Annotated in this window: 100 protein-coding genes and 1 pseudogene (1 of these 101 running past the window's edge); 60 read left to right on the top strand and 41 right to left on the bottom strand. The window is 50.6% G+C overall.

The features are described from left to right. Positions 1–74 precede the first annotated feature (74 nt). The 4 genes from M4D81_RS12530 to M4D81_RS12515 all read right to left on the bottom strand — a co-directional run bounded on the left by M4D81_RS12530 (position 75) and on the right by M4D81_RS12515 (position 4,917). On the bottom strand, positions 75–584 hold the full coding sequence (locus M4D81_RS12530) for a hypothetical protein (RefSeq protein ID WP_260066619.1): 510 nt from the start codon (positions 582–584) through the stop codon (positions 75–77). A 24-nt stretch (positions 585–608) separates the two neighbouring features. Further along, positions 609–1,571, bottom strand: a complete 963-nt coding sequence (locus tag M4D81_RS12525) for a phosphotransferase enzyme family protein (protein WP_260066617.1) — start codon at positions 1,569–1,571, stop codon at positions 609–611. Between the two features lie 180 nt (positions 1,572–1,751). Beyond that, positions 1,752–2,426: a beta-phosphoglucomutase gene (gene pgmB / locus M4D81_RS12520; RefSeq protein ID WP_260066611.1), complete on the bottom strand. Its 675-nt coding sequence runs from the start codon at positions 2,424–2,426 to the stop codon at positions 1,752–1,754. Between the two features lie 202 nt (positions 2,427–2,628). Then, positions 2,629–4,917 (bottom strand): glycoside hydrolase family 65 protein, encoded by a 2,289-nt coding sequence (locus tag M4D81_RS12515; protein WP_260066609.1) that lies wholly within the window; start codon positions 4,915–4,917, stop codon positions 2,629–2,631. A gap of 111 nt (positions 4,918–5,028) precedes the next feature. Here M4D81_RS12515 and M4D81_RS12510 point away from each other — a divergent pair, with 111 nt between their 5' ends. From M4D81_RS12510 to M4D81_RS12450, 13 genes and pseudogenes are all read left to right on the top strand, one after another. Then, positions 5,029–5,772 (top strand): helix-turn-helix domain-containing protein, encoded by a 744-nt coding sequence (locus M4D81_RS12510; RefSeq protein ID WP_071222280.1) that lies wholly within the window; start codon positions 5,029–5,031, stop codon positions 5,770–5,772. 293 nt (positions 5,773–6,065) lie between these two features. Beyond that, on the top strand, positions 6,066–6,536 hold the full coding sequence (locus M4D81_RS12505; RefSeq protein WP_260066600.1) for a DinB family protein: 471 nt from the start codon (positions 6,066–6,068) through the stop codon (positions 6,534–6,536). 233 nt (positions 6,537–6,769) lie between these two features. Then, on the top strand, positions 6,770–9,082 hold the full coding sequence (locus tag M4D81_RS12500; protein ID WP_260066592.1) for a serine hydrolase: 2,313 nt from the start codon (positions 6,770–6,772) through the stop codon (positions 9,080–9,082). A 706-nt stretch (positions 9,083–9,788) separates the two neighbouring features. Continuing rightward, entirely contained in the window at positions 9,789–10,343 is a 555-nt protein-coding gene (locus M4D81_RS12495) for a glycerol-3-phosphate responsive antiterminator (protein ID WP_071222277.1), read from the top strand. A 236-nt stretch (positions 10,344–10,579) separates the two neighbouring features. Then, a complete protein-coding gene (locus M4D81_RS12490) occupies positions 10,580–11,917 on the top strand; it encodes an ABC transporter substrate-binding protein (RefSeq protein WP_260066590.1) in 1,338 nt (445 codons plus the stop codon). Beyond that, positions 11,917–12,873, top strand: coding sequence for a carbohydrate ABC transporter permease (locus tag M4D81_RS12485; RefSeq protein WP_397376682.1), 957 nt, complete (start codon positions 11,917–11,919; stop codon positions 12,871–12,873). The genes M4D81_RS12490 and M4D81_RS12485 overlap by 1 nt, the downstream gene beginning before the upstream one ends. After that, positions 12,863–13,723, top strand: coding sequence for a carbohydrate ABC transporter permease (locus M4D81_RS12480; protein ID WP_260066586.1), 861 nt, complete (start codon positions 12,863–12,865; stop codon positions 13,721–13,723). Before M4D81_RS12485 ends, M4D81_RS12480 begins: the two co-directional genes overlap by 11 nt. A gap of 244 nt (positions 13,724–13,967) precedes the next feature. Beyond that, complete coding sequence (locus tag M4D81_RS12475; RefSeq protein WP_071222273.1) at positions 13,968–14,687, top strand: glycerophosphodiester phosphodiesterase; 720 nt, start codon at positions 13,968–13,970, stop codon at positions 14,685–14,687. A 358-nt stretch (positions 14,688–15,045) separates the two neighbouring features. Then, positions 15,046–16,494, top strand: coding sequence for an MDR family MFS transporter (locus M4D81_RS12470; protein WP_397376688.1), 1,449 nt, complete (start codon positions 15,046–15,048; stop codon positions 16,492–16,494). A 28-nt stretch (positions 16,495–16,522) separates the two neighbouring features. Next, on the top strand, positions 16,523–17,122 hold the full coding sequence (locus tag M4D81_RS12465; RefSeq protein WP_397376681.1) for a TetR/AcrR family transcriptional regulator: 600 nt from the start codon (positions 16,523–16,525) through the stop codon (positions 17,120–17,122). A gap of 167 nt (positions 17,123–17,289) precedes the next feature. Further along, a complete protein-coding gene (locus M4D81_RS12460) occupies positions 17,290–18,321 on the top strand; it encodes a copper amine oxidase N-terminal domain-containing protein (RefSeq protein WP_260066571.1) in 1,032 nt (343 codons plus the stop codon). Between the two features lie 258 nt (positions 18,322–18,579). Then, the gene (locus M4D81_RS12455; RefSeq protein WP_216532768.1) at positions 18,580–19,902 is read left to right on the top strand and encodes an MFS transporter; all 1,323 of its coding nucleotides are present in this window, start codon (positions 18,580–18,582) and stop codon (positions 19,900–19,902) included. Beyond that, positions 19,874–20,793, top strand: a pseudogene (locus M4D81_RS12450) (polysaccharide deacetylase family protein). Before M4D81_RS12455 ends, M4D81_RS12450 begins: the two are co-directional and overlap by 29 nt. Positions 20,794–20,897: 104 nt before the next feature. Here the strand turns inward: M4D81_RS12450 and M4D81_RS12445 are convergent. Then, on the bottom strand, positions 20,898–21,629 hold the full coding sequence (locus M4D81_RS12445) for a hypothetical protein (RefSeq protein ID WP_260066568.1): 732 nt from the start codon (positions 21,627–21,629) through the stop codon (positions 20,898–20,900). A gap of 160 nt (positions 21,630–21,789) precedes the next feature. On the opposite strand from M4D81_RS12445, the gene M4D81_RS12440 reads away from it, so the two are divergent. From M4D81_RS12440 to aspA, 3 genes are all read left to right on the top strand, one after another. Beyond that, positions 21,790–22,509, top strand: a complete 720-nt coding sequence (locus M4D81_RS12440; RefSeq protein WP_071222267.1) for a response regulator transcription factor — start codon at positions 21,790–21,792, stop codon at positions 22,507–22,509. Continuing rightward, positions 22,506–23,870, top strand: a complete 1,365-nt coding sequence (locus tag M4D81_RS12435; RefSeq protein WP_071222266.1) for a sensor histidine kinase — start codon at positions 22,506–22,508, stop codon at positions 23,868–23,870. Before M4D81_RS12440 ends, M4D81_RS12435 begins: the two co-directional genes overlap by 4 nt. Before the next feature lie 220 nt (positions 23,871–24,090). After that, positions 24,091–25,551, top strand: a complete 1,461-nt coding sequence (gene aspA, locus M4D81_RS12430) for an aspartate ammonia-lyase (protein WP_235613212.1) — start codon at positions 24,091–24,093, stop codon at positions 25,549–25,551. A gap of 166 nt (positions 25,552–25,717) precedes the next feature. On the opposite strand, the gene M4D81_RS12425 is transcribed toward aspA, so the two are convergent. From M4D81_RS12425 to M4D81_RS12415, 3 genes are read right to left on the bottom strand one after another with little or no spacing between them, the layout of a single operon-like run. Then, positions 25,718–25,891: a hypothetical protein gene (locus M4D81_RS12425; RefSeq protein ID WP_235613211.1), complete on the bottom strand. Its 174-nt coding sequence runs from the start codon at positions 25,889–25,891 to the stop codon at positions 25,718–25,720. A 1-nt stretch (position 25,892) separates the two neighbouring features. Beyond that, on the bottom strand, positions 25,893–26,129 hold the full coding sequence (locus M4D81_RS12420; RefSeq protein WP_235613210.1) for a hypothetical protein: 237 nt from the start codon (positions 26,127–26,129) through the stop codon (positions 25,893–25,895). 9 nt (positions 26,130–26,138) lie between these two features. Continuing rightward, the gene (locus tag M4D81_RS12415) at positions 26,139–26,330 is read right to left on the bottom strand and encodes a hypothetical protein (protein ID WP_235613209.1); all 192 of its coding nucleotides are present in this window, start codon (positions 26,328–26,330) and stop codon (positions 26,139–26,141) included. A 241-nt stretch (positions 26,331–26,571) separates the two neighbouring features. On the opposite strand from M4D81_RS12415, the gene M4D81_RS12410 reads away from it, so the two are divergent. Beyond that, complete coding sequence (locus tag M4D81_RS12410; RefSeq protein WP_235613216.1) at positions 26,572–28,188, top strand: ATP-binding protein; 1,617 nt, start codon at positions 26,572–26,574, stop codon at positions 28,186–28,188. 106 nt (positions 28,189–28,294) lie between these two features. After that, entirely contained in the window at positions 28,295–29,911 is a 1,617-nt protein-coding gene (locus M4D81_RS12405; protein ID WP_071222264.1) for a Na/Pi cotransporter family protein, read from the top strand. A 107-nt stretch (positions 29,912–30,018) separates the two neighbouring features. Here the strand turns inward: M4D81_RS12405 and M4D81_RS12400 are convergent, their stop codons facing one another. Continuing rightward, the gene (locus M4D81_RS12400; RefSeq protein WP_260066566.1) at positions 30,019–30,477 is read right to left on the bottom strand and encodes an SAM-dependent methyltransferase; all 459 of its coding nucleotides are present in this window, start codon (positions 30,475–30,477) and stop codon (positions 30,019–30,021) included. A gap of 18 nt (positions 30,478–30,495) precedes the next feature. Further along, positions 30,496–31,296 carry a helix-turn-helix domain-containing protein gene (locus M4D81_RS12395; RefSeq protein ID WP_260066564.1) on the bottom strand — a complete coding sequence of 267 codons (801 nt, stop codon included), beginning with the start codon at positions 31,294–31,296 and terminating at the stop codon, positions 30,496–30,498. Between the two features lie 222 nt (positions 31,297–31,518). Between M4D81_RS12395 and M4D81_RS12390 the strand changes: the two genes are divergently transcribed. The 16 genes from M4D81_RS12390 to abnB all read left to right on the top strand — a co-directional run bounded on the left by M4D81_RS12390 (position 31,519) and on the right by abnB (position 51,406). Next, complete coding sequence (locus M4D81_RS12390) at positions 31,519–31,971, top strand: SRPBCC family protein (protein WP_216532760.1); 453 nt, start codon at positions 31,519–31,521, stop codon at positions 31,969–31,971. Between the two features lie 230 nt (positions 31,972–32,201). Continuing rightward, positions 32,202–32,804, top strand: a complete 603-nt coding sequence (locus tag M4D81_RS12385; RefSeq protein WP_260066562.1) for a DUF421 domain-containing protein — start codon at positions 32,202–32,204, stop codon at positions 32,802–32,804. 168 nt (positions 32,805–32,972) lie between these two features. Beyond that, on the top strand, positions 32,973–34,304 hold the full coding sequence (locus tag M4D81_RS12380) for a hypothetical protein (protein ID WP_260066560.1): 1,332 nt from the start codon (positions 32,973–32,975) through the stop codon (positions 34,302–34,304). Positions 34,305–34,474: 170 nt separating this feature from the next. Next, complete coding sequence (locus M4D81_RS12375) at positions 34,475–35,569, top strand: DUF4349 domain-containing protein (protein WP_260066558.1); 1,095 nt, start codon at positions 34,475–34,477, stop codon at positions 35,567–35,569. Positions 35,570–35,701: 132 nt separating this feature from the next. Next, entirely contained in the window at positions 35,702–35,836 is a 135-nt protein-coding gene (locus tag M4D81_RS12370) for a hypothetical protein (protein WP_256720511.1), read from the top strand. Between the two features lie 188 nt (positions 35,837–36,024). Continuing rightward, positions 36,025–37,041 carry an NAD-dependent epimerase/dehydratase family protein gene (locus tag M4D81_RS12365; protein ID WP_071222257.1) on the top strand — a complete coding sequence of 339 codons (1,017 nt, stop codon included), beginning with the start codon at positions 36,025–36,027 and terminating at the stop codon, positions 37,039–37,041. Further along, complete coding sequence (locus M4D81_RS12360) at positions 37,041–38,123, top strand: dihydrodipicolinate synthase family protein (RefSeq protein ID WP_260066556.1); 1,083 nt, start codon at positions 37,041–37,043, stop codon at positions 38,121–38,123. Before M4D81_RS12365 ends, M4D81_RS12360 begins: the two co-directional genes overlap by 1 nt. 39 nt (positions 38,124–38,162) lie before the next feature. Next, entirely contained in the window at positions 38,163–38,846 is a 684-nt protein-coding gene (gene sdaAB, locus M4D81_RS12355; RefSeq protein ID WP_071222255.1) for an L-serine ammonia-lyase, iron-sulfur-dependent subunit beta, read from the top strand. After that, positions 38,843–39,775 carry an L-serine ammonia-lyase, iron-sulfur-dependent, subunit alpha gene (gene sdaAA / locus M4D81_RS12350; RefSeq protein ID WP_260066554.1) on the top strand — a complete coding sequence of 311 codons (933 nt, stop codon included), beginning with the start codon at positions 38,843–38,845 and terminating at the stop codon, positions 39,773–39,775. Before sdaAB ends, sdaAA begins: the two co-directional genes overlap by 4 nt. Before the next feature lie 510 nt (positions 39,776–40,285). Further along, on the top strand, positions 40,286–41,893 hold the full coding sequence (locus tag M4D81_RS12345) for an ABC transporter substrate-binding protein (protein WP_260066552.1): 1,608 nt from the start codon (positions 40,286–40,288) through the stop codon (positions 41,891–41,893). Positions 41,894–41,972: 79 nt separating this feature from the next. Continuing rightward, entirely contained in the window at positions 41,973–42,938 is a 966-nt protein-coding gene (locus M4D81_RS12340) for an ABC transporter permease (protein ID WP_083397714.1), read from the top strand. Continuing rightward, positions 42,932–43,813, top strand: a complete 882-nt coding sequence (locus M4D81_RS12335) for a carbohydrate ABC transporter permease (protein WP_127593775.1) — start codon at positions 42,932–42,934, stop codon at positions 43,811–43,813. The genes M4D81_RS12340 and M4D81_RS12335 overlap by 7 nt, the downstream gene beginning before the upstream one ends. 65 nt (positions 43,814–43,878) lie before the next feature. Next, positions 43,879–46,119 carry a helix-turn-helix domain-containing protein gene (locus M4D81_RS12330; RefSeq protein ID WP_260066548.1) on the top strand — a complete coding sequence of 747 codons (2,241 nt, stop codon included), beginning with the start codon at positions 43,879–43,881 and terminating at the stop codon, positions 46,117–46,119. Between the two features lie 23 nt (positions 46,120–46,142). Next, entirely contained in the window at positions 46,143–47,150 is a 1,008-nt protein-coding gene (locus M4D81_RS12325; RefSeq protein WP_071222250.1) for a zinc-dependent alcohol dehydrogenase, read from the top strand. 346 nt (positions 47,151–47,496) lie between these two features. After that, positions 47,497–48,720, top strand: coding sequence for a family 8 glycosyl hydrolase (locus M4D81_RS12320; RefSeq protein WP_260066546.1), 1,224 nt, complete (start codon positions 47,497–47,499; stop codon positions 48,718–48,720). 280 nt (positions 48,721–49,000) lie between these two features. Further along, positions 49,001–51,406 carry an arabinan endo-1,5-alpha-L-arabinosidase AbnB gene (abnB, locus tag M4D81_RS12315; RefSeq protein WP_260066544.1) on the top strand — a complete coding sequence of 802 codons (2,406 nt, stop codon included), beginning with the start codon at positions 49,001–49,003 and terminating at the stop codon, positions 51,404–51,406. Positions 51,407–51,588: 182 nt separating this feature from the next. Here the strand turns inward: abnB and M4D81_RS12310 are convergent, their stop codons facing one another. The 7 genes from M4D81_RS12310 to M4D81_RS12280 all read right to left on the bottom strand — a co-directional run bounded on the left by M4D81_RS12310 (position 51,589) and on the right by M4D81_RS12280 (position 62,846). After that, positions 51,589–52,563 (bottom strand): LacI family DNA-binding transcriptional regulator, encoded by a 975-nt coding sequence (locus M4D81_RS12310; protein WP_071222247.1) that lies wholly within the window; start codon positions 52,561–52,563, stop codon positions 51,589–51,591. A gap of 100 nt (positions 52,564–52,663) precedes the next feature. Then, on the bottom strand, positions 52,664–56,014 hold the full coding sequence (locus M4D81_RS12305) for a GH36-type glycosyl hydrolase domain-containing protein (RefSeq protein WP_260066543.1): 3,351 nt from the start codon (positions 56,012–56,014) through the stop codon (positions 52,664–52,666). Positions 56,015–56,116: 102 nt separating this feature from the next. Then, positions 56,117–58,276: a glycoside hydrolase family 3 N-terminal domain-containing protein gene (locus M4D81_RS12300; protein WP_260066542.1), complete on the bottom strand. Its 2,160-nt coding sequence runs from the start codon at positions 58,274–58,276 to the stop codon at positions 56,117–56,119. A 247-nt stretch (positions 58,277–58,523) separates the two neighbouring features. Continuing rightward, positions 58,524–60,122 carry a type 2 periplasmic-binding domain-containing protein gene (locus tag M4D81_RS12295; RefSeq protein ID WP_260066541.1) on the bottom strand — a complete coding sequence of 533 codons (1,599 nt, stop codon included), beginning with the start codon at positions 60,120–60,122 and terminating at the stop codon, positions 58,524–58,526. A gap of 52 nt (positions 60,123–60,174) precedes the next feature. After that, positions 60,175–61,089 carry a carbohydrate ABC transporter permease gene (locus M4D81_RS12290; RefSeq protein WP_071222243.1) on the bottom strand — a complete coding sequence of 305 codons (915 nt, stop codon included), beginning with the start codon at positions 61,087–61,089 and terminating at the stop codon, positions 60,175–60,177. A gap of 18 nt (positions 61,090–61,107) precedes the next feature. After that, positions 61,108–62,067: an ABC transporter permease gene (locus M4D81_RS12285; RefSeq protein WP_260066539.1), complete on the bottom strand. Its 960-nt coding sequence runs from the start codon at positions 62,065–62,067 to the stop codon at positions 61,108–61,110. Between the two features lie 11 nt (positions 62,068–62,078). Then, the gene (locus M4D81_RS12280) at positions 62,079–62,846 is read right to left on the bottom strand and encodes an alpha/beta hydrolase (RefSeq protein ID WP_260066538.1); all 768 of its coding nucleotides are present in this window, start codon (positions 62,844–62,846) and stop codon (positions 62,079–62,081) included. 504 nt (positions 62,847–63,350) lie between these two features. Between M4D81_RS12280 and M4D81_RS12275 the strand changes: the two genes are divergently transcribed. The 4 genes from M4D81_RS12275 to M4D81_RS12260 all read left to right on the top strand — a co-directional run bounded on the left by M4D81_RS12275 (position 63,351) and on the right by M4D81_RS12260 (position 67,074). Next, complete coding sequence (locus tag M4D81_RS12275) at positions 63,351–64,262, top strand: serine hydrolase domain-containing protein (RefSeq protein ID WP_260066536.1); 912 nt, start codon at positions 63,351–63,353, stop codon at positions 64,260–64,262. Between the two features lie 465 nt (positions 64,263–64,727). After that, positions 64,728–65,132, top strand: a complete 405-nt coding sequence (locus tag M4D81_RS12270) for a DoxX family protein (protein WP_260066534.1) — start codon at positions 64,728–64,730, stop codon at positions 65,130–65,132. A gap of 21 nt (positions 65,133–65,153) precedes the next feature. Further along, on the top strand, positions 65,154–65,780 hold the full coding sequence (locus tag M4D81_RS12265) for a nitroreductase family protein (RefSeq protein WP_260066532.1): 627 nt from the start codon (positions 65,154–65,156) through the stop codon (positions 65,778–65,780). Positions 65,781–65,958: 178 nt separating this feature from the next. Then, complete coding sequence (locus tag M4D81_RS12260) at positions 65,959–67,074, top strand: hypothetical protein (RefSeq protein ID WP_235613208.1); 1,116 nt, start codon at positions 65,959–65,961, stop codon at positions 67,072–67,074. Between the two features lie 88 nt (positions 67,075–67,162). Here the strand turns inward: M4D81_RS12260 and M4D81_RS12255 are convergent, their stop codons facing one another. The 5 genes from M4D81_RS12255 to M4D81_RS12235 all read right to left on the bottom strand — a co-directional run bounded on the left by M4D81_RS12255 (position 67,163) and on the right by M4D81_RS12235 (position 71,043). After that, entirely contained in the window at positions 67,163–67,597 is a 435-nt protein-coding gene (locus M4D81_RS12255; RefSeq protein ID WP_071222237.1) for a DUF6376 family protein, read from the bottom strand. 302 nt (positions 67,598–67,899) lie between these two features. Continuing rightward, positions 67,900–68,550: an amino acid ABC transporter permease gene (locus M4D81_RS12250; RefSeq protein ID WP_260066530.1), complete on the bottom strand. Its 651-nt coding sequence runs from the start codon at positions 68,548–68,550 to the stop codon at positions 67,900–67,902. Between the two features lie 42 nt (positions 68,551–68,592). Beyond that, the gene (locus M4D81_RS12245) at positions 68,593–69,252 is read right to left on the bottom strand and encodes an amino acid ABC transporter permease (RefSeq protein WP_397376680.1); all 660 of its coding nucleotides are present in this window, start codon (positions 69,250–69,252) and stop codon (positions 68,593–68,595) included. 134 nt (positions 69,253–69,386) lie between these two features. Next, positions 69,387–70,196 carry a glutamate ABC transporter substrate-binding protein gene (locus tag M4D81_RS12240; RefSeq protein ID WP_260066528.1) on the bottom strand — a complete coding sequence of 270 codons (810 nt, stop codon included), beginning with the start codon at positions 70,194–70,196 and terminating at the stop codon, positions 69,387–69,389. 97 nt (positions 70,197–70,293) lie between these two features. Further along, positions 70,294–71,043 (bottom strand): amino acid ABC transporter ATP-binding protein, encoded by a 750-nt coding sequence (locus M4D81_RS12235; protein ID WP_162487631.1) that lies wholly within the window; start codon positions 71,041–71,043, stop codon positions 70,294–70,296. Positions 71,044–71,213: 170 nt separating this feature from the next. Between M4D81_RS12235 and M4D81_RS12230 the strand changes: the two genes are divergently transcribed. The 11 genes from M4D81_RS12230 (at position 71,214) to M4D81_RS12180 (ending at position 83,654) form a co-directional block, all read left to right on the top strand. Then, positions 71,214–72,395, top strand: a complete 1,182-nt coding sequence (locus tag M4D81_RS12230; protein WP_260066526.1) for an acyltransferase — start codon at positions 71,214–71,216, stop codon at positions 72,393–72,395. A gap of 225 nt (positions 72,396–72,620) precedes the next feature. Continuing rightward, positions 72,621–74,261 carry a glycoside hydrolase family 5 protein gene (locus tag M4D81_RS12225; protein WP_260066524.1) on the top strand — a complete coding sequence of 547 codons (1,641 nt, stop codon included), beginning with the start codon at positions 72,621–72,623 and terminating at the stop codon, positions 74,259–74,261. A 28-nt stretch (positions 74,262–74,289) separates the two neighbouring features. Then, positions 74,290–74,754 (top strand): pyridoxamine 5'-phosphate oxidase family protein, encoded by a 465-nt coding sequence (locus M4D81_RS12220; protein ID WP_260066522.1) that lies wholly within the window; start codon positions 74,290–74,292, stop codon positions 74,752–74,754. Between the two features lie 303 nt (positions 74,755–75,057). After that, positions 75,058–75,258, top strand: a complete 201-nt coding sequence (gene cspD, locus M4D81_RS12215; RefSeq protein WP_006207896.1) for a cold-shock protein CspD — start codon at positions 75,058–75,060, stop codon at positions 75,256–75,258. Between the two features lie 96 nt (positions 75,259–75,354). After that, on the top strand, positions 75,355–75,591 hold the full coding sequence (locus tag M4D81_RS12210) for a cold-shock protein (protein WP_071222231.1): 237 nt from the start codon (positions 75,355–75,357) through the stop codon (positions 75,589–75,591). 187 nt (positions 75,592–75,778) lie between these two features. After that, entirely contained in the window at positions 75,779–75,952 is a 174-nt protein-coding gene (locus tag M4D81_RS12205; protein ID WP_181469830.1) for a hypothetical protein, read from the top strand. A gap of 338 nt (positions 75,953–76,290) precedes the next feature. Further along, a complete protein-coding gene (locus M4D81_RS12200) occupies positions 76,291–77,280 on the top strand; it encodes an ABC transporter permease (protein ID WP_071222230.1) in 990 nt (329 codons plus the stop codon). Between the two features lie 31 nt (positions 77,281–77,311). Next, positions 77,312–78,193, top strand: a complete 882-nt coding sequence (locus M4D81_RS12195; RefSeq protein WP_260066518.1) for a carbohydrate ABC transporter permease — start codon at positions 77,312–77,314, stop codon at positions 78,191–78,193. A gap of 136 nt (positions 78,194–78,329) precedes the next feature. After that, the gene (locus tag M4D81_RS12190; RefSeq protein ID WP_216532740.1) at positions 78,330–79,994 is read left to right on the top strand and encodes an extracellular solute-binding protein; all 1,665 of its coding nucleotides are present in this window, start codon (positions 78,330–78,332) and stop codon (positions 79,992–79,994) included. Between the two features lie 182 nt (positions 79,995–80,176). Then, on the top strand, positions 80,177–82,102 hold the full coding sequence (locus M4D81_RS12185; RefSeq protein ID WP_260066515.1) for a cache domain-containing sensor histidine kinase: 1,926 nt from the start codon (positions 80,177–80,179) through the stop codon (positions 82,100–82,102). Next, on the top strand, positions 82,077–83,654 hold the full coding sequence (locus tag M4D81_RS12180) for a response regulator (protein WP_260066513.1): 1,578 nt from the start codon (positions 82,077–82,079) through the stop codon (positions 83,652–83,654). The genes M4D81_RS12185 and M4D81_RS12180 overlap by 26 nt, the downstream gene beginning before the upstream one ends. Positions 83,655–83,797: 143 nt before the next feature. Here the strand turns inward: M4D81_RS12180 and M4D81_RS12175 are convergent, their stop codons facing one another. From M4D81_RS12175 to M4D81_RS12165, 3 genes are all read right to left on the bottom strand, one after another. Beyond that, positions 83,798–84,565, bottom strand: coding sequence for an ArsR/SmtB family transcription factor (locus M4D81_RS12175; protein WP_260066511.1), 768 nt, complete (start codon positions 84,563–84,565; stop codon positions 83,798–83,800). 374 nt (positions 84,566–84,939) lie between these two features. After that, entirely contained in the window at positions 84,940–85,092 is a 153-nt protein-coding gene (locus M4D81_RS12170) for a hypothetical protein (protein WP_009591875.1), read from the bottom strand. Positions 85,093–85,279: 187 nt separating this feature from the next. Beyond that, entirely contained in the window at positions 85,280–86,149 is an 870-nt protein-coding gene (locus tag M4D81_RS12165; RefSeq protein WP_194540680.1) for an AraC family transcriptional regulator, read from the bottom strand. Positions 86,150–86,305: 156 nt separating this feature from the next. On the opposite strand from M4D81_RS12165, the gene M4D81_RS12160 reads away from it, so the two are divergent. The 4 genes from M4D81_RS12160 to M4D81_RS12145 all read left to right on the top strand — a co-directional run bounded on the left by M4D81_RS12160 (position 86,306) and on the right by M4D81_RS12145 (position 90,824). After that, on the top strand, positions 86,306–87,697 hold the full coding sequence (locus M4D81_RS12160; protein WP_260066508.1) for an MATE family efflux transporter: 1,392 nt from the start codon (positions 86,306–86,308) through the stop codon (positions 87,695–87,697). A 152-nt stretch (positions 87,698–87,849) separates the two neighbouring features. Next, positions 87,850–88,392: an RNA polymerase sigma factor gene (locus M4D81_RS12155; protein WP_071222223.1), complete on the top strand. Its 543-nt coding sequence runs from the start codon at positions 87,850–87,852 to the stop codon at positions 88,390–88,392. Continuing rightward, complete coding sequence (locus M4D81_RS12150) at positions 88,382–89,197, top strand: hypothetical protein (RefSeq protein WP_260066506.1); 816 nt, start codon at positions 88,382–88,384, stop codon at positions 89,195–89,197. The genes M4D81_RS12155 and M4D81_RS12150 overlap by 11 nt, the downstream gene beginning before the upstream one ends. Positions 89,198–89,603: 406 nt before the next feature. Further along, the gene (locus M4D81_RS12145; RefSeq protein ID WP_260066505.1) at positions 89,604–90,824 is read left to right on the top strand and encodes an asparaginase; all 1,221 of its coding nucleotides are present in this window, start codon (positions 89,604–89,606) and stop codon (positions 90,822–90,824) included. Between the two features lie 192 nt (positions 90,825–91,016). Here M4D81_RS12145 and M4D81_RS12140 read toward each other — a convergent pair whose 3' ends face one another. Then, a complete protein-coding gene (locus M4D81_RS12140; protein WP_260066504.1) occupies positions 91,017–93,017 on the bottom strand; it encodes a S9 family peptidase in 2,001 nt (666 codons plus the stop codon). A gap of 302 nt (positions 93,018–93,319) precedes the next feature. Here M4D81_RS12140 and M4D81_RS12135 point away from each other — a divergent pair, with 302 nt between their 5' ends. Beyond that, positions 93,320–93,904, top strand: coding sequence for a nitroreductase family protein (locus tag M4D81_RS12135; protein WP_071222219.1), 585 nt, complete (start codon positions 93,320–93,322; stop codon positions 93,902–93,904). Between the two features lie 101 nt (positions 93,905–94,005). Next, positions 94,006–94,377, top strand: a complete 372-nt coding sequence (locus M4D81_RS12130) for a hypothetical protein (RefSeq protein ID WP_071222218.1) — start codon at positions 94,006–94,008, stop codon at positions 94,375–94,377. A 97-nt stretch (positions 94,378–94,474) separates the two neighbouring features. On the opposite strand, the gene M4D81_RS12125 is transcribed toward M4D81_RS12130, so the two are convergent. Next, entirely contained in the window at positions 94,475–94,666 is a 192-nt protein-coding gene (locus M4D81_RS12125; protein ID WP_260066501.1) for a hypothetical protein, read from the bottom strand. A 209-nt stretch (positions 94,667–94,875) separates the two neighbouring features. On the opposite strand from M4D81_RS12125, the gene M4D81_RS12120 reads away from it, so the two are divergent. Beyond that, on the top strand, positions 94,876–95,706 hold the full coding sequence (locus M4D81_RS12120) for an aldo/keto reductase (protein WP_260066499.1): 831 nt from the start codon (positions 94,876–94,878) through the stop codon (positions 95,704–95,706). A 96-nt stretch (positions 95,707–95,802) separates the two neighbouring features. On the opposite strand, the gene M4D81_RS12115 is transcribed toward M4D81_RS12120, so the two are convergent. The 5 genes from M4D81_RS12115 to M4D81_RS12095 all read right to left on the bottom strand — a co-directional run bounded on the left by M4D81_RS12115 (position 95,803) and on the right by M4D81_RS12095 (position 101,911). Further along, on the bottom strand, positions 95,803–96,387 hold the full coding sequence (locus tag M4D81_RS12115) for a PadR family transcriptional regulator (RefSeq protein WP_260066498.1): 585 nt from the start codon (positions 96,385–96,387) through the stop codon (positions 95,803–95,805). 4 nt (positions 96,388–96,391) lie between these two features. Continuing rightward, positions 96,392–97,894, bottom strand: coding sequence for an MDR family MFS transporter (locus M4D81_RS12110; RefSeq protein ID WP_260066497.1), 1,503 nt, complete (start codon positions 97,892–97,894; stop codon positions 96,392–96,394). A 245-nt stretch (positions 97,895–98,139) separates the two neighbouring features. Next, positions 98,140–98,547: a VOC family protein gene (locus tag M4D81_RS12105; RefSeq protein ID WP_071222213.1), complete on the bottom strand. Its 408-nt coding sequence runs from the start codon at positions 98,545–98,547 to the stop codon at positions 98,140–98,142. Positions 98,548–98,817: 270 nt separating this feature from the next. Next, entirely contained in the window at positions 98,818–101,286 is a 2,469-nt protein-coding gene (locus M4D81_RS12100) for a UvrD-helicase domain-containing protein (RefSeq protein WP_260066496.1), read from the bottom strand. Between the two features lie 166 nt (positions 101,287–101,452). Continuing rightward, positions 101,453–101,911, bottom strand: a complete 459-nt coding sequence (locus M4D81_RS12095; RefSeq protein ID WP_260066494.1) for a hypothetical protein — start codon at positions 101,909–101,911, stop codon at positions 101,453–101,455. A 170-nt stretch (positions 101,912–102,081) separates the two neighbouring features. On the opposite strand from M4D81_RS12095, the gene M4D81_RS12090 reads away from it, so the two are divergent. Beyond that, positions 102,082–102,276, top strand: a complete 195-nt coding sequence (locus M4D81_RS12090) for a hypothetical protein (protein WP_260066493.1) — start codon at positions 102,082–102,084, stop codon at positions 102,274–102,276. Positions 102,277–102,477: 201 nt separating this feature from the next. On the opposite strand, the gene M4D81_RS12085 is transcribed toward M4D81_RS12090, so the two are convergent. The 7 genes from M4D81_RS12085 to M4D81_RS12055 all read right to left on the bottom strand — a co-directional run bounded on the left by M4D81_RS12085 (position 102,478) and on the right by M4D81_RS12055 (position 109,573). Beyond that, positions 102,478–103,725, bottom strand: a complete 1,248-nt coding sequence (locus tag M4D81_RS12085) for an anti-sigma factor (RefSeq protein WP_260066490.1) — start codon at positions 103,723–103,725, stop codon at positions 102,478–102,480. Next, entirely contained in the window at positions 103,722–104,222 is a 501-nt protein-coding gene (locus M4D81_RS12080) for a sigma-70 family RNA polymerase sigma factor (RefSeq protein ID WP_260066489.1), read from the bottom strand. The genes M4D81_RS12085 and M4D81_RS12080 overlap by 4 nt, the downstream gene beginning before the upstream one ends. 205 nt (positions 104,223–104,427) lie before the next feature. Further along, a complete protein-coding gene (locus M4D81_RS12075) occupies positions 104,428–105,054 on the bottom strand; it encodes a phage tail tape measure protein (RefSeq protein ID WP_260066488.1) in 627 nt (208 codons plus the stop codon). Between the two features lie 171 nt (positions 105,055–105,225). Then, positions 105,226–106,362, bottom strand: a complete 1,137-nt coding sequence (locus M4D81_RS12070) for an ArnT family glycosyltransferase (protein WP_260066486.1) — start codon at positions 106,360–106,362, stop codon at positions 105,226–105,228. A 141-nt stretch (positions 106,363–106,503) separates the two neighbouring features. Continuing rightward, positions 106,504–106,734, bottom strand: coding sequence for a hypothetical protein (locus tag M4D81_RS12065; RefSeq protein WP_216532720.1), 231 nt, complete (start codon positions 106,732–106,734; stop codon positions 106,504–106,506). 98 nt (positions 106,735–106,832) lie between these two features. Next, positions 106,833–108,689, bottom strand: a complete 1,857-nt coding sequence (locus M4D81_RS12060; RefSeq protein ID WP_260066483.1) for a bifunctional diguanylate cyclase/phosphohydrolase — start codon at positions 108,687–108,689, stop codon at positions 106,833–106,835. Between the two features lie 266 nt (positions 108,690–108,955). Beyond that, positions 108,956–109,573 carry a DUF5317 domain-containing protein gene (locus tag M4D81_RS12055; RefSeq protein WP_071222205.1) on the bottom strand — a complete coding sequence of 206 codons (618 nt, stop codon included), beginning with the start codon at positions 109,571–109,573 and terminating at the stop codon, positions 108,956–108,958. A 298-nt stretch (positions 109,574–109,871) separates the two neighbouring features. Between M4D81_RS12055 and M4D81_RS12050 the strand changes: the two genes are divergently transcribed. Next, entirely contained in the window at positions 109,872–110,075 is a 204-nt protein-coding gene (locus M4D81_RS12050) for a cation transporter (RefSeq protein WP_071222204.1), read from the top strand. Positions 110,076–110,260: 185 nt separating this feature from the next. After that, positions 110,261–111,001: an oxygen-insensitive NADPH nitroreductase gene (gene nfsA / locus M4D81_RS12045; RefSeq protein WP_260066481.1), complete on the top strand. Its 741-nt coding sequence runs from the start codon at positions 110,261–110,263 to the stop codon at positions 110,999–111,001. A 136-nt stretch (positions 111,002–111,137) separates the two neighbouring features. On the opposite strand, the gene M4D81_RS12040 is transcribed toward nfsA, so the two are convergent. Continuing rightward, a complete protein-coding gene (locus M4D81_RS12040) occupies positions 111,138–111,539 on the bottom strand; it encodes a hypothetical protein (RefSeq protein ID WP_260066480.1) in 402 nt (133 codons plus the stop codon). Positions 111,540–111,756: 217 nt separating this feature from the next. Continuing rightward, a complete protein-coding gene (locus M4D81_RS12035; RefSeq protein ID WP_260066479.1) occupies positions 111,757–114,075 on the bottom strand; it encodes a helix-turn-helix domain-containing protein in 2,319 nt (772 codons plus the stop codon). Positions 114,076–114,452: 377 nt separating this feature from the next. Between M4D81_RS12035 and M4D81_RS12030 the strand changes: the two genes are divergently transcribed. Continuing rightward, positions 114,453–115,343: the 5' portion of an ABC transporter permease gene (locus tag M4D81_RS12030; protein ID WP_071222200.1), read on the top strand. The gene runs 90 nt beyond the window's last position; the window shows 891 of its 981 coding nt (coding positions 1–891); its start codon is at positions 114,453–114,455; its stop codon lies beyond the right edge, outside the window.

Genomic DNA, 115,343 nt, shown 5'->3' with positions numbered 1-115,343 from the left:
ATTAGCCTCTATCCGACACGGATAGAGGCTTTGGTTTACTTATTTACTTCCAAAAGCAAACATATTTTTGAGTATTAAGGCTTATTGAAATATCGCCCCATCGGCATCTCTCTCGTAAAAGTGATCCCCCAATACCTATATTTCACTTCAATTTGGGTGATGGGCTCATCGTTATAAAGACGGACGCCGTAATTAAGCGGAATGCGCGAACCTTGATTGAGCGCGGCTCTCTTCCCGTCCGGCAAGAGCTCGGGCTTTAACGGCACCTCCCCAATATCGACGAATTCGATATCGGGATCTTCATCAAGGCCTCCGCCGCCGACCAGATGAAGGGAATAACTGACGCCCAGCTCGGCCTTGGCAGGCTTTATGCCATTATTCACCCGCACGTCCAGCAGCTCCACATCGGCGAATCCTTTATTGATCACTTCAAAGATCATGGTATTTTCATCCGTAAAGGATGTAAATCCACCCACCTTGATGGGCGTGGGGCGAAGGAACAGCAGGTATAGAAGGATGGATGAAAGGAGCAACCCCAGGCCCATATATAAGAGTCTGCGGAGAGGTTTGGATCTTGGTTTCATGGCAGAGCAATCTTCCTTCTCTTATTAAATAGACAGCTTTACAACGGATTTGCCTTCCTCAATATCCGCTTTCATCGCCAACAGATACTTCCTGGAGCGTTCATCCATCCCATTCCAATTTACGAATTTGGAGAAATAGACAAAGGAGTAGATATTGCGGAAGTCGATGAAAAATGGAATTCGCTCGATCCAATCTTCACTCAGCGTATTCTCTTGAAGGTAGCCGGATAAAAACGAATCGAAGAATCGGGCCGCAAACTCGGCTTTCCGGTTTTCCGGAACCGTCTGAACCGCATGATAGATAGCGATGGCGATATCGTAGGCGAACCAATGGTACGAGACATCCCCAAAATCAAAAAAGATAATCTCCCCGTTATGTACGTGAAAGTTGTGATGGTGGAGGTCATTGTGGACGATGCCGTAGCCTTCCTCATCCTGCGGGAGGGACTCCAATTCCTTAAGATACTGCTTCCACTGCGTATGGACTCTTTCACCTGCAGCCTCCGGGAACGCATCGGTAAAAATCACATGATCATTCCATTGGGGAAACGCCATACGGTGCACGAGTGACGAAGCGGTGGTGTCTTTTTTGCCGAGCTTATGCATACGGCCCATCCCGCGTCCCCACTGCTTGATTATCGCAAAATCCGATGTTACATCCGTTAACGGGCCGCCGGGAGCCTTCGTAAAGGCAATGACATGGTATCGCTTGGAATCGTGGATTACCTCTTCAATAAGAAGATCTTGTGCAGATCGAATGGACACCGCCATGTTCAGACCCTGCTCGGCTAGATAGGCCATCCACGTCAGCTCGCGAATGATCGAGGCTTTGCGGTATTTGGACGCGTCCAAAAATTTAATAATGAAGCGGCGTCCGTCTTCGCCGTTGTATTCAAATACATTCTGATCGAATCCCCCAAGCAACTTCAGCGAATAAGAACCTCGGCCGAATCGTTCGGCCCCTTGATCCAAGACAGCCTGTTCCATGAAAAGTCCCCTTTATCGTATTCTCGATATGATGCTCATGCTTACATACCGGAAAGTTACTGCACTCAGTTACTGTACTCACTACCAACTACAGTCTATCGAAGATCTCGGGTGGTTGCAAAAAATGGGAGGACATACGAAAAAGGGCAATCCCTTAGGAGCGCCCTTACAATTTCTTTATCAACCTTCGAATTTCTGCGCCAGCTCACGGAAATTTAGCTCCGCCGTGTTGGGCAGCACGACATCCGCATGCGGGAAATGCGCGGCGTTGCCGATAGCGACGGCGAACATGCCGGCGCCCTTGATGGCGTCAACACCGGATGCGGCATCCTCCACGCCGATGCAATCGGCAGGCTCTACGCCAAGCTCTGCAGCAGCGGTGAGGAAGATCTCCGGGTCCGGCTTGTTGTTCTTCAGCTTGGTTACGTCGACAATCACGTCGAATTGATCCATGACGCCAAGCCGGGTCAAAACGGCAATGGCGTTCTTGCTGGAGGACGCGATGCCGGTCTTCAGGCCGGTCGACCGGATGTCTCCCACAAACTCCGTAATGCCGGGCAGCAGGTCAGCTGGTGTGATCGTTTCGATCAGCTCGACGTACAGCTTGTTTTTGCGGTCGGCCAGCTGTACCAGCTCTTCATCGGAATAGTTTACAGGCGTCTCCGCCTGGCTTAACAGGAGCTTCAGGGAATCCATGCGGGATACCCCTTTGAGATTCTCGTTGAATTCTCTCGTGAAGGGAATGCCCAGCTCGGTTGCGGTGGCTTTCCATGCCTGATAATGATACTCCGCGGTATCGGTAATGACACCGTCCAAGTCAAAGATGACAGCCTTCAGCTTGCGTGTTTCGTTCATATCTTATAGCTCCTTTTTGAGATATCGGAAAGTATAAACCCGAAACAGGGACCTTCCGGATATCGCAAGAAAAATGACGGTTTATCGCAGTCTGTTTTCGTAGAAAACTTGTCGGGAAATGTGTCGATCGATCGTATTCCTCGTAAACCGGGCGGCGTTGCCCTGCGCGTAGGGAGGGCAAGCACCTAATGCCTAAACATCGTTATTTGCTCTGCAGCGCATGTTTCACAGGTTTCCCGGCTTCAAGCGTTACGACCTCGTTGTACAGCTTGATCTCGATGGATTCGCCTTCGACGATCTCCAAGGTGACGCCGTCATTCTCGATGGATACGCCGATGAGGCGGCCGCGGAAGTTCAGGCGGAACGCATACTTCTCCCAGTCCTTCGGAATGGCCGGGGAGAGGGAGAGTCCGCTTTCCTTCAGGCGCATGCCGGCAAAGCCGTAGACGATGGACATCCAAGTGCCGCCCATGTTGGCCATGTGCAGGCCGTCCTTCGTGTTGCCGTGCGTATTGTCCAGGTCGAGGCGTGCCGTCTCGATGAAATACTCATACGCCTTGTCCATATTCCCGATCTTCGAGGCCATGATGCTGAAGATGCAGGAGGACAGCGACGAATCATGCGTCGTGATGCCTTCATAGTAGTCGTACGAACGCTGAATCGTTTCCAAGCTTTGCTCGTCTTCCAGCAGGAAGTGGGCGAGCACCGTATCCGCCTGTTTGCACACTTGGTAACGGTAAATGGTGAGCGGATGGTAGTTCAGCAGCAGCGGATATTTGTCCTCTGGCGTGTTGTCGAAATCCCATACCGCTTTGCGGAGGAACGTATCGTCCTGCGGGTTAATGCCGAGTGCCTCGTCGTACGGCAGCAGCATGGCATCTGCGGCTTTTGCCCAAACTGATATTTCCTCTTCGGTTACCCGGAGGCGGTCACAGAGAGCTTTGAAGCCTTGAGGATCGTAAGATTCCAGAATGGAGCAGCTCTTGGCAGCCCACTTCAGGTTATGCTTTGCCATGACGTTGGTGTAATAGTTGTTATTCACGCAGCAGGTATATTCATCCGGCCCCGTAACCTCATCAATATGGAAGGCCCCGTTATAATAGTGCCCGATGTCGGCCCAAAGGCGGGCGGTTTCGATCAGCACCTCGGCCCCGTAGGACAAGAGAAAATCCCGGTCCTGCTCGGCGAGATAATACTGAATATAGCTGTAGGCGATATCCGCGCTGATATGGTATTGCGCCGTTCCCGAAGGGAAGAAGGAGGAGCATTCCGTTCCCGAGATCGTGCGCCACGGGAACAGGGCGCCTTGCCGGTGCCCCATTTCCCGGGCTCTGTCTCTCGCCTGCTCCAGCGTGGAATAGCGATACAGCAGCAGCTGGCGCGCAATGTCCGGCTGCGTCATTAGAAATACAGGGAACATGTAAATCTCCGTGTCCCAGAAATAATGGCCTTCATACCCTTCGCCGCTCAGTCCTTTGGCGGAAATGTTGCTGTGCTTGTCCCGACCGGCGGATTGCAGCAGCTGGAATAGATTGAAACGGATACCTTCTTGCAGTTGGTCATCGTTCTGAATCACCACATCGGCCGATTTCCAGTAGGTGTTCAGATACTCGGTCTGCTCGGCAAGCAAGTCCTCGAACGTAGTATCCTTCAACTCCTCCTGCAGCTGAATGCCGCGCTCGATCATGTCTTGCCCGTGACGAAGACTGTCGGTATACAGATTGTATTTCGTAAATTGGATCGGTCCGGTCAATGGAAGGACAGCCGTGAAGGTAACCTCTCCGGTTCCGGCTTCGAGCCTAATGTCCGCATCGTCATTCAAGCGGTGACGGGTCACGCAAGCGGCACGCAGCTTGGACGACATCGTCTCATCAACGACATAGGCATCGCTGCCCTTCACGCCTGCATCGATGACGGTCATCCGTTCCGCATGCCCTGCGCCTACCCGGGGATCGTTGGCATTGGTGTAGTTCTTCACCTTGCCGTTCACGGTGGAAAGTATGCGAACCTGGCCGTTGAAATTGACCGGCTCAATCCGTACGTTGATGGCGAACAGCTCCCGGTGCGCGAAGGACACCAGACGGCGGAAGGTCAGCTTGATCTCTTTGCCTTCGGGCGATTTCCACTGTACGATTCGCTCCGAATACCCCTTGTCCATATGCAAGCGGCGTTCCTGGGCAGTGATCGTTCCATGATCGAGGCGGAAAGGTTCTTTTTCGTCGCCTAGATAGATCAGGACCGTTTGGGCATCAATATTGTTAACGAGTTTTTGCTGTGTATCAGGAAAGGCGAAGAGCTTCTCGCCGTAAGGGATTTCAATCACGTCGTGGAAAGCGTTCAGATAGGTACCGCGGATGGTGGGCATGCTCTCTCCGTAGCCTTCTTCGAAATTGCCGCGCACACCCAAGTAACCGTTTCCAAGTGCAAAAATACTTTCCATATTCAGCAGGGCTTGCTGCGACAAATCAGGATTTGATATATTCCAGGTCATGTTCTACACTTCCTTCCTAGCAAGGTTATGCTTGAATTTTAGAGCCAATCGGGGTTATGTTATACTAAAATATCAAGGTTTTTATCAATATTTTTAGGTGGTGTGGAAATAATGAAAGGGCCTTCACGCTCGGGAAACCGTCCGTTTTATCTGTCCTCCCGTATGCATTATTTGCGCGAGAATTTTATCCATCCCCCGTTTGATTATGAGCACGAACTGCTGGAAGCGATCCGCTTCGGCGATGAGAATAGAGCCATGGATATGCTTCGTAAGATTAACGAGCTGGAAGCGGCTGTGCTGGCGACGTATCCGCTTCGGTCGAAGAAGAATGCCCTGATTGCGTCCTGTACCTTATTTACCCGGGCGATCATCAAAGGCGGCGTAGACCCTGAGATTGCCTTTCATTTAAGTGATACCATGATCCTTGAGATTGAGAAAATGACCGATGTGGAGCGGCTGGTTCATTTTGAATATGAGATGCTGGTGCAGTTTGTGTCGATGATTCGCTCCGAGAAGGAAGACGTGTCGTACTCTCACATTGTGAACCTGGCGATCTATTACATCCGGGAGCATATTTTCGAGGAGCTGTCCCTGCAGAGGGTTGCGGAGTATTTGAAAGTCCACCCGAGCTACTTATCCGACCGTTTTAAGCGGGAGACGGGTGTACCCATTACAACCTTTATTAATCGGCGGAAGATTGAGGAGTCCAAGCATTTGCTGGCCAACACGAATCAGTCGATATCGGAAATCGCGTTTACGTTCAAGTTCTGCAGCCAGAGTTATTATACGCAATTATTCAAGAATTTTACGGGGATGACGCCGAGAAAATTCCGGATCAGCGGGACGGCGCGATAAAGGACGATTATATCTAGCAACGAGAATAGAGCGACAACACCCATGAAGAAATTCAATCAGACAATGCTGCACTTAAGTCTGGAGAAAAAACCGGTTGCGGCGTCAGTTCTTGAGAATGCAACCGGATTTCATCTCGTTGGCTGATCGGTCATACGATGTATGGCGTAACAACCTGTCTCTTAGCTTTTAAGATCAGGTTGTTTTTTGTTGAAATATCAGGAACGTATGTTCTATAATGATGAAGCGAGTTTGAACCTATTCGTGTTTTATACATACCAGATTGGAGAGAACCTATGAATTCCTATTGTACATATGCATTGCATCAAATCGAGGTGGCTGTCATCTCTGTTGTTGCGATTATCGACAGGCTGGATGAATCGGATTTGCTCGTTCAACCGACAGAAGACAAGCATTCCGTTGGAGAGCTGCTCAAGCATATTGCAGTGATCTGCCGGGCTGATTTTTACATATCGGGCGGGGCCACGCAAGAGGAGATGGACGCTTATTATGAGGGCGTGTCGTTAATTAACCTGAAGGATATACAGGCCGAATTGTTAAGCAGCTATTCACATTTGGAGCAGGCATTCAGAGACATGACGGAAGAAGAGCTCCATCAAGAGACGACTTCCTACTGGGGCGTCACCTATTCAAGGTATGAATGGCTGCTTGAAATCGTCGCCCATCTGTATCACCATCGAGGACAACTGCATGCGATGCTGGTTCACTGTAACGGGAAGGATCCGAAGGTTCCGTTATTCGAATAGCCATAAGCGCTCTATCTTTCCCGACCCGAATTCTGTTTTCCGGAATTCGGGTTTTGTTTGTTTATAGATTTATATGTTATTATATCTGACTCAAAATCGAAATTATTAATATAATTTCATTAAATATATTTAAGTAGTGTTAATATTATTTACATTAATATATAATAATCCTCAATATAATGTTTTTTTGTGTTAATATAGTTAACATTTAAGTCGATGAGGAGTGATTCGGCATGTCCAGATTAACCGGAGTTTTTTTCAAAAGCACGCTTGCCATTATCCTAATAACGACGACTTGGTTTGTCTCCTTGGGGCAAGTCCCCCGAGCTTGGGCAGCCGGGGGACAAAGCGGCAACCTGAGCCGGTTGGAATCCGTTCTCCAGCCCATTGTGAAAGCCGCAGCGGAAGACGGAATCGAGCTGTACGTCGGAGTCCAGGATCTTAGCGGTACATATGGCGGAGGGAAGATTCAGGCGGGATCATCGAATGTTTACTATGCGGCCAGCACCATCAAAATGGCCATCGTAACAGCACTGATGCAGGATATTGAAGCAGGGAAATACGCGCTGGAGCAAACCGTCCAGGTTAAACCGGAGCAGGTTGTAGGCGGAGCCGGTTCGCTCAAGGATGGAAAGTTCCCTCAGGAGATCACGATCGAGCGTTTAGCGGGGCTGATGATTACGCAATCCGATAATACGGCAACCAATGCCCTGATTGATCTCCTTGGGTTCGAGCGTATTAATACTTTAATAGATGAACAGGGATTTGAAACCATGCAGCTGGGCCGGAAAATGATGACGCCCGCAAAATCCCCTGCTGCTGATAATTATGTCAACGGGGAGGAGTTGCTGACGCTCCTGGAGAGAATCTATGCTGGTGAGATCGTATCCGCCCAATCGCGGGATCAGATCCTGGCCTGGATGAAGGCGCAGGAAGTGAAGACCAAATTCGGCGCAGCGCTGCCCGGCAAGCCGATTGCCCACAAAACGGGGGAACTGGGCGATGTGAGCCATGACATCGGATATTTTCTCGTACCCGGACGCGAGGTTGCCGTCACGGTATTAACCAAAGTCACCAAGCCGGAGGATGCGGGCAAAGCCCAGGAACTGGGCAACCCGGTTGTGCAGCGCGCGGCCAAGGCGGTGTATAACTTCTTGCTGGATACGCCGGCTGAATCCGTATCGGCGGACGCATGGCCGGCCTTGTCGTTAGTCGTAAATCCCATCATTCAAGAAGCCGAAGAAAAGGGAATTAGGGTATCCGTAGGCTTGAAGGATCTAAGCGGTAAGCCTGACGACCGGGAGCTGCTCCTGGGATCTCGCCAATCCTATATGCCTGCGAGCACCATCAAGATGGCGCTTGTATCGGCTTTGATGAAGGAAGTGGATGCCGGCAGGTTAACCTTGGAACAGAAGGTGAAAGTTGAGCAGGAAGATGTAGTTGGCGGAACAGGCTCCTTGCAAAAGGAAACATTTCCGCAGGATGTAACCATCGAACGATTGGCAAGGCTGATGATCACCCAGTCGGATAATACGGCTACGAACGTACTGATTGACGTGGTTGGATTGAATAAGGTCCAGGCTCTGATGGATGAACTCGGCCTTGATGTCATGCATCTGGGGCGCAAAATGTTCGCAGCTGCCCCTACGCCGGAGCAGGACAACTATATTAATGCGGAGGATTTGGTCCATCTGCTTGCCAACATTCATTCAGGCGAATTCTTGTCGGATAACTCTCGTGATCAGATCATCGACTGGATGAAAGCCCAGGAGGTGGACACCAAGTTCGGTGCGGCCCTGCCCGATGCGCCGATTGCCCATAAAACCGGGGAGAATGCCAATGTGACTCATGATGCCGGATATTTTCTACTGCCCGGCAGGGAAATCGCGATTTCGGTACTGACCGAGGTCACGACGACCAGCAGTTTTGATGAAGCTCAGGCTATCGGAAATCCTGTGGTGCAAGAGATTGCGAAGGCTGTTTATGAAGCGCTGGAATACGAGATGACGTTCACGGATGTGCCGGAGGATCACTGGGCAGGGCCTTATATTGAGGGGGCGGCGACGGCTTCCTTGGTGAAGGGAACCTCGGATACGACCATCGCGCCCGAGCGCCCAATCAGTCGTGCAGAGGTGACCTCCACACTTGTTCGATCCCTTCAACTGGAGCCCGCCCTGGTCTCTCCTCAATTCAGGGACGTTCGCGGGGATAGGTGGTATTCCGCCGATGTGGCAGCGGCTTATTCTTCCGGCATCGTCAGCGGACGGAATGACGGCATCTTTGATCCACAAGGTCCCATTAGCCGTGCGGAACTGGCTGCGATGATAATCCGTGCTTACGAGTATGTGCATGGCCCGCTGGCTGGATACGAGGATGTACTTTCTTTTAAGGATGCGAACGAGATACGGGACTGGTCCAGAGAGCCGATTCTGAAGGCGGTCCAATTAGGCTTCGTGAACGGTTATAGCGACGATACCTTCCGTCCGGACAGAACGGCATCAAGGGCAGAAACCCTTAAGATGATTGTGCATCTCCTCAGCAAATAAGGCCCTTGGTTTTATAAGCATTCGAGGCGCCGAGCACAGCGCGTTTTTCGACGAGTCTTTGACTTCTTTTCTCATACCGATTTCCGTCATTACACGCTTCGAGAGAGGTCGGCGGAGGTTTTATCTGAAGTAACTGAATACCGTATGAGGTTTAATCACACTGCAAGCTGCAGGCCTAGCTTTTTCAAGACGGCCTGCAGCATATTCCGTTTTCCAATGACCCCAGCTGTGCAGTTGTGCCAAAAGGATGGACGATTGCAGCTTGAGAACAAGTAAGGGCAGTAATTTAACATGAAATCTGCAAGATGGTGAGCGCAGGCTCTTTGAGCTGTTGCGCAATCATAGAATCGGGGGTTTTGCCATGATATTTGTTACATTGAATTGATATTCTTTTAAATTCGACAAAATAATACAAATTTCGCTATAGACTACGGCTAAATCATTCCTCTATGATAGATATTAAATAGCTTTGCAAGCTATTCTGAAAGCGCTATCCTGATCTTCGCTGAACCGAATGATCCTAAGTCTAGGGGGGAATCCACCAAACCAGGGGACATAGCAGAATCTGTTAACTGAATGGTAAGCGCATACATGATGTATCGAAGCCTTGATGAGTGCCGTTAACACAGATTTTACATATCGTTAATACTCTCATGATCCTATCGCCTTACCATAAGAGTGTTCGGTAAAAGGGGGACACGCACTCATGGCAGAACAAAGGACAGGGCGTCTTCCCGTAATCGCTTCGATTACCAAGCTGGAACAGATCGATGCGGCTGTGAACAGCACGGTGGAACGGGTGAACCTGATGACAGGCGATATCTTGAAACTCAGGGATATCGTGAATCGACTTCACTCCTCAGGCAAAAAAGTGTTTGTTCATCTGGAGATGGTAAGCGGCATTGGCCGGGATAATTCGGCTGTGCAGTATTTGGCCGATTCGTACAAGATCGATGGGATCATTACGACGAAGACGAATACGGTATTGGCTTCGCGCCAAGCGGGCATTAGCTCGATACAGCGAGTGTTTGCCATTGATACGACAGCTTTAAGAACCGCAGTGAAAATGATCGGACAAGCCCGTCCGGATGAGGTGGAATTAATGCCGGGACTCATGCCCCGCGTAATCCGCGACCTGAAGAAGGAAATTCACTGTCCGCTTATTGTGGGAGGTTTTTTACGAAGCGAGGAAGATATCGATGAGGCGCTGGCAAACGGTGCAGACCTCGTATCTACAGGAGATACGCGTTTTTGGACGTAAGGTTCCCTGTACGGTGATGGATTAACTATAATTACATATTTGCTAGGGGTGGAGACGATGAGATAACCCGAGTAGCAGCTACTTTAGCTTTTATAGGAGGTGGTGGCTCTTAGGTTGCGCTCTTTTTGACGTCTCTATTTTTGTGCGCTTTTTAAGGGGTAGACGGGTTGAAGTGGATAGACAGCAGTGATGAAGATGAATGATGAGTAGATTCGAAAGGGGACAATTGATCATCTATGAAAAAGAAATCATGGTTGTTAATGTTACTGACCATATTTATGGTTATTACCACGGCTTGCGGAGGCGGCGGTGGAAGTGAAAGCGCCGGAGCAGAGGTTTCGCTCGACGATGTGGAAGCCGCTTCGATGGATATGAAGAATGATACAACGCCTGTCAAAATCCAGTACTGGCATGCCCACGCGGATGCTCAACTGGAAGGCTTGAACTACATGATCGCAGAATTCCAGAAGAAGTACCCGCATATTACGGTAGAGCCGGTGTTCCAGGGCGGCTATCCTGATCTTCACAAAAAACTATCGGCTGCAGTGGCTGCGAATGACGTGCCGGCTGTAACGAATGTTGAGGTCGCGTCCTTGCCTAACTTTGCGGACAGCGGTGTGTTCTCTGATTTGGGCCCATGGATCAAGCGCGATGAAGTGAAGATGGACGATTTCGCCAAAGGGATGCTGAATGCATATGCATTTAATGGCAAGCAATATGGATTTCCTCTGATCGTTAGTACCAGTGTGTTTGTATACAACAAAACGATGCTGGACGAGCTGGGTGTAGAGCCGCCGCAGAAGTGGGATGAGATCGATGACTTTAATGCGAAGGTAACGAAAAAAGAAGGCGACAAAACGACGCGTTATGCCTTCTCCGTTCCAGGCTGGGATACGTGGTATTACGATCCGTGGAACATTAACGGCGGCGGACAAATCCTGACCGAGGACCTGAGTGCTTCGGCCGTTGAGAATGAAGAGTCGCTTCGTTATCTTCAGAACTTCTACAAATGGCAAAATGAAGGCCACATGCATATGGGCTTCGGGAAGGGTGCTTCCGATAATATGCGCCAAATGTTCCTGGGCGGCGAGATCGCCATGGTTCAGCATTCATCGGCTTTGCTCAAGATGTACCGCGAGAATGCGGACTTTGAGGTTGGCGTATCCTTTATCCCTGGCGATAAAGTGCGGACCTCCAACATTGGCGGCGCGGGGATCGTCATGATGGACGGTGCCGAGGATCTGGAGAAAGAAGCGGCTTGGAAATTTATCGAGTTCATGACTTCGGCGGAGCAAAACATTAAGTGGGCCGAATCCGTTGGATACCTGCCGACAAGAAAATCCGCAATCGAGTCTGAGGAAGGCAATCAATATTTCGAAAGATGGCCGCAATACAGAGCGGTATACGAGCATTTCGACGAAGTAACGCCGCGCCTGCAGCACCCGGCTTACCCTGAATTCAGCGAAGTTTACAAAGAAGTCGTAGGGGAAATGGTGCTGAACAAAAAAGATCCGACACCACTTATGCAGGATGCAGCCAAGAAGATCAACGATATTCTGGCTGACTATGAGTGATGCCTATGGAGACCAATAAACAAGTGACAAAGGCGGCGTCCAATCGGGCGACCGCTTCGGTCTCTAAACGGATGTCTCATACGTTGATCGAGAAGTGGAAGGACTTTTCGTTCGCGGTTCCGGCGTTGTTATTCATGGGCGTGTTTTTGTATTATCCCCTGGGCTATTCCGTGTACATTAGCTTTACGAACTGGAACATGACACGGCCGGTAAAGAAGTTCGTAGGTGTTGATAACTATACGCGCTTGCTGTCGAACTCGGATTTCTATCACTCCTTGAAGGTCACGTTCTTGTATACCGTGATGGACGTTGTATTTACGCTTGTCATCGGACTGCTGCTGGCGTTGCTGCTCAACGTGTCGTCGTCACGGTTGTTCGGATTCATGCGCGGCGTCATTTTTATGCCCTATTACATCTCGATGGTTGTCGCGGCCATGGTATTTACATGGATTTACAATGGACAATACGGGCTATTGAATTCCATTGTTTCCTGGTTCGGCATGGAGCCGGTCGAATGGCTGACCAATCCTTCGACGGCATTGCCGGCGCTGGTTGCCGTTTCGGTCTGGAAGGGCGTCGGCTTTGCGATGATCCTCTTTATTGCAGGCATGCGCGGGATTCCGGCCGAGTATTATGAGGCAGCTTCGATTGATGGAGCCAGCAAGCTGCGGCAGTTCCGCAACATTACGCTGCCGCTCTTGTCGCCTATGACCCTGTTTTTGGTCATCACCAGCTTTATCTCCTCCATGCAGGTGTTCCAGTCGATCGACGTCATGACGGGCGGCGGTCCGCTCAAGGCAACGAATGCGATTGTGTACTGGATTTATACGATGGCCTTTGATGAATTCAAAACAGGAAGAGCCTCGGCGCTTGTCATGATTCTGTTTGGAATCATATTGCTGTTAACATTGGTCCAATGGGTGGTCAGCAGGAAGAAGGTGCACTATGAAGGATAATTATATGGCTGGATCCGCCAAGAACCGGAAAGCCATGATGACGCTCCGCGTGATCGGAGCCGTGATCGTGACCCTCGTCATGTTCTTTCCGGTGTACTGGCTGCTGATCAGCGCGCTCAAGACGCAGTCCGAGATGCGGATGGCCGTTCCTACATTCTGGCCGGAAACCTTTGCCTGGGAGAACTTTGCCGAAGCCTTCCGAGTTATCCCTTACGCCCGGTTCTTCGGCAATACCCTGCTCATGGCGGTCGGCACCATTATTCTGCAGCTGAACGTGGCGCTCATGGCTGCTTATGCATTCGCGAAGGGGAAGTTCTGGGGACGGGACGCGCTGTTTCTGTTGGTGCTTGCCGCGTTGATCGTTCCGGAGCAGGTGATTTTCGTTCCCGTGTACGTCATGATGTCCAAGCTCGATTGGCTGAACACCTTCTGGGCGCTCATCGTACCTCACGGTGCGTCCGCTTATGCGATATTCCTGCTCAGGCAGGCGTTCAAATCGATTAACAATGACGTGCTGGAAGCGGCACGCGTGGATGGAGCCGGTCGCTTCTCCATTCTGTACAAGCTGTTGTTTCCGATGGCGATGCCAACGATCGTCACCATGGGCGTGCTGATCTTCATTTCGTCCTGGAATTCATATTTCTGGCCGCTGATCATGACCAACAACAACGACATGCGCGTGCTTACGGTCGGTATTGCGATGCTGCGGGATTCTATCGCCGGAAATGAAGCGATGTTCTTCAATGTCATTATGGCGTCCAGCGTCATGGCGATTATCCCGATCGTGCTGGTCTTTACGGTCATGCAGAAGCATATTGTGGCCGCGATGGCGAATTCGACGTTTAAATAACATCATAACCGAATGATGCGGTATTCAAGACGGCATGGAAACGGTGGGCATGGATACACCGCTATGCCGTCTCTCTGCATTCTCCCGAAGGTTATGATCTGCTGCAGACAGCAGGGATCGGAAAGTTCATGGCGAACAGTCCTATAGAGCTTCAAATAGCACCCCGATTACGTAAGTCAGTCCGTTACCGTAAGATACTGACGTGATCGAGGCCATCAATCGACTAGATATGGAGGAATTGCACATGGAAGTACGTGGATTGGCTCATAGAGGGTATCCGCTGAAATACCCGGAGAACACGATGCTGGGCTTTCAGAAAGCATTGGAGCTTGGCTTCTCGCACTTGGAGCTGGATGTCCAACTGACGAAGGACGGCGTGCCCGTTGTAATTCATGATGCGACGGTAAACCGAACGACCAACGGAACGGGGGCAATCAATGCCTTCACGCTGGAGGAAATACGCAAGCTGGATGCAGGTTCAGGAGAAGTGATTCCCACGCTGGAGGAAGCACTGCGTTTTGCCAAGGATCGGATGATCGTTGACATTGAGCTGAAGCAGATGGGGGATACCTACCCCGGCCTGGAACAGAAGGTCATTGACGTGATTAAGGATACGGGCATGGAGAAGCAGGTGTTCCTCACCTCCTTCGATCATTATTCCATTGAACGGGCACGCTCCCTGGATCCTGACATTGAGCTGGGCCTTGTGATATATGGAGCTACGCCATCGGTGTTCCCATATCTGGAGAAGATCGGGGCTCGTTATGTGTCCGTCAAATATGTGTACGTGACTCCTTCCTTTATGGAGGAGGCGCGCAAGCGGGGTATCCAGCTCATTGTCTGGACGCCGGACGATGAGGATATACTGGCATCTCTTGCCCAATACCCTGAGCTCTTGATCGTTACGAACAATCTGGAGGGCTGGGCCAGAGTATACAAGGAGAAGATTGCGCTGAACGCGTAACGCTCCAACTGATGCGCTTGCTGGGATGACATGTACAAAGCGCCGCTTGCATTTATAAGGTTAGGGGAAACGCCCGTTGACGGTCCCTGGAGTCGGCAGGTGTACGTATCAAAGGATCTGTCCTTGGTTGTGGAGCGGGGGCAGGTCCTATTTTTAATTAATGGGCTAAATATCTGATATCCTGCGCGTGTCTGCTGCTTATACTAGCGGACAATGCGGCGGACTTCATTCGGATTGCCGAATTTGAAAATTTAATGAAAATTTTCAGTTGACCTGCGGACAATTGTCCGTTAGAATAAAAAACGCATTACCGGACAATTGTCCGTATACAGAGATAAGGGAGGATAAGGTCTTGGATATGGGAGTGGGGCCAAGTTCGGCCAAGATTGATTTAAGTAAAATAAAAAGAGGGCCGATTGTTGCCGCACTGATTATCGGCGCGTTCGTTTCCATCTTGAATGAAACACTGCTGAACATCGCTTTCCCAAGCTTGATGGAGCAGTTTGGTATTGGAGAGTCGACGGTTCAGTGGCTTTCAACATCCTATATGCTGGTTGTCGGTATTCTGGTGCCGGTCACGGCGCTGCTGCAGCTGTGGTTCACGACAAGACAGATGTTTATAGGCGCCATGACGCTATTTCTTATAGGTACGATTATTTGCGGCTTCTCACCGGCATTCGGGGTGCTGCTGGTAGGGCGTATCCTGCAAGCGGTCGGAACGGGGCTCATGCTGCCGGTTCTGATGAACACCATACTTAGTATTTATCCGCCTCAGAATCGCGGAGCCGCCATGGGCATGATCGGTCTTGTCATCATGACGGCCCCGGCGATCGGACCGACGCTTTCGGGCTTGATCGTGGACGCGCTGAACTGGCGCTGGTTGTTCTATCTGGTCATTCCATTGGCTGCGTTCTCCATCATATTTGCTGCGGTTTTCCTGAAAAACGTATCCGTACTGACCAAGCCGAAGGTCGATTATATTTCGATTATTCTGTCTACCATCGGTTTCGGGGGTATCGTATATGGATTCAGCAGCGCCGGAGAAGGCACCTGGTCTGATCCCAAGGTGATATGGTGCATTGCGGCAGGGGCCATCAGCTTGCTGTTCTTTGTATGGCGCCAACTGAAGATGAAGGAACCGATGCTGGATCTGCGTACATTCAGATTTCCAATGTTCTCACTCGTGACCGTACTGATGCTGGTACTGATGATGAGCATGTTCTCCACGATGATCATGCTGCCATTGTTCCTGCAGAACGCACTGGGCTTAACTGCGCTTGCGGCAGGCCTGGTCATGATGCCTGGTGGTATCATCAACGGATTGATGGCGCCGATTACAGGGAAGCTGTTCGATAAATTCGGACCGAGGGTTCTGATTATCCCTGGTCTTGCTCTCTTGAGTATCGCTATTTTCCTGTTCTCGCGCATCGACGCTTCATGGACCGGTGGTTATGTTATCTTCCTTCATGTTATGATGATGATAGGGATTTCGATGGTTATGATGCCGGCCCAGACTACAGCCTTGAATCAGCTGCCGCGCTTGCTGTATCCGCATGGAACAGCCATCATGAATACACTGCAGCAGGTAGCAGGAGCCGTAGGTATGGCGCTCTTTATCAGCATCATGACAGCGGGTGCTAAAAATTACGTTGAAACAACCGGGGATCTCAATCCGGTAGAGAGCATGGTTGCCGGTCTTCATAATGCTTTCGTAATCGGACTTGTTCTTGCAATCATCGCCTTAGTACTGGGGTTATTTGTTAAACGCACAACTTCACCCGTTGAAGAAGAACAGTCTGCTGCATAAGGTTCCCGTGTGTTCAAATTAGAAAGGGATGCGTGCATTGCCGAAAGAGTATGACGAGTTGGGTCAAAAGATTTTGGATACGGCTCAGGCTTTATTTAATAAATACGGAGTCGAGGACGTCTCCATGCATCAAGTGGCAAAAACGGCCGGGATCGGGCAAGGCACCTTGTACCGCCGTTACCCCAGCAAGAGCAAGATTTGCTTTACGCTGATGGAAGCCAAGATCGATCGGTTTATGGAGGGGCTGGAGGTTTACCTTCAGAGCAGCGAAGGTGAACCGGTGGCTCATCGGCTGCGAACGGTGATGACCAAGGTCATTCTGCATTTCAATGAAGACTTGGAGTGGCTAAGGGTAATGCTGACCTCTGACCGGCTGGAGGACACCAAGAACATTATGTGTGAGAACCCGCCCTTCACGTTTTTGCGGTTTCAGATCAAGCGCCTGCTGGAGCGTGCGGCGGAGCAGGGAGTACTGATGCCGCTTGACCCTCAGTTTACCTCTGTGATGCTCGCATCTCTGCCGCGCGCGGATATCATTCTATACATGCGTGATATGGGATACAGCGCGGAGCAGATAGCGGAGGAATACTGCAGAAGCTTTGTTGACCCACTGTTTATCCATCGCTAAGTCAGATAATAGAGGCCGTTTCGGAAGACTTGATAAGTCTAACCCGGAACGGCCTTTTTGCGTGCTATCTTCCACATTCACTTATCAATTCATTGCAACATTTGGCAAATACGCCCGTCAGTATAGTAGTACATGATAATTTAAGGCACCTAGAAAGGATGATGAGCATGAACAAACAATGGAAGAAGCAAGCAGCGACACTGATGGTTGCGGCCATCGCTGTCTCCGGTGGCGCAGCGGCTTCTGCAGCACCCCTGACTGGAGGCAGCCAGGAACAGAAACCGGTCGTAATTTCGGCTGTAATGGATTATGGTGTTCTGGTTAACGGTAAGGAAGTGGCTGGTACCGGTTATATGAACGCCGATGCGAAGCAGGTCATGATTCCGCTGCGGAGTGTATCCGAGGCGCTCGGATTTGAACTGGGTTGGAATCAACAGGACCGATCTGCGGAGCTGACTAAACCGGGATCCCCGATCTGGACTCTCGTGCAAACGGGCAAAGACCAGTATGCGGTTAACAAAATGTATAAGTCTCTCGGCGCTGCGCCGGCGAATGTGAAGGGCACGCTCTATGTTCCGGCTAACTTCTTCAGCGAAGTACTCCATGCTAACGTCTCGGCCGATGGCACGAAAGTGAGCATTTCGTCCGAAGAAGAAGTGAAGAAGGAAACCGTCACTGGCAAAATCACCGAAATTATCAATAACGAAGATCGCCAAGCCATTCACATAAACGGAACGGGAACGGAAGGAATCCTTCTGAACGTGGATCAGAACACTGTTATCCGCGATGAAGAAGGCAAGAAGATCGAGCTTAAGGATCTTGCGAAGGGGAAGAAGATTGAAGCCGTTCACAGCCTGGCGATGACCATGAGCCTGCCTCCGCAGACCTATGCTTATGAAATCAGCGTGAAGTCGGACAAGGAAGAGACGCAGCAGCTCGCTACAGCCGGTGCCATCACAGACATCAATGCGGATGGCGGCAATCTGCGCGTAACGATTAAGGGTAAAGGGTTAACGGAACAATCGCCGAATGAAGTCGTCCTGAATTTGACGCCTGAGACGGTTGTCGTGAATAAAGACGGAAAAACCTTGAAAGCAAGCGATTTGGCTGATGATGCAGAGATTATCGGTTACTACAGCCCGATGCTCACCAAGAGCCTGCCGCCGATCGGCAATGCAATCAAAATCGTTCTTCAATAAGAAATGTAAATTAAGAAGCCTGGCGGATAACGCCAGGCTTCTTAGTCGTTAATGTAAAGCGGGGGAATGGGGATTTAAGGGATTCCATGGCATAATGGCATTGACCCCTTCGGAATGTCACGCCATCGTAGAAGTCGCAGTATGGCTTGGCGTAGCTCAATAATGGAAATCCCTCTAACTCCGGCAGGAGCAGGTATATTCGTGCCATGCGCAGAATACTGTACAACAAAATCGTCCATGACGGATGGAGGGAAACGGATGAAGCGCAGTTGGGTGAATTCGCCGTATTCATATTCGCTTGGCATGTTTGCCATGATGGTTCCGAGCCAGGCGTTCAGCTCCTTTTACATCTTTTTCTACGTGGATACATTGGGTCTTGGCATAGGGCTGGCATCCCTGGCACGAACTGTATTCCTGATCTGGGATGCGGTTAACAATCCGCTGATGGGGTATTGGTCCGACCGTACGAAGACCCGGCTGGGGCGGCGCAGGCCGTGGGTATTCGGCGCCATTCCGCTGTTTATGCTGACCTTCGTGCTGGTGTTCTCGCCGCCGGAAGGATTGTCTGAGAACGGACTGTTCATGTGGTTCTTAGTTGCCCTTATCCTGTATGAAGCGGTAGCGACCGTATTATGGGTCAATTACGGAGCGCTGTTCCCTGAGCTGTTCCGCGGAGACCGCATCCGGGCGAAAGCCTCGGCCATCCAGCAGGGCTACCAGGTTGTGGCGTTACTGATCGGTACCGCGCTGACCCCGATTATTTATGACGCCATGGGTTTTTCGAGTATGGCGATTCTGTACGCGTTGCTGTTCGGCGTATTTATGTTCCTCTGCATGATGAGCGTGCGGGAGCAGGAGGCGTACAGCGCCAGCGAGCCGCTCAAGCTCGTCCAAGCATTCCGCGAAACCTTGCGCAACAAGAAGTTCTGGGTGTTTAACATCTCCAATTCATTCGCTCAGACGGTAAATGGACTAATAAGCTCGACGATCCCTTTTTACGCAAAATATGTGCTCAATATCCCGGATAATCAAGTATCTATTCTGCTGGCAGCCGTGTTTGTATCGGTCATTCCGCTGGTATTCGTCTGGTACTGGATGATCCGCCGGATGGACGGCGTTAAGGCATGGCGTTTGTCGCTAGGGGTATATGGGTTATCCGTTATCCCTCTGTGGTTTGGCTATGATCTGATCAGCGGGATTCTGGCAGGCATTGGCGTAGGATTCGGTCTTGCGGGATTTCTGGTAACGCCGGCCATGGTTAGCGGCAACATTATCGACGAAGATGCGGAGCGGACGGGGCTGCGCAGAGAGGGGATCTATACGGCTGTCAGCGGATTTATTACGCGTTCCAGCGGATTGATCTCTGCCCTGGCATTTTTTGTGGTAGGCATGATATTCGGGTATGAAAGCGGTGACAATCCGGGGAGCGATCCGGAATCGACCTTCAGGTATTTGATTAGTGTCGTTCCATTGTGTTTGCTGGCGATTTCCTTCCTGTTATCGTTTGCCACCAAAATCGAATTCTCAAAAACCATAGGAGGCGGGCACGACCATGGAGCGAAGACTGATCATCAACTGTGACGATTTCGGGCAGAGCAAGGCCATGAATGAGGCGATCCGGCATCTGCTGGAGGAGAACAAAGTCTCTTCGGCAACCATTATGACCGTGGCTCCCGGCTTTGAAGAGGCGGCCTCCTGGGCGGCACGCCGACGCCAACCGAATGTGGGGCTGCACCTCACCATGACGAGCGAATTTGAGGCTCTGCGATGGAGCAGCTTAACAGGGCATTCCTCCCTTCATGATGCCAGCGGCCATCAATACCGGACCGTTCAGGAGTTTGAACGAGGGGCAGAGACGGGTGCCGTGCTAAAAGAGTTGGAGGCGCAGTATAGGCTGGCGAGCAAGGCAGGCATCCGCATCAGCCATGTGGATAATCACATGGGCAGCCTGTACGGGATGGAAACGGGGCGAAGCCTCATTCCGCAGATGCTGTGGAAGACTTCGCGTTGGCGCCTCCCCGCGCGACTATTCCGCTATATCTACCCGGAGGATCCGCTGCTCAGCTCGCTGCCGAATATCGAGCGTCCGGTCGCGCTCGCTTCAGGCCTTGCTGACACGTTTGGCGTGCCGATCCCGGATTATTTGCTCTCTCATCCGTTTCCCGTTGTTGAGGGAGAGACCTACGAAAGCTTCAAGCAATCGCTGATTGATAAGCTGTACAGACTCCCTGAAGGGGTCAGTGAAACCTACGTCCATCCCGGAGCGGAAGATGAATGGATGCTGGCGAATATCCCGCATTGGGAGAAGCGGGTGTGGGAGTACCGGGGCTGCTGTTCGATGACGATTTTGCTTACGGACTGCGGGATGCCAAGGTAATTCTGACGGATTACCGTTATGTAGAGGAGCATTTAAAGAAGCCGCGCGTGCGCTCGGCCATGAAGCTGATGAAGGCAATGGCCAAAAAAACGTAAGTCTATGCCAAAACAAGCCCTGCCGCGGCACCGGCTGGGCTTGTTTTTCTGTTAAGTACGATTGGCTTTCGCCAACCGATGCTAGCTGCTGCTGACGTATAAGTTTACTTCGCCTCAGCTTCCAGCTTAGCGATCTGTTCCTTGTATTGGTCCAGCAGCTTCGCCAATGCTTCTTTAATGGCATCCGAGTCCTTGGAACCTACGGCTTTGAAGAGGTCGATTCGGGCATGGATGAAAGCCAGATCTTCATCGCTGATTTTTACTCCTTCCAAATTTGCTGCATCGCTGAGCTTCACTGCCTCCATACCTGCTGCCTCGCTATGGATCACGTCGTGTTTCACTATGCCAGCATCGGTTTTAACAGCTTCGGCTACTTCTATTGCCGTACCTTCTAGTGGAGTAAACTCCTTGATCTGGATCGCTTTGAATTCCTTGATATCCCCGCTGCCCGGGGACTCGTTGATATCAACAGCCGGAGTAGCCTCTACGGCAATTGTAATTCCGAATTCGCCATCTCCCGTAACCGGCTGTGCATCACCGTTGTCTCCATCGACAGTTGCAGCCTCCGAGAAGAAGAAGGTTCCCTCGGCTCCGGCAAGCTTGCCGTACTTCTCAAGTGTTTCTTTCCAATCCTGTACCGTTTCCGGTGCATATCTCTCTGCCAATTCCAGCGGGTTCGGCAGAATGGAGATGGTAGTGGCGGCTTGTATAGGTGCGCTATTGCCTGGTTGTTTTGGTACATCACTTGTGTCAGCTCCTGATGCATGTACGGGGACGGCTGCGGTTCCAAGCAGGGCGGCGGACAGGGCGAGCTTGCCAAACAGTTTGTGTTTCATCGATTAACACTCCTTGTGGGGTTGGTTTGTCTTACAGTACCCAGTGTACGAGTCAGCATTGGCAGAACATTGGTGTATTTGTGGAAAAATAATGGCAATCCCCTTCATCTTCCTACAGCTTGGTATACTGAGAGGAGATGAAGCCCGGAGGTCTATATATATGAACCAAAATTATCTCATCGCCGTGGTTGACGATGATCAGCATATACGAAATTTGGTGGAAGCTTATTTGCGCAAGGAGGGCTACAAGACGGTTGGCCTTGGCACGGCAGAGGAGGGCTGGGAGATGTGGAGAACGAATCCGCCGGATATGTGGGTGCTGGATATTATGCTGCCCGGCATGGACGGCTTCGAATTGTGCCGACGGATCCGTGCAGAGGCCGAGGTCCCGATCATCATGATCTCTGCCAAGGATAGCGAAGTGGATAAAATACTGGGGCTTGAGCTGGGAAGCGATGACTACATGGTCAAGCCCTTCAGTCCCCGCGAGTTGGTTGCCCGAATCAAGCGACAGCTGAACCGATGGTACAAATTCCATCATGAGGAGCGTGTTCCGCGGCTTGCGGCGGCTTCTCCGGAGCTCAGCAACGGACGCCTTCAGTTAATGCTCGAGGAGCGGCGCGTGTTCTGGGATGGGGAAGAAGTGGATATGACCAACAAAGAATTCGAGATGCTGAAAGTGTTTGCCGAGCATCCGAACCGTGCGTTTACAAGGGATGAGCTGCTAACCTCCGTATGGGGCGAAGACTATTTTGGAAGCGACCGTGCGGTCGATCATCTCATTAAACGGCTTCGCAAGAAGGTGGAGCAGCTGCCGATCGAGGCCATCTGGGGGCATGGTTACCGAATGAGAGTGGATGGGGAGGAATCATCGATATGAAGCTGGTGCATCAGATCAATCTTGCGTTTGCCTTGTCGTTAATACTCGTACTTTCCGTGACGGCGGTTGTGATTCATTATGTGCTGATGGACCATTTTATCGGGACGCAGAGAAAGGACATGCAGACCATAGGGGCTGAGCTGACGGCTAAACTCGAAACTGCCGCCGCCCAGAGCATTCCTATCGAGAGTGCGCCTTTGGCTGTTAGCGGCTTGACCTCGGCACAGGTTATGGAGGTAGGCGTAATCATCCAGGATAACGAAGGGAATGTGGTCAGCTCGAGTCCGGTAACTCCCTCCGCACAATCCATGGTAAGTCAGGCGATTCGTCCGGACTTTGTGGCTTCATACTCATCCGCAGCGGGGAGTGGTCAATTCCTCACCGAGGTGACGGCGGTTCCTCAAGGGACGATGACACTGATCACTCCGATCAGCAAGATTAAGGCCATTGAGCAGGCGCTGATGGGGCGTTTGATGCTCGTATTTGCTGTGGGAGGCGTAATCATGGTTATCTTAAGCTTGTTCATCACCAAGAGATTGATTAAGCCGCTCATGCTGCTGCGGGAGGAATTGAAGAAGGTGAAAGAGCGTCAGTTCTCCGAAGTTCAGCGGGTGTCGGCAAGCGGAGAGATCGGCGTAGTTGCAGAGTCCGTGTACGAAATGGCGGGTGAGCTGGAGCGGTACAATCATGTGCAGAAGCAATTCTTCCAGAACGCATCCCACGAGCTGAAGTCGCCGCTTATGTCCATCTCCGGGTATGCGGAGGGAATTCGGGACGGGGTATTCGAAGGGGAGGAGATCCGCAAAGGGCTGGATATCATTATGAGTGAGAGCAGCCGCATGACCAATATCGTGACCGAGATGACGCTGCTCGCGAAGCTGGACAGCGAGGATGATATCTTTAAGGCAACAGCGGTCAATTTGAAGGAGCTGGTGGAGGAAGCGATCGAAAGAGTCAATCCGGTCTTGGTGAAAAAAGGACTGTTCGTGCATCTTTCCTATGGCGATAACGAATCGTTAATGGTGTATGCTGACCGGGATAAGCTGCTGCAAGCGCTGCTGAACATCGTTTCGAATGGAGCAAGGCACGCGAGCAAGCATATATACATTCAAGCCGGAATCCAAAATAGCCGGGTATTCCTCACCGTTTCCGATGATGGCGAAGGCATATCCGAGGAACTGCTGCCGTATTTGTTCCACCGGTTTGTGAAGGGCAAGAATGGGGAGTCCGGTCTGGGTCTGGCCATTGCTCGGGCCATTGTGGAGCGCTGCGGAGGTCTGATCACGGCAGGGAATCGAACGGAGGGAGGGGCCGTCATCTCGGTAGGTTTCCCTCCGCATAGGAAGACCGCCGTCTTCTAGTTCAGGTGTGTCCCCATCATGGGCTACAGACAGAATCATCACGATGGGGTAAGGGGGGGCTTTTCTGGGTAATTATACTTAGGTAAGGCCTCTTTTTTTTGCGCATTCGCACATATTATTCAATATTCTCTAACAAAACGCGTAAGCTATAGAGGATTTCAAGTGGGAAGGCAGAATTCTGTATATATCCGGGCAAGCTGGATGATAACAGGTGACAAGCATGATACAAAATAATCAAAAGGCGATGGTGATGTTGTCCATGGATATGCAGTATCGAATTGAAAAAGATTTTCTGGGGGAAAAACAGCTTCCTGTGGAAGCCTATTACGGAATTAATACGGTTAGGGCGGTAGAGAATTTTCCGATCAGCGGGGTACCCATCCATGCAGAATTGATATCTGCACTGGGCGAAGTTAAGAAAGCCGCAGCCCTGGCGAACATGGAGCTTGGCCTGCTGCCGAAAAAGATAGGCAGTGCCATAATAGAGGCGGCAGACGAGATCATCGCGGGCAATCTCCGTTCCGAATTCATTGTCGATTCCATTCAGGGCGGAGCAGGCACTTCGATCAATATGAATATGAATGAGGTATTAGCGAACCGAGCGCTGGAGATTTTGGGGAAACAGAAGGCCGAGTATTTCTACTGCAATCCTAATAATCATGTTAATATGTCGCAGTCCACGAACGATGCCATTCCGACGGCGATCCGAATCGCGTCTTACCGTCTGACACAGGATTTGCTTGAGGTGTTCCGGACCTTGGTTGCCGGCATTCAGGAGAAGGCCAAGGAATTTGATGATGTCATCAAGATGGGGCGCACGCATCTGCAGGATGCGGTACCGATTCGACTCGGACAAGAGTTCGGGGCTTATGCCAATGTTCTGACTCGTGACATCAACCGGATCGAGCGGGCCGCGCAAGGCTTGTTAGTCGTTAATATGGGGGCGACCGCGGTGGGTACGGGGCTTAATGCAACACCGGACTATATGCACAGTGTCGTCCAGCATTTAATTGAGCAGACAGGCTTCTCCTTGAAGCAAGCTGAAGATTTGGTCGATGCCACCCAAAATACCGATGCGTATATGGAATTGTCGGCTGCGCTCAAAGTGTGTGCCGTGAACTTCTCGAAAATGTGCAACGATATCCGCTTGATGGCTTCCGGCCCGAGAGCGGGCTTGAACGAATTGAACGTACCTGCAAGACAACCGGGTTCGTCGATTATGCCGGGCAAGGTCAATCCGGTGATGGCCGAGGTCATGAACCAGGTGTCGTTCCAGGTTATCGGCAATGACCATACGATCAGTTTGGCATGCGAAGCCGGGCAATTCGAGCTTAACGTCATGGTTCCTGTCGCAGCGAACAACTTGATGCATTCCCTCAAAATCCTGAAGAACGGCATGGATGTGTTCTACAAGAATCTGATGGTCGATCTTACGGCGAATAAGGAACGCTGCAAGTACTTCGTGGATAACAGCTACGGCATTATTACGGCATTGAACCCGCATCTGGGTTATGACGTAGCCTCCAGACTCGTGAAGGAAGCGCAGAAGACAGGCCAAAGCATCAGGGAGATTATTCTGGAGCAGGGTCTTTTGACAGAGGAACAGATCCAGGTCATTCTGGACCCTTATCATATGACATCCCCAGGTATTGCCGGAGAAGAGTTCCTGCTGAACCAATAAGGTGTACCCTCGTTTGATCGATACGAAGAGCCGACCAAGATGTCATCTTGGATCGGCTCTTTTTTGGTGCTGTCAATTATCTCTGACAGATGTTGTAGATAAAGGCTTATGAAACCGTGTTAGCTATTTGCAACAAATGACCCGCAGTGCAAGGGTGTGATGGGTGTTATGGATTGTTGAGTGCGGCTATAAGAGAGGCGATGATGTTCTTCTCGGGATCATCCAGCTCCTTGTTCATTTGCCATTGCTCGAGCTCTTCTTTCACCTGTGCAACATTCTGATAACCAAGATGGTAAGCAATACTGGATATGACGCTTTGCCTAATATCGTTGTCACTCAAATCAGCGAGTGCTCGAACTACGCCCTCCGTGTCCCTGGTAAACCATTCTCCCTGCGATGGCAGCATATTGCTCGGCAGAGGCACCGTCCAGATTGGTGGTTGCCAGAAACAGGCTCCTGTAATGTTCGGGTTTGATATGGGACCGGTGAGTATACAGCAGCTCAAGAGTCTCCAATGTTTTGCCATTGCTCAGGCGGTTGTATTCTGTCCAGTCCATGCCTTCCAATTGAGCAAGCATGTTCGTGACCTAATCCTCGGTACTCATGTCTTCTCCTTCATATAATGAAAATACGTTTTCCGCCGTACTGTTGTAGTCCGTCACTGCAGTTGTCGGAGGATCAGATGATGGGGCCGGGGCTTCAGCTTGATTGCTGGAACAGGCTGTTACAAGAAATAGAACGGCCATGAGGAACAAGTAAGCCATATTGGGTTTGAACATGGATTCTCATCTCCTTTACATCCTAAACGGATCTTGCTGTAAATTTGTTACATCAACAGGAGGAGAATATAAGAGTATGTTTCCAAATATCTGCTCATCCCGTATACCTTGATAAATGTTAAGATGAAAGCTGCCATGTTTACATTCGCATTAAGTATTACTGGCAGGCTCCATTTGCCGATAAAAGTGATAGAATAAACGTTAGGTTACATTAATGTGGCAGTATGATAAAAAGGGGTATGTGGTTTTGGATAATCGATGTGTTGAAATAACCGATCAGGAGATCATTCGGCAAACGAAGCAGCAGTGTATAGACAAGGGGATGAACCCGGAGCTGGTTCCAACACATACGAATCGATTGAATGACGAAGTATTGGCCGCAAGACGTGCAAAATATAAAGAATACATCGAAGTGATACAGGTTTTCGTGAATAAGTTCCTTTCTTCCGGATCAGGGAACCCTGTCGTGATTACGATTACGGATAACGAGGGATTCATTCTTGATATGGAAGGGGACCCGACCATCATAGAAACAGCCCGGTATTTGGGTATCACCGAGGGCAACGGCTATTCCCAAGAAGACGGTCCAAGCTCAATTGATCTGTGTCTCCGGTACGAACGGCCGTTTACGTTGATAGGAGAGGACCATTTTCATCACATTCTTCACCGTATGGCATGTTATTCGGCTCCCTTTTACGGCGAGGATGGGAAGGCGATCCTAGGAACGATCTCTCTAATGACGAACAGGGAGTTTGTTCACCCGCATTTGCATGCTTTGTTGTGCACGATGGCCGATTCCCTGGAACGGGAGATGGTTACCCGCAAACAGAACACGCAGCTGCAAACCTTGAATCAGGTGCTTCTCGGAACAAATCATTATGGCGTGATCATTACCGATGCAAAGGGTCAGATTCTGGAGATGAACGAAACCAGCTTAAGCCTGCTGTGCCCGGACGGCGGCAGTGATAGGAGACGAACCCAATATGTGGGTCGCTCGGTGTTTGGTATTAAACCGATTGGTGAGTACTATGAGCGTGTGATACACAGGCAGCAAATCTGCATCGGAGAAGAGCTTTCGCTTGAGATATCCGGAAACATGAATCACTATATACTGGATGTTCAGCCTGCTTACGACCGTGAGGGACAGCTCATGCGGGTGGTAGGTTTTCTTCGTGATATTACGGAGTTGAAGCGTACGGAGGAAGTGCTTCGGAATACGGAAAAGCTGGTGTTTGCCGGTCAGGTTGCCGTAAGCATCGCCCATGAAGTGCGTAACCCGCTCACCACGGTGAAGGGAATGCTCCAGTTGGCGAATAAGGAGGGCTGTCTTCGGCACTATGACCTGATCATGTCCGAACTGGAACGGGCCAATCTGATGGTAGGGGAATTTATGATTTTGGGCAAGCCCCAGGCTGCGGTCTTTAAGCTTGAGGACTGCGGCCAAATTCTGGATGAGGTGCTCCACTTGTTTGCGATCCAGGCGGAGCTTAGCGGGATCGAGATGACCCGAAACATCGGGCAGAATGCTACGATTCTATGCGACCGGAACCAGATTAAGCAAGTTTTTCTTAATATTCTGAAGAATGCGATGGAAGCCTTGCCGCATGGCGGGAACATTCACATTCATCTGGATGTGCAGGAAGGATATCAACGCGTGATCTTTACGGATAACGGCTCCGGCATGACGGACGATGTGCTTCAGCGGATTGGGGAGCCATTTCATACGACCAAGCCGGACGGCAATGGCCTTGGCATTATGATCGTCCACCGGATCATGGAGAGCCATAATGGCCGGATTGTCATCCGGAGCGAGGAAGAGCGAGGGACATCGGTCGAAATAAGTCTGCCGATCTCGTAATATGTCGATACTTAGATAGGTGTAACTTGTTGTGATATTATGCTAAATTATTAGAGGGTTTTTATATCCACACTACGAGGTTGACATCTAAAGGAGGATTTTTTTCTTGGATTGGCAGGATATCCTATTTAAGTTTGTAGGCGGCTTGGGCATTTTTCTGTTCGGCATCAAGTATATGTCGGACGGACTGCAGAAGTCAGCAGGAGACAAAATGCGCGGGTTGCTGGAGAAATACACGTCCAACCCGGTGCTGGGCGTGCTGGTCGGTGTCGGTGTCACGATTCTGATTCAATCCTCATCAGGAACGACCGTGATGGCGATCGGACTGGTCAATGCGGGACTGATGACACTTCGACAAGCCATAGGCGTTATTATGGGCGCCAACATTGGCACAACCATGACTGCATTTATCGTGGGGATCAAAATTGAAGAATATGCACTGCCCATTATTGCGGTAGGAGCGTTCTTTTTATTTTTCTTTAACAAGAAAAGATTCCAATATATTGGCCAAGTGATTTTTGGCTTTGGTACCCTGTTCCTGGGGTTGTCGACTATGGGCAGTGGGGTGAAGCCGCTTAGTCAGCTTCCTGCCTTCACGGATTTTATGATCCAGCTAAAGGACCAACCGATCCTGGCTCTTATTGTTGGTACTTTGTTCACGGTGATTGTGCAAAGCTCAAGCGCGACCATTGGTATATTGCAGACGATTGCAGACGAAGGCATGATCAGCCTGCAAGGATCGCTACCGATCCTGTTTGGCGATAACATCGGGACCACCATTACGGCAGTGCTTGCTTCGATTGGCGCAACAGTCGCCGCAAAGCGAACAGCCTTGGTGCACGTCATCTTTAACGTCATCGGTGCCATTATCTTCATGATTCTGCTGATTCCCGTGCATTCTCTGGTGGCGTGGCTGGGTGAAGGCGTTAATATCCGTATGCAAATCGCGTACGCTCACGGCATCTTCAATACGACCAATGCCCTGATCTTCCTGCCTCTAATTCCGGCGCTGGCATGGTTCGTAACCAAGATCATTCCGGGCAAATTGCAGGAAATTGAATTCAAGGCGATCTATCTGGATGAGCGTTTACTGGCAACGCCGGCGGTTGCTTTTGGACAAGCCCAGCATGAAATATTGCGTATGGGGCAATATGCTCGCGAGACACTCAATGATGCATCTACCTTCTTTTTTACCAAGGAATCTCGGGTAGGGGAACTCGCCCTGCAGAAGGAAGAGCTTATCAACGAATTGAATCGGAAGATTACGGATTATATGGTGAAAATCCAGCAGCAGAACGGATTGCCCGAAGGGGAGTCCGAAAAAGCCTCCGGTTGGTTCCAACTGGTGAACGATATTGAGCGTATCGGCGATCACGCGGAAAATATCGTGGAGCTCTCCGAATTCAGCATCAATAAAAAGGTTGAGTTCTCAGAGGAAGCCGGGCGTGAGTTGAAGGAAATGTTATCCCTGGCTGATAAGGCAGTGGAACGGGCGCTGACTGCGTTAGAGCATAATGACGTGGCCGCGGCTCAAGAGGTGCTGGACTATGAGCGGCAATTAGACGAGATGGAAGTTAGGTTCCGCAAGAGTCATATCCAGCGGTTGAACCAGAATCTGTGCACAGGGAACTCTGGAGCGGTCTATCTCGATATTCTGAGCAACTTGGAACGTGTCGGAGACCACAGTAAGAACATCGCTCAGTTCGTCATGCACGAGGAGTAAGCTTAATCGATATGGATTCCATAGAAACAGCGCTGGCCAAGCCAGTCCTTAGAACTCAGGGACAGGGCATGCCAGTGCTGTTTGTTATAGGATAGAGTACTTCATCCTTATTCCCAGTAACGGGACATAATGTCCGTAGCCCATTCGGGCTGCTTGGTCTGCGTCTTCGGCAAAAACTCCTCCATGACAGGTTTGATATCAACGACGGGAGTCCCGTCTATGGCATCCAGCCCTTTTACGAAAACGGACCTGCCCTCTCTGCTTACCAACTCCACCATGGTGGCTCCTAGCTTGTTGGGCCGGTTCTTGCCCCGCTGGGCGAAGATACCGACCTTGGGAAAGCTCGGATTATTTCGCGGATGTCTCGCCGCGTACTGGATGCTGTCGTCCTGGACGAGATGGAATACATAGATGATTTCAAGGTGGCTGAACGTTTCAATCCCATCCAGGGAGCTTTCATCCCACGCTTCGCCCAGCTTGATCTCCGAGATGACATCCCCCCAGTAATCATCCTGAATCGCCTTTCTTTCGTTATGGACCATTCCGATCGCCTGTATCGTATACATGCATTAACCTCCTTCAGGTTATCGTTCCTTCATATAAACTTCCGGCGTTTTACCGATCACCGCTTTAAAATCCCGGATAAAATGCGACTGGTCGTAATAGCCCATGTCCATGGCCAATTGCAGTACATCCTGTTGATCAAGGCCTTCAAGCATTTCGGCGGCATTTTGCAGCCGGTACAGGCGGATCACCCACTTAGGGCTTACCCCGACGTACTGCTTGAACAGGCGCTGAAGTGATCTCGGGCTCATCTGGAACCATTCGCTAACCTGCTCGACCCGGATGATGTCCCGGTTGTGATGAATGTGATCGATGATGGTATGAATCCGTTCGATTTGTTCGTCTTCTTCGGGGAGAACACGGCGGATAAGCTCCTCCATGTACCTGACTTTTTGCTCCGGTTCTTCTGCGGTCAATAGCTGCTGTTCCAGCGCATGGGGGTCGACTCGGAGAATCTCCATGGTCCCTATGGAGGAATCCGTCAGACGGTCCATGGATGTGTTCACGAACGGATAGAATCCGCCGGGTCTGAACTTGATTCCGAATACTTGGCCCCTCCCCTCCAGACGGTGGGAATGCCTGGTGCTGGATACGCCGTAAAAAGCGGTTCGATGAGGCTGAACGACCAAGTTTACGCAAGGATTAGGAACAACATCCTGCAGATGAGGCTCCTGGCCGGTTAAATCCCAATGAATGATCCAGTAATGCTTGATGAAATAGGAAAGGTCGCTGGATGGGGGAACTCGCAGGAGCTGGAACTTCTCTCCGGCCCTTTTCATGTTCAAAATGCCAAGGCTGGACTGATGAGGATGCTGAATCATGGATATAAACACCTCCAATTATCCGTAACAGGCTGGATCGATAGACCACTGATCACTGGCCTCATACGGGACTTGTGCTTGAAATGATTTGAAGTGATTCCATAGGTTGCAGCCTGTCGCATTTTTACAATACTTGGATCACAGCTGCTTGATAACATCATCATATCACAGGAGGACAAGTCGGTCTTCCTGCGCATTTTATAGAGGGTAGGAGGAAGCTGCATGGAGCCGTTGCAATATGAGTTCTATATCGGTGCTTCGCCGGAGAAGGTATGGGATGTCTTAATTTCGCCGGAGGGTACGCGGGCCACCTTTTTCGGGAGCGAACTGAGATCTTCATTTGAAGTCGGGGAGCCTTATGCTTATGTGGGTCCGGGGAATGACGGGGAGGAGACGGTTCATGTCTATGGGAAGGTTCTGGCTTATGAGCCGCAGAAGACACTGAGTCTGTCCGAGCATCCGGGGCCGTCGTATTATGCCAATCATGAGGAGCTGGAGTCTCGGATTACATTCACTCTCGAGCCGGTAGGGAACTGTACCAAGCTGACGCTCGTCAATGATCAATACACGCCAAATCACCCGTCCCGTGCCAAGGCAGCGGACGGCTGGTGGATGACCATGAGCATTCTTAAGACCTATGCGGAGACGGGGAAAACCCTGGATTTAGGCTGGTAGCCACATGGTGAATAATCGCATATGGCCGACAGCATCCAAGCATCCGGCTGGACTGTACCGTACGCATGATGCATGGAATCGTTATATGCCCAGGGAAGAAAGTCGATTAAAGAGCCGTAATGGCTCTTTTTTTGCGGGGGGTTATAACCTATTTACGGTGTGTACCAGCAGATGGATAGATTGTACCAATAAGGGAAACTCTATACCTAAAAAGGAAGGGAGGTCCAAGGGTGAGCTGGATCATGATTTTGAAGGCGGTGGGAATTATTGTTGCCGGAACCATCCTATTTCGGATCGGCGGCAGGAAGTCCATCTCACAGATGACCATTACGCAGGTTGTCATTATGATCGGGATTGGTTCATTGCTCGTACAGCCTCTAAGCGGTCAGGGCTATTGGGTTACGATCGGGGTTGCTACCGTCCTCATTCTCTCAATGGTTATTATGGAGTACATCGAGTATAAGGCTGACGGGCTGGAGACGTTAATCTCCGGTAAATCGGTGGTGGTCATTGAACACGGCAAACTTCATGAGGCCAACCTCGACAAGCTGAGACTCACGGTGGATAAGCTGGAGATGAGGCTCAGACAGACGGGAATCGCCGATATTTCGGACGTGGAGTGGGCTACGCTGGAGGTCAGCGGAAATCTGGGATACACTTTGAAGAGCCATAAGCAACCGGCTACAAAAGAGGATATTAACCAGCTTATGGCGCTCATTAGCCAGATTGTACCTGTCCCTGCCACACCTCAATCGGAGACCAGTTCCGCTGCTAGTCTCTTCTCTGAAATCAAGAACGGACATCAGTCGAAAGTGCCGGAGAAATGGCAGTAATTAGAACTGGAATGAAATGACGAATCGGTTGAGAACCAAAAGTGGGAGTTGATTCGCTTTTGGTTCTTTCACTTGCCAAATTTCCGATAGCGGGTATGATTTAGGTATCCATGCCGGTTTGCCGATAAGCGGCTTCCCGGCAATGGGAAAGATGGGAGTGAATGAAACATGACGGAGCGGAGGCAACTCTCTGTCCAGCAAATTCGTATCGGTATTATCGGAACCCAGACGATCGTTGATAAAATTATGAAGGTCATTGAAACCTTTCCTTCCTTTGACCCCGTACCGCTTGTTTTTCAGGATGATGGCGAAGCGCCGGCACTGGCTGAGCGGATCGGAGGCGAGGTTGAGGTGTTGTTCCTCTCGGATCCGCTGACCCAGCGCAAGGTGAAAGAGCTCGGACAGTTCTCGATCCCTGTCCATTATGTCCCCGTCACGGACGCGGGTTTATATAAAGCGTTGTTCCATGCCGGGCAGCGGGGAAGACTGGCTGGCGGCATATCGGTGGATACTTTAACCGAGACGATGGTGGTCCGGACGATAAGGGATCTGGGTATCCCGGCCGTACAGGCCGCCATTTACGATGGACCGGCTTATGCCCCGAAGGAGAACCTGATTGCTTTTCACCGTCTACAATATGAATCTGGCGCGTGCTCCGTTGCGTTCACGGGTGTGGAAGCGGTGGCCCATGAGCTGACGAGGCTCGGGGTCCCTAATGAGTGGCTGCTGCCTTCCGATCAGGATATCGTGGTATCGCTGGAGCGGGCTTTGCTGTCTACGGCATCCCGCCGCAGCAGGGAAGGCCAGATCGTGGTCGGGATGATTAATATAGATGATTTTGGAACTCAGGCGTTAAGACGGAATAATGAGCATGAGGTGCAGAAGCTGAAGCTGGACATTCACCGGATGGTGCTCGATTATGTGGAATCGCTGGACGGCTATCTGACCCATCTGGGCGGGGACGAGTATTTGTTCTTCACGACACGCGGCATCTTTGAACGGGAAACCGGCGGTTATAAAACGATCCCCTTGGCTAAAGACGTAAATAAAACCTACGGTATTTCGCTCAGCATCGGCATGGGCTTTGGCCAGTCGGCCAGCACGGCGGGAACCAATGCGCGAATCGCGATGCGGAAATCCAAGGAGGTGGGCGGCAACGCCTGCTTTATCGTGCGTGAGGATGGCACGCTGATCGGACCGCTGGAGATGTCCGACCCTGTGCAGGAGGTGCTGTCCTTTACGGATGCAGGGCTGATCAAGCGGGCAGAGGACGCAGGGATGACGAGCGCCTACTTGAGCAAGCTGCTGAACCAGCGTGCCCGTTCGGGTAAATATGAATACAAGGTCCATGAGCTCGCTCATCTGCTGGACATTACCGTCCGCAGTGCACATCGGCTGCTCCAATTGTGGACCGACAACGACTTGGTTGAGATAGCCGGAATCGAGAAGGTGCCGAGGGGAAGGCCAAGGCAGATATTCAGATTCACGTTTTTGGAGTAGCGTTGTGAAATAACTTTGGGAACACTGGCGCCTCTTCCGTTATGCGACGGAGGAGGCGCCTTTCCGGTATGGTCCCGCTTGGAGAGTTTTTTTAGCGCGTCTGCAACCTTCCAGATGATGGAACCGTTAGTAGATAAAATGGAATATATTTGTCTACAGGGGGTTGAAGTATGGGAAAGCGGGGTTCATGGATTGCTGCTTTGATGCTTATCGTATTGCTAGTCAGCGGCTGCTCATCGGGTTCTCAAGACAAAAGCGCCGGAGGTGCCGCGCCCGTCGAAAAGCAAGTAACATCGACGGATCAAGCCTCAAACAAAACAGATGGAGGTGCGGCGAAAGCCGAAAGCGAAACGGCGGATAAGAGCAAGAACAGCGCCGAGGAGCCGGCATCGGCGGATGCTGAGCTTCCGAATATGCCATCGCTTGCCCAGAGTTCCGGCGCAGGGTTTAACCCACAGGATTTGTCAAGCGGCCTTAACCAAAAGCTGATGTACAAAGCGAATATCGTAATGGAGATTCAGGACTATGGAAAAGCGCAGTCGGAAGTCCGGAACACAGTGACGCTTTCCGGCGGTTATATTGTTAATTTCAGCGAAACCCAGTCCAGCAGCGAAAAAGGCGGCACGTTTATTGTGAAAGTTCCTGCGAACGGTTTCTCCTCCTTTATAGACCGTTTGGAGAACATTGCGCATGAAAGCCTGCAGCGAAGCATCGAAGGGCAGGACGTGACTGAGGAATACATCGATTTGGAATCCAGGCTCAAGGCCAAGCAAATCATGGAGGAGCAGTACGTCGCCTTCATGAAAAAAGCGACCAAAACGACCGACCTTGTCGCTTTTGCCAACGAGCTGGAGCGCATTCAATCCGAAATCGAGCAGATGAAAGGCCGGATGCGTTACATTGACCAAAACGTGTCTTACTCCACGGTAGAAATCAGGCTTTACGAGTCGCCCGAAAAAAAGGATGATCCCAAAGCGTCCACCATTCAAGCGCCGCTCGGACAGCGGGTTTCCCAAGCTTTTCAGGGCAGCATCGATGTGATCACCATCATCATCCAATGGATTATCGTTATCCTTTCCGGCTCGCTTCCCTTATTGGTCATCGCGGCCTTCGTTCTGCTCATCCTATGGCTGGTGCGAAGATCGGGGCAGCGGAAACGGGAAGAGGCAGCCCGAATACGAAAGCTGCTCAATAACGGACCGACATCTGAGCAAGGGCATCCGGAAGGCGACAAGGACGAGGAAAAACGATTGAAAGACGAGTAACGGCAGGAGCAGATTCGAATACGTCAAAAGAACGATCATAAAATCCAGAGGAAGGGCAAGGCAAATCTTCAGAATCACATTTCTGGAATGGGATATCAGATATGTATTATAATGGAGGACGAGGTGATCGTGATGAATAAAACGAAGGTCAAATTTACCCGCGTTGAGAAAATTGTCATCTTCACGATGCTGGGGCTGGCAGCCTCCTTTATCATTGCCTTCCTCGTGCTTCGACACATCGTGCTGAACGTTTCGTTTGCTCCCTGAGACCAGGGAGCTTTTTTTTAAGAGATAAGAAAATATAAACATCCGAGGCTTAGCATCTTTATCTCGCAAGAAAAACTTCCTCTAAACACGATCTGTCTACCTATTTAAAGACGATTTAAAGATTTGTCTTTATATTAATTGGGGCCGTATGATGAAGAAGAATCATCAATCGGAGGAGGAGATTGTTCATGTTAACCGTTGCAGAATTAGAAGCGAAGCTGGCGGAGCCTTCAGCACAGCTTGTTGCCGATCTGGCATCTTTGGAGGGGGATATTCTTGTGCTGGGCGTCGGCGGGAAAATGGGTCCCAGCCTTGCAAGGCTGGCGGCCAACGCCGTCCGGGAAGGCGGTGGAGGCAAACGGATCATCGGCGTATCGCGGTTCTCGAACCAGGAGGCTAGACGTGAGCTGGAGGAGGCGGGCGTTCAGACGATTTCGTGCGACCTGCTGAACGATGGGGAATTGCAGCAGCTGCCCGAGGCTCCGAACGTGATCTACATGGCGGGCAATAAATTCGGCACGACCGGCCGTGAATATTTTACTTGGGCGATGAACTCGTACTTGCCGGGCCGGGTGGCCGAGAAATTTAAGCAATCCAGAATGGTCGTATTTTCATCAGGAAATGTGTACCCGTTCTCTCCGGTGGGCAGCGGCGGAGTCAACGAATCGGTAGCGCCGGAGCCGGTCGGAGAGTATGCGCAGTCCTGTCTCGGCAGAGAGCGCGTCTTTGAATATTTCTCCCACCAGAATGGTACGCCGATGGCGATTTACCGCCTGAATTATGCCATCGACATGCGGTACGGCGTTCTGCATGAGCTGGCCAGATCGATCCACGAGGACCGGCCGATTCACCTGGCGATGGGGCATGCGAATATCATATGGCAAGGAGATGCCAACGAGATGGCGCTCCGTTCGCTCCTGCACTGCAGCTCTCCTCCGGAAACTATCAACATTACCGGACCGGAGACGATGTCGATCCGCTGGGCGGCACAGGAATTGGCGGCACGGATGGGCAAGGAAGTGACCTTTACGGGTACGGAATCCGAGACCGCGCTCCTGAACAATGCTGCGAAATCCCACCAGCTGTTCGGTTATCCGAAGGTGACTCTGCTGCAGATGCTGGACTGGACCGCAGCATGGGTGCAATCGGGCGGCGAGAGCTGGAATAAGCCGACTCACTTCCAAGAGAGAAAGGGGAAATTCTAATGAGCGGACAGGTTCCTGCAACTCAACGTTTAGCCCCCGAGAAGCTTAAAGCCCTGCATGAAGGGCTTGTTATACCGGCTCACCCGCTTGCTTTGGATGAGAACCGGAAGCTGGACGAACGACGCCAGCGGGCATTAACGCGCTATTATGCGGCATCCGGTGCGGGCGGTGTTGCCGTCGGCGTTCATTCAACCCAATTCGAGATCCGCGACAAGGGCATCGACTTGTATGAACCCGTGCTGCGACTTGCGGCAGAAGAGGTTCGAAAGGCGGAGCTCAATCGGCCGTTCATGATGGTGGCCGGTGTCTGCGGCCCGACGGAGCAGGCTGTAGAGGAAACGGAGATCGCCCGCAAGCTCGGCTATGACGCCGTCCTCCTCAGCATGGGCGGTTTAAACGGATGGAGTGAAGAAGACATTCTAAGGCGCACGGAGAAGATTGCGCAGAGGATGCCGGTAATCGGGTTCTACCTCCAGCCGTCGGTTGGCGGCAATATCTTTTCCTTCGACTTTTGGCGCGCCTTCGCCGAAATTCCGAATATCATGGCAATCAAGATGGCTCCCTTCAACCGCTATCAGACGATTGACGTCGTTCGAGCCGTCTGCTATTCGAGCCGCAGAGATGACATTGCGCTCTATACGGGGAATGATGATAACATCGTCAACGATTTGCTGACGACGTATCAATTCCAGGTGGACGGGACGATGGTCACCAAGCCTATCGTGGGCGGTCTGCTCGGTCATTGGGCGGTCTGGACCAAGAAAGCGGTAGAGCTGCTGGAAGAAATCAAGGAGGCGCGCACACAGGAGCGATTCGCGAAGGAGTGGCTCACACGCAATGTGGAGATTACCGACTCCAATGCAGCCTTTTTTGATCCCGCACATCAGTTTGCAGGCTGTATTCCGGGCATCCATGAGGTGCTCCGCAGGCAGGGGCTGCTGCAAGGCACATGGTGCCTGAATCCGCATGAAACGCTGTCTCCCGGACAATCCGAAGAGATTGATAGAGTCTACCGCGATTATCCTCATTTGAACGATGACGATTTTATTCAAGAGCACTTGGAAAGTTGGCTGGCGGACTGATACAATGAGGGCAGAATAGTTGAAAGTGGGGAATCGCGTATGCGGTTTAAAGATGTTTTTTCTATTATTGGGCCCAGTATGGTGGGGCCGTCGAGCTCTCATACCGCTGGGGCCGTGCGGATCGGAAGGGCTGCGCGGCGCATATTTGGAGCATTCCCCGATCAAGCGGAAATTGTGTTCTACGGTTCTTTTGCTGAAACCTACCGCGGCCACGGCACCGATCTGGCTGTCGTAGGCGGATTGCTCGATTTTGCCACGGATGATATGCGTATCCGGAATTCGATCGAGCTTGCGGAGGCGGCAGGCATCGAACTTAATTTCAAAACGGCGCAGAATGTGGCCTTTCACCCGAATACCGTGGAGCTGAGGCTAACGGACGGCGATCATACCGATGTCATTGCAGGCGCTTCCATTGGCGGAGGCAGTGTTGAAATGCTGCGCGTGAACGGTTTCGACGTCAAGTTTACGATGAATTACCCGGTGCTGCTGGTCTTTCATGATGATACGCCGGGCATGGTCGCGCATATCACCCGGCTCCTGGAGGCCGGCGGCGTCAACATTGCCTATATGGACGTGGACCGCAAGGGAAGAGGCGGCGATGCCATGACGGTGGTGGAGTCGGATGAAGCGGTCCCGGCTGAGTTGATGAAGCATATCGAAGGGCTGCCGAGCGTGCATCGCGTCGTCGTTGCGGATTTGACAGTAGAGGAGGCGCAGTCATGAAGTTTTCTACGCTGGAGCAAATCATCGTATGCTGCCGGGAGGACCAGGTTACGATCGGCCAGCTGATGCTGAATGAGCAGATAAAGGAAACCGGCAAGAGTAAGGAAGAGACATTTAAACAAATGGCCGATTATTACGGTATCATGAAGGAAGCGGTGCACCGGGGAATCCATGAACCCGTTCCTTCCAAAAGCGGCCTGACCGGCGGCGATGCCGTGCGCGTCCATCAATATATGAGCAGCGGGGTACCCGCGCTTGGTACCGACGCTTGCACGGCACTGGCCTACGCCCTGTCCGTGTCCGAGGTGAATGCCTCCATGGGGCGCATCGTGGCGACGCCGACGGCGGGCTCATGCGGCATTATTCCCGGGGTGTTCGTCAGCACGCAGGAACGCTTCGGCTGGGAAGACGAGCATTTGGTGATGGGGCTGTTCAGCGCAGGCGCGATCGGCTACGTCATTGCCAACAACTCGTTTATTTCCGGTGCGGAGGGCGGCTGCCAAGCTGAAGTCGGTTCAGCTATCGGTATGGCGGCAGGCGCTTTGACGGAGCTGCGGGGCGGCACGCCGGAGCAGGCCGTTCACGCCGTCGGGCTTGCGCTCAAGAATTCCTTGGGACTTATCTGCGACCCGGTGGGCGGGCTTGTCGAGATTCCTTGCATCGTGCGAAACGGCTTCGGCGCCGTGACGGCGCTGGCGGCATCGGATATGGCGCTTGCCGGCGTGCGCAGTGTCATTCCATCCGACGAAGTGATCGACGTGATGCTGGAGGTTGGCACGGCCATGCCGTCCAAGCACAGGGAGACAGCGAAGGGCGGACTTGCGCAGACGCCGACCGGCAAGAAAATCCTGAAGGATCTATACGGCAAGGAAGGCAAAAAATTGCGGGAGAAGGGTGCCAAAGCGAAGAAAGACGAAACGAGTGATTGAATTCACGCCCGTTTGATAGATCGCCCAAGGCGTTCTGCTTCATGAATATACGATGGCGAAGAGAAGAAATTTAACATCTTCCGTGAGGGATTTCGTGATGAAATCCCTCTATTTTTTTATCTATTTCTACCGCTTTAGCATTTTCCACCTGCCCAAAAAGCCTGATATCATGCGGGTTTTTGGCCTTTTATTCGCTTGATCGAGAAAAAACACCATCTCGCAGAAATACGCTTCTTTACGAATCGTGGAAGCGTTTTTATGATGTGGATGGGTAGAAAAATCCGTACCGGGGATCGGCATCGGCTGCCCGAATGATTTTAGAATATTCCCTGCGCTCAGCTGGGAATCTTCGCCAACAAGGAGGAGTGGTAGGAAGCGACTTGCATCAGCAGCGCAGACTGGATAAGTAAGCAAACATACACAGATGAGTGGAAATGACGGGGGTAGAGTAGCGATCGCACAGATTCAGTCAGCCGCATTCAAAATGATGGATTAAGAGGAGGAACGAACATGACAAATAAGTGGTTTCGCATGGCACTCGTATTTACATTAATCATTTCGATCCTGGCCGCATGCAGCGGAGGAGATAAAGAGGCAGCTCCCGAAGCGGACGGAGACACAGCACCTCCAACGGCACCGGCAGATCCCGATCAATATGGAGATACAGGCGGCCTCGCGCTTCCATTGGTCGATAAACCGACAACGATCAACTGGATGGTCGTTAGCGAGAAAACCAACCTGAACGATTCCTTGCTTGCCAAGGAAATCGAGAAGCGAACCGGAATCAAAGTGAATTTCCAGGCTTATTCCTCGGCTACGTTTCAAGACAAACTGAAAGTAACCGTTGCATCCGGCAAGCTTCCGGACATTATCCATGGGCTGACGCCTCCGGAGCTGAAGAAGATCGGCAAACAGAAAGCGGTTGTTGCCATTAACGAATATCTCGACATGCTGCCGAACTTCAAAAAAATGTATGTGGACGAGAACCCATGGGTCATTCCGTCCTTCGGAGACGAATCCGGAAACATCTATACTTGGCCGGTTGCGAACATTAACCGTGACGTCAACCACGGCTTCCTGTACCGCAAAGATATTTTCGATGAGCTGGGCATCAAGGAATGGACGAATACCGATGAGTTTTACCAGGCTCTCAAAAAATTGAAAGAAGCTTATCCGGACTCCTATCCTTACGCCTCCAAGACGAAGGAGCACATTTTCCGCGACTGGGCCTTCGGCTGGGGCATCGGCGGAGCCAACTATCCGACGTATTACGACGAGACGGCCAAGGTGTGGAAATACGCTACGATACAGCCAGAGCACAAAGAAATGCTCGACTTCATGAAGAAGCTGTACAACGAGGGACTTCTGGATCCGGAATTCATGACGGACACCGACGATTCCTGGACGGCGAAAATGACGTCAGGCAATAAATCTTTTGTGACCTATGACTGGATCGGACGTTTGGACCTGTTCTACAACCAGGTGAAGGATCAAAACCCGAATTATAATCTGAGATACGGAAATCCGGTTGGACCGACCGGCAACGGCAAGACGATCGAGAGCATCACGAACGGCTTCAGCATCGCGGTAGCAAACAACGACAACAAGGAAGCTGCCCTGAAGCTGCTCGACTACCTGACGAGCCCGTCAGGCGCAACGCTGGTAACGATGGGCGTGGAAGGTGAGACGTTCAAGATGGAAGGTGATAAAGCCGTCTATCCGGAGCTGACCGACGTGCCGCTGGTGGATATCAGCGTGCTGGAGGACCGTTATGGTCTGTGGCTGCAAGGTCTGTATGTCAATTCCGATAAGCGCAGCGTGTACTTCAACTACACGGAGAAGGAGCAGGAGGCTCAGGATAAGCTGCTGAACGGCAATAAATTCGAGCCGCTGGATCCGGTTGTGAACTTTACGGATGACGAAACTGCAACGATTGCGGAAGTCCAAACCTCCCTGAAGAAATTAGCGGATGAATTTAACGCAAAATACATTCTGAACAAAAACTACGGCGATGCCGAGTGGCAGCAATGGCAGGTTCAGGCTGAGAAGCAGGGAGCCAAGCAGCTCGTCGATATTTTCAACGCAGCCCAGAAGAGATTGGATGAAGCCACGAATTAATCTGCAGAAGAAATAGGAGTGATGGCGGCATCCGGGTACCACGCTCGGGTGCTGCTCATCATCTTAAGGAGGGAACACCATGTCAAGTGCAGGGACAGAGACGAATCTCGCCAATCCCCGCGGCGGGCTTGGAAGAAGAATGGTTTCGGCCTTTCAGCATATGAAGCGGGACAGACAGCTGTTGATTTTGTTTATCCCGTGCCTGTTGTTTTATATTATTTTCCGATACGGGCCCCTGTACGGCTTAATCATTGCCTTCAAGGACTACAGCGTATTCACCGGCATCCTGGAGAGTGACTGGGTCGGGCTCAAGCATTTTGAGAAATTTTTCAACAGTCCGGATTTCTGGCTGTTGTTCAAGAATACGCTGCTTCTCGGCGTATACAATCTGATTTTCGGGTTTCCTTTTCCCATCATTCTGGCGATTCTCTTAAACGAGGTCAGAGTGAAATGGTTCAAAAAGTCGGTGCAAACACTCAGCTATCTGCCTTCATTCCTGTCGGTCGTCATTATCAGCAGCATGATCATCGACTTCCTGTCGCCCAATCAGGGGATCATTAACCAGCTTATCGCCGCGCTAGGTTTTGAGAAGACATACTTTCTCATAGAACCGAGCTGGTTTAGAACCATCTATGTTTCCTCGGATATCTGGGCAACCGTCGGTTATGAGGCCATTATCTATATGGCTGCAATCGCAGGGATCAGCCCGTCGCTTTACGAAGCGGCCAAGGTGGATGGTGCCAAAAGACGTCACATGATCTTCAGAATTACGATTCCCGCCATTCTTCCAACGATTATTATCATGTTTGTCTTGAAGACGGGATCGATGCTCCGGATCGGATACGAGAAGGTACTGCTGCTTTATAATCCGATGACCTACGAGGTAGCGGACGTATTCTCGACCTATGTCTACCGGAAAGGTCTTCTGGAGAGCAACTATAGCTATGGCGCAGCCGTGGGCTTGTTCGAAGCCGTGGTTGCCATGATATTGCTGCTGTCCTCCAACTACTTCAGCAAGCGGCTGGGAGGTAGCGGATTATGGTAAACAACAAACGCTTCAGCCTTCGGAATATCTCGTTGTTTGGCATCATCAATACGCTGATTCTGACATGCCTTGCCATTATTACCGTGTACCCTGTCGTGTATATCACCGCCGTTTCCCTCAGTGCGACTTCCGAAGTGGTGCAAGGGAATATCACCTTGTTTCCCAAGGGATTTAATCTGGACGCCTATGCCCAGGTGCTGAATGATGATCGGGTGCCGCGCGCCTACCTGAACACGATTTTTTATACCGCCCTCGGTACGGTGATTAATCTGCTGCTTACGGCCGTAGCGGCTTATCCGCTCGCGCGCAAAAACTTTTTCGGGCGCAAGTTCTTTCTGCTGGCAATCATCATGACGATGTTCCTGAATCCGGGGATCATTCCGAACTACCTGATCGTATCGGAGCTTGGCCTGCTGGACAGCGTATGGGCGCTCGTGCTTCCGAATGCGATTTGGACCTTTGAACTGTTAATCCTCAAAAGCTTCTACGAGAACATGTCGGAATCTCTGCGCGAGGCAGCCGTTGTTGACGGCGCTTCCGAGTACCGTATTCTGTTCCAGATCGTGCTTCCGCTGTCCAAACCGGCGCTGGCTTCAATCGGATTGTTTTACTTCATGGGCCATTGGAACAGCTTCTTTATCCCGCTGATTTATCTGAACGATGCGAATATGTATCCGCTCCAGGTCGTGCTCAGGGATATGCTGATCTTCAGCGAGAACGGCAGCAACCCGAGTCTGGTGGATGCGTCGGCGCTTGCTCCGCAAGCCATGAAGAATGCAACCATCGTGCTGTCGATGATTCCGGTGCTGCTGATCTATCCGTTTGCCCAGAAGTATTTTGCCAAAGGGGTCATGCTTGGTTCCGAGAAGGGATAACGGGAAGGTGACGAGGGCTTTCATGTTGAATATGAAGGGATGACATCCAAGAGAGGTGAATCCGTATGAATCGATTGATCGCCAACAGAGGTTTGCTCCAGATTTTCTTCGCTCTGCAACTGGTCGTCGGCATCATGTTCATATTCAATTACATTGTGTACAAGAATTCCATTACCGGAATTTACGACAAGGTGAGCGAGAACAACCGGATGGTGATCAGAAATATCATTCAGTCGTTTGATACCAGTTTCTCCTCCGTAAACAACCTGATTTTTAATATCCATGCGCTTCCTTCTGACCGGATGCTGATGGAGAACGGCATGCTGGACATGGAGAAAGTCATTTCCTTGCAGGACAGCGTCTCCAGCATTGTGTCCAACGTGGACATCGTGGAGGATGTGGTCATCTCGTTCGACAATCATGATTTGGCCATTACGACGCGCGGAACCAGCAATCTCGACGCCTTGTTTGACAGGCGGTACAAGTCCCAGAAGTTCAACTCGATGTTCTGGAAGACGTTTACCCGATCGGAGCACGAGCTTACCATCTTTCCGGCAGAGGTTTATGCGGATCAGAGCAGCGGATATGGCCGTAATTTGATGATAGCCGTGGACGGCAACAAGGTCAGGATGTCGAACAAAAACCTCATGGTCCTGATCAACGTGAACCGGCTGCTGAAAGGGATCGATTTGAACTCGATGATTCCCGGCGCCTCGCTTATTGTGCTGGATGCGAACCGGAACGTCATCTTGAGCACCGAGAAGGATCTGGATTTGGTAGGTATTCTGAACGACGTATACTTTAACCCGTCGCAGGAAGCTTCCCTCACGCACGACGATTTTGAGTACAATTTCTACAAATCGGACTATAACGGTTTTATATATATCAATAAATTGCCGTACAAGTTTAAAAATATCGATTCCGTCACGAATGCCAATACGTGGATTATGTACGGCGCGATTGCGTTAAACGTTATCTTGTCGGTGCTGCTCAGTATCTATCTGTACCGGCCTGTGAAGAACATTGTGCAGCTGCTCGGAGGCAGTTCTCTGAAAGGGAATGATTTTGTAAAAATCCAGAGCGGCATCATCAAGGTCCAGCGGGAGAATGAATCCCTGAAGAAGCAGATGGACCTGGTGGATGAGGATATTCGCCGCGGCGTGTTTCTGCAAACGCTGGATGGCCATCACCATTCGCGCGAGCAGGAAATGCAGATGCAGAAGCATTACACGCATTTTTTCCAGTGCCGGCATTTCATGATGGCGGCCGTGTATTTGCAGCCTGCCGGCAAGGGAGCGGCCCAGGCGGATTTTGTCCTGGAGGAGTTGACGGCCCAGATTCGAAGCAGCCTGCAGGAACGCTACGAACATGTGGTGGTTTATCATGTGGACGAGCTGAGATTCCTTGCGCTTATCGGTTTGGATCAGCCGTCGGACCGCAGGCAGCTGGTGCGGAAATTCGAAGACTATATCCGCCTGTGCAACCAGGAGTATACGGATATGTTCACGGTGTGGGGCTGCGTTAGCCGGACATATGAGTCCAAGATCAGCAACTGCTGCGAGGCATACCGGAACATTAAGGATGGCCGGTTATACCGGAATGTGAATGCGGACACGGATATGGTCGATACGGAGCAAATCCGCTACGTCCCGGATATTTATTATCCGCTTCAAAAGATTGAGAAGCTGAGCAACTGCATGCTGAGCGGCAAGGTGGACGAAGGACTCCAGATCGTGAGTGACATTGTTCAGCAGAATGCGGACCTTCACATCCATCATCATCAGCTGGTGCACATTGCGAAGAGTATGTTCTTTCTTGTCATGAAGCAGGCGGATTCGCCGTCCGTTGATCGCAATGAGCTGTTTCAGCTGGAGAGTGATTTCATCCGCAAGGTCGATCAAGCCTACACCTATGAAGAGATTCAGAAGGCGCTGATGGAAGTGATGCGCGTGGTGGCCAATACGCGGAACCATGATCCGCGGAGCAAGCTGAATCCCGCCTTCATCTCTCAATATATCGAGCTTCATTATATGGAGAATCTGTATTTGGACCATATGGCTGAAGTGCTGGATACCAGCTCGAAATATTTTTCGAATTATTTCAAGAAGACATTCGGCGTCAATTATGTGGAGTATTTGAACAAGGTCCGATTATCGCACGCCCGTGAATATCTCCGGAACACGGATCTCAGCATTGCCGAAATCGGAGAGAAAACGGGGTATTCGAACTCTTCCACATTTACGACAACGTTTAAGAAGTATAGCGGCGTATCGCCCAGCGAATATCGGAAAGCATCAGGAAAATAAGAGGTGGAGCAGGAGGGTTCATATTGAAGGCTGTTGCCACGATTCATGGAAAAGTGATCGTTGATCAAATCGAGAAGCCGGCTGAATTGCCGGCAGGCCATGTGCGGATTCGTACCGAATACTCGGCGGTCAGCCCGGGCACAGAGATGATTTTTATACGAAGAGCATCGGATCAAAAAGTCATTATGGGTTACAGCGCTGTTGGAATTGTCGAAGGCATGGGAGAAGGCGTGCAAGGGCTAACCGTTGGTCAACGGGTGGCCTGTTACGGAGCCCCTTACGTGCGTCATGCCCAGTGGCTTACGGTGCCTTCCAACCTAACAGCGATGGTTCCGGATGGCGTGGATCCGCAGGAAGCGGCTTTTGCGGGACTGGGAGCGATTGCGATCCATGCCCTGCGGGTGGCGGATCTGCGCTTTGGCGAATCGGCCGTGGTGGTCGGACTTGGCATCCTGGGGCAGATCATTGCCCAGATTGCGCACGCGGCGGCTTGCCCGGTTGCTGGATTTGACCTGAATCCGGAGCGGGTGCAGGGGATGAAGCAGCATATTGCCTATGCTTATGATAACCGGGAGCAGCTTGAGGAGCAGATTCAGGTTATGACGGGCGGACATGGAGCCGACAGCGTCATTCTGTGCGCAAGCGGTCCCGGGGAGGAACTCATCAACTCTTCGATGTCATGGATTCGGGATAAGGGAAAAGTCGTCATTGTCGGCGATTTGTCCATGACTTACGCCCGGGACCGGATGTTTGGCAAGGAGGCGCAGGTGCTCATATCGCGAGCAGGCGGTCCGGGCCGATACGACGCAAGCTATGAACTCAACAATACGGATTACCCGATCGGCTTTGTACGCTGGACGGAAGGCCGCAACATCGCCGAGTATATTCGTCTGTTGGCAGAAGGGAGAATATCGGTTAAACCGCTGATCTCGCATGTGGTCCCCGTGGATGAAGCGGACAAGGCTTATGAGCGGTATGGCCCCGGATCAACGACGCTGGGGACGATATTTAACTACGCGGACAACGCTTGAATGCCGGGAATGGGATTCCCGGCACAGGAATGAGAAGCGGAAACATGATAGCTGTCTTTCCGAGCAGTGATGCGCTGCAGAAAGGCAGCTTTTTGCTTGCGTCGGAATCAAATCCGTCAAACTGTTAATTTACAATAATATACAATTATATTATACTAGTAGTAGATATGAATAATATTTTTTGTTACATGGAGGCAGTTACATATCTAATCTTCTTGGTATTTATATATAAGCAGCGTTCCTCGTTTCCATCGATTATTGGAAGGGTGGTGATTGATTCGAAACCGATTTACCAGGCTGTAGTGGTAATGACTTTCCAATTCGAAAAACAAAGGAGCGAAGCGTGATGAAAGTATTCCGAAATTCGATCATCCGTAAGTCTGCTGTGTTGTTCTGCGCTGTTCTACTGATCTTGCCAGCCGGATTGTCTCTGGCGGCCAACAAGCCGTTTCCCCAGCATACGTCGTATACGAGCGGTTCGATTAAACCGAACAATGTGACGCAGTCAGCCATGGACAATGCGGTCAAGAGCAAATGGAACAGCTGGAAAGGGTCTTTCCTGAAGCCTGCAGCGACAGGGCAATATTACGTAAAATACAATTCGGCGGGCGAGACGGTGTCCGAGGCTCACGGCTACGGGATGCTCTTCACCGTTCTGATGGCGGGATACGATAGTAATGCCCAGTCGTATTTCGACGGACTTTATCGCTACTATAAAGCGCATCCGAGTAATAACAATCCGTATCTGATGGCTTGGAAGCAGAACAGCAGCTTTCAGAATATAGGGGGGGCCAATTCGGCAACGGACGGCGATATGGACATTGCCTACGCACTCCTGCTTGCGGACAAGCAGTGGGGGAGCAGCGGGGCGATCAATTACCTGCAGGCAGCAAAGGATATGATCAATGCCATCATGAGCAATGACGTTAATCAGTCGCAGTGGACGTTGCGCTTAGGCGATTGGGCAACAAGCGGCATCTTCGACACCGCCACGCGGCCATCGGATTTCATGCTGAACCATATGAAGGCGTTCCGTGCGGCTACCGGCGATGCCCGTTGGGATAACGTCATTAACAAAACCTATACCATCATCAACTCCATCTATAACGGCTACAGCTCCAATACCGGCTTGCTTCCGGATTTCGTAGTCATGTCGGGCAGCAATTATCAGCCTGCAGAAGCGGGATTCCTGGAGGGGGCAAATGACGGGAAGTATTATTATAATTCGTCCCGGACCCCTTGGCGGATTACGACCGACTATCTGATGACGGGCGATACCCGCGCGCTGAATCAATTGAACAAGATGAACACGTTCATTAAATCAGCCACAAGCAGCAATCCCGCCAACATCAAGGCAGGGTACAACCTGAACGGCACCGCGCTGGTGACTTATAACAGCGGGGCGTTCTATGCTCCTTTTGGCGTAAGTGCGATGACTTCGTCCAGCCACCAGAGCTGGCTGAATTCGGTATGGAGTTACACGGCGAATGCATCCGCCGAGGGATATTATGAGGAAAGCATCAAACTGTTCTCGATGATCGTCATGTCAGGTAACTGGTGGACATATTAACGCATAACGCCCTTTAATTTTATATAAACGTAAAACAAAACCCTGATCCGCATTGGATCAGGGTTTTGTTAGGTCTTTCCTACTAATAATTGATTTGTAGCAATAAATAATAAGAATTTGCATTGATATTTCATGCCGAGCAGTGTTAATATCTTATCAAATATAAAACATTTTATATTAATCTAAACTAAACAGCAACGAATTTACGAAACTAAACATCTTGGTTTTACATTTATGAAAGGGTTTACAAAAAACAAATCGGGAACGAAGGGAGAATCATATGCACAAGAGCATGCTGAGTAAGACGGCTGCGACAGGGATAGCCGCAGTTTTAATGGTGGGAGGTTTAGGCGCTTCAGGCCAAGGTCCTGCAGTGAGCGGTCCTGAGGTATACGCGCAGGAGGCGCAGGTGAAAAAGGGGGAGAAAGCGCCTATATTCCGAGAGGCATCCGTCCATGATCCGTCCGTCATCAAGACAGGGGATACATACTATGTGTTCGGTTCTCATCTGGCCGCCGCCAAATCGAAGGATCTGATGAGCTGGGACATGGTGGCGTCGGGGGTCTCGAATGGCAACCCGCTGATTCCGAACGTGAGGGAGGAATTGAAAGAAACGCTGGAATGGGCGCAGAGCGATACCTTGTGGGCAGCCGATGTGATTCAGCTTGCCGACGACAAATTCTATATGTACTACAATGCTTGCAAAGGGGATTCCCCCCGCTCGGCTATGGGCGTCGCGGTAGCTGATCAGATCGAAGGCCCGTATAAGGACACCGGCATTATTCTGAAATCCGGCATGTGGGGCGAGATCAGTGAGGATGGAACCGTCTATGATGCAACGAAGCACCCGAATGTGGTGGATCCGGATGTGTTCTTTGATAAGAACGGCAAGCTGTGGATGGTATACGGCTCCTATTCCGGCGGGATTTTTATAATGGAGCTGGATCCGAAGACCGGAAAACCGCTGCCTGGGCAGGGATACGGCAAGAAGTTGCTCGGCGGCAATCACAGCCGGATTGAAGGGCCGTACATGCTCTACAACCCGACCACGGACTATTACTACCTGTATCTGTCGTACGGGGGATTGGATGCGGTTGGGGGCTACAATATGCGGGTTGTCCGTTCCAAAAATCCGGACGGTCCTTTCTTCGATGCGGAGGGCAACGATATGAGAGAGGTGAAGGCCGATCCTTCCCTTCCGATCTTTGATGACCGATCGATTGAGCCGTATGGCGTGAAACTGATGGGGAACTACTTGTTCAAGCGCTTGATCGGCGATCCGGGAACGGGGATCGGCACCGGGGCCGTATCGCCGGGCCATAATTCCGTCTATTATGATGAACAGAGCGGAAGAACATTCCTTATCTTTCACAGCCGCTTTCCGCAGCGGGGGGAAGAGCATGAAATCCGGGTGCATGAATTGTATATGAACCAGGACGGCTGGCCGGTAGCGGCTCCATATCGCTATGCGGGTGAGGAAGCCAACGAAGCCAAGAAAATTACGCCGAATGATGCAGCCGGAGACTACAAGCTGATTCAACACGGGAAAGATATTTCGTCCGTTATTAAAGAATCGATGCCGATTGAGCTTCATAAGAACGGTAAAGTGACAGGCGGAGCATCCGGGACATGGAAGATCAGCGGCAAGCGGGATGTGCTGCTTACTCTGGATGGAAAGAGTTATAAAGGCGTACTGACTCAGCAGTGGGACCCGGAAGGGAAGCGGAAGGCGATGACCTTTACGGCTCTCTCGGCCGATGGCACCGCTGTGTGGGGCGCACGTCAGCTTGATCGAAGCGACAAGGAAATCGTGGATGCCGTGCAGAAGGACTTGTCCCTCGGGGATGTGAGCGGGGTTTTCTACGATCTTGATCTGCCGTCAGAGGCTTCCGGCGGTGCGGTTATTCGCTGGAGTTCCTCTCATTCCCAGGTCGTATCAGCGGAAGGGAAGGTCCAACGTCCTGCTGCTGGGGCCGGGGACGCGAAGGTTACGCTAACCGCTCAGATTACGAAAGGCAAAGCGAAGACTTCCAAGACCTTTGACGTGACCGTGTTGCAGCAGTCAGCAGGGCCGCTGCTGCTGAATTACCCATTCAGTGAGAATGAGGGCGGCTCGGTAATAGACAACTCGGATAATGGATTTCATGGCAAGGTCCTTGGAGGAGTTAAGTGGAATGAGAAGAGCCGGCAGGGAGGCGGAATGGACTTTGGCGGCTCGGACGGCTATATTGAACTGCCGAACCGGGTTGCGGATACAGAGGACTTTACCTTTGCTGCTTGGGTATATTGGAAGGGTGGAGCACCGTGGCAGAGAGTGCTGGACGTGGGGAACGGACTTGCCAGGCATATGTTTCTGACACCATCCCAGCATTCGGGCGTTCTTCAATTCACGCTGCATGGCAGCATGGGAGATCAGAGTCTCTTGGCAAAGACGCCACTGCCGAGCAATGAATGGACGCATGTTGCGGTCACGCTGCAAGGGGATGCCGGTAAGCTGTACGTGAACGGTCAAGTCGTAGCATCCGGTGATCATATGAAGCTAAATCCAAATGAACTGCTGGCAACGGAAGCTTATTTAGGTAAAAGCCGGTTTGCGGCCGACCCTTATTTTAACGGGAGCTTGGATGAGGTGCGGATTTACAATGTGGCGCTAACCGACAGTGAAATCAAGAAGCTGGCGGAATGACTTAGCAGCTGACCTGAGGATATCCCTTGCTCTGACCGTTCATAAATAAAGAAAAGGGATGGGATGAGCCCAAAATATAGGGCGCAGTATAAAATAATGCGTGATATATGAATCCTGTTGTAAAACAAAGACGGCCCTTCTAAAAGGGCCGTCTTTGAGGCGTTTATATCAATACTGTTGAATTATTTTACCGCGTATCCGACCGATTCGCCTTCGACCAAGGTGACGTAGATGCGTTCATTCTCAACGGTTTCCCCGGCGATCAGCTTGATCAGTTGTTCGGCTGCGAGGGCCCCCCACTTGCGTTTGGAGTAATCGATCGTTGCCAAGCGCGGCTGCATATAGCGGGTCAGCTCGATATTATCAAAGCCGATCAGATGAATCTGCTCGCCAATCATCAGAGAAGAAGTTTCGGTTATCTGGTTGTAAAGTCCGATCGCCATTTCATCATTTAGGCAGAACACGGCTACCGGATGCTTATACTCCTCAATGATTCGTTTAGCCGCTTTTTCACCGCCGCTTTTTTTGAAATCTCCCTCGATTTCGACCCACTCGATGTTATCTACCCGGTCTTGTGCCTGTTTAATGGCCTTCATCCGCTGCATGGAGTCGAAGGATCCGGGCGGACCGGTAACGATATAAATCTTTTGATGCTTGCGTTCGATCAAATATTCCATGGCCAACGTGGCGCCTGCTTTATTGTCCAGGAGCACCTGGTTAATGTTTTTATGATCGAGCTCTCGGTCCAGAACGACTATTTTGTGATTACGGTCCGCATATTCTAGCAGCTCCTCGCTTTCGAAGGCCTGATCCAGAATAATGGCACCGTCAATCATTCGTTCGGGAAGCATCCGGTGGGACTGCTTGCCGCTGCATACAATCAGATCATATCCTTGAGCGTTGGCTACTTCCTTCATCCCGTCTAGAAGATCTCCGTACACATCTCCTTTGAAATCGGTCAGAAAGACGCCTATAATTTTGGACTCTCGCTTTTTTAGCGTTCTGGCCGCCGCATTCGGCGTATAGTTCAGCTCCTGGGCAATGGCCAAAATACGAGAGCTCGTCTCATCCGTTACTTTGCTGCTGCCGTTAAGGGCATAAGATACGGTCGATATCGAAACACCGGCTTTTTTTGCGATATCCTTTATACTTACCAATTTCCTCGCTCCTCCGCTCGTAAACCAATCCCTACTGGGAACTTATTCTTGGGTGCTATAGTCATGGCGCTATGTCGTTTGGGCGGGATTCGCATGCAGATTACATGAAAATCTCAACCCTGTTATGTTCCTGGATCATCTCTTCAAAATGCTGTCTTGAAACCCGCAGGCCGCCTTTACGGTAAGGATTGGCCATTCGCTCTGCCGCCAGCTCGCTGCCGTTCATCACGATGCGGCTGACGGAATTACCTGTAACGTGGTAGACAAAAGTTACCGGGGCTCCGGCGAACTCATAATCGAAATGGAGGCCATCCATGCTGGCAGGCATGACCGGATCCAATATGAGGTCTCCGCGGTCCTGACGGATGCCGAGGGCATTGGAGATCAGCTGATTCATGTAGATTCCCGGTCCGCTGGAATAAATACGCCAGCCGCCTTTAACCTCCACTTTTCCGCTGCGCAGATCCTCGAAATGCTCTTGGGCCTCGTAACGGGTATTGAACTTGCCGTCAGAGCTGCTGAAATAAGCATTGCTTTGGCGGATCGCCGCATTCGGCACGACCTCCTGAATCCCGACAGGATTGATCGTTTCAAGTCCTTTCCATACATCCTCTCCATGTCCAAGCTTAGCCATGGCCTCAATGTAGCGAATGTGGGCATGTACGTACTGCAGGCCCACCTCACGCCCGAAGTTTGCGGCCTGCTCCGCCCGTTTGAAATGCGTGCTTACGCCGCCTTCATAGGAGGCCGGGCGGTTCATCAGGCGTACGCCGTCAGGGAACAGCAGGGTGCTCTGAATGAGCTCGTAATGGGCACGGGCTTGCTCCGGCTCAAGCAGCTCGGCAATCATGCTGCGTGTCATTGGAAGCAGCCGGTACTGGATGCCGGTATCCTGGTCTTCCGGATGCAGCATCAATTTAGGGCGGTCGGGATCCTCCAGATAGAGGAATCCAGGGATAACATCATTGTTCAGCATGTACCGCTTGAAATCCTGCCCGATGTTCGATGCGATTTCAGATAATGCGTCCGCCAGCTCCTGATCAAACGATTGCAGAGCCGAAGAAAGCTGCCTCATCGTCTGATACGTGAGGGCTACGGTCCAGCTGCTGACCATGAACTGCTTCAGCTGCGCGTTAGCGGGCTGAAGGGTGTCGTCCCAATCCCCATCCCCGTAGGAGGAGAGATGCGTATCATGCAGGAAGTGGCTGCGTATATAGTCAATTTCTTTTTTGGCATGCTCCAGAATAGATGCCTTATTCTCTGTAAACTGGAAGGAGTGCTTAAGGGTATAAGGCACCTTCTCCTCCAAAATACTAAAGTCCTGTGTCACTGTTAAATAATCGCTCAGTACTTTCAGCGGCCACACAATGATATCCCCGTGGCTTTCTTCCTGCTGTATGGCGAAATAGCGGTCGAACATAAACCACTGCGGCCAGTTTCCGTCATCTTCGTATTGATGACAGTATACCATTTTGAGAATATCCCTTACTTGTTCATATTTCTGCGTGGCCATAAAATACTCGACAGGTCCCTGGCAGACGTCCCGTGTTCCCCAAGCCGCACCGCCGTACTGCTCCAAACCATGGGGGGAGGAATAGTGGACGAACATGTTATGGGTATACCACCAGGCAAGTGCGTTCACCTTGAACAGCTCGTCGCTGCCGTCTTCAGAACGCGAGAGATGAAAGCCATTCATGACACGGCGGTAGAACTCTCGGTAACGAATAATTTCTTCTGAAGCGCTGCGCGGCAGGTTGGCGATACGCTCACCTTCCAGAAGGCCCTGCATCGTAAGCGTCCAATCGCTTGAGCCGTCCAGGCGGAGGGTGACGAGGGAGGAAGAGCCCGGTGTTATGCCGTCGGCCATAACGGTTTCATCTCCAACGGTTACCTTTGCACCATCGATCCATAGGCGATATTTCAGTTCCGGGTAAGCCCCGGCGGATACCGGATTCGTATCGCCGTGGAACGTAAGCACTCCGGCTTCCTCCGTCATGCGTACCGGTGTTTCGTATTCATTCACGTTCATGGTCACATGATTGGTAACCAGGTAATTGTACGGAATTCCGCTTTCCGATTGGACATGCAGGCGCACCTCGGGTGCATCCAGCAGCGTGTAGTTCGTGATGATCAGCATGTCATCCTCAGTTTTATAGTACCAACGGACATAATTGAAGCCCATTTCGAACATGGACGGCATGGTCAGCAGCCGATACGTTCCGTCCTTCTCCACATAAATCCGCTGTCCCGCTGTTTTTGGTACATTAAGTGCGCTGCGTGCATTGCTCATCATTTTATTCATGTTGGTGTTGCCAACGACGACATGAGAGTTGAAGATGCCGTACATGAAGGAGGTGGTCGCCATGACTTTGGCGCCAAGCTTCAGGTTGTCTCCGCTCAGAAGAATGTGCCCATGCGGTCGTTCTGCAAGCATTTCCTTGTGCTTCATGACAATATGCTCATAAGTGTCTGTAAAGAAAGCCAGCAGACTGCCGTCTTTTCGCTCCTCTTGGTGTCTTGCATTCTGCGGAAAACGCACGTTTATTTCCTCTTCCGACAACTCGAGTGTTTCAAGCGGCTTTCCAATGGACGGTTTGAGTCGAACGGGAGGGAGGGGGTTCAGGCTTATAGCTTGTGCTCTGTTTTCATAGGTATGCCAAGCTTGTTTAACCTCTTCCAAATATTCAAGCTCTTCTACAGCCGCAGGATGATCCCCTTTAAAGAGGCCGTAAAATACAAAGCGTTCCTCTCCGTCCAGCGTCTTTTGTTCGGACTGGAGTCCGATATACGCAAATTCATATTGATAAACCTCAGAGGCTAACTGTTCCTGGCTCAGGCAGACCGGCGTATTGGTCGCTTTGTACGGCAGGCCGAAGAACTGAAAGCCGTCCGTGGAAAAGCTTGAGGCGCCCGTGAGGGATCCCTGCTGAAGATAAGGGAAGGCTCCGGCCTGCGGCTGGTTCTGACGGGAGCATACCACATAACCCAGCTCCCTGTTCTCGAAGACGCGGTGGTCGATATATTGGGAAAGATAAGATTCGTTGCTGCGTACCGCTCCGGCATCGGCAATGCCGATATCCTGCCCATAAATCATGTCGATGACGGTCCCTTGTCCGCGAGTCTGGACGTCCCAGAACCAGATCCCGTTTGGATGAAGAAGGAAAGAAACCTTATATTCAACGGATTCAGCAGTGCCTTCCCAAACGATAGCTCCATCCGCCGTACTAACCTTGCTGCGGGAATGGATGCCGAGCAGCGGATAAGAGGTGATGCCGGACTCACTGTGAATCCGCAAATATATATTGTTCATCGAACCGTCCAGTGGACTTGCAACCAGTTGGTTGATCATTGTTCTGCCGCTTACGGCTTGATATAAATCACCGCTTTGCCAAAAGGTAAAGCGGTGGTTACCCGCGTGAATGTTTATCTGTTCTTGTGTAATGGTTGTCATAGGGTAGATCACTCCTCCTATCCCGGCAATAACCGCTCGATCCGGGCGGCTACTGCCAAGGCAGCTATGCTGTAGTTTGAAATATGAAAGTAAAGGAACAGGTTATATAAGCTTAAAGGCAGCTTGGAGCGTATCCCGGCTGTTAGGGCCGATAAACAATTGGAAGCTCCCGGGATCACTTGTAAAGCGGAGATCGCTGTGGTGGTACCGGAGCATGTCCTCGCTGATGGAAAACTCGACCATTTTGGTTTCACCCGGCTGAAGCTCCAGCCGTTGGAATCCCTTTAGCTCCCGCAGCGGTCGAACGACTTCGCCCGTTATATCCCGAATATACAGCTGAACGGTTTCGATACCCGTTCTTGTACCCGTATTGGTTACCTCAACGCTTGCGGTTAGGTGCTGTTCTGCCGTCATTTCACTGCCGGAGATGTGAAGCCCACCATATTCAAAGCAGGTATAAGATAGACCGTATCCGAATGGCAGCAGGGGCTCGTTAGGATTGTCTATATATTTGGATACATAGCGTTCGCCGGTTTTGGATGGATCCATCGGACGGCCTGTATTAAAGGCGTTGTAATAGACGGGAATCTGTCCGGCTGAATGCGGGAATGACATCGTAAGTCTTCCGGATGGATTGGCACGTCCGATTAATAGATCAGCAATGGCGGCCCCGCCTTCGCTGCCCGGGAACCAGGCCTCAAGCACGGCATCCGCTTCGTCGAAAACACCGTGCAGATCCAGCGGGCGGCCGTTAAAGATGACAGCGGCAATCGGCTTGCCCAGCTTCTTCAGGTGCTTAACCAGCTCGAGCTGCACCTCTGGCAGGGTGATATCTGTGCGAGAGCCGCCTTCACCGCTCATAGCGGACTCCTCACCCAGGGCGAGAACGATGACATCTGCTTCGCGGGCAGCTTCCAATGCTTTTTCCAGCTGCTCTGCAGTCATCGTATCAAAGCCGCATCCGGACGCCGTAGTAAGGTTGCCGCTCACGCGCTCCCGCATGGCAGTTCCGAGCTGAACCGCATCCTCCTTGGCGCCGACACAGGACCACCATCCGAGGATGTCTTCATGGTCCGCAAACGGACCGATCAAGGCAATGCTGGAATCGGGCTGCAGCGGAAGAACGCCGTTATTCTTGAGAAGAACGCTGGATTTGACAGCGAGATCGTAGGCGGCACGCCGATGCTCATCGCAGAAAAGCACCTCGCGCTCACGTTCCGGATCTGCGCCGCGGAACGGATTCTCAAACAACCCAAGCTTATTTTTCAACTGGAGAATACGAAGAACTGCTTCATCAATCAACGATTCGTCGATTCGCCCGCTCTCGATCAGCTGCGGCAGATGCTGGACATAACAGGGGGTCATCATTTCAATGTCGACGCCTGCGCGCATGGCCCGGTAGGCTGCTTCACAGTCATCCTCTGCGGCCCCGTGAGCAATCATTTCCCGGATGGAAGCCCAGTCGGAGATGAGAATGCCCTCAAAGCCCCATTCGTCCCGCAAAATACCGCGCATCAGCTTTTCATTGCCGGAAGCCGGTATACCGTCAACGGTATTGAAGGAGGCCATCACCATCTCACAGCCTTCATCCAGAGCGGCTTTATAAGCTGGAAGGTAATACTCGCGCAGTTGTCTCTCTGACATGTCCACTGTGTTATAATCACGGCCGCCCTCCGCGGCGCCGTATGCAGCAAAGTGCTTGACGCAAGCAGCGAGGCGTTCGTTATCCTCTGCAAGCTCGCTTCCCTGATATCCGCGCACGAAAGCTCTGGCGAACAAGCTGTTCAGATACGGATCTTCACCTGTCGTTTCCATGACTCTTCCCCAGCGCGGATCGCGTACCAGGTCAACCATCGGCGCGAACGTGACATGAATGCCGGAGACGGCGGATTCCCGGGCGGCGATCTCCGCGCTTTTCTCGGCTAGTTCAAGATCCCAGGAACAGCCGATCGCAAGCGGGATGGGGAAGATGGTCTTAAAGCCGTGGACTACATCCGCCATGAACAAGAGCGGTATCCCGAGACGGCTTCTTTTCATATAGTCCTGCTGTAATGCTATGATCGAAGCTGCCCCTGAAAGGCCGAGTACCGAGCCGCTGGCCCGGACCATCTCTCCGGTAATTCCCATTTCCTCCATAGGGCCTGTAATTTGACTTTGATCTTCTGTGCCTTCATGAAGATTTGCGGTAAGCTGCAGCAATTGAGATATTTTCTCTTCGAGCGTCATCTTCGTTAGAAGGTCGATAATTTGCTTCTGGTCCATGTAATTCCCTCCACTTTTTTATATATAAGAGAACAGATTGGCTGAAGACGGACGAACGGATATATCCTTCTCCTTTCTCAGGAGCCTGTACAACATAGGATCGTGCTCAGTTGTGCAAGCTCCTCATTCAGAAGAATGAAGGACGGCAGAAGTGAAGAACCCGGCTGCATCTTAAATCCTGCACACCGGGTTCAATGACTTGTACCGCTGGCGAATGCCTCAGGCCAACTCTATGAAGCTGTTTGTTTTACTTCTTTAGGTTGTTAAGTTCATCCAATACAGGTTGTACAAGAGACTGCTTGCTTTCAACCCATTTTTTCCAGTTCGCTTCCAAGTCTCCTTCTTGGAGGATCAGGTTGGTGTACTCGTCTGCATAAGCGAAAGTTGCCTGATTTTTGGCTTTGGAATCATAGAGCTGAACATCCCATTCATACAGGGCCAGCTTTCCGCCTTCCTTGCCCAGCTTCGCTTTGTTCTGGTAATGCTTGATTGCCGTATCGCGGTATTCCTGCTTGATTGCCGGGTTAATCATGCTGAAGTCGTCGCCCAGCAGGTAGAGACCTTCAAAACGGCCAGGGTATTTATCTTCCAGCGAGGTTCCTTCAGGAAGCAGACTGATCAGCTCTTTGGTATCTCCGTACTTCCAGTCTTTTCCCTCGAAGCCCATGTTCAGCGTCATTTGTCCTTCTGTAGTTGTGGAATACTCCAGAAGGTCCATGATGCGTTCAAATTTGGCTTCGCTGATGTCTGGCGAGAAGATCAGTGCCGACCAGAAGTTAACCTGCTCCAGGTTACGGTATTTCCCGTCATCACCAAGTACGATAGCGGTGTGAACAACTTCATCGCTGTTCAGGTTCAGGTTCTTTTTCATGTCTTTATCCACATCGTTACGGTAGGAGGCCAAACCGCCGAGACTCATAACAGCAGCCGTGCCGTTAACCCGGAAGTTGTTGCTGCCTTCGCTGTTTTTCCATGTGTAGTATTCAGGATTGAGAAGGCCTTCCTTGTAGGCTTTCTGCATCAGCTTCAAACCGGTAAGCGTCTCAGGATCGGCAGGACCCCAGTGGTATTTGCCGTCTTCGCCTTTATAGAAAGCGGACTCGACACGGGAGTGCTCGCTGTTTGGCATCATGATGTTGGTCAGGACATCGTCGGCGTTGTAGGAAATCGGAACAAGCTTGGATCCGACTTTGCCCGGGTCTTTTTCTTTAACCAGACGTGCGTACTCCATAATTTCACTTGTTGTATAAACGTCCTTGATTTCAAAGTTGACTGCTTTCGCCCAGTCACTGCGGATTGCAATAACACCAATCTGGTTGGTGAGCGGGTCTGCAGGCTTGTTCTCGTAATAAACGGGTCTAGGCAAAAGATACGTTCCGCCGGTCAGCTCTTCCAGCTTATCGCCGAGACCTGTCAGTTTGTAAGCCGCCGCCACGTTTGGCCAGCGTTCCTTCCAGTCATCTGGGAATTTGTACAGAAGGCCTTGATCAATGTAATTCATAGCATCGCCGTGAACATAGTTCCAGGTAGCTACATCGGGCAAATCGCCAGAGTTGATCCAGAGTCTAAGCTTCTCGCCCCAGGAATCCCATTCGATAAAGTTGTAATCCCACTCGATGTTGTACTTGTCCATCCAGAACTTGTGGAACTCGTTGTCCATCGCGCCGTCTTTGAGCGTAACGGTGCTGGCTACTGAAATCTTCAGCTTTTCTTTGTAATTGCCATTCTCGTCTTTCTCGTTGCCGCCAGAAGATTCCTTGCTCGAGCACGCCGTCACCATGATCATGCTCAGACAGAGCAGCATGGTAAGAATGGATTTTGCCGACAGCTTTTTGTTCGTTTTCATGTTTTACCCCCATGAATAATCAGATTTTTGTTGAAAAAAATCTATGCATCAATCAGGTCTTGATAGCCCCTGTTAATACCCCTTTGGCAAAATGTTTCTGAAGCACCGGGAAGAAGCACATAATCGGCACCATGGTGACGAATACGGCCGCCATTTTCATACCTGTCGAGAAATTGGCCTTTCCTACGGAATCCACGCTGGCAGCATTGGATGCATTGGTCTGCGATTCCACGATGATGGTCCGGAGCACGTTCTGCAGCGGAAGCTGGTCGGCCTTTCGGAGGAAGATCATCGCGTCATACCAGCTGTTCCAGTAAGCAACGCCGTAAAACAGCGTGATGGTGGCTATGATCGGAGCGGCCAGCGGAAGAACGACCGAGAACAGGATTTTCCATTCCCCGGCACCGTCAAGCCGTGCGGATTCCATAAGGGACTCCGGCAGGCCCTGGAAATAGTTCATCATCAGGATCATATTAAAGGCACTGAAGCTGCCAGCCAGGATAACGGACCAGAGTGTTCCGGTTAAATGCAGTGATTTCATGATGAGATAGAGCGGTACGATACCGCCGTTGAATATCATGGTGAACAACACCAGCATAAAGATCAGCTTTTTGCCGGGAAATTTATTACGGCTGAGTGCGTACGCCATCGTCACGGTTAAAAACAAACTGAGCGGCAATCCCACAATCAGAAGTTTGAAGGTGTTCCAGTAACCGGTCAGGATGCTTCCGTCAGCGAACAATGCCTTGTAATTTTCGAGCGTGGGGTTCATGGGCAGCATCATAAGCGGGTTGTCCGCGTATTCCTTAGGCGTAGCGAACGAGATCATGATGACGTTCCAGAACGGTATCAAAATCAGCAAGGCAAGTACCAACAGAACGGTGAACAGAATGTAGTCAAGCGGCGTCATTCTTTTCTTGTTTTTGCGCGTTTTCCGCGCTTTCGGTTGTGAAGCTATCGTGCTCATTCCTTTTCCACTCCTTTCTTAACGGAATAAACCGTCTCCGCCCATTTTTTTAGCAACCCTGTCCGCAAGCAGGAGGAGAATCATGTTGACGAGCGATCTGAACAAGCTGACCGCTGTGGAGAACGAGAAGTCCGTTGACGACTGGAAGGTAATCCGGTAGATGTAAACGTCGAGTACTTCCGATACGTTCTTGGTTGCGGCGTTGGCCAAGTTGAAGATTTGGTCAAATCCGGAGGACATCAGTCCGCCCACCGACAGGATGAACATAATCGTAACCGTCGGCATAATGTTGGGCAGCGTAATTCGGAACATCTGCTGCATTCTTGTGGCTCCGTCGATCTGAGCCGATTCGTACTGATCCTGGTCAATACCGGAGATGGCAGCCAGATAGACGATGGCACCCCAGCCGGCGGACTTCCAGATATCCGTCATCAGTATCATCGGAATGAACGTGCCTTCGGACCCCAGGAAGTTAATGGTCGGCAGTCCCAGCAGCGCCAGGGTGCTGTTCACAAGCCCGTCATAAGACAGAACGTTGATGACAATCCCGGATACGATAATCCATGACAGGAAGTGTGGGAACGTAAGCACCGTCTGGAATGCTTTTTTCATTCGTCCCATCCGAAGCTCATTGAGCATGAGTGCAAGTATAATCGGGACCGGAAAGGTGATGGCAAGCTTGATGATATTGATGTAAAGTGTGCGCCATACGGCGTCGATAAAGGTCGGGTCCCGGAACACGTATTTAAAATTCTCGAAACCGACCCACGGGCTACCCCAGATACCCATGTTGGCTTTATAATCCTTAAATGCAAGGGACAGGCCGCCCATCGGCAGGTAAGCAAATAACAACAGCCATATCAGTCCGGGAAGAAGCAGGGTATAGATCATTCGGTGTTTTTTAATTTCGGACAGAAGTTTATTAAACTTCGAACGTTCGGTCGGTTTTTTGTCAGGCCCTAAGGCTGCAGGTTTCAAGTGGCATCTCCTCACTCTTCTTGGGTCTTGTCGTTAAAAAGAAAATCAAAGGCTGTCTCTAGGTGCTCTTCCCAGAACCGCCATTCATGTGCTCCTGGTCCTTCTACATAGCGAAAGTCGGATCCGGTTTGCCGCATATATGCTGCGAATTCCCTGTTCATTCCGATAAAGGGATCCTCGGTTCCGCAGCAGCAGAGGATGGGAGGGAGCTTGCCGGTCTCTTCCAGTCGTTGTCTTGCCAATGCGTAGAGATCCTGGCTAGGCTGGATTTCCAGCTCCGGACCGAATACGGCCTGCATTTCCTTGAGCATACCGGGAGGCATGTCCATATCATGGATTCGCTGCCGAATATCGGTTACACCGGATAACGAAACGGCCTTTGCGTATCGGCCCGGATAAGTGAACGCGCATTTAAGCGCTCCGTATCCGCCCATGGACAAACCGGCGACAAAGGTTCGGGACGGGTCCGTATTCAATTGAAACAGCCGGCTGCAGAACTCCGGAAGCTCCTTGGTAATGTAATAAAAATAGTTAAGCCCATACGTCATATCAGTATAATAGCTTCGGTTTGCCTCCGGCATGATGACTGTGCAGTTGTATTTGTGTGCGTATAGCTCAACGGTAGTCAGGCGTTGCCAAGTGCTTGCGTTATCGCCTGCTCCATGAAGAAGGTAGAGCGTGTTTTCCGGCGGCTTGCCTGAGTCAACGGGTGATACGACATGGATGCTTGTCGTCATGCATAAGGTAGGCGACCCGGTCTCTATCGTGATATGCGCCATATGTAACCCCTTTCATTATCGTGTGATTTAGGTAAGGTGGCTCAGGTATCTATTGACCGATTATTTCGATATAAAAACCGAGACTGCTGAAGATTCCTGTCAGTTCAGTAACTGAAGAAGATAAAACGTTATATTTAGTTTTATGAAAGCGATTAATCGAATCGTTTCGATAACATCATAATTCCACTCCATATCTTCTGTCAATATAGTATTTCGAAAAAATGGTTTTCTGTGTCAAATTATGTCGAGTGGGCCTGTTTTTCTATTTTACCTCCCGTATTAGGTGGAATATGAGCGAGGAAAACGCTTCCAATGCATTGAGCTATATATATATTTCATTAGAACATATTTAGCTAAAGGGGTTATAAACTGTTGAAACGTTTCTATCGAAGTTGAAACATGTTATTCTGGAATTGGATATATGAATAAATAAAGCTGAAGACCTTTTCAGGACTGCGACCTATAGGCTGCAGTTAAAATGACTATCGGATAGGAGGTAAGTCCATGTCTAATCGATTATCCGGCTTTATTGATTACATTGCAGACAGAGGATTGCAGGTGCACTCAACCCGGGTACGTCAAAGCGGCCAGCTGTGGGGAAAGTTCGATTTAACGGAGGACAAGCGGCGTGTTCAACATTCCATCAGCAAATCCTTTACCTGTATGGCCGTTGGCCTGGCGATTGAGGAAGGTAAACTGACTCTGGGCAGCCGTCTGGGTGAATTTTTTAATAATAACACCTCGGTAAATGGCAACCTTGAGCCGTCTTTGGATCCCGGAAACATTACACTATATAATCTGCTTCGAATGTCCTCGGGACATGATTCGCCGCCGTTATGGGCAGATGAAAGAGCATCCTTGAAGGAGAAGGATTGGGCTAAGTACTATATGTCTCTGCCGCTTGACCGGAAGCCTGGTGACATTTTTACATACAGCAGTGGCGATACGTTTATGATCTCGGCTATGCTTCAGGCAGCTACAGGCGAAACGGTTAGGGACTATCTGACTCCCCGCTTGTTTAAGCCCCTGGGTATAGAAAATATTAAGTGGGAGTCATCCCCGCTGGGTGTTACGCTGGGATGTGCAGGCTTATCCATCAGCAATGAGGAACTCAGCATCTTTGGCCAACTTCTTCTGCAGTATGGACTGTGGGAGGGGAAACAGATCGTACCTGAATCATGGATCCGATTTGTGACCGGCAAACAGATTGATACGAAGGGCAGTCCAGACTGGGCTCAGGGGTATGGCTGTCAGTTTTGGATGTGCACCCATGATGCCTATCGTGCTGACGGGGCATCCGGCCAGCTATGTATAATTCTACCTCGTAAAGACGCGGTCATCGCGGTGAACAGCCAGGAAGACCGAATGCAGGACATCATGGATGCTGTTTGGACGGAAATTTATCCGTTGTTGTAGAGGGTTACCATGAGATCCATATGAAGGGGATTCCAATGTCCATTGGACATTGGGTCCTTTTTTTGTTCCGATACCGTTGTTCCCTGAACGTGAGCAGGTGCCCCTAAAGGCTTTTTTTGGCATGGAGAACCTCTTTGATGAAGTGAAACATTCTGCATCTTGCCATTCCGATCATGGTCATAACGAAGTATCTCTGCAAGGGATTGGAAGGGATATTTTTTGGCGTGCGTAGCTTTAAAATAATGGTTGACAGGAGGATGCAATTCATATATCTTAATATTAAGTTAAGTGACTATATAAAAGTTAGTTGATTGAAAGGGGTAAGCTTAAAGTGTTTAAACGTTAGTGAAGATAAAGCAGGTTAATCATTCTATATGTATATATCTTTAAGTTAAGATATCGATGAACGGTGTCGGTGGATTTCTATAAATTATGAAAATGAAAAATACAATGGAGGCGAGTAAAATGGCTATAGATATTGGATTGTTGTTACTTCGTTTGGTGGTTGGTTTGTCGTTCATGGCGCACGGCGCGCAGAAGCTGTTTGGATGGTTTGGCGGTTATGGGCCGAAAGGGACCGGTGGCTGGATGGAATCGGTTGGCATTAAACCTGGTGTTGCAATTGCGGTGTTGTCAGGTCTGATGGAGCTGGTTGGCGGGCTGTTGTTTGCTGTCGGATTTCTCACGGTGCTTGGCGCAGCGCTGATCACGCTGACGATGCTGAGCGCAATTGTGAAGGTGCATGGCCGGAACGGGTATTGGTCTACAGCGAATGGATATGAGTATAATCTGCTGTTGATCGCAGTCGCAGTTGCATTGGCACTCACGAGTGCAGGCGCATATTCGCTGGATGCGGTAATCTTTAACTAATCATGATGGGGGCGTGCGGATATGAGTGATCTGACAAGATTAATTAAGAGCCGGAGATCGGCTAATCTGTTTATGGAAGGGATTGAAATCCCGGATCAGGATTTGAACGATATCTTTAATGAGGTTAAATATGCTCCTTCTGCTTTTAATTTACAGCACACGCACTATGTGGTGGTTAAGGATCCCGATATCAAGCACACAGTTTACGAAGCCGCCAACAAGCAGCATAAGATACTCACCGCGTCGGCCGTCATCGTGGTCCTGGGGAATAAGCAGGCCTACAAGGATATTGGAAGAATGAACGAGGGCTTTCTGAATTTGGGCGTGATCGACAAGCTTGAATATGACATGACGGTTGAATCCGTCACGAACTTTTATGAAGCGGGCGGAGAATCCTTCATGAGGGATGAAGCCATCCGCAATGCCAGCCTATCCGCGATGTTAATGATGATGGTGGCTAAGGACAAGGGGTGGGATACCTGCCCGATGATCGGTTTTGATCCCGAGATTCTGCAGAAGAAACTGAACATTCCGGACGCTTATGTGCCCGCCATGCTGATCGCGATTGGCAAGGAGGACGCAAGAAAGCCACGTCCCCGGGGCTATCGCAAGCCGGTATTGGAATTTGTAAGCTATAATCAATTTTAAATGATGCATAATATGAGAAGGAGCTCCCGCTGCAGGTCTTTAGATCTGGCAGGAGCTTTTTTTTTTTCATCTACAATGATAAACATTCCCCTCTGTTATGACGATGATGAATATAAAGAGATCGGTGCAGCGCCAATCCTACATACGATTGTATTCGTTATATATGGAGGTGAACGAAATGAAGACGAGGAAGAGGCCATATCTGCGATCCGGACAGATCCTAATTATGGCTGTCATGACGATGATGTTAATGGTGGCATGCACGAAGGAGGTACCGGGATCCGTATCCGTACAGCAAAATAGATCGACCTCCGCCACGCCGAGCGCAGGAGAAGCCGGGAATGCATCGGAAATGCCGCCGCCAGCTAGGGAGAGTTTGCGTACGGCATTCCATTCGGAAGAGCAAAGCCATCACCAGGTTAAGCAAGAAGTAGAGCCGCCAGCGGGGGAGTCCAACCATGATCCGATTGAAGCGGTTCTCAACATGTATGAGGCGCTTCAGGCTAACGATTCTGCATCGTATTTCCGTCATGCTGACATTGCGAGTGTCCGTATGTCCCCCGCCATGCTGAAGGTGCTGTTCGAAGAGGCCGGCAAACGTGAGGTGAGACCGGAACGATTCAAGCTTTTTGATAAGGAGGGGCTGGATCGGGAAAGTCGCCAGCTGCTATCACTTACGTACGGCAGCCAGGCCGAGGTTGTGCTGGAGGAGCTTAGTCAGGGCGATCATAACCTATGGTTTGTGACAGCGTTCCCTGATGGGCTTAAAGTGGTGGAGCAATCCACGATCTACCCCGGGGCTTATGAGCTTGGAAGAGAGGCGACAATGGAAGAGCTTATCGCGATAGAGATCCGGCATACGGCGGAAGACAGGACATTTCTCGCAGCAAAAGCGAAGCAGCCTGTATGGAATCCGGTGCAGACCGTTTCCTTGCTGTATCAGGCAGCACAGGCGGAGGATGCGGAAACCTTTTATGCGATGTCGGGTGGAGACGAGGGATATTTTTCGGGTCAGTACGCCCGGGACATGGTGGAATTTACGGAATGGATGAGAGCTTTTGAAAGCGTGCAGCATATTTCAATCGAATCGGTTCCGCAGGAGAATTTGGCTGGGAGTTATAGAGAAGAATATAATAAAAGCTTTGGCGACGCATGGCAATTCATTGTGGCTTGGGACCCGAAGGATGAAGCAGGATACCAAGGGACATACTGGATTATGGCGCCTGGCGAAGACGGAATTCGATATGTGGTTAAGCAGACGCTTACTGCCAATCTGGAATCCTTTTTTAGATGAAAAATGAATACATACATAAACCTTAGTAAACATAGAATCCCCGCTCATCAGAGCAGGGCTTCTATGTTATCGTCATGACCTTGGCAAATTACGGCTGAAGATTTTGGAGCATATCCATCGTTTCGTTAATTTTAGTGATGGTTTGAACGATGTTGGAATTCTGGAAGTCGGTCACTCCGTTCTGGATTTGATCCATATAGCCGTTGATGTCGGTCAGCAGCGTGTCGTTTAAGCCGACCAGCTGTTCATGGATGGACTGCGCAAAGGCAGGGGCATCAATGCCATTAAACTCCGAAATCCGGGTTTTCATCGCCTCGAGCTCTTGGGTCAGCGTTTCCTTGGCATCTGTATTCGTGGCGGCCTGCTGGGCAAGCTCCGGAATGGATTCGGCAAATTGGGAGGTTTCATTAATAAAAGTAGTGGCTTCTTTCGTATAATCCAACGAATTGTTCACGCTGTCCACCAAGGAACAGCCGGAGAGAACTCCCAGAACAAGTGAAATCAACAATAATCTTTTGATCATTTCTCATCCTCCTGTCGTCTAAACGCAGTTCTTATACATTTTATACGTATGGCAAGGAGAATGGTTGTATTTTTTTCGCAGTCTCCTTTCAGGATGATTATGTATTAGACAAAAAAATCGATGCACAATGGCTCCGAGGGGGTTAAGTATCGAATTCTTATTTTTTGCCAGAAGCGCGAATACCCCGCAAGCCAAAATGGCTGCGGAGCAGGGTTGAACCAGGGCGCGCGTATCGCAGGTCGATTGCATTTTTCACGATGATGGTTAGTAGTTCAGGATAGAAGCAGGAACTGCAGGCCAGATTAGATCTGTCTTGCTTCCAGTCGTTTGGCGATGACGGACAGAAGATAATTCAGCGTGAAGTACAGCAAGGACGCAAAAACAAGGGCGGGTATAACATAGTCATAGCTGGAACCGCTAAGAATCTGCACATTGCGCATCAGCTCAGGCAGTGAAATGATCACGGCGAGCGATGTGTCTTTAATGAGCGAGATGAACTGGCTCACCATGGGCGGGGACATTCGGCGCAGCGCCAGCGGGAGAATCACGTGCCGCAGTGTCTGCATATATGAGAGACCTGAGGCCCGGGCCGCTTCAATCTGGCCTTTATCCACCGATACGAGACCGCTGCGGACAATTTCGGCGATCATGGCTCCTTCAAAGATGCTCAAGCCGACGACGGCCGCCCAGAAGGTGGGGATTCGAATCCCGGTCTGGGGCAGAACCATGCCGATGAAGAAAATGATCAGCAAGAGCGGCAGATTGCGGATTATATCCACGAATATGGCCGTTGTCTTCGACAGGAAGGGTGTTTTCGTATATCTCACGGTCCCGAGCACGGTTCCAATGATGAAGCTGAATACAATGGATAAGCCGGCAACCTGCACCGTGATCCAAAAGCCTTGAAGGAGATATCGCAGATTCGGCCAGGAGTACGCACCGATAAAATCCATCTCATGCCACCTCCTGTTTATTAGGCAAACTTGCGTTTAACGTCAATTGCTTCTCGCAAAGCGCCGCTCCATGTAATGGACGGCCAGGCTGAGCGGTATGGTCAGGAGCAGGTAGAACAGGGCCACAAACGTATAGACGGGAATGCCTTTAAAGGTGCTCAGGTTAATCAGATCGGCATAATACATCAGGTCCAGTCCGGCGATAACGCCGAGGACCGAGGAGTTTTTGACCAGATTGATCAATTGGTTGCCGATGGCCGGCAATACGATTTTGATCGCCTGTGGAAGAACGATGTAGCGCATATTCTGGATATAACTCAGCCCGGAGGAGCGAGCCGCCTCCGACTGTCCGGAAGGTACCGCCTGGATCCCCGCCCGAATGGCTTCGGCAATGAAGGCAGCCGTATACACCATTAGCCCAAGCGTACCCGAAGTAAACGGGTCCACCGGTATGCCGAGAGAGGGCAGGCCCAGGAAAAAGAAAAAGACAACCACCAGCAGCGGAATGTTGCGGATAAACTCAACATAGATGGCGCCGATGGCTTTCAATATGCGGAATGGGGCAATCCGCAGAATGGCGATCAAGGTGCCCAGCACCAGGCTGCCGATCAGCCCAAGCAGGCTGGCGAGAATGGTCTGGCCCAGGCCAGCCATGAATTGATCCCAGTGCTGGACCAGAATGTTAAAATCCCACAAGGTCAAAATGCCTCACCTCCAATGGGGGATGATGGTCGTTTAGCCGGTCAAAAGTAGCCAGGCTGTTCCGCCCGATAATAGGGAGGAACCTGATTGGAGCCATGACAACTTAAGCCCGGCCGACCATTACATGCTTGCGGTTATTCCGGTTTTACGCCCATCCATTGCTCATACAGTTTGTCGTATTCGCCGCTATCCTTCAGCTCCTTCAACAGCTCGTTGACGGTTTTCACGAACTCCGGATTCCCTTTTTTGATGGCCATGCCGTAGGGTTCATCCGTAAAGTTGCCGCCGACCAGCTCAAAGCTCGGGTCCTGCTGCTGCATGCCGAGGAGGATGGAATTGTCGGTGGTCAGGGCATCGCCCTGTCCCGCTTTGAGGGCGGTGAAGGCGTCCTGATAGTTCTCGAATTCGAGAATGACCGCTTCGGGCGCTTTCTCGCGGATGTTTTGAGCAGAGGTAGAGCCCTTTACGGTAAGCACCTTCGTATCCTTGTTCAGGCTTTCCAGACCCGTGATCGGGCTTCCCTTCTTTACGAGCAGCGATTGGCCGGCTTCAAAATACACATCGCTGAAGTCCACCTGCTCCTTGCGCTCCTCCGTGATAGTCATCGTGGCGATAATGATGTCAATGTCCCCGTTCTTCAGCATGTCGATCCGGGTTTTGGAGGTAACTTCCTTGAGCTCGACCTTGGTTTCGTCACCGAGAATTTTTTTGGCCAGCGCTTTGGCGATGTCGATATCAAAGCCCTCCACATTGCCGGTGGCAGGGTCCTGTAGTCCAAACAGCTTCGTATCATATTTCACCCCGGCTACAAGCTTGCCCCGTTTCTTGATCGCCTCGAGGGTGTCCGTATTGCCGGAGCCCCCGCATCCGGATGCGACCAGCATGATCACTAAAGCTAGCAGGGCCGCGCTCCACCTGAAGGTCCTCGTCAATCTTTTCTTCATACACCAGATCCCCCTTAAAGATATGAATTCTCTTAATAAGCAAGCTCCTAAAGAGCCAAGCGGCAATTTCTTTCCGCCCCTACGCACCAAGTCCGGGTTAGTGATGCAGCAGACGGCTCAGGAACGCCCGTGCTCTTTCTTCCCGCGGCTGATTGAAAAAATCGGAGGCGGGCGCATCCTCGATAATCCGGCCTTCGTCCATAAAGACGATTCGATCCGCGGCTTCGCGGGCGAAGCCCATCTCATGGGTAACCACGGCCATGGTCATGCCTTGGTGGGCGAGTGAACGCATGACATCCAGCACTTCGCCGATCATCTCCGGGTCGAGTGCGGACGTCGGTTCATCAAACAGCATAATCTTCGGGTTCATGGTCAATCCGCGGGCAATCGCAACACGCTGCTGCTGGCCGCCCGAGAGCTGAGAGGGATAGCTGTCCGCTTTGTCCGCAATTCCGACTCGCTGCAGATACGTCATTGCTTTTTCCGTTGCCTCCGCTTTGGACATCCCCAGCACCTTCATGGGCGCGAGAATGATATTGTCGATCACCTTTTTGTGCGGGTACAGGTTGAAATGCTGGAAGACCATCCCGATATTTCGCCTGAACGTATTAATGTCGATCTTCTTGTCATGCAGCTTGACGCCATTCACGACAAGCTCGCCATCCGTAATGCTTTCGAGCCGATTGATGCACCGCAGCAGCGTGCTTTTACCTGAGCCGGAAGGTCCAACGATGACAACGACTTCCCCCTGGGAAATGGTCAGGTCGATTTCTTTCAGAACATGGAAGGTTCCGAAAAATTTGTTGACGCGGCTAAATTCAATCAGTAGAAATCCCCTCCTATTCACTTCGAATTGGACGCTTGCATCATGTAAGCTTGTGTCCTGTCTTGGTGCCAGGCCCTTTTTACACTGGTATGGCAAAGGGAGCTTGTTCCATGCCACTTTTAGGAAAATTTAGTATCCAAGCGGTGGGGAGTGAGATATAATAGGGGGCGTATTCATATGAAGGAGGCAACATGGATAAACGTGCAAAAATAACCGAAATCGACCTGGTTCGGGGCTTTGCGATGATGGGCGTGCTGATGGTGCATGCGACGTCGTTCGCCACAGTTCAGATGCGCGGGGACGATTTTTTTGGCTTGTATAACTTCCTGAACATATTCTCGAAGGTTGGAACGACAACCTTCATATTCCTGAGCAGCTTCGTGCTGTTCTATAACTATTATCACCGTCCGTTCAAGGGCCGTGACCTTGCGCGGTTCTTCAAAAACCGGCTGATGTATATCCTGGTGCCGTACCTGCTGTTCTCAGTGTTATTCTTTACGGTGGCCTGGTATCATCGCGGAGGCGAGCCGAATCTGGCGGCAATGCTGGAGAGTTTCTGGCCCAAGCTGGCAACGGGGAAATCTTACACGCACTTATATTTCATCTTCATTAACATCCAGTTCTATCTGCTGTTTCCGCTCGTGCTGATGCTGCTGAAGCGATTCCGCGGCTTCGCGGCGGTCTGCGTGCTGGTCGGCATTGTATTGCAGTGGTTGTTCTATATCGGGAATGATGCCTGGTGGGACGTAACGAACCGGAACAGCTGGTCGCTGTCGTTTCTGTCGTATTATTTTCTTGGGGCGTGGATCGGCATTTATTATGACCGGGTCAAGGATTGGCTAACTTCAACGCAGTTTGCCGCAAGACCGGCGCTGCGGAAGCTGGGCTGGATCGCCCTTTGGGCAATATGGCTGGGCGCCGCGCTGGTGCATATCGGCCTTCGATACAATCAGCGGCTGCTGGGGACGGAGTATCATCCGCTGCTCTACGATGCCTTCTGGAATGTGCATACGTTGACAACCGCACTGGTCATGCTTCAGGTTGCTCTTCATTTCGGAAATAAGAGGGCGTGGTGGTTGAACGGGTTCAGGCGGCTCGGCGTGTATTCCTTCGGTGTGTATCTGGTACATCCGCTGGTGCTGCTCCTCTACCGGGACTTTCCTCCGCAGACGGAGAACTCCTGGCTGCTGCTGGCGTGGTATGCTGGCGGTCTTATCAGCGCGCTGGCTGTCTCGTATATAGTGGTGTACAGTATGAGTCGTCTCGGGAGCTGGACCTGGATCTTTTTCGGTAAACTGCCGGGCGGCTTGCGGAAGGGAAGATCACCAAGTCAACCTGTTCCCGCTCAGCCGGTTACGGAAGTTTCATCGTAAGTTTGATAAGTGGAAAGGTGCAATCCTCGAACAGAGGATAGCGCCTTTTTCTTTTGGCCGATGGCCGATATTTCAGAATGATTCCCTGATTTTCGGAATGGAGCTTATTGCCCAGCATGACATGTTATATTTTGACTGATGTTTGGCCTGTAGAACGAATGTCGCCGTTGATATGGAACAGGTCAATTACATTCATTACAGACATGGAAGCGAGGGAATGCCAATATGAATGATAGCAGAAATCCTTTGGTAAGCGGTTTTGTTAAGGCGGGCGGCAAACGCGTGGTGAATGGGGACGGGCAGGAAATTCTGCTGCAGGGAGTCGGACTTGGCAGCTGGCTGCTGCCGGAAGGATACATGTGGAAAATGCCGGAGCAGGGAGACCGTCCGCGGCGCATCGAAGGCATGGTCAGGGATCTGATCGGCGAGGAGAAGGCGGCTGCGTTCTGGGAGACCTATTACGAGCGTTATATCACCGAAGCCGATATCCGGCAGATCGCTTCGGAAGGCTTCAATTCCATTCGAGTACCGATCAACGCGAGGTTCATTATGGAGGAAGGGCAGCACCCGCCTTTTGTATATCATGAAGGTCATCTGAGGCTCATTGATCAGGTGATCGATTGGTGCAGGACGTATTCGCTGTATGTTATTCTGGATTTGCATGGCGCGCCAGGCGGACAGACCGGCGCCAATATCGACGATTCCGAGCGGGATTTGCCGGAGCTGTTCACGGATCGACGGAACGCGGAGCGAACCGTGGCACTGTGGCGCTTGTTGGCGGAACGCTATAAAGATGAGTGGATCGTGGCCGGTTACGACCTGCTTAACGAACCGCTGCCCGACTGGTTCAGCGAGTACAATGACCGGGTGATGCCGCTATATAAGGAAATCACCGCGGCTATACGCGAAGTGGACAAGCGCCATATGATCATTTTGGAAGGCGTCCATTGGTCAACGGACTGGAGTATTTTTGACGACAAGTTTGACGATAATTTGATGCTGCAGTTCCATAAGTACTGGAATAATCCCGATACGGAGAGCATTCAGAAGTATCTGGATTTTCGCGAAGAATGGAATGTGCCGATCTTCATGGGTGAAGGCGGCGAGATTAACCCGCAGTGGTATACGGGCGCATTCCGAATGTTTGAGGACCATAACATATCCTGGAACTTCTGGACCTGGAAGAAGATGAACACTCAAAACTCACCTTTCTCGATTCGCATGCCGAAAGGCTGGGAGAAGCTGACGGAATACCTGGAAGGTGGAGAGAGGCCCTCTTCCGCTGAAGCTGAAGCGATTCTGGGCGAATTCCTGGATCATCTTCCGCTGGCAGCTTGCGATGCTTACCCGAACATATCACGGTCGCTGCTTCGCCGGCTGCCCATTCAGATTCCGGCGGAGTTTTACGGATATCGGGGCGAGGGCCTTTCTTATCATATTATGGCAAAGGCCAGCCAGGATATCGGCTTCCGGATTTCGGACGGCGTTCCGATGCGAATGATGACGGGCAAGGCAGAGAAACCAAGCTACGCTCCGGAAGGCGGCAAACCGTGGGCGGAGGACAACCTAGTATGCGTACAGCTCCGGGAGGGCGATTGGCTTGCTTATGATGCGCTTTGCGCTGGTGCAGGCATCTTTCATCTGGACATTCGGGCCCTGATTCCCGAGGGAACGGTGGATATTATGCTCCAGATCGGGGACCGGGAGCCTGAGCTTATCTCCTTGTCTGACTCTGGCGATGGACAGTGGGACATCCATAGGGTGGCTGCGGCTATGCCGATTGAGGAAGGCCCCGTGGATCTGGTGTTTATGGTGAATAAAGGCCGCATCGAGCTGGATTGGCTGGAATTTATCGAAGCTCGTTAAAGTGATATGGTGAAGGGGAGATGGCGCTGTGACGGAACAGGCTGCAATATCAGAAGGGTTGTGCCAATGGCTGGATGGCTCGGATCTGGAGTTGAAACAGTATGAAGCGATGATGCTATTGAGCGTAACTGAAGATGGATGGCCGAATACGGCCATGCTCAGCGTGGGGGAGGTGCTGGCCTTAGACAGGAACCGGCTTCGACTTGCATTATGGCAGGGAACGGTTACGACTGGCAATCTTCTTCGCACCGGACAGGGCACATTGGTGGCAATTCATGATGGAGCGGCCCATTATGTTCGGCTGCGCCTTCAAGCGCTTCCCGATCTGCCGGATGCCCGGCATCCGCTGCAGCGTTTTGATGCCCAGGTAGTGGCTGTTCGCGAAGATATCGCGAAGTATGCAGATATTATATCGGCCGTGAAGTTTCAGCTGCACGACCCGGAAGGAGTCCTGCAGCGCTGGAAGGAAACGCTGGAGGAATTGCGAAAGTAAACGTTTACGCGTTAAAACGCTACTCTGGGTACAGCTCCCGCCATATGCCGGGAGTTGTATATGCTTGCTCGTGCTTAATCGGAATGATGCCGAATAAAATAACTTTAATTTTTCCGCAGAATCTTTTGCATTGGTATTTGCTATCGCCAGTCAAATGTGTTAAGATATGAATATCGAAATCGACCTGAATTCACATATTGTAGAGGGTTGTCATTTCTGGTAACCTTGTGCAATATGTGAATTTTTTTATTCCGTCTGCGAAGAAAAAAGGTCATGTAAATATATATCAAGGAGGATTCCCCCATGCAAACAGGAACTGTTAAATGGTTTAATGCTGAAAAGGGCTTTGGTTTCATCGAAGTTGAAGGCGGTAACGATGTATTCGTTCACTTCAGCGCGATCCAAGGCGACGGCTTCAAAACGCTTGACGAAGGCCAACGCGTTGAATTCAACATTGTTGAAGGAAACCGTGGACCACAAGCTGAGAACGTTGTTAAATTGTAATTACAATTGAAGACTGCCCTTAATGTGCGACATTAAGGGCAGTTTTCTTTTATACGGCGTTTCTATTTTCTAAGACGAGAATAAGGAGGAGCGTTCATGTATTCGCGTAAAAACTCGATGGAGAGTATTCCTGAAGAAATAACGGAAGTTTGGGCATGCACTAAGGAAGACTGCAAAGGGTGGATGCGGGACGATTTTGCGTTCGACACGGAACCGGTATGCCATTTGTGTCAATCCCCTATGGTCAAGGAAACGAGAAGCCTGCCGCAGCTAGTTAATACCAATAAACAACAGAAATCTCTGGCTAAGGGGATTCAGATCGAGCGCAAATAGCAGCTAATACCTAGAGAAAGCGCTGGGCAAACACAAATTCTTCTTGAAGCTACCTTCGGATTTTATGGTAAATCCGTCTATTTCTGTTTCATTGGAAGGAGAATGGTTAGTAATACGTGTACCCTTTCATTCTGATTCAGAATGATTTTACGGATAAGGGACGCAAAATTCAAAGGAGTGAAATGTATTGAACACGCAAACCGAGGTACTGAAGAGGAACATTGACAACATGATCATCCAGGATAACCAAGGCGGCTTGAACGATCAGGAGAAATTCATCATGCAGAAGCTGATGCGTGAGAAATACCAACAGGAACACGAAAGCAAACAGGAACAACGTGAGGAAGACAAAGGGGAATAACTGGGAAACCGTTTGATATACGTGACGAAAAACGATAACGCCGCCACAAGCGATCCGATGGATCGCTTGTGGCGAAAGATCGTTAGAGCAAGAGGAAAGGCATGAATGGCAGCTGTGGAGGCTGCTGTCCGTGCCTTTTTTTTTGTGTCTGGAAGAGTAGAGGGCGCAATATTTCGTTTTTGGGTTGCGTTTTTTCGTGAATGGCGAAGTGTACCCGAAAAATGAGCCCCTTGAAACGAAATCTGAAACCTTTCGTGCAGAGAAAGGACGATCTACAATATAAACATAAAGAATGTAAAGGTTTTCAAAATGATAGGATCAACCTGGAGGTCATAACCATGCAAAATCAACTTCATGCCGACGTTTCCGAAACCGGTGTCGGTCCCTCAATGGAGCCTTCTGTACAGAAGAAGCTTGACAGAAAGAGATGGCTCAGAAAGCTCTACGGCCAACGACATCTTCAAATTATGGCGCTGCTCGGCGTTGCGTGGATGATCATCTTTAACTACATACCGATGTACGGTGTCATCATTGCATTTAAGGAATTCAATATCGTGAAGTCCATCGGCGAAGCGCCATGGGTAGGGCTGGCGCACTTTAAGGAGTTCTTCTCAGACGAGGACTTTACGAACGTTATGCGGAACACGCTCGGGATCAGCTTGCTGAAGCTGTTTATCGGATTTCCGCTCCCGATTATTTTTGCACTCTTTCTGAACGAAATCCGGTCTGTTCGATACAAGAGGACTATTCAGACGATCTCTTATCTGCCTCACTTCTTGTCATGGGTCATTCTGGGCGGCATTCTGATGACCTGGCTGGCGGATATCGGGATTATCAACAATATTTTGATGGCTCTGCATATGATCGATGAGCCGATCACGTATCTGGCCGAACCGAAATATTTCTGGGGAATCATTATCACCTCGGATATATGGAAGGAGCTTGGGTGGTCCGCGATTATCTATCTGGCGGCCATTGCCAGCATTTCGCCTGAAATGTACGAGGCGTCGACGATTGATGGCGCAGGTCGGTTTCAGAAGATGTGGTACATCACCCTTCCCAGTATCAAATCGACCATTTCCATCCTCTTCATTCTTGCAATTGGTGGTGTGCTGAACTCCAACTTCGATCAGATTTTGGTGCTCCGGAACTCGCTGAACGAAAGCGCGAGCAACGTCATCGATATTTTCGTGTACCACACCGGGATGCAGAACGGACGTTACTCCTACGCGCAAGCCGTTTCATTGTTCAAGTCCGTCATTGCGATTATCCTGCTGTTGATCGCGAACAAGGTGACCAAAAAACTGAACGACACATCACTATTCTAGCGAGACCAGCCAGAAGGGAGACGAATAATCCATGTTTAAACGCAGAACCAAAGGCGAAGCCTTCTTCGATATATTCAATAATTTCGGCATGCTGATCGTATGCTTTCTGACGATCTACCCGATCTGGTACGTGCTGGTAAATGCCTTCAATGACGGGCAGGACGCCATGCGCGGAGGAATCTACTGGTGGCCGCGGATGTTCAGCCTCGAGAATTTCAGCGCGGTGTTCCAGAGCTCCGGCATCATGACGGCGATGGGCATTACCGTAGCCAAAACCGTGATCGGCGTGTTCATCCACGTCCTCTTCACCGCGATGGTCGCCTATGCATTCTCACGGAAGGGACTGATCGGCGGCAAATTCTATATTCTGCTCGGAACGGTGACGATGTTTTTCGGCGGCGGACTGATTCCGACCTATCTGTTGATCAAGGATTTGAATATGCTCGACAGCTTCCTGGTATACATTATTCCGTTTATGTTCAGTTTCTTCGATCTTATCATCTTCATGACCTTCTTCCGGGAAATTCCGGACGGACTTGAGGAGGCGGCTAAAATTGACGGGGCTAATGACTGGTCCATCTTCCTCCGGGTTGTGCTGCCTGTATCCATGCCGGTCATCGCGACAATTGCATTGTTTCACGGGGTATTCCAATGGAACGATTATTTCACTGGTGTCATCTACATCAACAACACGGACCTCCAGCCGATCCAGACGTATCTGTATAAAGTCGTCGCTCAATCCAGCTCGAATCAGATGATGGCCCAGGTGCCGGGCGGCGTGTCCAAGACGGTCACTTCCCAATCGATCAAAATGGCGACCATGGTCGTGACGACAGCGCCGATCGTATTCGTCTATCCGTTCCTGCAGCGATATTTCGTCAAAGGGATGATGATCGGCTCCATTAAAGGGTAATTCTCGGTCTCTGATAACGCAGCTTTCCTCTCCCGGGGACACCAGGGGGAGGGGATATTTTACTGGTAGCTTCTCTTGCCTAATCCGGCGGGAGTTCTATATAATCATATTTTTAAATAAGAAAAGGGGTAAACACATGAGCAAGATGCTTAAGCCAAAGAGCCTTCTGTTGTTGATGTTCGCGCTGGTCATGGCCTTTACAACAGCATGCTCGTCCGGCGGTGATAATAGCGCGTCGGAAAAAGAGGAAGACAAACCGGCAGAAGAAGTAAAATTGACTCAGGATCAGCCGGGATGGGAAGTCGATACCTCCCCGATTACGTTTGATTGGTACATCAACTTCGCCTGGTTCCCGAACAAATGGGGCGAGGACATTACGTCGCAATACGTAACGAAGAAGACGGGGGTTAACGTCAACTTCATCGTACCGGCTGGGAACGAAGTCGAGAAGATGAATACGATGATTGCTTCCGGCACACTGCCTGATTTTATTACGCTGGGATGGTATGAAGACGCTGTCAAAAAAATGATCGAAGGCGACCTCGTTCTGCCGCTGAACGAATTGGCCGACCAATACGATCCGTATTTCTATAAAGTAACCGACCCTGCGAAGGTGTCGTGGTACACCAAGGATGACGGCAATATTTACGGTTATCCGAATGCCTCCTCTTCACCGAAGGACTATGAGAAGTTTGGCGATAACATTACCTCCAACCAAACGTTCTTGGTCCGCAAAGACATGTATGAGGCGCTCGGAAGCCCGGATATGCGCACTCCGGAAGGTTTCCTGAAAGCGCTTGAGGACGCCAAGAAAATGTTCCCGGACGTGAACGGACAGCCGCTCATTCCGTTCGGATTGCATGATTTCCATGAAAAAGGAAACAGCTCCCTCGAGGGCTACCTGCAGAACTTCCTTGCCATTCCGCAGGATAAAGACGGAAAGCTGTACGACCGCAGCACCGATCCGGAATATGTAAGATGGTTGAAGACGTTCCGTATGGCGAATGAAAAAGGTTTGATGTCCAAGGATATTTTCGTGGATAAACGTCCGCAGATGGAAGAAAAAATCGCACAGGGCCGCTATTTCGCGATGCTGTACCAACGCAGCGATATGGCGAACCAGCAGAACGCATTGTATGCAAACGATCCGAACTCGGTCTACATTGCAGTGGACGGACCGGCTAACTCCAACCTGGATCAGCCGACCTTGTCGGGTCCTTCGATCTCCGGCTGGACGGTAACCCTCATCTCCAAAAACGTAAAAGACAAAGCGCGCGCCATTCGCTTCCTGGATTACCTGATCTCCGAAGAAGGCCAGCGTGATACTTACCTCGGCGAAAAAGGCGTGACATGGGACACGATTGACGGCAAAGATCAATTCCTGCCCGAGGTAGCGGAGCTGCTGAACAGCGACCGCGGGGCATTCGATAAGAAGTATGGAGCATCCCATACCTTCTGGATGATGATGGATAACAACGTTACGCAGCCTTGGATGCCTGCTGCCGTCGAGCCGTTTAAGCAGATGGAAGACTGGACTCGCGGCAAGACCCAGAGCTTCTCGCAATTCGATCAGTTGGATCCGGATGCAAGCTCCGAGGAAGGCATCATTAACGACAAGGTAATGAACGAGTGGGGTAAAATCCTGCCGAAGCTGATCTTTGCTAAAACGGATGCCGAGTTCGATCAAATTTGGAACGATTACCAAGCGAAGCGTGAATCCCTCGGTTTCGCGAAAGTTCAGGAATTCAGACAGAAAGAATACGAAGAGAACGTCAAGAAGCTTGAGGAATTCCTGAAGTAAGGATGATCCGCTCAGGCGGATGAACAGAATAAGGACTTAAGGTACCCTATTATCGATATTGTCGAAATAGGGTGCCTTTTGTCGCATCACGAGCTAATATAGGAGGGTATCCGATCGGCTGATGGCGCCTTTTCATACTGGGCTCGGCTGCGGTCATTCATAGAAAACGGGATGTGACAGTCATGATGACACGAATAAGATCGCTTATTCAATCGTTTACTTATTGGTTTGGCCGCAGGTCGATGCAGAGTCGTTTGGTTGCTGCCTATATCTTGATTTTGCTGGTTCCGAGCATTATCGTGTCTAATTATTTTTTTAAGCAGATTCGGGATACCTACATCAGCGATGCGCTCAACCAGAACTCGTTCCTGTTGGAAATTGAGAAGATGAACATGCTGAATCAGATTGAGGCGATTGAAATGGCCGCACAGCTGGCGATTTCGGACGACGGGATCAAGGATTATCTTCGGATCAATGAAGAACCCGAGGTGGCGTGGCTGATCGATTTGGCTCGGGGGCCCTTCAAGGACATCCAGCGGATCCAAACCAACAATCCGAATATTACTCACCTTCGGTTATACACAAACAACGCAAACGTGACGGAAATGTGGCCAATTATTTTTCAGGAGAAACGGATCGCAAGCGAGCCGTGGTTCCCCAAAGTCAAGGAGTTGGACGGCGGGGAGATGTGGTTATTCAACCACCGCGATCCCGATATTCTGCAGCGCTACGCTGCCGACGTGTCCGAGGAGCTGCCGAAGGTGTCCTTGATTCGCCAAGTCCATAGCGGGGATTACAGCAGCGTAATCCAGGTGGATATGCTGCTCAAGTACTTTGCTCCGAAGACCTTTGCCGGTATCGTGGATAACAGCTCGCAGATGGTTATCGTCGATCAGGAAGGGCAGTTGTTCATGGACCGAAGCCAATCATTCATGAACAGTCACGAGGGACTCCGAGGCGAGGTGGAGCTTCAGTTCGCTAAGCTGAAGCAGGAGGCGGGCGACTCCGAGAAGACCATACATGCCAGGTTTAGCCTGGACGGATCGTCGTTCCTGCTGATTGCTACCCCGATGGAGCGGCTTCATGCCCATGTGCTGAATGTCGTTTCCCTGGAAGGGGCGCTGAATAACGTATCCAAGGCCCAGGGGCAGATTATAGCGGCGAACATTGTATTGATTTTTCTGCTGTCGATCATTACGTATTACCTAAATTCCATTATTCTGAAGAGCCTGCGCCGTTTAACGGAGACGATGAAGAGAGTCCGCAAGGGAGAAGTTACCGCAGCCATTACGATTCAGGGAGGCGGCGAGGTTGGTGAACTGGCGCATCATTTTAACAAATTGATCCGCACCATCAATGAACTGATTGCCCAGGGCGTACGCAAGCAAGCGGTGACCAAGGAAGCGGAGCTGCGAACGCTGCACAGCCAGATTGACTCTCATTTCCTGTACAATACGCTTGAAAATATTAAGATGCTGGCCGAAATCGAGGGGCAGCGGACGATTTCGGATGCGTTGACCTCACTTGGCGGGATGATGCGCTACAACTTCAAGTGGTCGGGGGAGTACGTTAAATTGAAGGATGAAATTCGCCATATCCGCAATTACATTGATGTCATGAATATCCGGTTTGACGAGCCGATCCGGCTTGAACTCAATATTCCGTCCGAATTCATGGAGCTCGAGGTATTAAAAATGTCGCTGCAGCCCATCGTGGAAAACGCCGTTAAGCATGCCTGGCCCGAGTTCCCGGATCAGGAGAAGCGGATCAAGATCGATGCCATTGCATGGGAAGAGGATCGGATCACGATTAACGTTACCGATAACGGCATCGGGATGGAGCCTTATCGACTGGGCAGGCTGGGCGAGATTCTTCGAATGGCGGACAACGAGGAACTCCCTTCCGTAGATTACGGGCGGGGCGGCGTGCAGGCTGGAGGAATCGGACTTCGGAATGTGCACCAGCGAATCCAGTTGTTCTACGGGAATGAATATGGAATCGAAGTGAAGAGCGAAGAGGGGAAGTTCACGCAGGTGACCATGACCTTCCCTAAGGTTCTGTTAACAGGAGGAGGCAGTGGACATGAGAAGTCTGATGATCGTGGATGATGAGAAGAATATCCGGTATGGACTGAAAACGATGATTGAGCGGGAATTCCCGGATCAGTACGAGATCCGCCTGGCTGCCCAGGGGCAGGAAGCGCTGGATTCTTACCGCGAAGTGCCGGCCGATATCGTCATTACAGACATCCGGATGCCGGTCATGGACGGGATACGCCTGATTGAGGCACTTGCTGAACTGGAAGGAACATTGGGGGTTAAACCCGTCGTTCTGATTCTGAGCGGATATGACGATTTTGAATATGCCAAGGCGGCGATCCGCTATCAGGTAAAGGAGTATCTGCTTAAGCCGATTCGACGGGATGAACTGTTCGCTGCCCTCCGAAAGACAGAAGAAGTTTTGATCCGGCAAGCGGAAGTGCACAACCGGGTTGCCGCCAGCGAGGTATATCTTCAGCAGTTGCAGACCCATCGGCTGAAGGAGCTGCTGGAGCTGCCTCAAGGGCTGGATATGGGAGCTGCCGCGAACGAAATCGGGTTTGATTCGTTTGTGAAGCCATTCCGGGTAGCGGTGATGAAATACAAGTACGAAGACGGCAATGCCATGAACAAGGATGAGCTGAAGCAATTGATTGATAACATGAGGGCTTCAGTGGAAGGGCGGATCAACGCTTGTTTTCTGGACAGCAAGGGGAGGGTCGTGCTCATCGGCAGTCCGGACGGACAATTCGAGGAGCTGGCACGGCAGTTTGCCGAGCGGGAGATGGACGGGCTCTTTGTGGGCATTAGCCGGGAAGGCTTCCGGGTCGAAGACATCCGGAGCTGTTACATTCAGGCGCTGACCGCGCTGAGCTATACGTTCATTCATCCCAACGTCAAGCTGATGAGCCATGATGATATTCAGGGAGAGCTGCGCACATATCCGGTGCCGGAAGAGAGTATCCGGAAGCTGGGCAACATGCTCGGCACGGAGCGGGAGCGGGAGATCAAGGCGCTGCTGCTGGATATTTTTCATATCGAGGATATGCCGCATGTGGCCATCGATTATTTGGAACATGTCAGCAAGCGGATTAATGAGCAGGTGCTGGATGAGGTGTTCCGCGTGTACGGGGAATCCATGGTGGAAGTGTTGAAGCTGTACCGAAAGGTGGGGACAATGGACAATTACCGTCATTTTCACACCTATTTCAGAAATTTGGAGCATCTGCTGCTGCACGTGAATGAATATGTTAAAGGGATTCGTTCCGCCCACAGTGAGCATTCGGAGATTAAGGCAGCGGTAAGTTACATGGAGGAGAATTACCACAGGCCGTTGAACATGGCGATGGTCAGCAATTATGTGTCTTTGAATTATTCTTATTTCAGTGAAGCGTTTAAGGCCCATACGGGGGAGAACTTTGTGGTATATCTTAAGAAGCTGCGGATTACGAAGGCCAAGGAACTGCTTCAGGACGGTGCCATAAAGCTTGCGGACATAGGCAAAGCGGTTGGCTTCGAGAACACCAAGCAATTCTCGCGTGTCTTCAAGGAGCTGGAAGGGATCTCGCCGCATGAATACCGGATCAAGGTACAAACAGGTCCGGGACTGCAGCAGGAGTAGGTAATGCAAATGCGGTGAGGAGGAGACAACTGAATCCGATTGTCATATAAGAGGGGAGAACCTTGGCCGCAAGCGGCAGGGTTCTCCCCTCTTATATGAACGGGGGGATTTTACATCCGATCCCGTTTTCCCGGTTGACACTATTATTCACTAGTAAGCGTTGAACCTGTTTCTAGTAAGGTTTTCAATCCCGACAGTACGATCGGCAAGCCTAACTTGAGTGTGTTCGCCGTATGTTTGGCCTCATCAAACTCATCATGGATAACCGTTACAAGGGTTACACCGCTAAGCTCCGCATGGGGATCAATTTCCCACGTAATGCGTGAGAGACTCTCGCCGGCCGTATCTTCGTTTATTAACATCCTCCAACTCAGAACCAGCTTATGCGGAGGGTTTATGTTTAGAATGGTCCCTTCTGCTTGAACCTTGCCTTGGGGGTTCTTAAGTTCGAAAGGAGAGCCGATTTCCCAGTTGGATTGGATAGAGCAGTTGTACCAGAACTTTGATGTTTTGGCCGGATCGGTAATGGCGCGCCATACTTGCTCGGGTGCTGCTTTAATGGCAATTTGGTTTACATGTCGAGGTTTTTGTTCCATATTCGGTTCACGCTCCAATTCATTTTTAAGGGATGACAATTCCATGGCCCAGGGCTCAGCGTATTTGCTGACCCACCGGTCGTATATTTGACGGATCGGTACGGAGTTCAGATAATGCAGCTTCTCCCTGCCGACCTTTCTCGTTGTGATAAGGCCGGCTTCCTCCAGTATATGAAGATGTTTCATGACACCGAATCGGGTCATCTCCAGGGGAACACAAAGTTCGCTTAAACTTTGCCCATCTGATGTATACAGCAGATCCAAGAGTGTGCGTCGGCTGGGATCCGCCAGTGCTTTAAAAATTTCATTTTCCAATCGTGACATCTCCTTCTTAACAGCATGCTAAGAAAATCCAAATGGCTATTTACATGTGACTAAATGGTTATGTGTTATAAACGTGACAGTATAGTCACATATTATCATACAACGAATCGTTTGTCAGCTTACGGCATTTGAATGGACGAATGGGGAGGTATATCGAGAATTTCTGGAATCGGAGTCTGGATAGCACCGATATGTGGCGCCGAATTCGAGACAGCTAAAGATTCGGCACGATCCAGTCCTATTGACTGGGTCGTTTATTTTGCTCACCGAAAAAAAGACACCGGGTCGGCTTTCCAGGGACATGCCTGGAATTCGCGATCGGGTGTCTTCTTATATGCAGGATTATGTAATCCCTATGATATTATTTATTGAGCTGCGGTCTCTAATGTGGACAGCGTCATTTCCATTTTGCGGGTGATTTCTTTCTGCCATTTCACGTCTCCAAGCTGGATCGCGAGGTTCAGCAGGTCCAGATAATCATCCATTTGCAGAGAACAGCGGCGGGAAGTCGTTTTCATAAGTCAATCGGCTCTCCTTTATATATAAACTCTACAAGCGAAAAGCGTGTAAACCTGAGTATAAATACATTCTCAACACATTCTCACTTGTCCGGTAATGATAATCATTATCATGTGGTTAATTCTCATTATAAAGGCTTCCCGCCCAGGTTGCAAGCCGCTTTCTTGGATTTTGCGTAAAAATGAATTAATTCATGAAGAATCGCTGCCTGTATTTACGCGGCGAGATCCCTTCCTGCTTCGTGAAGCAGGAGGTAAAGTATGCTGCATGATTGAAACCGACTTCCTCCGCGACCCGGCTGATGCTGAAGTCCGTCTGCATGAGGAGCATTTTGGCCTGCTCGATCCGATAGCGCTGCAAATATTCAACTGGCGAGCAGCCGAATTCCTTCTGCATGCAGCGTGCAATATAGACAGGGTGGAAGTTGATGCGGTCGCCCAGCTCCTGCACCTTGAACTCTTCCCGATAATGCTTCCGCAGATAGGCTGCGGCCCGCTCGGCGCAAGCGGAGGAAGGAGAGGACACCGGTGTATCCAATGCGGCGGCCAGCTGCTCGATGAGCTCTTGGAACACCACCTGCTGCCGCCACAGAAATTTAGCCTGGTGACCGTACTGAACCAGCGAAGACATGGTAGCCAGAAGCTCCAGAGCCTTTTCCGGTTGAGGCAGGGTGCCGAATTGGGGGATGTTGACGGAAAAATAGTTCGGCGTCATCGCCTTTAACTCCGGAGCCTCTTCTCTTCTGGGCGCTTGGCAGGCCTCGTCCGCATGCCAATTCCCGGAGGTTTGGAAATGAAGCCAGTAATAATCGGTCTCCTCCGTGCATCCCTTCGTGCCGAAATGATGCGTATCGGGACGCAGGATGAGGAACATGCCGGGTTTGATTTCATAAGGAATGCCGTTCTCCGTGACATGGAGCTGCCCCTTCATGACCACGAGCAGGTCAAAGATGCCAATGTTTTTGCGGTTAGGATGTCCGCTGTGAACAGGAGCGCGGGTAAGCCCGCTATTGATGTATTCCGGCAGCGGCGGAACGGTAAAATTCAGGATCGTCATAAGAAAGCCCTTTCGTGATTCGCGAGGTTTGAATTTTGATAGTTTTCGTTCGGAAAATGATATTATAACTCCAGTATACCATCTATAATTTGAGAAGGTTAAAGACCGTTTCATCATGAATTGTGTTTAACCCTTACATCATGGGTGGAGGTTGGAATGTTGGATAAAAACACAAACAAATTTACATTATGGGTTCTCGCATGGCCCATATTTATCGAGCTGTTCCTGCAGTTTTTGCTGGGAGCGGTGGATACATTGATGGTCAGCCGGATTTCCGACGATGCGGTGGCTGTGGTTGGCTTCTCCAATCAGCTGTTTCAGGCGATGACGACGCTGTTCATGACGGTTGCCAGCGGTGCCGGCATTCTCATTGCCCAGAAGATCGGTTCGCATCGAACGGGAGACGCTCGAACGATCGGCATCATGGCGGTGAGTGCCACCACGATCATCGGATTGGTGTGCAGCGTGATATTGTTTGCGATGCCGGAGGCTATCGCTTCGATCCTCCAGCTGCCGGAGCATCTGCTTCCGCTAGCCGGAACGTATATTTCCATTGTCGGCGGCGGGATGGTGCTGATTGCCATGATGGCTACGATGAGCACCGTCATCCGGAATACCGGCAACACGCGTGCGCCGATGTATGTAGCGATCGGAATGAATATCATTCACGTTATTATGAACTATGGGTTTATTTTCGGCGCTTTCGGGTTCCCGCAGTGGGGACTTACCGGCGTTGCGATCTCGACGGTGGTCAGCCGGCTGCTCGCTGTGCTCTTACTGCTGTATATATTCCTTCGTTCATTTGAATACCGGATCAAATGGAAGGAATTCCGCGTGTTCAACCGTCCGCTGTTCGGTGAAATTCTGAGGATCGGATGGCCGCTCGGCATCAATATGTCCTGCTGGGTGTTCACGCAGCTGATCATCTATTCCTTCATTGCAACGCTGGGCGCTGCCGAGCTGGCAGCACGTACGTATATGAATACCCTGGAATCCTTCTGTTTCTTGCTGGGCTCATCGATCGCGATGGCTGCCCAGATTCAGATCGCGCATCTGTTCGGCGCGGGCCGGATCAAGGAGGCTTATCGGAGCGCGTACCGCGCCCTGGGCATCGGGGCTGTTTACGTTGTCGTCAATGCCTTCCTTCTGTATGTGTTTGGGAAGCAGCTGCTGGGGCTGTTTACGGACGATAAGACAATCATTGCGATCGGAGCATCGCTCCTGGGCATGAATCTGATTCTTCAGCCTGGCAAAATGCTCAACATGGCGCTCGGCAACTCGCTTAATGCCGTCGGAGACACGAGGTTTACGATGTACATTTCCCTGGGCTCGATGTGGCTGGTCGCCACCGTGCTCTCTTATGTACTCGGCATTCACATGGGGTGGGGGCTTATCGGCATATACTCCTGCATGATTGCCGACGAGTATTTGCGGGGGGTGCTGTCCTTCTTCCGCTGGCGCGGGCAAAAACACCTGCGGAAGGCAGAGCGAGTCGAGCCGGTGAATCATCAGGGGACGTCAATGGAGCCGGTGCCGGCGCAAGCGTAATGATGGGTTATGATATGAAAAAGGATACTTCGGCCGTGGGGCATCGGGGTATCCTTTTTTTGCCATACTAAAAAATAATGCATTCGAAAACTTTTTAACCGCATGACGGGGTATTGTAAGTGATTGGCCAAGTGAAAGGAGGAAAGCGCGGTTTGGTACACGACCTTATACAACGACTAAAGACGGAATACAGTGACGAATTGTTCGAAGAACTTTACCGGTTATACGCGGATCGGGCGATTCGAACGGCTACTGCGGTAACCGGAAGTCCGGCAAGCGCTGCCGACGTGGTCCAGGAAACGTTCATCCGGGTATACCGTAACCTCGGTGCCTATGATGGAAGCAAACCCTTTGACCCGTGGTTCAACCGGATTCTCTATAACGAATGCAATCGGTATTTGAAGAAACATGCGAGAGTGGTGCCTTCCGAGATATCGGAGGAGAGGGATCTTCCCTCGAAAACCGACACCTACGATTTTGACCGGCATGGCGAGGTATATGAGATGGTGCAGCGGCTGGATGACCAGCACCGGATTCCCGTTATCTTGAAATATTTGAATGATGTTGCCGAGAAGGATATCGCGGACATGATGGAGCTGAACGTCAACACGGTGAAGTCCAGATTGTTCAAAGCTCGAAAGAAGTTGAAGGAATGGATGCTGCAGAATAGGGGAGGGAATCAGCATGGGACGTGATCCATGGGATCAAGAGATTACAGACGGACTGAAAAAGGGTACGGATGACGCGATGCGACATAAAGACGAGATTTGGTTGGCGATTAAGGAGCGGATTCATAGCGAGCAAGACCGGCGGCCTGCGGAATCGGAGACTCCCTTCGCGCCGCGGGAATCGAAAGGGCGCCGCCGTTCGGGACGCAGAACTGCCGGATGGATTGCGGCAACCGCCGCTGCGGCAGCCATCGTACTGACCGTCAGCTTTCAGACGGCACCGGTTCAGGCGTTCCTTGATCATGTGAAGGAATGGTTTGCTCCCCAGAAAACGGTCGAGCAGGAGCTTGAAGGCGCGCCGGAAACCAGCGTGGATCAGCTGCATGAGGGTGCCGATTACGTGATTTATATTGATGAGAGCCGGTTTAAAATGATTCATGAATCGGGCGTGGACCGCATTGAATTGAAGGAGAAGCCGACGGATGACCGCTATCCGGAAGTGTTCATGGAAATTTCGCAGGAGGGCGTCGATCCCAAGACGACAGCGGAGCGGATCCAGACGGAGCTGCAAGAATATCCGAAGGTTGAATCGAATCCCGTGGATGAACCGATTCAAGGCTGGGAAGTGCGTGCCGTTGGTGGAACCGGCGGTAAAGAGTGGGATGACCCGGTGATACGATATTATGTGTTCGATAACGGGCAGGGCGGCAGCTTTGTTGTGAAGCAGCAGTATTTCCTGGAGGCCTCCGAAGGCTTCGGCGCACGCTTCCATAACATGATGAAGGAATTCCACATTACGACGAATACCCATGCTGAGTCTGACATCGAATAGGATTTTCAGTTTATTGCATTTAATGAGGACGCTCGATAGCGGACTCCTACTCGATCGATAACACAACAGACGTATACAGGGATAGCCCAATCGCATGATGAGGGGCTATCCTTTTTTATGTTCAAAGATTTAAAGATTGGGTTAGAAACGCTAAGTATATAGTTTTGTGTAATATTATGTAACATTAGTGAAGTCTATTAAATATAATAACACTTCCTATTACTAGATTATATTATTTTTAATTCGTTAAAAAAGGCTAATAATGCAGTTATATTTCTGTATTTCTTCAATTGTAAACGCTTTTCCTATAATATGTTCGGTTTGTTATATTAAATAACATTAAATAGAATAACTCTAACGAATACATATTTATATGTTATATATTATAACATAAAGGGAGAGTGCCATGATGAAACCAAAGTCAAAACGTCCTTTAGCGGTCTGGAGTACCGCTGCATTCACCGCTTTTGTTATTTCTTTATCACCTGTTGCAACCAATGCGGCACATGCTGCTTCGGTGACGGAAGTGAAAGGAACGGTTAGTACGTCTGCGCCCGTACAGACCCCTGCAACGCCGGGAAGGAATACGACGGTACCTCCTCTATCGGAAGCTTCCAAACAATCGACAAGGCCGAACGTGCTGGTCATTGCTACCGGAGGGACTTTAGCAGGGCAATCGACGGATGCCACCAGCTTTCAATCCTACCGGGCGGGTACGTTGAAGATTGAGGACATGGTCGGTGAGCTTCCCAATACGGACAAGATTGCGGATATCAGCACGCTCCAGTTCGGCAATTCGGGATCAAGCGCGTATACCATGGCGGATCTGTATGATTTGTCCCTGACGGTGGACCATGCGCTTAAGGTCTATGACAGTGTCGTTGTAACGACGGGGACGGATACGATGGAAGAGATTGCGTACTTCCTTGATCTGACGGTACAAAGCGACAAGCCTGTAGTCATTACCGGCTCCATGCGGCCTTGGACGGTGATCGGTTCCGATGCGCAGGCGAATCTGTACAATGCCATCAAACTGGCTGGAAGCGGCCGCACGGAATCCTTCGGCACGGTGCTAATGCTGAATGATACGATTCATCTTGCGCGCGGCGTAACCAAGACCAATGATTACCGAACCGACACGTTTGAGACGCCAATGCTGGGCGCAGTCGGATATATCGATGATGAGAATATTCGGATATACCGTGCCCCCCTCCGTGCGATGAAGGCGGAAGGTGAAGGCAAACCGGTATTTGATCTGAGCAGAATCACAAAAGAGGACCTGGCGAAGGTTGAAATTGCAATCTCTTATCAGGAAGCCGGCGGTGGTGCGATTAAAGGCTTTGTGGCAGACGGAGCTAAAGGCATCGTCACTTCCGGCACCGGTGCAGGCGGCATCTCGAGAGAGATGAGCGCGGCTCGCAAGGAAGCCATCGAGAAGGGGGTGGTTTTCGTAACAACGACCCGTACAGGCTCCGGCAGCGTATACGGCGGAGGTGAGGGCATCATTTCAGGCGACAATCTGAGTCCTCAACAAGCGCGCGTACTGCTGCTGCTCTCCCTGTCCTTTACGGATGATTTCAATACCATTAAGGGTTGGTTCGCGACCTACGGAACACCTGAAGTGTAATCTCAGACTCAGTCATTTTTTAGCTGCTCATTATTCCTACTGAACCATGTAATTCCTTCCACCAATATATATTGCCGCCAGGGTTGCCTGGCGGTCTTTTTTTGACGGTGTATATTTCGTCTAATCAAAAAGCCATCCCCATGTAAGCTGCTCATAGAGCAAGTTGACACGGGGATGGTTTTTTGATTTATTTTATTTTTCGATATGCTCCACAAACCAGCGGATAATATGACTTAAGCGTTTCACCCGCAGATGCGGGTGGCCGCTTCGGGACAAGTTGTGATCGGCACCAGGGAAACGGATGAACTGAGCTTCCCGGCCAAGTCGCTTCAAGGCAATAAACAGCTGTTCTCCCTGTTCGATCGGGCAGCGGAGATCCTGTTCTCCGTGAAGGATGAGAAGCGGCGTATGGATGTCCTTCACGTAAGCGAGCGGGGAATGTTTCCACAGCTTCTCCAGATCGTCCCATGGATTGCCCCAGATCTGATCCTGCGTAAAGGTGTAGCCGATATCGCTGACGCCGTAGAAGGAGATCCAGTTCGATATCGAGCGCTGGGTTACCGCTGCCTGGAACCGGTCGGTATGACCGATGATCCAGTTGGTCATGAAGCCGCCGTAGCTGCCGCCGGTTACGCCAAGACGGGAGGCATCGACATACGTGTAGGTATCCAGAACATAATTTACAGCTTCCATCAGATCCTGGTAATCCCGTCCGCCGTAATCCCCTCTAACGGTATTAACGTGTACTTGACCGTATCCGTGGCCACCCCGAGGGTTGGTGTAGAATACCGCATAACCGGCTGCAGCCAGCAGCTGGAACTCATGCATGAACGTATGCCCGTACATGGCTTGCGGACCGCCGTGAATTTCAAGCACAGCTGGAACTTTCGTGCCTTCCGTGAAGCCGGCAGGCTTCATGATCCACCCTTGAATCGGCCAGCCGTCCGACGTCCGAAACGTAAAGGACTCCGGCGTGCTTAACGTAAGCTCGCTCCACAGCTCCTCGTTGCAGTTCGTCAGACGTTTCTCCTCGTTCTTAGCGATAGAGAAGCTGAACAGATCACCGGGCTGCAGCGGGTCGGCCGCAGCAAACACTACGTTCTCTTCCGGTGTCAGAGCGAATTGGTACACTTCGCGTTCACCCGATACCACCAGCTCGTAGGATGAACCGTCCAGGGCAAATCGTCCAATATGGACGCCGCCATCCTGGCTGAGCTGGATGTACACGGATTGACCGTCCTTACTGAACAGCGGAGGTGTTCCGGCTCCGGCTCTCATGTCGCTGACCGCGGCGTGCCCCAGCTGAATATCCATGTCCGTGAAGAGCACGCGGGATTCTCCGCCCGAGAGCGGGACCAGGTGGATTTTGGTCAGCGTAGCGAAACCGCAGCTGAGATCGCTGGCAAGCATGAGCATATACTGACCGTCCGGGGTGAACGCAATGGAGCCGATCGAGAGAGTTCCATCCGTCAATTCGGTTACGGATCCGCTGGCGAGGTCCATGACGAATACATCGCCCGTCAAACGAAGATCCGGATCCGGGAATTGCTCCGTGGCAAGGCTGCTGCTGTATGCGATACGGGTACCGTCCGGTGACCAGGCGAAGGCATGTATATCAAAATCTCCTTCTGTGATTTGCTTGCATTCTTCCGTTGCCGGGTTCACTAGATATAGATGATGTCGACGTTCATTCCACAATCCGGCGCCATCGGCTTTATATTTAATGCGATTAATTATTTTTTCCTCAGGCAGCTTGTTTTTACCGTCTTTGTCTGACTCTTCGCTTTCAGTAGACTCCCCCGCGTCCACCTCGCTTCTAACAAGCAGGCGTGTGCTGTCCGGTGACCATTTAAAGGCGCTGACTCCGTGCTTCAAGTTGGTAACCGGTCTTGCTTCCCCTCCGTTGGCAGGCATGATCCATACCTGTGGCTTATCGCCCTTTTTGCGCAAGAAAGCAAGCTCCGACCCGTCCGGGGACCAAGCGGGTGCGGCATCCGCTTCGCCGGACGTGAAGGGAACATCCTGGTCTCCTTCTGCAGGAAGCAACCGGATATGGGAACGGTAACCGTCGAACTTTTCGCTGACGGATTTATGTACATAAGCTATGGCTCCGCTAGCTGGAGATACGACAGGGTCATTCACCCAGTGCATCCGGTACAAATCCTCTGGCGTTATGAGTCGCTTATCAGTCATGAATCATCCTCCTAATCTTCTTGTATGAGTTAAACATCATTATCCCAGATAATGGCATGGAAATCTAGAAGAAAATGAGAGGGGAAATGCGAACGTTTCGTACCAAATGCTAGTAAAATAGAGGGGGAATTACAATAATTATAGGGTGTAATACGGAGGTTGTAGAACTGAAAACAGCCCATTAATTTTCAACTGGTCAATTTAGAAGCGATACGGTGCGCTTTTTGTTATAATTGAGACAGACTCTCAATTAGGAGTATGTAAAATAAAACCAACTATATATAGCTCAGGAGGAAATCAGAATGAACGTAAGTGAAGCGATCCGAACGCGCCGCAGCCTTGGCAAGGTCAAGCCTGATGCCGTACCGCAGGAATGGATTGAACAAATCGTAGAAGCAGGAACCTGGGCGCCGAACCACAAGCTCACGGAGCCATGGAAATTTTTTGTCATGCAAGGAGAGGGCCGTGATGTGCTCGGCAACGCGCTTGGTGACATTCAGGCGGCAGGCGGCGATGATACGAGTGAAGAGGCTGTAAATGCAGCACGCGAGTCGGGACGTACGAAGGCATACCGGGCTCCGGTTGTCATCGGTGTGGCGGTTGAACCGTCCACGGATCCCAAGGTGATTGAACTTGAAGAGTACGGAGCGGTATTTGCCGCCATTCAAAATATGCTCCTGCAAATTCATGAGCTTGGTCTGGGTGCCGTGTGGAGAACTGGCGAGCCGTGTTTCCATACGCTGATGAACCAAGCGTTCGGATTGAAGCCTGAAGATAAAATGCTGGGTTTCCTGTACATCGGATATCCGGATATGGAACCTAAGCAGGGGAAACGTCAACCGGCAGCGAACAAAACGGTATGGCTCAATAGTGCTGCAGACCTGTAGTTGATCTACCCTCCGCCGCAAAAATCCGGTATAATGAACCCTAAGTTTGCCTAAAGGGTGTTACGGCACCCGGGCGATTGACACTAGGGGAGTGTACGTGGATGAAATTTCGGTTCAAGCAGTGGGATCTGGGGAGTAAGTTGATTTTTATAGCCACCTGTTTAGCGATAGCTTCTTTCTTTTTTAAATGGCTGGATATCGGCGTGGCTGCAGAGAATGGTTTCTTGCAGGGCGGCGTGTTTTTCATCGTATGTTTCATCTATCCATTTTTGAAAGTGGTTCGCGAGAAGAAGATGAACAAGATCATAGCATACGCCTTTGCGCTGGTCGCTATTTTTTTGACAATGATGTACGTGTCATCCAAGACCGTAGATTTTTTTGGAGAGACGATAAGAGGGGCGGCGGCGGGGCCGTATCTGTTCTTGGCGTCATGCGGACTGCTGAGCTTCGGTATTTTTAGCCGCAAGTACTAGTCTCGCAGCGCAGTCTTTTGCATAAGAGTGATAGGAATGAAGGGCCGAACCCGGAGGTGGCATACCTCCGAGAGGCCCTTTTTCTATATGAGATGGATCACCACTGGGTGAGAAGGACAAAGCCGCTGATGGACACCGCGTAAATGATTAACAGCACCACAGCGTACTTTTTGGCACGGATGTTCAAGTTGAAGGCGGCGGTGAGTCCGTTATTGATTAAATTACCGATGTATAGAATGAGTATGAGCGCGAGTGCGGTGATCGCAACGATGAGCGTAACGGTTTCCATAGGTTTGTGAATCCTCCTGTTTAAGCTGCTAATGTTGTATCAGATATAACCATTGTAACGGACGAAGTTTAAACCCCGGTTAAATGTAGTTAAAAAAATGAAGGCAGCCCTGGCAAGTGGTGTTAACGTTGAGCGGGATACTGGGGTTTTGATATACTGGAGAAAGCGGCTTTACAACCGCTGCATTACATAATAGGAGGGATTTCAGAATGGCCAATCAAACTTTTACCGATGGACCTACTTTGAATGATGGCGTAAAAATGCCGTGGCTGGGTCTTGGCGTATGGAAGACCAAAGAAGGCGAAGAGGTTATTCAGTCCGTAAAATCAGCAATCGCTGCAGGGTACCGCAGCATTGATACTGCTGCCATCTACGGCAATGAAGAGGGCGTAGGGCAAGCCATTCGCGAATCCGGAGTTTCGCGGGACGAGCTGTTCATCACCACCAAAGTGTGGAACGATGACCAGGGGTATGAGAAGACGCTGCAAGCTTTTGAGACGAGCCGCAAGAAGCTCGGGCTGGATATTGTTGATTTGTATCTCGTGCACTGGCCGGGAAAAGATAAATACCTCGACACGTGGAAGGCATTGATTCACTTGCAAAAAGAAGGACTTGTTCGTTCCATCGGCGTCAGCAACTTCCAGATCCGCCACCTGCAGCATATCATCGAGGACACAGGTGTTGTACCGGTTGTGAACCAAGTCGAATTGCATCCGCTGCTCTCCCAGAAGGAGCTGCTGGGATTTGCACGCGAGAACCAGATCGTCCTGGAGGCGTGGAGTCCGTTGATGCAGGGCAATCTGGATCAACCGGTCCTCGCGCAGATTGCGGAGAAATACGGAAAAACCACGGCGCAAGTCATACTGCGCTGGGATATTCAGAACGGCGTCATCGTCATTCCGAAATCGGTGAAGGAGCATCGCATCCGCGAAAATGCCGACATCTTCGATTTCGAGCTTTCGGCGGAGGATATGGCAGCCATTGACGGCTTGAACCAAAACAAACGTTTTGGCTCCAATCCGGATGAATTCCTGTTCTAAATTTTGCATTTATATAAAAAGAGCGAGCCCAACCCGGAATGAGGGAAGTGCTCGCTCTTTTTGCGTCAATTAATAGAATGGAGAGGCCTCTTACAGTTACTGTTCTTCTTCGGGTCCATCCTCCGGAAACAACGGTTCGCCGATCATGCCGAGTTTTCCCTGCACTAGGTCTTCGTTCAATCTTTTTAACCAGTTCAGGTCGGTCTTGGCATGTTCGTACATCCCGATCATCAAGTGCTGGGTGCTGCGCGGTACGATATGCTGGTGTTCCACGTATAATTGATATGCCTGGTTCACCCGATGCTCTGCCTCCCGGATACGGGACTGCAAGATCGGGGCCAGAACGGCCGGATCCGCGTGTCGCGAGAAGGGTAGGGCAATATAGAGCGGGTGGTGTACGGGCTCGATGTCCCTGAATTTCTTGAGCAGCAGCTGCTCAAAAAGCTTGCGTCCGGCATCCGTGATCCGATAGATGGTTTTGTCCGGGCGGCTATCGCTCTGTATGGTTTCCACTGCCTCGATGTATCCGTCCTCGGCAAGCCGGTCTACCGCGTAATAAAGAGAGCCCATCTGGAGCTTCGTATATTGATCCATGCCGCGATCCTTCATTTTGATCCGGATCTCGTACGGATGATGGTCTCCTTCCAGCAGCAAGCCCAGGATGGCCAGCTTCATCGACATGCCATCAGGCTCCCTTGGCCTTGGCAGGTACGGTCACTCGTTCGTTGCCCATCATCAGCACGAACACGAGAGCCAGCACCGCAGGCACAAGCGCCCACAAGAACGTATTCGAAATGGAATCCGCCAAGGAAGCCGTGATCTGTTCACGTACGTTCGGCGGGAGTTGGCCCATCAATTCAGGTGAAAGCACAGCATCTGCATTTAACTCGGCACCGGCCGGCGCGTTTCCTCCGGCTTCCGCGAGTCGGCTGTTGAGGCCGTTGCGCTGGATAATCCCGAAGATCGTAATCCCCACCGTCATGCCGAAGGAGCGAAGGAAGGAGTTCGTTGATGTGGCCGCGCCGCGCTGTCTGGCATCAAAGTTATGGATGGAGGCCATGCTGAGCGTGGAGAACGAGAATCCGACGCCAAAGCCGGTCAGGATCATGAAGACCGTCAACAGGTAGCGCGGCGTATCCGGGCTTATCGTGCTCAGGCAGAAAATGCCTGCAATAAAGCACAGGACGGACAGAATCATAATGTTTCTAAACGAAGTCCGGGTCGTCAGCATACCACCGCCTTGGCTGCCGACTACGCTGCCGAGCATCATCGGCATCAGAATGAGGCCCGAATTGGTTGCAGATCCACCGTACACTCCGCTAACAAAGATCGGGATGTAGATGGTTGCCACGATAAAGGTTGCTCCATAGAACAAGGCAACGATATTGCTGGAAGCAAACAGGCGTTTACGGAACATTTGAAACGAAATAATGGGTTCAGCTGCCCGGGTCTCTGCCAATAGAAACACAATAAACAGAGCAATGAATCCCCCGAACAAGCCCAGAATTTGCGGTGAATCCCATGCATAGGTTTGCCCGCCCAGTTCCAGACCGAACATCAGGCAGATGATCGCGCCTACAAGCGTTGCGGCCCCCGTCCAGTCAATCTTTTGTTTGGCATGAGAACGGGACTCCTTGTAGGAAGTCATGATGAAGATAAAGGATACGATACCGATCGGGACGTTGACATAAAATATCCATTCCCAGCCGATGCTGTCGGTAATAAAAGCGCCCAGCAGCGGTCCCATAATGCTGGAGGTGCCGAATACGGCACCGAGCAAACCCGTCATTTTTCCGCGCTTCTCCGGCGGGAACAGGTCGAACACGATGGTAAACGCAATCGGCATAAGAGCACCGCCGCCGATTCCTTGAATCGCCCGGTAAATAATAAGCTCTGTCATGTTGTTCGCCATTCCGCAAAGGGCGGAACCGATCAGAAAGACAACCAACCCGAATATAAAGAACCGCTTCCGTCCATACATATCGGATAACTTACCGAAGATCGGCGTGCCGGCCATAACGGCAACCATGTAAATCGAGGTTACCCAGACGACTTGGTCGAAGCCCTGAAGATCGCGGATAATCGTCGATAAGGCAGTGGCTACAATCGTATTATCGATGGCGGCCATGAAGATGCCGAGCAGCAGACCGGCCACGACCAATTTGATGTTGCTTTGTTGTGCATTCATGTTAAGGATACTCCTTTTCCATATTCAACTATGTACATATTATTCAAATTTGAATAATTCGGTGGTTATATTGTAGCCGGATTAACAGATGTTGGCAAGATGTTTAATGGCACGGCCTTTCTCTACATTCTGCACAAGAAAAAACAAGGCCAACCCTGATTTACGGGATGACCTTGCGATAGTAAGGAGACAGTTGCCGGAATACCTTCGCGTTAAGACGCGCTGGCAGCTGTGCCAGTTAGGACCTAACAGTTCATTTGCGGCGATTTGGGATCCAGCTGCATGAATTCGATCCGGTTGCCGTCCGGGTCCCTCGCCCAGCACTGCCAGTTGAAGTCTTTTCCTTGAACCGGCTGGACGTCCAGCTTCACGCCCTGATTGCGGAGATGCTCCGCGATGTGCTCGATGTCTTCCACCTCAAGGCAGAGATGGGAGAATCCGACGGGCCGATTTACATGCCCCGGTTTATTTTGCCCGCCGTAAAACAACTCGATAAATTGTCCCTCGCATACCTTAATGTACTCGATCCACGGCTCGCCCTGGTCGTTAGGGATATCGAAAGCACGGGTGAAACCTAGCACATCGCAGTAAAAATGCAGGGACTTCTCCATATCGGCTACATCAAACGCCAGATGGGCAATTCCTTTAATCATGACGGCATTCCTCCTCGGTATGTATCAAAGCATGAGATAAGATGATTTCTTAAGTCCATTGTAACGCATTCTGTATACGCTTCCATATTTATATGTAAAATCGGGAAATTAAAACAATGGAGAAAAAAAAGGACCGCCCGATACGTTCGCTGAAGAACGATAGGGGTCAGTCCTTTTTGTATATGGGATAGCGGCTTACAAGCGTATGGATGAATGATGGCAGCAAAAGGAACGATGTCATTGTTTGCGGTAATTCCAGTAACTAGCTCCTTAACGCCTAATGTGCACCGGAACCTCTTTGCGCCCCTGTTTCATGGGCGACTGGCATAAAGGACAGGCCTTGCTCTCCCGATTCCGTGTGCCTGCAGGGATTCTTGCGTTGACCCGCTGCCAGCCTTTGCAATTGGCGCTGGTGCATAACCACACGTCGACGATCTCTGTCCCGGCGGATGCAGCCTGATGCTGTGAGATCGGAGCGGAGCCAGAATCTGAACCGATACGTTGGCTCCTCTGACTGGTTGTGCTCACCGTTGCCCGCCCAGCAGAAGAGGACAGGGAAGAGCGCTTGGTTGAGGATGAGGTTGAAGTCTCTATGCGTATCGTGCGTTTAGCGCTAAAGGATGTACGGGTCGTTGACCCGCCGACCTTGTTTGGTATACGGTTGCCTTGTTTGCTCTGCTCGTCCGTGACGAACACATCGCGGAAGAAGCGGGAGACCTCCGCTTTTCGTCCCCGGTAAAAGCCTGGCGAACTGACAATCAATTCATCCCGTGCCCTGGTGATAGCGACATAAGCTAATCTGCGCTCCTCTTCCAGTGCATCCAGCGCCTTATCCTCCTTGTCCGACAGCGGACGCTGGTCGTCCCTGCGCTCGGCGTCTAAAGCGGACGTATGCGGCAGAATGCCCTCGCTCGCCCCGATCAGGCATACCGAGGGAAACTCCAGCCCTTTGGATTTATGGATCGTCATTAAGCGGACGGCATCGGCCTGCTCGTCCCGTTTCATGGCGGCCATTTCCTTATGAATGACGATCAGCCGATCGACAAATTCAACGAACTCAGCGATATCGCCAAAACGCTTCGCCGAGGCCTCCAATTCATCCAGTCCTTCCTGTATGAATTCCTTATGGAGGGTGATCTCCTGACGTTCGTCTGCCTCCAGAAATTTGTCGTAGAATTGCCGCCTCATTTCCTGTACGGCTTGAAGGGGCTCCATCGCCTTCAGACTCTTAATGAGCTTAGTGCGATCCCTAATATTCTCGATCTGGAAGTCCTTCAGGCCGGGAAAGGATAGAAGATGCGATAGAGGCCCCTTCTTGGGACGCGGAGCATCCTGCTGCCGGATGAACGCCATCCCTTTGTCCCGGTTGATGTACAGCGTATGAAGCATGCCCTCCATCGCCGTGAAATTGCGCCGGTCCAGCGACAGCCGCAGATGGTCCATGAGCGGTTTGACGATCCACTGCTCGTAGAACAGATCTCCATTCTCGTAATGTATGAACGGAATTTCCCGGATTACGAGCTGCTCGAAGATCGCCCGGCTGTTGTTCGCGGTTCGGTATAGAATCGCATGATCGCGGTACTGTTTTCCGTGCTCCCGGACCTGTTCGGTAATATGGGTCAGCAGCAGCTCCGCTTCTTGGTCGGGATCGCCTGGACGAAGATACAGCGGTACGCTGCTGCTCTTGCGGGTAGAGCGCAGCTGCTTGGGACGGCGGCGTTCATTGACACGGATAATTTCATTTCCCAGCCCGACGATCGACGAGAGGGATCGATAGTTGATATCCAGCGTCACCACCTTGGCCCCGGGAAACGTCTGGTCGAATTCCAGAATGAATTCGTTACGTGCGCCATTGAAGCCGTATATGGTCTGGTCATCGTCACCGACAACCATCAGGTTGCGATGCGGGGCGACCATCTTCTTCAGCAGCTCATAGGGCAGCAGCCCGGTATCTTGAAACTCGTCGACCATCACATAACGGTACCGCCTTTGAAGGGAAGCCAGCAATCCGGGATCCTGCGACAGCAGACGGTAGGACAAAACCAGAATATCATCGAAATCCATCTGGCCGTTGTCTTCCTTCCATGCCTCATAACGGGCGAAAATTTGCCTTTGCTCGACTTCCGCAGGTGTTTTGACAGGCAGCTCGTCAAGTCCGGTCATACTCATTCGATGGGCAGACCAGAGCGATAGCAGTGTCTCGGCTTCGTAGCTGTCCTGCAAGCCCATTTCTCGCAGGATGCGCTTCATAATAAATTGCTGATGCCTGGAGTTGCTCAGGATTTCCTGCCTGTAGCCGCGGGTTCGCAGCAAGTATAGGAAGAAGGAATGGAAGGTTCTTGCCGTTACTTTGGCGGTTTCGCTAGCCCGTAACCCGGGAAGCGCCATGATGCGTTCCTTCATCTCGGCTGCCGCTTTGGATGAGAAGGTGACAAGCAGGATGGAAGACGGATCGATCTTCTTGGCCGCAATGAGGTAGCCTGTCCGGCTGACCAGCACGGAGGTCTTCCCGGAGCCGGCACCTGCAAGCGTAAGCAGCGGTCCTTGCGTATGTCGTACAGCTTGGATTTGGGCGCGGTTCAGCAGCAGCCCTTGTGATTCCAAGCCGCGAAAAAAAGCCGCATCCGGGGCGTCATCGCGGATCAGGTCCTGGCTGTTCTCGAAGGAAGCCAGCTTGGCAAACGGAATATCCTGACGCTCACCGCCGTACGGGCGTTTATAGAAGGGTATGGATGTCATGAATTTCACCAATCATTTCGTATTTCGATTATCGTCCTACCAGTTTACCGGATTCTCGGAAGTCTGGCAAAGCGCAGGATATGGATAAGAGACGTGAGGCGGGTGCTTGATAGACTGATCACGTTACCCCATTTCATTTAATAGTTTTGGATAGTCCATATTACAACTACACTAAGTTACTTGTTGAATGTAGTAACCTATACTCTATTCTATCGATTTCATAAGTTAGTTCCGGAAGAAACTCCTTGGTAACTATATTTAGCGTGTTCTGGTCTATCTCGTTGTATCTAATCTCTGGAACAAAAATAATAAGCGCAAGAATAGAATCCAATAAATCCAAAATAGGTTGCATATACTTCTCTCCATTGCTTGATGTTCTAACCTTATCCAAAAACAAATAAAAGGATTCGCTCGCTAAAGAAATCGGTGGGGCATCCTCTTTTCTTTTAAAATCTCTGAAATGTAGCAATAGTTCATCATTTGTATGCGATTTTATAGTTATATATAAAACTTCGTTGTTCAAATTAAAGCTGGCTTCGGCATCAGCATCAATAATTTTGAATTTTCGAACAAGGCTTTCTCTTGATTGATATATACGATTTATGAACATAACTTCTCCCTTCAATTCTAAATCCTACTTGAGATCCTTTATTCGTATATAGACCGTCTCACTAAATATATCTGGAAAGCATCTGGCAGCACAATCGCTGATATGAACCAACTTCACATCCGGGAGGAGCGTTATATTATTTAATGAATGTTCTAAGGAAGAGACCATGTTCGAGGAGGAATCTCATGCTGGTTGTTATTGCGATTCTGCAGCTCATCATGATTGGCATTTTGCTGAACATCAACGGCAAGCTGAAGCCGCGAGACTATATTGCTGAGGCGATGGAGCGAGATCGTCAAATACGGGAGGAGCGGGAGAGGAAGCGGCAAATGGAGCCATGGTCACATGAGGCAGGCGCTAGCGGCGCGGATCATTCATGACCTGAATCATTTATATGAATAACAAAATCCCGGACTCGAATGTAGGAAGTCCGGGAGATTTGTTGCCCCTATGTGATATTGTACATCGTGTGTAATACTCCAAGTGGCACGGTGTGTAATCCGGGGTATGCTTGGATGGCTGGGCACCCTTATTCAAAGTCAGCACGCTTGTAGAAGCAAACGAATTTCGCTAAAAGATCATCACTCGGTCCAGTTCCACAACCGCACTTCCCCGACTCGCAGGTCATGCACCCAGGGTACCTCGCGCAGGGTCAGCAGTTCCTTGACGGGCCCGGTTATGACAGCGCCATAGAGGCGAACGCCGTTTTGTTCCACATAAGCTAAGGAAGCGTCCACGTCTATGAACGGAGCCACCCGATTCGCAATGAGCTCGTACTGCTGCAGAAGACGCAGCGATTTGATGAAGTGTTCATTCCGCAGTTCCCCGTCCCCGTAGGTGTCTATGGAAGGGTAATGTCCGCCGCTGGACACGATTTTGCCGAACCAGCCGCGTTTTTCTTCCTGATAGGAGGTTACCGTCAAATCGTCATGGTGCCAGACGGGATAAGACGGGAAGCCGACAGGATCGGTGATGATTCCATCATGATCGCCGAAACGGTCATTCGGCCCGGTATCCACAGCAAACCAGACAGGCTCCATGTTTCGGTTCTCAAACTGCTTCAGCAACTCGTCGGTCGAGAAAAAGCGGTTAAACGATACATAAGCCTCGGCCACGGTACCTTCGGGGAGCTTTTCAAGCCTTGACCAGTCACCGCTCTTGGTGGAGGAGGGTCTGGTCTTCTGTTCTTTTGACTGTTCCTGGGGAGCTCCGTCTTGGTCGACTGAAGACGCCTTCGCTGGGCTGTCGGGTCGGTAGAAAACCCGTGATGGACTACTGCGTTCGTTCCAGTCCATGTTGACGGACGGCAGCCCGAACAGGAAGTTCACGGTATATTTGCCGACGGTCACTCGTTCTTTCCCCACTTTCTTGTCTATATCCCCGTACACCTCCTGCATAAAGAAGACTTTGCCCTGACTGCTTAGTGGAACCTCGATGTTAGGTTGGGAGATCGAGATAGCGGAGGCGATGGCATCCCGGTATTTATCGTTTCGGCTCGGGTCGCCAGCACCGTAGAATAACGCTGTACCAATTGAGCTAAGGATCGTAATAGCCAGAATTGCCGATATCACTGTCAGCGCATTCGAGATTCGGGCTTTCCATTTGCCCCTGCGCACGATTCGCTTTTCTTTTTTTGGCGAGAGGCTGGTTGGATCGTTATTGGCATGCGAGGGGATGACATCGCTCGAACGCTCGTTAACCAACATCTCGTTCACGTAAGCCTGGTATTCCTCCAGCTTCTCCATTTCCCGTTCGATTTCGCTTTTTTCCTCGTCACTCAGTTTGCCGTCTGCATAATCCTTCAGCCGTTGTTTGAATTCTTCGCTCATAACGACCCATCCTTTCGTTTCATTTCCCGCAGCCGCTGCCTGGCCCGAAATAACGTAATCTTGATATGGGATAAGGTGATACCCATAATATCCGCCGCCTCCTGGTATGTGAATTGATGAAAATCCACCAGAAGCACCGCTTGCCGCTGCTTTTCCGGAATATCGGTTAACATTTGCCCAATTTCTCTTTGGGCTTCTTGCTGGAGCAGGATGTTCTCCGGGGTATGGCGGTCGATCAGCTGATCGAAAAAAACAGCGTCCTTCACGATGCTGCGGCTGGCCTTGCGCTGATAATCGACATAAGCGTTATGGGCGACCCGAAATAACCATGGCTTGATTCGTTCATCCTTCCAATTCTCAAGAAACAGGTAAGCGCGGTAAAAGGTTTCCTGTACCAGGTCTTCGGCCGCATGGTGATCAGATGAGAGGGAGTACAAGTAACGATAAACATCCTTTACGTAATATTGATAAACCGATTCAAGACTGTTCAGTTTCATGTCCTCCCCTCTAAGTAAACACACGTTTAACCAGAGCAAAAAGTTACACTTTCGGCAATAAAGAAATGAAGCTGCGATGTAACACCTTAGTCACAAAAAGCAAAAGCCCGCCAGATGAGCGGGCTCCAAACGTATATAAGGTGATGTAGGGACTGTAAGGGAGTTGTATTGCTGGCTGTCGCACCTCATTATATACGATGCAGCGTTACCTCAATTGAATATCCGGATCCAACACGATAATTCGCTGTTCATTCAATGCAGTGTTTAGCAATTTATCCTTCAGCTGCTGCGTGCTGGTTATGACGTCAGGCTGGGTAGACTTGATATCCGTCGTCAGTTTATTCACTAATCGCTCGATCGATAGCATATCCCGATATTCCGGCGGGGAGTAGTCTTCCCAGTATTGATCTTCGCTAATGCCCATCGTATCCAGTATGCGCAAGTGCTGTTCTTGCACCTGCCGCGGCTGGGTTTCGAGCGTCTTCCGAAGCTCCTTGGCCCTTTGAATACCATCCTCCAGACTCGCCGCAACGCCTTGTTCGTAGGCCAATTGAAGCATCAATTCTTTCGTTGCCATTTCTTTAAGGAGCGTAGCCTCATCAGGGAGGGGCGCGGTGCTATGCGCGAGGCTATTCTTATAGGCAGTTAAATGGGTATGCGTGATGTAGGTGGAGCCGACTTGAACCAGCGCCTGTCCGTTCATGTTGTCGTTCAAACGATGATGCTGGCCCGAGCGATTCGAAGCATCCGTGAAGAAAAGTATGATGCTTACCGTCAGAACGCTGGCCACAGCGATACTGAGAATGGCGATATATTTACGGTTTATTTTCATTCCTGACACCTCTCTTGACAGGGATATATGAAAATGAAGATATAATATAGACGTTTCATCAGCCTGAAAGGTTCTAGAATAACGCGAAAAAAACGCCTGAAGGCACAAGATAATAAGTGCTTTCAGGCGCAAAAGTTACATGATGATGGAGCGACAGGCTTCCGTTGAAACTTACTTACGAAGCAGGCGGGTCTTATGCGCATAGATAATCGCTTTGTCCGCGAGAAATGCCGCGTAGAGGAGCAGGAAGACCGAATAAGGAAATCCGGTGCCGTCCAGGCTCGGAACCAGCCATTCGGCGGCAATAAAATACAGCAGCGTCAGCAGCACCGGGAGCTGCCGTTTCAGATGGTATTTCCAAACCGACCAGATGACGCCAGCAGTCCCGGCAAACAGCATGAGGAGACGGACGGCATCCAATGCGGATTGCACGACCTTTCTGGCCTCCTCGTTTCCGATCGCTGCCGCATATTTGGAGGTGCGGCCGGCATAGATGCTCCGGAAGAGATGGACCAAAGGGTTGCCTTCGATGTACCTCGATTCCAGCCACAGCGAGGCAAGGTTCCACGGACCGGACATATACATCAAACGATTGAAAAGCGGGATGTTCAGCCACCATGGAGATAAGATGAGCAAATAACCTGCGCTAATAAGCAGGAGCCCGCCGGTTACGATTTTGACCGGACTGCGGTACTTGATCCAAAAGGCAATGAACAATACAGGATACAGCAGCGCTTGAAGGTTGTAACAAGCCATAAGCGCTGTAAGCGCGCCGGCAGCTGCGTACCAGCCAGCCTGCTTCAATTCAAGCGCTCCGATGACGGCGCAGACCAGAAGAAGCATTAAGGTCTGCATGGTCGTATCCGGCAGGATCAGCCGGACTGCGCCGTAGGCCGGCCAGAACAGCGCGTAGATCATGCATGACAGAAAAGCGATTCGCGTATTAAACATGTAGCGAGACAGTACGAAAACCAAGTATACGGAAAATGCATGGAAGACGCATTGGAGGAGCTGGTAGGCAATCAGGGCGGCATCCATGCTTCCGAATAAGGCGGTAAGTCCGGCAATCATAAGCGGCACACCGGGCATGACGCTGGAAGCATGGTCTTCCAGGTCTCCACCGGGGTGGCTGATCATGGCCGCACTTTGGATATATCGTTCTTCGATCACGCTGCTTATGCTCGGGGAACGTTCATGAAGACCGGTAAGAACCAGCAGACATGACATAACCAGAACCGCTGCAATCAGTATCAACAGCAACCTTCGCTGCACACGGTTTAACGTCCATATGGAAAACAAAGGGTCCACTCCACTCTTTATATAATCTCTAGGTTTAAATCCGCATTCATCCTCTTCTATATTAAAGAAAAAACGGTGAAATAAAAAGGCTCCGCCAAAACGGAGCCGATAAGTTCAAGTTACGCTGCAGTGACAAGGTCAGTCCCACTTTTAAAAGCCGCTGTGATACTTATCATTACTGGATGAACGCTTCTTTGACGTCCCGTCCCGCTGCTTCTCTTCCTGGCGCTCCAGTCTGGCGTCTTCCATCGGAATCGGGTCCACATGCTGTTCGCTCTCATGTTTATCGAACAGGCTTTCTTGTTCCGTCGGGTATTGTTCAGGGTGATCCATGTTGCCGGGACCGTTGTGAAGCGGGAGATCCTTTTTCTTGTCAGTCACCGTTTCTCACCTCATTTATCGTTGTGATACTACCTTTATACCTTATTTGGGGAAGTATCAAACATGAAGAGATGATAATAGGAGGGGCATCGGTCTCATTAAGACGTCTCCGAACCGGCTGCAGGCTGCTGCTGCGCTTCTGCTTTGAGTCTTAAATAACGGATAAACAGCTCAACAAGCTCCGGATCGAATTGCGTGCCTGAGCAGCGGAGCAATTCCTCAATTCCCTCCTCGAAGGTTTTCGTTTTCTGGTAAGGTCGTTCCGTTGTCATCGCGTCAAAGGAATCGATAATGGTCAGCATCCGGCACAGTTTGGGGATTTGGCTGCCCTTGAAGCCGTGCGGATATCCCCCGCCATCATATCTTTCATGGTGTAATTCAATGTAAGGAACCAGTTCCTTGAACTTCTCGTTCGTTTCCGCGATGCGCTTACCCCAACTGACATGCCGTTTGACGGTTTCCCATTCACCGGCCGTGAGCTTGTCCCGTTTGTTCAAGATCCCCCAAGGAATCTCAAGCTTGCCGATATCGTGAATGAGTGCACCGAGTACGAAATTGCGTCGTTCCACACTATCAAGCCCGAGCACTTCGCTGATGTCCATGGCACAGCGGAATACCCGTTTGGAGTGTTTGAACGTATCCACATCTTTATACAAGAACAGCTTCAGCTGCTGCTCGATATCGCGGACGTCCTCCGCGAAGTCGATCTCGGATTCTTTTTCGGCGCCGCTCCCGTATACGTGCACATTATTCTTGCCCTGCTTCTTGGCATAGTACAGCGCCTGATCGGCAAGCTCGACGAGCTGTGACTTGTCATGGATGTCAATCCGATAGGACGCAACGCCGGCAGAGAAGGAGAGACACCCGGATGGGAATATCTCAACGCCGTCAAAATAGGTATCGTTCAATTTTTTGCGGAGCCTGTTAATGAAGGAACGTGCTTTATTGTCATCGTAGCCCGGCATTAGAATCGTGAATTCCTCACCGCCGAAACGAGAGGCCACCACTTCAGCCGTTTCGGATTCCACCTTGAGGTAATTGCCGAGAAATCCGAGCAGCATATCCCCTTTCAGGTGACCGAATTGATCGTTGTATTTCTTGAAATCATCGATATCGATCATGGCCAGCGACAATGGCGTCTCATTGGCCTTGGCTTTCTTGATCTCGTCCTCCAGTAAACTTTCAAAATAACTGTGATTATACAGGCTCGTCCGTTGATCCTTGATTGCTTTTTCCTGTACTTCGTTATACATCGTGAACAGTTGTTTAAAGGAATAAGAGAGCATCACACTCAGGCCAATGAATAAGGTGAGGCCGAATACGCCGTTATGTACGATAAGAACGGAGAGGACCAGCGACAGTATGAGCGTACTCAAATAAACGAGCAGGGTGTCCTTAATGAAGGACTTCAGAATGTCGTATAAAGATCCCCGGTATAACAAGTAATAATAAAATCCAAGCAGAAAAACGTTAATAATGAAATAGACGAGCAGGGCGCCAAGGTAAGCCCCAAAATGATCATTGATGATGGGACCCGAGTGTCCTCCTGCTGCCTTAAAAACAAACGAGGAACCAACAATCATGAGTGTGTATATGGAGAAATTAACGAAATGCTTCCAAAAAGGGATCTTTCTGTCATAGAGTGCTGTTGCTAGAGTATTAAATAGGATGACCGATAGAGCAAAAGGGGCGCCATATATAAATATGCAAGCTAAATAAACGGAAGAATCCATAGATTGCAAATTACCCTCGGGCGGCAGCTGGAAGGTGAAGTAATTTAATATTAGGGCGGCGCCTAACATTGCGTAAACCCATACCCACTGTGAAGGAGAGTAGTATAAAAATTCTCCTTGATGTACTAGTAGAAAGGTTATACAGCCCATAAGTGAAATGAACACAAAGTACAGCTGTCCCGGAAGTTCCCTGGAAATCTTAGGACGCTTGAATATGGACATAACGGTTTCTCCTCAATTAAAAAGCATGGTGTATTCTCCACATTTTAAGATATATTGCGTCGCAAAACAACGAAAAAGATGTAAAAAAACAGGCTGAGCATTCCAGCCTGTTTTTTTTAGGTGTTTATGTTATCCCAATCTGTATCCGGAAGTCAGAGCGACAACAACGGAAGCAACGATGATCGCATTCAACACGATACGGGAATACTTGATTTTATCAGTTTTCTTCATAGTTCTCCCTCCTTTCCAGGTGGTATGATGTATGATTAATTCTGCGGTTCAGCATGTTCAGTCGTATCGGATTTGCGTATTAAGGTTTGAACATTGGTATTCTTCCCGGAAGTCATAAGATGGACAATGTAGAAGAATATACCGATATTCATGATAATATCTCCGATACTGATTACCTGCGTTCTTGGATAAGGTGGAGATAATGGAATGATGTCACCAAGAAGAGACAGGCGGGTAGAGGCGTCCATTAGATAGTGCTTGGTAGTAGCTGTGGCATCCATTAGCATGTCCACATAAATGGGATCCAGCACGGAGGCTGCGCTCATGGAAACGGGCATTCTGCCACCATTCACTGCCATGACAAGGAAATTCAGAAAGACACCTGCCAAGATGCTGCCAAAACCTTTCTGATCCCGGTTCATCCAGAGAAAGATCATGCCGGCAACGTAGATGAACATAAAGACGTAGCCGCTTGCAGCTGCCAACCAATCAGAGTTCACTTGAAAGCGGAATATGAGCAGCTGCACAATCAGGAGTATGGGGAAGATTAAGCCGCCCTTCAGACGAATCTTACTGAATTGCTGCAGTCCATGACGGAGTCCGCCGCGTATCAGCCCGACAATTAACCCGAGTATAATGCCGTCAAATACCATGATAGAATTCCTACTTTCATAGTTCATTATCTCTGTTATTAAGATAGTTCGACAGCGAATTGGTAATTCCTGCAACAAAAATCAAATTTTATGAAGAAATTTAGGAAGTTTGATAAAAAGCTTGTCCCTTCCTGTATGAATCTAATGAATTATGTACATTATAACAGATTAAAAGGATAAATCTTCCTACTTTTTTCGTGTTTCTGTTGCAGAAAGAAGCAAATTCTTGAGCTTTACATACTTATGGGGGTATAGTAAGGTTGAATGGTACAACATTATATGACAGGAGGACGACAGCATGAAACAAGTGACATTGACAGTGGAAGGCATGTCTTGCAACCATTGCGTGAACTCGGTGGAAGGCGCACTGAAGAATGCGGGAGCTTCCGGTAAAGTCGATCTTGCATCCAATACAGTGGCTATCGAATACGACGAAAACAAGGTCAGCCTTGAAGCATTAAAAGAAGCGATTGAAGAGCAAGGCTACGATATCGTGTCATAACGATACATTCCCTGGAATAATCCAAGGCCATGAGCTTTGGCTAAAATAGGAGCCGGCTGCTGTAGGCGATCGACAGCAAGCCGGCTTTTTTGCGCGGTGTCACCTATCGCGTGAACTTGCACTGCCCAAGCCGAAGTTTCATAATAGATGGAACAATGCTTTCAGTCTAAGGAGTGGATACCCCGATGAATGATACCATATCGCTTCTGATGAACCATCGATCGATTCGTAAATATTCGGATCGGCCCGTGTCAGAGGAGCAGCTTAAGGCCGTTGTGGCAGCAGGTCAGATGGCATCAACCTCAAGCAATGTCCAGGCATACAGCGTGATTGCCGTTACCTCTCGAGAGAAGAAGCAGCGGTTGGCCGCTTTAGCGGGAAATCAGGCGTATATTGTGGAATGCCCGGTATTTCTGGTGTGGTGCGCGGATCTGTATCGTTTGAAAAAAAGCGCAGAGGCGCACGTGGTTGATCAAGAGACGTATGAGGATTCGACCGAGAATTTCATCGTGGCGACGGTGGATGCCGCTTTGGCTGCGCAGAATGCCGCGATCGCCGCGGAATCACTTGGTCTTGGCATCGTGTATATAGGCGGGGTCCGCAACTCCATTGCTGAGTTCTCCGAGGCTTTGGAACTGCCGGAGCTGGTCTATCCGGTATTTGGCATGTGCCTGGGTTACCCGGATCAGGAGCCGGGGCTTCGTCCTCGGCTTCCGGTGGAGGCTGTTCTGCACCACGACAGCTACAATCGTGCGACTATAGAAGAAGTGAAGAACTACGATCAAACCTCTTCCGAATACTTGTCTCTGCGTACCCATGGCAAAAACAACACGCCGTGGTCGGCGCTTATGGCTAAACGCCTGGCAGAGCCAGTAAGGCTGCACATGAAGGACTTCCTGAAGGGGAAGGGGTTCATGGGGCGTTAGACATGAATAGAGAAAGCGGGGTACAGCGCTCTCGTAAATCAATAGAGAGAGTTGGTACGGCTGCTCTCGTGGGGAATACTCCGGAGGGCTCGGCTCTAGGAACTAAGCTTGCCTCGAAACTAGGCCGGCCCCGAAACTAGGCCTGGCATGAACCCAAGCCTAGTTCGGAACCAAGCCCGACCGACCTCGGACCCCATCCCACGCCAGCCGACCACGGAACCAAGCCTGGCTGACGTGGGGTTGGTGGAGTAGGAGGCGAGCAGTGCACCGCAAGTTTAACCGTAGCTTCCAAGCCGCAAGCTGGAACGAGTTGCAGCACGGCCGTAGCAGTATCGGACCTCAGATCCGTTATTTGCGCTATGGGCTCATTTTTGCAGGATCTTTCGGACACACGTTCCGTTAAGTAGCGTATAATCCGAAACATGAGAGCCTTATTCGGTGAATAACGGATCTCTTGTCCGCGACCAATCGAGAAATGGTGCTTTTGGTCAAAATAAGGTCCGCTGAGTCCGCAAACATGTGCAACTATTTTGTGCATCGTGCGCACTGCTCCCTGTCGCACGATGCGTGGTTCGGAGCATGCTTGGATGACTCGTCGGCGCTAATCGTGCCGCCATGTACGACGCTTGAACGTAAGTCATAACACATAAAAAAGGGGCTCTCCCAAAAGGTCATGAAATACGGACCAAGGGACAGCCCTTTTTTTCAGCGGTCTCCTTTTATATGGAGGTTGCTGATCAGGATGACATACCGATTTATTTGCCGATGCCCTGCTGACGGTATTGTCCGGGCGTAATTCCTTCAAGCTTCTTGAACATACGATTGAAGTAGGGAGGCTGATATCCGGCGGCCTCCGCAATCTCATGAATGCGAAGATCGGTGGTCAGCAGCAATTCTTTGCAGCGGTTCATGCGCACGGTTGTCAGATAGTCTATATAATTCGTGCCCGTCATCTGCTTAAACGCTTTGCTCAGCTGGGATACACTGACGCCGGCTTCCATGGCCATGGCATCCAGGGACAAATCCTGCATCCCGTTTTGCTCGATTTGCTCCAGCACGTTTTCGACCAGCGATTTCATGGAGCTGTTGAAGTTCTTTGTTAACTGATCGAGGTAGGGTTCGATAATTTCTTTCTGAAACCAGGTCACGCAGGCCTTCGGATCCCGAAGCAGGGACAGCTCTTCCTGCAGATTGGAGAAATTGTACACCTGATATGGATTTAAGCCAGCCTGCAGCATAGACCGGTGAACGCTTGTGATTAATCGCATGAGGCCATGGTGGACATGCCACTCCGAGCCTCCCCCGGCCTGAAGCGCCGTTACGAAGCGGCTTAGGGAACGCAGCGCATCCCCCTGAAGCCCAAGATTCAAGGTATGAATGAAATCCTGCTCCAATTCCAGCGGAAAATCGATCCAGTCGTTTTTCTGGGAAAGCACGGTTTCCGCTTCCAGCAGCTGACTGCCTGCGTCGAAGGACCGGTAATGCAGCGCCCGCTTGGCCTGTTCGAGAATATGGGGAACATCGGTCCAGGTTGAGCTTGGCCCGCCTAATACGATGGTTGCCGACATGCGGAGCGTATCTCGCAACGCCCGCATGATCTGATCGCACAACTCCTTCATCAAACGCGATTGTTCATCGGCTTTATGGGAAGCCGGAACGATCAAGATGACGCCGAAGGAGCCGTCGAAGAAGTTAATGGGATGCATATATGCGCTTATGTCCTCTGCCAGCTCCTGGATCACGTTCAGAGCGGCATACGTGAGAAGATGCTGATCGTTTTCTGTCAGAGGCGTCCGATCCTCCCCGTGAGTGTGCTGCTGAAGCACGATGGCCGAGAACTGTTTATGGGTAATGTCAAGATCCATCTCTTGCAGCTTGAGCACATATTCGGACTCCGTCAGGTGGGCGGCTTGTCCGCTCAAGAATTGATTGATATAAGCCTCCCTGATCGCGGGCAAGGACCGATTCCATTGGCTCTGAAGCGTATCGTGCGAGAACCGGTACTGCTTCCACTCGTGTTCAATATAATCAAGCTCATTGTATCTCGAGCTCGGTTTGGCCTGATCGCCACCAATCATATTCAGCATCTTGCTGATAGGACGATACATGCTCTTAGAGGCAAACCAGCTTACAGCCAGTGATGCCGCAAGCGCAAAAGCAAAGCAAATCAGGATGATATGAGTATACGGCTTCGTTGGAGCAATGATTTTCGATTGCGGCGTGCCGGAAACATAGGTCCAACTTTGCTGCATTTTTTCGAATTGAACGGTATTCACCAGCAACACATCCTGGTCGACCGGAACCTTCAACCGCAGATGATTCGCACTCCGGGCATTCTCCGGTAGCCTCAGCTGTTCCTGAATCGCGCTCATCGCCTTCGGCATGCTGCGGCTCATGCCCGACTCTCCGATGACGTGGCCATGGTCGTCCAGCAGGAACGAGAGATTCTCGCTATTGCGAATGACGTGCAGCTTCGACGGATCAATATAGATGACAATCGCGCCGTAGGGCGTATGACCGTTGAAGGGAAGTCGCATGACGAGCGCGTGAGAGGATTTATCCTTGTTAAAAGGCCGCTCCAGGTCATGGACCCAAAACATGTCCGTATCTCCTTCCATGAGCCTGTTAAAGTTTAACGCATCCTGTTCCTGGTCCAGCGTTCTCAGGCCGAGATCAGGCTCCATGATTTTATTTTGCTTTTTGATGTAGAGATAGACCTGATCTACCAGCGGATCGGCATTCTCCACCAGGTTCAGTGTATTGAACAGCTCATTCGTCTCCTCGATATTCGATACAAAGTCCATATCAGACAACGAAGGCTTGAAATGGGGCTTCACCACCATATTGAGGGCGTAGTGGACTAACTGTGTGAATTGCTCGTCTACTTGTCTCGCAGCGTCAACCAGGGCTTCTTCGTTCCGCTGCTGATATTGGTTAATCATATGCTGGTTGCCCACATAAAGGTAAACGGCCGTTATGGCCGAGATGGGGAGGCATGTTAACAAAACGGCAAGCGCGATGCTTCTCCAATACATAACACCTTTGAAAACGGATTCATGATTCTGTTGCCTCATTACTTTAACCCCCTGTTGGCATAGACAAATCAAAGGCTTGATCGAAGCGAGCCGGTAAAATGATTACATACTATCATAGCGAATGAGTGGATGAGTTGAAAAGATCATATCTTCCTAATCGAGTTCGAGTCAACGTTACCGATTAACCGAATCGGACGTTCATTTACCGTGGAAAAAAAGTGCAATACAAGGAAACGAAAGGTTCCACAATGCCGTAGAGACCAAGCTTTCCCTGTGCCGTGCATCGAATGGGAGGGGGATTGGAGCCGGCGGAAAAAAGTCGAATTGCAGGTAATCCTGCAAACGTTTACATTAGGACTACATTCCGTGAACGGTATGTTGAACGAGATGACAAGGCTGAAAGTGAGGGAGTATCGATGAAAGCACAAGAAACCGTTCAGTCGGCAAAAGGAAGCGGGAGCCCCCCCATTTCCGTGAAATCCAAAACGAAGTGGGGGAGGATTTGGTCGGATGTTGTACGCGACAAGTATTTGTACGTGCTGGCCTTGCCGGGTCTGATCTTTTTTATCATTTTCAAATATATTCCGATTACGAATCTCGTGATTGCCTTCCAGGAGTATTCTCCATACTTTGGAGTGCTCGGAAGCCCTTGGGTAGGATTCGAGCATTTCACTCGGTTCTTCTCCAACGATGATTTCTGGATGCTGCTGCGCAATACGCTGGCGATCAGCTTTCTGAGCTTGATTTTCTTTTTCCCGGCACCGATCATTTTAGCTTTGATGCTGAATGAAGTGCGAAATTCCTTCTATAAGAGGACCATTCAATCCCTGGTGTATATCCCCCATTTTTTATCCTGGGTATTGATCTATGGCCTTACGTACCTCATGTTCTCGCAATCGGAGGGCTTGTTTAATAAGTGGCTCATCTCGATGGATTGGGAGACGATCGATATTCTCTCCAACCCCAACTACTTCTGGGGGATGCTGACGGGACAATCCATCTGGAAGGAAGTCGGGTGGGGAACCATCATCTTTCTCGCGGCCATCGCCGGAGTGGACCCGCAGTTATATGAAGCAGCCGTCATGGACGGCGCGGGCCGTATGAGACGGATGTGGCATATTACCCTGCCCGCGATGCGCAACGTGATCCTGATTCTGTTGATCCTCCGTCTGGGAACGATTCTGGATACGGGGTTCGAACAGATATATCTGATGATGAATGCACCTGTTACCAATGTAGCTGAAGTGTTCGATACCTATGTATACCGGGTGGGGATTCGGCAGGGAGAGTTCAGTTACAGTACGGCT

This window comes from Paenibacillus sp. p3-SID867, assembly GCF_025142895.1.
Taxonomy (GTDB): Bacteria; Bacillota; Bacilli; order Paenibacillales; family Paenibacillaceae; genus Paenibacillus_AQ.
The sequence above is the reverse complement of the archived record's forward strand: the minus strand, read 5'-3'. Positions and strand labels throughout refer to the sequence as shown.

What these genes read in the sequence shown, in the direction of transcription:
- M4D81_RS12390 (WP_216532760.1), top strand. Translation starts at nt 31,519, where the DNA reads ATGGAGCCGTTGCAATATGAGTTCTATATCGGTGCTTCGCCGGAGAAG.
- M4D81_RS12415 (WP_235613209.1), bottom strand. Translation starts at nt 26,330, where the DNA reads ATGTTCAAACCCAATATGGCTTACTTGTTCCTCATGGCCGTTCTATTT.
- M4D81_RS12435 (WP_071222266.1), top strand. Translation starts at nt 22,506, where the DNA reads ATGAAGCTGGTGCATCAGATCAATCTTGCGTTTGCCTTGTCGTTAATA.
- M4D81_RS12255 (WP_071222237.1), bottom strand. Translation starts at nt 67,597, where the DNA reads ATGATCAAAAGATTATTGTTGATTTCACTTGTTCTGGGAGTTCTCTCC.
- M4D81_RS12400 (WP_260066566.1), bottom strand. Translation starts at nt 30,477, where the DNA reads ATGTATACGATACAGGCGATCGGAATGGTCCATAACGAAAGAAAGGCG.
- M4D81_RS12115 (WP_260066498.1), bottom strand. Translation starts at nt 96,387, where the DNA reads ATGTCGATGAAGCTGGCCATCCTGGGCTTGCTGCTGGAAGGAGACCAT.
- M4D81_RS12105 (WP_071222213.1), bottom strand. Translation starts at nt 98,547, where the DNA reads ATGATTAAAGGAATTGCCCATCTGGCGTTTGATGTAGCCGATATGGAG.
- M4D81_RS12465 (WP_397376681.1), top strand. Translation starts at nt 16,523, where the DNA reads ATGCGTGCATTGCCGAAAGAGTATGACGAGTTGGGTCAAAAGATTTTG.
- M4D81_RS12470 (WP_397376688.1), top strand. Translation starts at nt 15,046, where the DNA reads ATGGGAGTGGGGCCAAGTTCGGCCAAGATTGATTTAAGTAAAATAAAA.
- M4D81_RS12335 (WP_127593775.1), top strand. Translation starts at nt 42,932, where the DNA reads ATGGTAAACAACAAACGCTTCAGCCTTCGGAATATCTCGTTGTTTGGC.
- M4D81_RS12330 (WP_260066548.1), top strand. Translation starts at nt 43,879, where the DNA reads ATGAATCGATTGATCGCCAACAGAGGTTTGCTCCAGATTTTCTTCGCT.
- M4D81_RS12165 (WP_194540680.1), bottom strand. Translation starts at nt 86,149, where the DNA reads ATGACGATCCTGAATTTTACCGTTCCGCCGCTGCCGGAATACATCAAT.
- M4D81_RS12035 (WP_260066479.1), bottom strand. Translation starts at nt 114,075, where the DNA reads ATGAGGCAACAGAATCATGAATCCGTTTTCAAAGGTGTTATGTATTGG.
- abnB (WP_260066544.1), top strand. Translation starts at nt 49,001, where the DNA reads ATGCACAAGAGCATGCTGAGTAAGACGGCTGCGACAGGGATAGCCGCA.
- M4D81_RS12490 (WP_260066590.1), top strand. Translation starts at nt 10,580, where the DNA reads ATGAAAAAGAAATCATGGTTGTTAATGTTACTGACCATATTTATGGTT.
- M4D81_RS12090 (WP_260066493.1), top strand. Translation starts at nt 102,082, where the DNA reads ATGCTGGTTGTTATTGCGATTCTGCAGCTCATCATGATTGGCATTTTG.
- M4D81_RS12295 (WP_260066541.1), bottom strand. Translation starts at nt 60,122, where the DNA reads ATGAAAACGAACAAAAAGCTGTCGGCAAAATCCATTCTTACCATGCTG.
- M4D81_RS12230 (WP_260066526.1), top strand. Translation starts at nt 71,214, where the DNA reads ATGGATAAACGTGCAAAAATAACCGAAATCGACCTGGTTCGGGGCTTT.
- M4D81_RS12340 (WP_083397714.1), top strand. Translation starts at nt 41,973, where the DNA reads ATGTCAAGTGCAGGGACAGAGACGAATCTCGCCAATCCCCGCGGCGGG.
- M4D81_RS12455 (WP_216532768.1), top strand. Translation starts at nt 18,580, where the DNA reads ATGAAGCGCAGTTGGGTGAATTCGCCGTATTCATATTCGCTTGGCATG.
- M4D81_RS12085 (WP_260066490.1), bottom strand. Translation starts at nt 103,725, where the DNA reads ATGAGCGAAGAATTCAAACAACGGCTGAAGGATTATGCAGACGGCAAA.
- M4D81_RS12190 (WP_216532740.1), top strand. Translation starts at nt 78,330, where the DNA reads ATGAGCAAGATGCTTAAGCCAAAGAGCCTTCTGTTGTTGATGTTCGCG.
- sdaAB (WP_071222255.1), top strand. Translation starts at nt 38,163, where the DNA reads ATGCGGTTTAAAGATGTTTTTTCTATTATTGGGCCCAGTATGGTGGGG.
- M4D81_RS12440 (WP_071222267.1), top strand. Translation starts at nt 21,790, where the DNA reads ATGAACCAAAATTATCTCATCGCCGTGGTTGACGATGATCAGCATATA.
- M4D81_RS12525 (WP_260066617.1), bottom strand. Translation starts at nt 1,571, where the DNA reads ATGGAACAGGCTGTCTTGGATCAAGGGGCCGAACGATTCGGCCGAGGT.
- M4D81_RS12505 (WP_260066600.1), top strand. Translation starts at nt 6,066, where the DNA reads ATGAATTCCTATTGTACATATGCATTGCATCAAATCGAGGTGGCTGTC.
- M4D81_RS12485 (WP_397376682.1), top strand. Translation starts at nt 11,917, where the DNA reads ATGCCTATGGAGACCAATAAACAAGTGACAAAGGCGGCGTCCAATCGG.
- M4D81_RS12240 (WP_260066528.1), bottom strand. Translation starts at nt 70,196, where the DNA reads ATGAAGAAAAGATTGACGAGGACCTTCAGGTGGAGCGCGGCCCTGCTA.
- M4D81_RS12515 (WP_260066609.1), bottom strand. Translation starts at nt 4,917, where the DNA reads ATGACCTGGAATATATCAAATCCTGATTTGTCGCAGCAAGCCCTGCTG.
- M4D81_RS12445 (WP_260066568.1), bottom strand. Translation starts at nt 21,629, where the DNA reads ATGAAACACAAACTGTTTGGCAAGCTCGCCCTGTCCGCCGCCCTGCTT.
- M4D81_RS12150 (WP_260066506.1), top strand. Translation starts at nt 88,382, where the DNA reads ATGGGACGTGATCCATGGGATCAAGAGATTACAGACGGACTGAAAAAG.
- M4D81_RS12225 (WP_260066524.1), top strand. Translation starts at nt 72,621, where the DNA reads ATGAATGATAGCAGAAATCCTTTGGTAAGCGGTTTTGTTAAGGCGGGC.
- M4D81_RS12260 (WP_235613208.1), top strand. Translation starts at nt 65,959, where the DNA reads ATGAAGACGAGGAAGAGGCCATATCTGCGATCCGGACAGATCCTAATT.
- M4D81_RS12360 (WP_260066556.1), top strand. Translation starts at nt 37,041, where the DNA reads ATGAGCGGACAGGTTCCTGCAACTCAACGTTTAGCCCCCGAGAAGCTT.
- M4D81_RS12060 (WP_260066483.1), bottom strand. Translation starts at nt 108,689, where the DNA reads ATGTCCATATTCAAGCGTCCTAAGATTTCCAGGGAACTTCCGGGACAG.
- M4D81_RS12075 (WP_260066488.1), bottom strand. Translation starts at nt 105,054, where the DNA reads ATGAAAATAAACCGTAAATATATCGCCATTCTCAGTATCGCTGTGGCC.
- M4D81_RS12475 (WP_071222273.1), top strand. Translation starts at nt 13,968, where the DNA reads ATGGAAGTACGTGGATTGGCTCATAGAGGGTATCCGCTGAAATACCCG.
- M4D81_RS12250 (WP_260066530.1), bottom strand. Translation starts at nt 68,550, where the DNA reads ATGGATTTTATCGGTGCGTACTCCTGGCCGAATCTGCGATATCTCCTT.
- sdaAA (WP_260066554.1), top strand. Translation starts at nt 38,843, where the DNA reads ATGAAGTTTTCTACGCTGGAGCAAATCATCGTATGCTGCCGGGAGGAC.
- M4D81_RS12460 (WP_260066571.1), top strand. Translation starts at nt 17,290, where the DNA reads ATGAACAAACAATGGAAGAAGCAAGCAGCGACACTGATGGTTGCGGCC.
- M4D81_RS12280 (WP_260066538.1), bottom strand. Translation starts at nt 62,846, where the DNA reads ATGGCGCATATCACGATAGAGACCGGGTCGCCTACCTTATGCATGACG.
- M4D81_RS12080 (WP_260066489.1), bottom strand. Translation starts at nt 104,222, where the DNA reads ATGAAACTGAACAGTCTTGAATCGGTTTATCAATATTACGTAAAGGAT.
- M4D81_RS12275 (WP_260066536.1), top strand. Translation starts at nt 63,351, where the DNA reads ATGTCTAATCGATTATCCGGCTTTATTGATTACATTGCAGACAGAGGA.
- M4D81_RS12100 (WP_260066496.1), bottom strand. Translation starts at nt 101,286, where the DNA reads ATGACATCCATACCCTTCTATAAACGCCCGTACGGCGGTGAGCGTCAG.
- M4D81_RS12500 (WP_260066592.1), top strand. Translation starts at nt 6,770, where the DNA reads ATGTCCAGATTAACCGGAGTTTTTTTCAAAAGCACGCTTGCCATTATC.
- M4D81_RS12160 (WP_260066508.1), top strand. Translation starts at nt 86,306, where the DNA reads ATGTTGGATAAAAACACAAACAAATTTACATTATGGGTTCTCGCATGG.
- M4D81_RS12125 (WP_260066501.1), bottom strand. Translation starts at nt 94,666, where the DNA reads ATGGAAACCGTTACGCTCATCGTTGCGATCACCGCACTCGCGCTCATA.
- M4D81_RS12110 (WP_260066497.1), bottom strand. Translation starts at nt 97,894, where the DNA reads ATGAATGCACAACAAAGCAACATCAAATTGGTCGTGGCCGGTCTGCTG.
- M4D81_RS12140 (WP_260066504.1), bottom strand. Translation starts at nt 93,017, where the DNA reads ATGACTGATAAGCGACTCATAACGCCAGAGGATTTGTACCGGATGCAC.
- M4D81_RS12480 (WP_260066586.1), top strand. Translation starts at nt 12,863, where the DNA reads ATGAAGGATAATTATATGGCTGGATCCGCCAAGAACCGGAAAGCCATG.
- M4D81_RS12290 (WP_071222243.1), bottom strand. Translation starts at nt 61,089, where the DNA reads ATGAGCACGATAGCTTCACAACCGAAAGCGCGGAAAACGCGCAAAAAC.
- M4D81_RS12270 (WP_260066534.1), top strand. Translation starts at nt 64,728, where the DNA reads ATGGCTATAGATATTGGATTGTTGTTACTTCGTTTGGTGGTTGGTTTG.
- M4D81_RS12510 (WP_071222280.1), top strand. Translation starts at nt 5,029, where the DNA reads ATGAAAGGGCCTTCACGCTCGGGAAACCGTCCGTTTTATCTGTCCTCC.
- M4D81_RS12380 (WP_260066560.1), top strand. Translation starts at nt 32,973, where the DNA reads ATGACGGAGCGGAGGCAACTCTCTGTCCAGCAAATTCGTATCGGTATT.
- M4D81_RS12180 (WP_260066513.1), top strand. Translation starts at nt 82,077, where the DNA reads ATGAGAAGTCTGATGATCGTGGATGATGAGAAGAATATCCGGTATGGA.
- M4D81_RS12375 (WP_260066558.1), top strand. Translation starts at nt 34,475, where the DNA reads ATGGGAAAGCGGGGTTCATGGATTGCTGCTTTGATGCTTATCGTATTG.
- M4D81_RS12170 (WP_009591875.1), bottom strand. Translation starts at nt 85,092, where the DNA reads ATGAAAACGACTTCCCGCCGCTGTTCTCTGCAAATGGATGATTATCTG.
- M4D81_RS12050 (WP_071222204.1), top strand. Translation starts at nt 109,872, where the DNA reads ATGAAACAAGTGACATTGACAGTGGAAGGCATGTCTTGCAACCATTGC.
- M4D81_RS12055 (WP_071222205.1), bottom strand. Translation starts at nt 109,573, where the DNA reads ATGGTATTTGACGGCATTATACTCGGGTTAATTGTCGGGCTGATACGC.
- M4D81_RS12135 (WP_071222219.1), top strand. Translation starts at nt 93,320, where the DNA reads ATGAACGTAAGTGAAGCGATCCGAACGCGCCGCAGCCTTGGCAAGGTC.
- nfsA (WP_260066481.1), top strand. Translation starts at nt 110,261, where the DNA reads ATGAATGATACCATATCGCTTCTGATGAACCATCGATCGATTCGTAAA.
- M4D81_RS12395 (WP_260066564.1), bottom strand. Translation starts at nt 31,296, where the DNA reads ATGATTCAGCATCCTCATCAGTCCAGCCTTGGCATTTTGAACATGAAA.
- M4D81_RS12370 (WP_256720511.1), top strand. Translation starts at nt 35,702, where the DNA reads ATGAATAAAACGAAGGTCAAATTTACCCGCGTTGAGAAAATTGTCATC.
- M4D81_RS12210 (WP_071222231.1), top strand. Translation starts at nt 75,355, where the DNA reads ATGTATTCGCGTAAAAACTCGATGGAGAGTATTCCTGAAGAAATAACG.
- M4D81_RS12195 (WP_260066518.1), top strand. Translation starts at nt 77,312, where the DNA reads ATGTTTAAACGCAGAACCAAAGGCGAAGCCTTCTTCGATATATTCAAT.
- M4D81_RS12130 (WP_071222218.1), top strand. Translation starts at nt 94,006, where the DNA reads ATGAAATTTCGGTTCAAGCAGTGGGATCTGGGGAGTAAGTTGATTTTT.
- M4D81_RS12265 (WP_260066532.1), top strand. Translation starts at nt 65,154, where the DNA reads ATGAGTGATCTGACAAGATTAATTAAGAGCCGGAGATCGGCTAATCTG.
- pgmB (WP_260066611.1), bottom strand. Translation starts at nt 2,426, where the DNA reads ATGAACGAAACACGCAAGCTGAAGGCTGTCATCTTTGACTTGGACGGT.
- M4D81_RS12120 (WP_260066499.1), top strand. Translation starts at nt 94,876, where the DNA reads ATGGCCAATCAAACTTTTACCGATGGACCTACTTTGAATGATGGCGTA.
- M4D81_RS12200 (WP_071222230.1), top strand. Translation starts at nt 76,291, where the DNA reads ATGCAAAATCAACTTCATGCCGACGTTTCCGAAACCGGTGTCGGTCCC.
- M4D81_RS12145 (WP_260066505.1), top strand. Translation starts at nt 89,604, where the DNA reads ATGATGAAACCAAAGTCAAAACGTCCTTTAGCGGTCTGGAGTACCGCT.
- M4D81_RS12300 (WP_260066542.1), bottom strand. Translation starts at nt 58,276, where the DNA reads ATGGACCAGAAGCAAATTATCGACCTTCTAACGAAGATGACGCTCGAA.
- M4D81_RS12185 (WP_260066515.1), top strand. Translation starts at nt 80,177, where the DNA reads ATGATGACACGAATAAGATCGCTTATTCAATCGTTTACTTATTGGTTT.
- M4D81_RS12530 (WP_260066619.1), bottom strand. Translation starts at nt 584, where the DNA reads ATGAAACCAAGATCCAAACCTCTCCGCAGACTCTTATATATGGGCCTG.
- M4D81_RS12365 (WP_071222257.1), top strand. Translation starts at nt 36,025, where the DNA reads ATGTTAACCGTTGCAGAATTAGAAGCGAAGCTGGCGGAGCCTTCAGCA.
- M4D81_RS12420 (WP_235613210.1), bottom strand. Translation starts at nt 26,129, where the DNA reads ATGCTTGCTCAATTGGAAGGCATGGACTGGACAGAATACAACCGCCTG.
- cspD (WP_006207896.1), top strand. Translation starts at nt 75,058, where the DNA reads ATGCAAACAGGAACTGTTAAATGGTTTAATGCTGAAAAGGGCTTTGGT.
- M4D81_RS12320 (WP_260066546.1), top strand. Translation starts at nt 47,497, where the DNA reads ATGAAAGTATTCCGAAATTCGATCATCCGTAAGTCTGCTGTGTTGTTC.
- M4D81_RS12305 (WP_260066543.1), bottom strand. Translation starts at nt 56,014, where the DNA reads ATGACAACCATTACACAAGAACAGATAAACATTCACGCGGGTAACCAC.
- aspA (WP_235613212.1), top strand. Translation starts at nt 24,091, where the DNA reads ATGATACAAAATAATCAAAAGGCGATGGTGATGTTGTCCATGGATATG.
- M4D81_RS12040 (WP_260066480.1), bottom strand. Translation starts at nt 111,539, where the DNA reads ATGCACAAAATAGTTGCACATGTTTGCGGACTCAGCGGACCTTATTTT.
- M4D81_RS12345 (WP_260066552.1), top strand. Translation starts at nt 40,286, where the DNA reads ATGACAAATAAGTGGTTTCGCATGGCACTCGTATTTACATTAATCATT.
- M4D81_RS12495 (WP_071222277.1), top strand. Translation starts at nt 9,789, where the DNA reads ATGGCAGAACAAAGGACAGGGCGTCTTCCCGTAATCGCTTCGATTACC.